Raw genomic sequence first — 114616 nt, 5'->3', positions numbered from 1 at the left:
GCTTTCACCAAGCGTGAATACGCGCTGATAGGCGCCGGTAGGATTCGCACTCGGAACGAATGGCACGTCAATCGGGAAGGGGAAGCCTTCGTCGGTGTATTGCAGTTTGCCGTGGCCTTCCAGCTGCCACATGGACGGCACGCTAATCTGGCCCCAGTCGCTCATCAGCTGGTGGGGAAACGCTTCGGGCACTTCAAGCGGATGGTCGAAATAGCGGAACGCCCATTGGCCGCTCAGCAGCAGAAAATGGCTGCTGGCTTCGCGGGCAAAGCGGCGGGCTTGATCGATATCGTGATAAGCAAAAAAGTACGCGCGCGGCGGCAGCCGGTTTTCGTGCGTTAACTGAACATTCTCCCAGCGGTTCATGTCATCTCCCTGTGGGTTAAAACATCATTGCTGAGGAGTTTAGTAAATATTTTACTAAATAAAATCAGTAAAAATGAAATGAGTTAAGTGGATCACGAAAATAGGGGGGAGAGGGAGATGAGGTCATTGCCCGGTGGCGCTTCGCTTACCGGGCCTACAAAACCTTCAACGACCTCGGGTTTTGTAGGCCGGGTAAGGCGTAGCCGCCACCCGGCAAGGGGTTTAACGCGTCGTGCCGCGCAGCTTCAACCGGCTGGGAACAAACACCTGCAGCGGCAGTGCACGGCCATCGCGTGCTTTTTCCAGCAGCAGGTTTACACCCTGGCTGCCCATCATCTCAGAATGGATGCGCACGGTGGTCAGCGGCGGGAAGGTAAAGCGGGCGGTGGGAATATCGTTGACGCTAATCAGGCTGATATCCTGCGGAATGGTCAGCCCCTTCTCGTGGATCGCCCGCAGCACGCCGATGGCGATGGAGTCGGAGGCGACAAACAGCGCTTCGGGGAAGTCTTCCTGCGCCAGCATCTTCGTCGCCAGCTCATAGCCCGACGAACTGGAGAAGCCGCCGCGCCAGATATCTTTCTCCGACACCACGCCTTTGAGCTGACCATATTCGACGAACGCTTTTTCGCGGATGTCCGCTTTGCCCGGCTCGTCCTCCCCGCCGATAAAGCCGATGCGCTGCACGCCCTGAGCGGCGAAAAAGTCGATCACCTCTTTGCTGATGCGCACAAGGTCGATATCCACCGAGTCAAAAGCGGAACCCGCCTCGTGAAAATCGATAAAGCAGATATTATCGCTCAGGGCTTCGGCCGCCAGGCGCATCTGCTCTGCCGGTTTGCCGACAATCAAGATCCCGCTGACTTTATTGATCTCCGGTAACCCCTGATTTTCATAGCAATTGGTCAGGCCAATATTCAGCTTTTCGCATTGGGTTTCAATGCCATGACGGATGGCGAGGTAGTAGGGGTCATTGATTTCCAGCTCCTGACGGTAGCTGTAAAGTGCCAGCACGTGATGGCAGGCGTCGTGCTGGATCAGGCTTTTACGCGCACTGCTGCCGCGATATTCCAGCTTTTCAGCAATTTCCAGGATCCGGTGACGCGTCTCTTCTTTGACGTTTAGCGTCCGGTCGTCGTTAAGAATGCGCGACACAGTGGCCTGCGACACGCCCGCTTCCTTTGCGATATCTTTCAGTGTTGCCATGTGGCCCCTCAGCGCGGGAGTTAAAATAGAGTCTGCCGCCATTGTAATGAATCCCGCGTATTTAGTAAAAATCCATTGATCGGCAACGCCGCTTATGCTGTGATAATTTTACTAAATATTTACTTGGGGTTATCATGGAAAAGGTTTCTTACGGGGATTTCGCCCGCCTGGAGATGCGCACCGGGAAAATTATCGACGTAAAACGTCACGGCAATGCCGATAAGCTGTACATCGTGCAGATTGATATTGGCGAGCGCCAGCTTCAGACCGTCACCAGCCTGGTGCCGTATTACACCGAACAGGAATTACTCGGTAAAGAGGTGGTGGTGCTGTGTAATCTGGAAAAAGCCAAAATGCGCGGGGAAGTGTCGGAATGTATGTTGTTGTGTGCCGAAACCGAGGACGGCAGTGAAAGCGTGCTGTTAACAGCGGAGCGCGCGATGCCAGTGGGCGTTCGTATCGTTTAAAAAAAGCCGGATGGCGCTGCGCTTATCCGGCCTACGAAACCACACTCACGTAGGCCGGATAAGTGCAGCGCCATCCGGCGAGATATCGGCACTTATGCCTCTTCCACACTCACCCTTATTGCCGCCAGCGCCTTACGGGCCGCTTTCAGCACTTGCTCGCACTGCTCAATCGTCAGCGTCAGCGGCGGTTCAATGCGGATGGTTTTCGAGTTGTTCAACGTCCCGGCCACTAACACCCGCTGGCGGAACATCTCGCTCGCGAATTTGTAGCCGGTCTCGTTATCGACAAACTCAATGGCCATCAGCATGCCTTTCCCGCGGGCGTCCTGCACCAGATCCGGATATTCACGGCCTAACTGGAGGAATCCATCCAACAGCATGTCGCCTTTCTGCTCGGCCTGAGCGGGCAGATTCTGTTCCAGCAGGACGTTGATGGTCGCCAGCGCCGCCGCACAGGAGAGCGGATTGCCGCCAAAAGTGGTGGTATGCAGGAATGGATTATCGAACAGCACCGAGAAGACCTCTTCAGTTGCCACCGTCGCACCAATCGGCATTACGCCGCCGCCCAGCGCTTTTGCCAGACAGAGGATATCCGGCTGCACGTTTTCGTGCTCGCAGGCGAACATTTTGCCGGTGCGGCCCATTCCGGTTTGCACTTCGTCCAGAATCAGCAGCGCGCCAAACTCATCGCACAGCTTGCGGACCGCTGGCAGATAACCCTGCGGTGGCAGGATCACGCCGCCTTCTCCCTGGATAGGCTCAAGGATCACCGCTGCAACGTCATCGCCGGTTTTACGACACTCGGTCAGCAGGGTGCGCATCGCGTTGATATCGCCAAACGGCACGTGGCGGAAGCCCGGCAGCAGCGGCATAAACGGTTTGCGGAAGGTCGATTTTGCGGTAGCCGATAAGGCCCCGAGCGACTTACCGTGAAACGCGCCGCTGGTGGCGACGAAGGTCAATTTTCCGCGCGGAGACTGGTACGCTTTGGCGAGTTTCAGCGCCGCTTCGACCGATTCCGTGCCGCTGTTACTGAAGAAGCTGTATTTCAGTTTTCCAGGCGTTAATGCCGCCAGCGTTTTGGCGAGCATGGCGCGAAGGGGGTCGAGCAGTTCCTGGCTGTGAAGGGGTTGTTTGGCGAGCTGATTCTGTACGGCGGAAACCACAGTTGGATTACGGTGCCCCACGTTGAAAATTCCAAAACCACCCAGGCAATCAATAAACTCCTGTCCCTGGGTGTCGACGAGCGTATTCAGACTTCCCGCTCGCCACTCTACGGCTCCGTAATCCCCGCCAGCGGTAACAGATTTTCGGTACTCTAAAAACCCCGGATTCACATGTTCTTTGAAGTAATCAATCACCTCTCGGTTAAGTTCTTTCATCTCCTCATGATCAAGCGTTCGCTTTTCAATGAGATTCAGTGCGTGCGCGGTACAGGCAAGAGCCGAGGCGCTGGAAGGTAACCTGTTCAAAATAAGCTCCGGGGGATCGCGTATCACATGATACTGAAATAAGTATTGCAGGGATTACGCCACTTCCAGCGACTTAACGAAAATCGGGATAAATGCCAGGGGAAAATAATGTTGCGCAAAATTTAATCGTGCCGGGTTGGGGGTTTCCCGCATTGCCGCTGGGTTTTTTGGCGACGCAGATGCCCTGATGTCCGTCAATTGCACCGTTGTGGTGCGAGGCGTGCTGCTTAAGGAGGCGTTAACAGATCATGCTTTGTGGGTAATTTCTCTGCGAAAGTATTTTAAATCAATCAATTAGAAATGCGTACAAAAAGTGCGGTTTAAGTGCAATTTGCGATCTCGATCGGATTTAACAACTAAAGATAAATTATTTACCGCCGAAAAAAGATTAACCCACAAAATTAACAATCAAATAACCTGCAAGGGATGCCCGCCATGTCCTCTCAAACGTATGTCACTCAGAATGAATATCCTCTGAACGACGATACCACCTTAATGTCTACCACCGATCTGCAAAGCTACATGACCCACACCAACGACACTTTCGTGAGGGTGAGCGGTTACCAACTGAATGAACTGCTGGGTCAACCCCACAATATGGTGCGCCATCCGGATATGCCAAAAGCGGCATTTGCCGATATGTGGTACACGTTGCAGCAGGGCGAGCCGTGGAGCGGGATCGTGAAAAACCGCCGTAAGAATGGCGATCACTATTGGGTGCGTGCTAACGCGGTGCCAATGGTGCGTGGTGGTGAGATGACGGGTTACATGTCGATTCGTACCCGGGCAACGGCGGAAGAAATTGCCGCGGTTCAGCCGCTGTACAAAGCGCTCAATGAGGGGCGCTGCAATAAGCGGATCCATAAAGGGCTGGTGGTGAGTAAAAGCTGGCTCGGTAAATTACCGTCGATGCCGCTGCGCTGGCGCGTGCGCAGCGTGATGGCGCTCCTGTTTATTGCTCTGGCCGCCACGCTTGTGGCCACGCAGGCGGGGATGGCGGCGCTGGGCGTCAGCGCACTGGTCATGCTGCTGGGGACGATACTGTTTGAACAGCAAATTGTGCGTCCGGTAGAGAACGTGGCGCGTCAGGCGTTGAAAGTGGCGACCGGTGAGCGCAACAGCGTGGATCATCTGAATCGCAGCGATGAGCTAGGGCTAACGTTGCGCGCGATAGGTCAGCTGGGTCTGATGTGCCGCTGGCTGATCAACGACGTCTCCAGTCAGGTGGTGAGCGTACGTGACGGTAGCGATAAGCTGGCGAAGGGCAATGAGGACCTGAACGATCGCACCCGTCAGACGGTGGCAAACGTGCAGCAGACGGTAACGACCATGAATCAGATGGCGGCGTCGGTGCAGAGCAACTCGGAAACCGCAGCCGCAGCCGATAAGCTTTCGATGGTGGCAAGCGGAGCCGCGGCCGAAGGCGGCCATGCGATGCAGACCGTGGTGAAAACCATGGATGACATCGCCGACAGTACGCAGCGCATTGGCTCCATCACTAAATTGATCAACGATATCGCCTTCCAGACCAACATTCTGGCGCTGAATGCGGCGGTTGAAGCGGCGCGGGCAGGTGAACAGGGCAAAGGTTTTGCCGTCGTGGCCGGTGAGGTTCGTCATCTGGCGAGCCGCAGCGCGAATGCCGCCAACGATATTCGCAAGCTGATCGATGCCAGCGCCAGCAAGGTGCAATCGGGCGCTGACCAGGTTCATGCGGCGGGACGTACAATGGATGACATCGTTGAGCAGGTGCAAAACGTGACGCGGCTGATTGCCCAGATTAGCCACTCCACGTCGGAGCAAGCGACCGGCCTTTCTGATTTGACCCGCGCAGTCGCGGAGCTGGATGGTATTACGCAGAAAAACGCCGATCTGGTTGAAGAGAGCGCCCGTATTTCGGCGATGGTGAAGCACCGGGCAGGGCGTCTGGAGGATGCGGTTACCGTTCTTCATTGATAGCGTGAAATTCCGCCACAGCCGTTTATTTCGTCAGAAATAGACGGCTTTTTTATTGCCGCTGAAAGTGATCTTATTCGTGGGAAGTTGTTAATTTAATATTAAATAACTAAAAAAAACAGCGCAATTATTTATCTGTTCTTAAGTGAGTTTCACCCGACGTTATTTTAAAAATAGCGAATGAGATGGCTATGTAACGATCGATGGGCATTAATTAATAGTCTGTACCTATTTATTGTGGTGGTTATGAAATAAAAAAACGATCAAAGTCATAAAGTTAGCGCCGAGGTTACCGATAACGCTGATCGTCTGAGAAATAATCACATCAATGGAGTATATATGTTCTTACATGACGTAAAGATCGGCACAAAATTATTTCTGGCCTTCGGATTTCTCATTGTATTGATGGTGGTGAGTGCCAGCCTGTCTCTGATGAGCCTGAATCGGGCAAATAGCGGGATGCAAAGTATCATTACTCAGGATTACCCGACGACGGTAAAAGCCAATCAGTTAATTGATAACTTCCAGGAATTTGTGAGTACGCAACAGCTGATGCTGCTGGACGATCAGGGCAAGTATGCTGAACAATCTCAGCAACGCCTGAAGGAGATCAGCGAACGCATCACCGTTATCCTCACTGACCTCAATAACACCCTACAGGATAAAAAATCGCAGCAGATCCTGACCGGGATTGGTGAAGTGCGTCAGCAGTATCTTGACTCCCGTTATCGTATTTTGCAGGCGGTGCAGAACCACGATCGCGAGGGCGCGATCCAGGAGATGATGACCCATACGGTGAACCTGCAGCAGGCTTACAAAGCCAAAGTGCAGGAGTTGATCGCCGTGCAAAACGGCGAAATGCAGGCCGCAGGTTTGCAGGTGGAGGGTGATTTCAAAACAAACCGTCTGTTGCTGGCGCTGCTGACGCTGATCAGCGCGATCATCGGCAGTACGATCGGCTGGTTTATTGTGCGCTCGATAACGCGCCCGCTCGGTGAGGCCGTTTCCTTTGCCGAAGCCATCGCACAGGGCGATTTGACTCGCAATATCGCCACGCGCGCCAAAGATGAAACGGGGCTGCTGCTCCATGCTTTGATGGAGATGAAAACCCGTCTGCTGGAAATTGTGCAGCAGGTGCAGTCCGGCTCGGAAAATATCTCCAGCGCGGCGGCGCAAATTGTGGCGGGTAATCAGGATCTGGCGGCGCGTACCGAAGAGCAGGCCAGCTCGGTTGAGCAGACGGCGGCCTCGATGGAACAGATCACCGCGACGGTGAAAAACACGGCCGCCCACACGGGTGAGGCGACGAACCTGTCCGCCGATGCGGCGAGCGTGGTGAAAAACAACGGTGAGATGATGAAGCAGGTGACGCAGAAAATGCGCCTGATTAATGAGACGTCTAATCGTATGTCCGACATCATCAACCTGATTGACTCGATTGCGTTCCAGACCAACATACTGGCGCTGAACGCGGCAGTCGAAGCCGCACGCGCCGGGGAACATGGCCGCGGGTTTGCGGTGGTGGCGGGAGAGGTGCGTCAACTGGCGCAGAAGAGTGCTTCGTCGGCCAGTGAAATCCGTCAGCTGATTGAAAGCTCGACCAGCCAGACACAGGACGGGATGAACCTGGTGGAAAAAGCCAGCGGGCTGATTAACGGCATGGTGGGGAACGTGGAAGAGATGGACGTTATCCTGCGCGAAATCCGCCAGGCGAGCCATGAGCAGACGGAAGGGATCTCGCAGATCAACAGCGCGATTGGGCTGATCGATTCCACCACCCAGCAAAACTCTGCCCTGGTGGAAGAATCCGTTGCGGCGGCGGCCTCGCTTAATGACCAGGCCATGCAGCTGAAAGAGCTGGTGAAAGTCTTCCGCGTGCGAGAGGACGCGCCGGTTTAATCGAGCTGGGAGATCTCCAGCGCCGCGCGGTCGATTACGCCGATAATCTGTTTAAGCTGCGCGTCGCTGATTTCTCCCTGATTGACTCTCAGGTCCAGCACCGCTTTGAAGTTATCCAGCGCCCGTTTCATTTGTGGATTTTTACGTAACTGGAAACCGACGCAGCGGGCTTTAATACGTGCCTGAATGTGCTCCAGATGTTCCTGATTCTCATCCAGCCAGTGCTGTCCGGCTACGGTAATGGCAATCTTTCTGCGCCCGCCTTCCTCTTCCGAAATGGTAATAAACCCCTGATCCTGCAGGAAATCGAGGGTCGGATAGATCACGCCCGGACTGGGGGTGTAATTCCCCTGAGTCATACTTTCGATCTCTTTAATCAGCTCATAACCGTGGCTGGCGTTGCGGGTCAAAATATCCAGCACCACGATTCTGAGTTCACCGTGACCAAAGAAGCGCTGACGGCGTCCGCCGCCGCCATGATGCTCGCCACCGCGACCATGATGGTGAGGGTGTCTGTCGAAATCGTCGTGTGGGTGTCTCATGATGTTATCCTCATAAACTGATATATCTAATTTATATCTAAATGACGAGTTTTAGCAAATAACTTTATTATTTTAATTATAACTTAATGAATTTCAATAATTTATTGTTTATTTAAGGTGCGTGACTCTCTCGCTTTTAACTATATCAAAAAAAGACTTGCAATTCTTGTTGTTAGCAATCATTATCATTTGAAATCAATTTAGATATATCGTAATCACTTCACGAAGGCAGATAAATGACATCAACCCGCTACCCACAACGTGTACGCAATGAACTGCGCTTTCGCGAGCTGACCGTGCTCCGCGTTGAGCGTGTCAGTGCGGGATTCCAGCGCATCGTCTTAGGCGGTGAGGCGCTCGAAGGCTTTTGTTCCAAAGGGTTTGACGACCATACCAAAGTGTTTTTCCCGGCTCCGGGAACGACGTTTGTTCCGCCGGTTGTCACCGACGAAGGTATTCACTGGGGCGACGGTGTGCGTCCGCAGGCGCGTGACTACACGCCGCTGTACGATGAGGAGAATCATGAACTGGTGCTCGATTTCTTCATTCACGAGGGTGGGATCGCTAGCCACTGGGCGGTGCAGGCGCAAGAAGGCGATAAACTGACGATCGGCGGCCCGCGCGGATCGCTGGTTGTGCCAGAAGATTACGCCTGGCAGCTGTACGTGTGCGATGAGTCCGGAATGCCAGCGCTGCGCCGCCGTCTGGAGTCTATCGCACAGCTGCCGGTTCGCCCGGAGATTCACGCGGTGGTGACCGTGGCCGATGAATCATACAAAAGCTATCTGGCGCATCTGAGTGATTTCAACATTACCTGGATTGTAGGGCACAGCGAGCAGGTCATCGCCGAGCGCCTGGCGGCATTAAGCGTGCCTGCCGAGGATTACTTTATCTGGCTGACCGGGGAAGGGAAGGTGGTAAAAAACCTGAGCCGCCAGTTTGAGACTGACGCGATTGACCCACAGCTTGTGCGTGCCAGCGCTTACTGGCACGCGAAGTAATTACGCGACCTCATCCAGCTGCGCTTCGTTCACCTGATGTTCAAGCGCGGCGCGAACCTCACGTAGCGCCTTCTCCTGCTGGGTAAAATAGGTTTCCATATTGCCCAGCGAGGAGACCAACAGCCAGGATTCCTCTTTTTCCAGCTCCGCCAGCTCGTTCACTAAAGTGTCGATTTGCTCGCGAACCTGCGCCATTTTTTTACGGATACGCTCCAGATCGTTCAGTCGATCGCTCGCCATCAGCGGTTCAAAGCCCTGTTGCAGTCTTGCGACCAGCGAACGAATGGCTTTGACGTCGCCGCGCTGTTTCGCCTGATTGAGCTGTACCATCATGGTGTTGGCTTCTTCTTTTAAATCGTCGGCCACCAGATCCGGATGGCAGAGCTTGCTGGCCTGACGCCAGAGCCGTTTCAGTTCGTTTTGATCTTCTTCAGACAGATCCTTGCCTTTACGCAGACGCACTTCGGCATCGTGATGCTGTTCGCGGTATTTCTCGTACTCTTCGTTGGCCTCATCCCGTGCCTGGCGCGCGGGCTCCTCTTCGCGCGTTAACCCCATCTCCAGCTCTTGCGCTTCTGCCAGCAAATTAGCGATGAGATTGCTTTGCTGCTGGAGATGCTTGCGCGCCTCAGCGGCCTGTACGGAATCGGCAGGAAGATCGCGCCAGCGCTGAGTGAGCGTGGCGAGCACTTCAACTGCCTGCGCCATATACTGTTGGCAGCGACGGTAATCCAGTTCGCGACGACGCGCCTCCGCCTGCTGACGGCGCAGATTCAGTTCCGCCAGTGTTTTACGCAACTGCAGAATTTGCGACATCAAGGGGCCAAGACGGGAGAAGTAGAGGTCGTTGAACTCGTCGAGTTGCTGAACGCGCGCGTTACGGCGGTCAATCAGATCACGCAGACGCTCTTCCAGCGCTTTCAGTTCCAGCTTACTGGCGGCGACCTGCGGATCGCGCCACTGCGTTATGGCACGCTGGCTCTGCAGCCAGGCCGTGATCGCCATCATTGCCGCGGTGTAGTTCTTATGCTCAAGCGCCGTGACGATCGCCAGCAGTTCATCGTCAAATGCTTCACTTTTCAGCCGTGCCAGTTGGCTGTGGATGATGTCATCATCTTCCAGCTCAATGGCATTTTTAATGATTTCTAGCCGTTTGATCGGTGTGCTCATGATGTCTTTCGCTTTAGCGCTTAAGTATTTGAGTTAAGGTTAGTTGTGGTAAGAGCTACAGGAAATAATACACACGGATGATGATCGGCGCGACGGGGGATTTCTTTAGTTTTTGTGGTTTGTGACGGTGAGTGATGAATGCGTAACGTTCATTCTGGAAGAGGTCTGGCAGCAGGGATACCGATTCTTCGACGGAGTGTTGTGCGACAGATGTGTCTGAGACGCCAGGATTGCAAAAAGCCCTCCCGTCATGAGTGAGTTGCGTCTGTTGTTTGTAGAAATGGTGTGCTGCGTTCCAGATTGGCTGTAAGCGAGTTTGAGGATGTTCTTTTTTTCTTAAAAATCCCGAGAAATCGTCAAATAACCATTGTGCCGGACCGAGCATTCATCATCGTTCACTAGTGCTGAGGTGATGAAAATATCCTTCTTTCCGTCGATGCTGGTGTACGTATAGCGCGCCGTCAGATTTAAAACATGACCATTATGATAAATACCGTAATAGTCGCTCTCTGATAATCCATTACCGACTGCACTGTCGGTCTTTGCTAGCTGCCGCGCAAAGACATCAGAAATGGGTGTGATGCTTAATACATCTACCGTGGTGTTTCCACGAGCGATGGCCGAGGATGAAATCATCAGATCCTTTGTGAAGGAAGAAAAAAGACTTTGCTCAATGTAACGTCCTGGTGCCGCACACTCACTAACGGGTACGGTCGCGTACACGAATACGGGCGTTAGCATTAAAGCCAAAAGACTCGCGCGAATCATCGTATGACCTCCGTTTTTGAGCTTATAATCTGCTCTATTTGTTATCTCGTTTCACTTCTTCCCAAATACCTTCCAGATTCCAGAGACATTTTGCGCCGTCCGAATCTCCAAGCAATGCTAATCGTGTCTCACTGTAATACGCTTCGGCTGCTTTTCCTGGATTCACAATTTTCCGCACACAGACTATATCTGTGCCCCTGATTTCGGGATATGAGCCAGCATCCAGCACACGTAAGATTGATAAAACACCTTTAGTGTTTATTGGCAGAGCTGTGGCGAGCGCATCCTCGAGTAGATCGGCTTGTTCACGATTGACCTTGGGCGCCAGAACCGGAACCGTATTAAGCCAGACCTGATCGCCCGACGTTACCTTCTGCGCTATGTACTGCCAGTCTGAGACTGTTAATTGACTTTTGCCGAGTGTATCTGGTGATGGCGCTGCAATCGCAACGATGGGCAGCCCAAGAACCGCCAGTACCCATTTCATCGGACAACTTCCAGATAGGAGCCATGGTCATTACTGACTAAAAGGCGCGTGGCTGGATGCATAATTATGCAACCTTCGGATGCAAATCCGAAGATCCCGTGCGCTTTTTCGCCATGCATTCGGAAGGTTTGCATATCACGGCCATAGACATTGCCGCTGATGTGTTTCAGTGCGATCGTCAGTGGGCCTTTACTGGTGCCTGTGCTGCCAATTTTCCAGGTTCCGCGAGGGATAGGGCCCATTCCGCGAACGTGTTCACGTTCAGGGTTATTTTTATTGGTTAGCGAACCGGAATAACCCGTTTCAATTAACTTGCCATCGCGATAAAGCTCACCAGTACTCTGCTTATATAACCATTTAGCCATTTTAAGTCACACCTGTTTGAGGGATTAAAGAAACGTTACAGCAATTGGGTTTTTAAAAATGTAATTTTTTATATCCTCATGGTTACCTATATTTGTCTGGTAAATTAATTAAACGGACGCATTCTTTTTTCTTATTGCTTTTAGTTGTATTAAGGATGCCGGACATAGAACGAATTAATATTTACTTTCATCCATTCTTAGGATGGCTGGTATTATTCTGTGCTGGAGTATGTGGAAGTACACGTTACACCATGATGTGAAAATTCCTGGATGGGATCTGCCGAAAACAAGGCATAAATATAAGTAAAATTTTAGTGGTGCAGCAGTCGAAAAAGAGACCGTGGCGGTGCGGAATGACGTTAGAACAGACGAGATTGTTTCGATATTCGGGAGTAACAGCTTAAGAGTCAATATAAGGCATCTTTTAACGTTGGTGAACTGACTGCTCTGAAAGAAAGTCTTAGCGATTTACATGTAAATCTGGTGAATGATGGTATTGCGCAAGAGGTTGTTTTTAATAGCACGGAGAACCAGTTAAATCTGATCTTTTCGCCGTCAAGTTTTGGGCAAGGAGTGCTATTAACTTTAACTCTTAGACCGGAAAATACAGCCGAAAGCGTCGTTGTTAGTGATAGTCTCGGGATTGATGAAAGCTATTTTCCAGCGATACTTTCTGGACTGGAAGAGATCATTCATTGGCCGCATTAATATTGGATGTGAGCCATGCCTGTACCTGGAGCATAATTTCTTTAAAAGATGGCTGTGTTCCTCTGATAGGGGCGCTGTACAGAACTACTGAGGCATCTCGCTCGATGAAGCGTTCAGATGTGGCGGGAAGCAATGTGCGCCAGCAAGTGCTGACAGCATTTAATTTTATGCATCAGCGGGTGTCCTGGGGTCGCTGTCGCTTATTCGATCCGTATTGCCGCTGTGGTGCTGGCGGTCAACAATAATGCTATGGCTTCAGCAACTGCAGCGGGGAGCTCTCCTGCCGCCGTGTGTTATTCAATTTCTCGGAAGTGGTGAGCGAGGACCGGCACGATCCCATGCTGGTGGAAAAAATCGAATCAGAGCTGCCTTTTAGATATTCATACTCTGCCAGAAAAAAAGCTTAAAGAATAAAGTGTTCACCTTGCGTATATTCTATGTTTTGTGGTGACTACTTTTAGGGGGGGGCGTTCGTCACCTAACCATATGAAAATAATGATTAAAATTGCAAAAGTGAACAGGGCGGACACTTTTTATATAAAGTAATTTTATGGTTTTTAGCGTGACTTGTGCAGGGGGCAAAGATGCAGATAATAAAAAACGCGCCAATAACTCCGGCGCGCTTGTGGTGTTTTCCGCTGTGCTGGCCTGTTAGGTGACTGCGATCGAATCATTAAGCAATGCGGTCGCAGAACCCGAATGCCTGGCCGCAAATCTATTCGTTTTCACCCTGTGATTTCTTCCACTTCCTTTGTCTGGCAGCTGCAGTTAACCAGATCAAAAGGCTAGTGATAGCGATAGCCAGAAAATACAGAGTCAATGAGAACCAGTCATCCCAGCGAGTTTCCTGTATGAACCCATAGTTTTCTTCAAACCATGCCAAAAACGCTTCATCAGGAATGAAGTAACACAGCAGGGTATAAACCACAGTTAGTGCGAACAGTTCAGTAAGCCATAAATAAACATGTGTGGCCGGTTTCATCAGTACACCTGTATTGTGCCGAACGCTTTTAATTGAGCTGTAACCATAACTGATGTCGGCTTAATAAAGCCTCAATTAAGATCGCGTAATCGGCATGGCTGGGTAGCGTGATGCAGCCATCACTAATGCCCGATTTACCTGCTGGGTGTAAACGAAAGTTACCCCGCTCAACACCGTCTATGAATGAGATATCATCAATTTGGCTATCCTGGCGATATAGCGCGAACCACAGATCGCGATCTGAGCCGCTCTCTAAGCCGTGTACCATATCCCGCCAGCGGGAGTGAAGCCCGCCTCTCTGGCGCGTCACGATGTAGTAAAGCCCGGGCGGCAATGGCCCTTTTTTTAGGTTCATCGCGGTTAAGCGTGAACCAATAGAAAACGGCGGTAAAAGTGGTTAGTTTTGTATTCGCCAAAACACTAACCAGCCACTCAACCGCCGTCTGCCATGAATGCTAATCTTTCTTCCCTCTTCTGGGAAGGTTTCACTGTTGATTCCTTCACTCATCCTGCACCGGATGCTCTGCTTATTACGCTCCGGCCTGACCCCGGTTTTGCGCCGTCCTGCCGTCGATGTGGCTGTAGAGACTGTGCTGTCCATGATGTCTCTGTGCGACGGGTTCGTGAGCGCGATTTACTTCACTGGCGCGTCACACTTCAGCTTCCCGTTCGCCGTCTGCGCTGTTCCCGCTGCGGGATTGTCACCGAGCGCATCTCATGGGTGCCTGAACGGCAACGTTACACGTCCTCGTTAGCGACCTGGGTGGAATCTCTTACCCGGTTATTGCCGGTTAAGCATGTGGCACAGTTGACCGGTCTGCACTGGCACACCATTAAAAATATCGACTGCCGACGCCTGCGGCGGGAACTCCGGGAGCCTGAACGGCACACGCTGCGCCGCCTGATAATGGATGAGTTCGCGCTGTTCAAAGGGCATCGCTATGCCACGGTTGTGGTGGATGCAGATACACAACGGGTGCTGTGGGTCGGTGAAGGGCGCAGCCGGGTAGCCTTCCGTCCGTTCTTCACCTGGCTGGGCCCGGAAGGATGTGCCGCCATCGAATCTGTCGCGATGGATATGAATACGGCGCTGGACCTGGAAGTGAGAGCGCAGTGCCCGCAGGCGGAAGTGGTGTATGACCTGTTCCATGTTGTGGCGAAGTTCGGCCGGGAAGTCATCGACAGAGTGAGGGTCGATCAGGCGAATCAGTTGCGTGACAACAGCAAGGCGCGGAAGGTTATCAAACGCAGCCGCTGGTTGCTGTTGCGTAATCCAGAGAACCTGCCGGCCGGGCATGAGGTGAAACTGGCAGAGTTGCTGGGGGCGAACCAGCCGTTAAATACGGTGTATGTGATGAAAACAGCCCTGAAAGAGCTGTGGTATGCCCCGGATAAAGACGTTGCGAAGCGTCGCTGGAATGAGTGGTACAGGCAGGCACAGGAAAGTGGCATCAGGGCGTTGCAGCAGTTCGCTGATAAGCTGAAGGGTTACGTGAGCGGCATAATCGCGAGTGCCACGCATCGTCTGAATACCAGCGTACTTGAGGGAATGAACAACAAGATCAAAGTGATAAAACGAATGGCATACGGATACCGGGATAACGACTACTTTTTTATGAAGATAAAAGCAGCGTTCCCCGGTAAGGCGCGATGAACCTTTTTTTACTACTGCAATCGAGGCCGGGTTATTTCTGTGTGGCCCTGCATTCCCTGAGTACGCCGAGAAAAAGCCCACACCAGGGCAACTTAACGTAGATAGCTGCCCGCCATTAAGATGGAAGGTGCACTGGATCATCTTTCATTCCACGCATCTGAAAATTGAATGTTGCCATCGCAGTATTTCCAGGTAATTCGTACATATCGCATAGCTACGTTTTCAAGATGATTATGTTTTTCGGTCGCTGGGTTTTTGATATCGAGCATATGCGGTGCGGAGCTGACTACCTTCACGTTCTCAAGTAACATGTTGAAGTATTCAACTTCCTGCCCGGCGTCGTTAATCCGATACCATTTAAATTCTGCGCTTTTAAGCGTCTGCCCGGTGGCGATAGCCTTGTAAAGATACGGGCTAGAAGAGTCGAACTCTTTTTGGAAATTAAGGGGGGCATGTTGCCTGGTGCCGGTGATCTTTCCGGTCGCACTGTCTGTCGGTATATGCAAACCATGACCGAACGACAAAATCTCTATACTTCCTTCCCTATCCTTTACGTCAACCGAACCTTTAATATCCGCGCCACCATCGTCTTTTAAAAATAAATATGCGGGAATAGCCATGACATAAACTCCTTTTTGTTAATGGTGTTTCTCAATCTTATAACTAATAAAGTTTATCCGCCTGTAAATAATGTTATGACAAGTTAACCAATAATGATGATGTGAATGTATTTATTGTTTATATGCATCAAATATATGGGATGAATAATATATTACAATTGGGCCGATCTGATTTCGAATTACTCCTTTTTACGCCTGAATAACCTAAGTTTTGGATCTACGAATTCGCCGTTTTGATGTATCGGAATACATCGGCATATTGGGCAAGTGTCGCAGAATAAAATTATCAGAAAAATAAAATATATCAATGAATTACAGTTTATTGAATTGCGCTTAATGACTCGGTAGGGAACCCACCGCGCTCTGCCGCGTCCTCTCCTTCTGACAGCAACCGCCACAGTCAAAATAGGTCGTACCCCTGGCGGGGCACTGAGAGCGTCACAGCATGGAAAATAAATCTTCCGCAGATCAAAATCGCATTACACCGCACCCGCCTGCGGTTTTTGGAGCGTAAAATTTTTTCAGTTTTATTTTTCTACAAACCAGACCGCCAGACCGCGCCAGCACTAGCGGCTTTGCGTTAAACCCAAACTGAAAAGATTGAAAAGAATTGCAGTGTTTTTCAGTTTCATGGGTCTGAGAAGGGTCGAGAAAAAACATAACTAACAGAATAATAAGGGAAAATTTATTTTATGTGAGTAGTGCGGATGGTATATGCTTCCTTGCTGCGTATATTCTGGCAAAGCAAAATCCAGTGCTGGTGCGGGCTCAGGAGTGCTTTCAAAAGTGAAGGCAAATGAAAAAAAAGCATTACTCAACACACGTTTACGTACTCAAGATCTAAATAAAATAACTACAAGTAATAATTCAATTCCAGATGCGGTTGAAAAATGTTTTTAATTTCTCATCAATTCCATAATTCGAAGCTATTATTCTTTTCTCCTTTGTTAGTTTGATGTTTTCATACTTGAAAATACAAAGCGAATTGTTGTAAAGAGATAAGGCAAATCCTTTGTCGGAAAGATTGCCAATGAATCTAAATGTTTCATTCTCATTGTTTTTATCACATAAATTTTTTGATTGTATAATGAATGTATTATTACCATTTAAGACTTCCTTAGCATCCAGGTTTCCTTTTTGCATGAAAATCAGAGGCATACCTAAAACAAAAGTAACTACAATACCTCTGGCACTATTGAGGTTGCTTAAAAATTTGGTTTTAAATAAAACCCAGAAATATGCAACTGTGCCCAATATAGCTCCTGCTACCAAATACTTTTCAACTCTAGTTCCAAAAATAAAGTTTTTGCCTAAGGTATATATCACGGACAAAGTGACAAAGAGTAAGAATGCATACTGTAAATATACTGCAAATCTGTAACTTCCTCCTTCTTTCCAAAGGTTTTTGGAAGCCTCAGATTGAGGGTTATTAATCATACTCGACACGCCATTTACAGCCATTAAGCATAAGGATGTAATCATTGGCAGGATTGTGGCCTTCACAATGTCTGCAATATCAACGAATTGAAGTATATTTAAATCAAAGTTTAACCAAAAACCCCATAGATAGAGGGTTCCACAGGCCAAAAGATACCCAGTGAAAACAGTGCTCGATAAGAAATTTACTTTCATATATAGCCCCGTCTGAAATGTGCATGCGACACTTATGCGACATATAGCGTGTATAAGTGAAAAAGCCACCTTTAGAAGGTGGCTTATCTATTTGATTTTAAAGCTAAAATTTGGTGGCCCCTGCTGGACTTGAACCAGCGACCAAGCGATTATGAGTCGCCTGCTCTAACCACTGAGCTAAGGGGCCGTGGCGGTGAATTATAAAGTAACTCATCGCCGCAATCCAGCCATTCCCACTTGCCTGCTGTTTTTATAAACAACGCATTATCAATCCTTTATACTTGGTATCTGATGCATTGATCGGAGAGTGGGATGATCAACGATATTTTAGTGCCAGGCCTGAGGGTAGTGTTTTGCGGTATTAATCCGGGTAAGTCGTCGGCACATACTGGGTTTCACTTTGCACATCCAGGAAATCGCTTCTGGAAGGTGATTCATCAGGCCGGGTTTACCGACAAATTACTCAAGCCAGAAGAGGAGCAACAGCTGCTGGATACGCGCTGCGGAATCACGATGCTGGTGGAGCGTCCGACGGTGCAGGCGAGTGAAGTTAATCTGCATGAGTTGCGGAGCGGTGGGCGGGAGCTGATTAAGAAGATTGAAGACTATCAGCCTTCAGCGCTGGCGATCCTGGGTAAGCAGGCGTACGAGCAGGCCTTTAGTCAACGTGGCGCGCAGTGGGGAAAACAGCGTATTACCATTGGTATGACCGAAGTCTGGGTATTGCCAAACCCGAGCGGGTTGAACAGGGCGACGCTGGACAAGCTGGTTGAAGCCTATCGTGAGCTTGACGAAGCGTTAGTGGTACGGGGGAGATGATCCCGACATGAGCTGTCGGGATCCGATGTGGCATTACAGAGGATCAACCTGAGCGATCATTGCCTGACCGAGCGTGCTCTCAATGCGATAGCACAACGTTTTCATCTTAGAAATGTAAGCATTGATCACCAGATCGTTCAGCTGTGGGTTCAGGTCATTCTTCACTGAGAGGAACAGGCTGTTTTTGCTGTTTAGCTCGTCCATCGCCACACTGTATTTATTCCAGCTTTTCGGGCTGTAAGTTTGAAGCGCGCGCAGGGACTTCACGCAGGTCTCGTTGGCTGTCAGTGCACCGCTCTTAATCGTGTTGTCATTTGTCACGACTTGAGCTTGCTGGGTAACCGGAGCTGGCGCCTGAGCAGGAGTGACCAGAGATTTAGGCGCACTTTGCGGTTTGTTGACACAACCTGCCAGTGCAATGCATACCATCAGTAGCCATGCTTTTTTCATTTTATAATCAATTCCCGCAGGGTAATGAATCATTGGGCATCCAGTAACCGCATATTCTCAGTAAAACGTTACAGAATATGACTTTAGTGGTAGATGCTGAGAAGACTATCTCATAAGCGTAAGAAAGATCTGAGGTCTTGATTATAATATGAAAGAAAACAATATCAACGGAGGTTTTTTCGCGAAGGGCTGATTTTCGCCTGGAGAAGTTTCATAAACGTAAAATTCATTTCAGGAAAGGCAGAAAGCAAAAAGGACCACAGCAAGCTGTGATCCTTTTTCAGAGACAACGACGGATTAATCGTCGAGGAAGCTACGCAGCACTTCAGAGCGGCTTGGGTGGCGCAGTTTGCGCAGTGCCTTCGCTTCGATCTGACGAATACGTTCGCGGGTAACATCAAACTGTTTACCCACTTCTTCCAGCGTATGGTCGGTGTTCATATCAATACCGAAACGCATACGCAGAACTTTTGCTTCACGGGCGGTAAGGCCCGCCAGAACGTCGTGGGTCGCAGCACGCAAACTCTCGGTAGTCGCAGAATCCAGCGGCAGCTCGAGGGTAGTATCCTCGATGAAATCACCCAGATGCGAATCTTCATCATCGCCGATCGGCGTTTCCATGGAGATAGGCTCTTTGGCGATTTTCAGCACCTTACGGATCTTATCTTCTGGCATCAGCATGCGCTCAGCCAGCTCTTCTGGCGTCGGCTCGCGGCCCATCTCTTGCAGCATCTGGCGGGAGATACGGTTGAGCTTGTTGATAGTCTCAATCATATGCACCGGAATACGAATGGTACGCGCCTGATCCGCGATAGAGCGGGTGATCGCCTGACGAATCCACCAGGTTGCATAGGTGGAGAACTTGTAACCACGACGATATTCAAACTTATCAACGGCTTTCATCAGACCGATGTTGCCTTCCTGAATCAGATCCAGGAACTGCAGACCACGGTTGGTGTATTTCTTGGCGATAGAAATAACCAGACGCAAGTTCGCTTCAACCATCTCTTTCTTCGCGCGACGGGCTTTCGCTTCGCCGATAGACATACGACGGTTGATGTCTTTGACCTGCTCAATGGTCAGGCCGGTCTCTTCTTCAATTTGGCGCAGTTTCTGCAGGCCGCGCTGAACGTCATCTGCCACATCGTGCAGTTTTTCAGACCATGGCTTATTCATCGCGACTGCAGCGTTGAACCAGGTTTCGCTGGTTTCGTTGCCGGTGAACAGGGTGATGAAGTTCTTCTTCGGCATTTTGCACTGTTCAACGCACAGCTTCATGATGATACGTTCTTGAGTACGAACGCGGTCCATCATGACGCGCATGCTGTTCACCAGGTAGTCGAACTGTTTTGGCACCAGGCGGAACTGTTTGAAGACTTCAGACAGTTTCTGGATCTCAGCCTGAGCGGCAGCATGGCTACGGCCTTTAGCTTTGATGGTGTCGCGAGCCAGTTCATACTGGGTGCGCAGCTCGCCAAATTTCTCGCGAGCCAGCTCAGGATCGATGCTGTTGTCATCGTCGCTGCTGTCGTCGTCGCCGTCTTCTTCCTCTTCGTCTTCGTCATCATCCATCTCTTCCTGAGACAGTTCAGAACCGACGTGGGTAGCCGTTGGCGCCAGATCTTCTTCAGCGTTCGGGTCAACAAAGCCGGTGATGAGGTCAGACAGACGCGCTTCTTCGGCTTCGACGCGATCGTACTGCTCAAGCAGATAGGTAATCGCTTCCGGGTATTCGGCAACAGAGCACTGAACCTGGTTGATCCCGTCTTCGATGCGTTTAGCGATGTCGATTTCGCCTTCGCGGGTCAACAGTTCAACGGTGCCCATTTCACGCATATACATGCGGACCGGGTCAGTGGTACGCCCGATTTCAGATTCAACGCTGGACAGCACCTGTGCGGCAGCTTCTTCCGCATCTTCATCGGTGTTGTTGGAGTTTTCAGCCAGCAACAGATCATCGGCATCCGGTGCTTCTTCCATCACCTGAATACCCATGTCATTGATCATTTGGATGATGTCTTCGATTTGATCTGAATCGACGATATCTTCCGGCAGATGGTCATTGACCTCGGCATAGGTCAGATAGCCTTGCTCCTTACCACGTTGGACAAGAAGTTTCAGCTGTGACTGCGGGTTTTGCTCCATAAGACGGTATCCACACTTATTTCGTTTGATTGGTGTCGGCGGTGCTGCTACCAACATTTAAAGCGAGGGCGTACTTATATTTTTGCCGCTGCCTCTCAGTGCGGCTGCCGGGGGCTTCCCGATCGATATTCGGCACTTAAGCCGTTGAATACTTTCTTCCTTCAAGTTGTCCCTGGGTTAGCTGCGTTCTCTTGCTGCCTTGATACAACTTGAAAGATGTTGTCTTTCCGTTTATTTCTTTGCCAGCTCCTGGTTTAACATCCAGAGTTCCCGGCGTTCTTCGCTGCTTAAACCATGTGTGCGCTCGCGAGCGATTAGCTCTTCCTGGCGCAGCTCAAGCATCGAATCAAACATATGGTTGAGAGAGTCGGTGAACGTTTTTTCTGCGATATCCTTATCTGCTATATCGTCCCACATCGACAGTTTTTCAAGGGTAGCGGCTTCTTTTGTACCGCGATAATGCTCTAACAGCTGCCCGGTGGTCAGTCCTGGCTGTGACAGACAAGTGTTGACCAGTTCAGAAAATAAGCCAAGTCCTGGCAGCTTTTCATGGTTCAACCCCGCCAGCGGCGGCACCTGCGGCGCCAGTTCCGGATTTTGGACCAGTAATCCTATCAGTATACGCATGGTTGTGCGTTTTAGCTGTGGAGCGGGGCGAACCGCGCCGTTTTCAGCCTGTTTTGGCATTAAACGTTCAAGCTGACTGTCATCGAGGATGCCCAGCTTGTTACCGAGTTCCTGTCGCAGATAAATGCGCAGCGTCTCGCCTGGGACCTGAGTAATGAGCGGCAGTGCCAGCGTACTCAACTGCGCACGACCATCCGGTGTACTCAAATCTACCTGCGGCATCAGGCTGTTAAACAAAAACGTGGAGAGCGGCTGTGCCTGCTCCATCCGCGCTTCAAATGCCGCTTTGCCCTCTTTACGCACCAGCGTATCCGGGTCTTCACCGTCGGGCAGGAACATAAAGCGCAACTGGCGCCCGTCGGTCATATAAGGGAGTGCTGTTTCCAGTGCTCGCCAGGCCGCATCGCGCCCGGCACGGTCTCCGTCGTAACAACAGATCACGTTATTCGTCGCCCGGAACAGCAGCTGAATATGATCGGCGGTAGTCGACGTTCCCAACGACGCAACCGCGTAGTTGATGTCGTACTGTGCCAGCGCCACCACGTCCATATAGCCTTCGACCACCAGTAAACGCCGGGGTTCAGCGTTATCCTGCTGGGCTTCATAAAGGCCATACAGCTGGCGACCTTTATGGAAAATATCGGTTTCCGGGGAGTTGAGGTACTTCGGCAGGGCATCGCCCAGCACGCGTCCACCAAAACCAATCACCCGGCCTCGCTTATCACGAATTGGGAACATCACCCGTTCGCGGAAGCGGTCGTAGCTTCGTCCCTGATCGTTGGTCACTAGCATGCCAGCATCGATCAGAGATTTACGATCTTCGCTATTGCCGCCAAAACGCTTTAACACGTTGTCCCAACCGGGTGGGGCGTAACCAATAGCGAAACGCGCAATAACATCGTCGCTCAAACCGCGTAGGGTCAAATACTGACGCGCGGGTTCAGCTGTAGATTGCTTAAGAGACTGTTGGTAAAACGAATTCAGGCCATCCATCAGCTGATAAAGCGTTTGCCGCTGGTGGCGTTCTATCTGGCTCGGGCCGCTGCCTGCTTCATAGGGCACTTCAAGATTGTGCATTGCCGCCAGTTCTTCGACGGTTTCAACGAACTCGAGTTTGTCGTAGTTCATCAAAAAGTCGACGGCGTTGCCGTGTGCGCCACAGCCAAAGCAGTGGTAAAACTGTTTTTCACCATTCACGGTGAAAGAGGGGGTTTTTTCGTTATGGAACGGACAGCACGCGTGGTAGTTCTTGCCCTGCTTTTTGAGCTTTACCCGCGCGTCGATAAGATCGACGATGTCGGTTCTGGCCAGCAGGTCATTGATAAATACACGTGGGATTCGTCCAGCCATATGCCCCGTAAATTATACACGTCATCCTTCAAACTGCTTCTGCGTTGGCTGCCTTCGTTCACCCTTGAGACTGACGTTTATCAGCTCCCGGGATTCACGCTGCTACGGCCTGGCTGCACCTTGAATGATTTTGTATATTTGCTAATGCATAAACGAAAATAAGCCGCGCATTCCTTCCGGAAGCACGGCCTTACGACTAAAACTCGGTCTGTCAATTGAGGACGGTTGCCCTCAACAGATTAGTACAGACGAGTACGGCGTGCGTTTTCGCGAGCCAGTTTCTTCGCGTGACGTTTCACAGCAGAAGCTTTAGCGCGCTTACGTTCGGTAGTCGGTTTTTCATAGAACTCACGACGACGAACTTCTGCCAGAACACCTGCTTTCTCGCATGAACGCTTGAAGCGACGCAGTGCTACGTCGAACGGCTCGTTTTCACGTACTTTAATTACCGGCATGTAACTCTCACCTTTGATAAATTCGGTTTGCCGCTGGCATCGGCGCCAGCTTATTTCAAAATGGTGCGGAATTTTACTGCAACTAGCGCTGCTTTGTAAAGCACCAATGCCGTTTTTGAACGGGACTTTTGTAAGGGGTGAGAGTATACACGAACTCACCCCTCAGGGTATACATCGACCCGCATTCGCCCTAAACTGCGCGGTATCGAAAAGAGGTAAAACAAGTCATGCGTGTACTGGGTATTGAAACATCCTGCGATGAAACCGGCATCGCCATTTACGACGACGAAAAAGGTCTGTTAGCCAACCAACTGTATAGTCAGGTGAAATTGCACGCTGATTACGGTGGAGTGGTGCCAGAACTGGCTTCACGCGACCATGTGCGTAAAACGGTTCCGCTGATCCAGGCGGCGCTGAAAGAGTCCGGTTTAACGGCGAAAGATATCGATGCGGTGGCGTATACCGCAGGTCCTGGTCTGGTCGGTGCGCTGCTGGTTGGTGCCACGGTGGGACGTTCGCTGGCGTTTGCGTGGGATGTTCCGGCAATCCCGGTTCACCATATGGAAGGACATCTGCTGGCCCCGATGCTGGAAGATAATCCGCCTGAGTTTCCGTTTGTCGCACTGCTGGTCTCTGGCGGCCATACCCAGCTGATTAGCGTGACGGGTATTGGCAAATACGAGCTGTTGGGTGAGTCCATCGACGATGCCGCAGGCGAGGCGTTTGATAAGACCGCCAAACTGCTTGGTCTTGATTATCCGGGTGGCCCGATGCTCTCGAAGCTGGCGTCGCAGGGCGTTGAAAAACGCTTTGTCTTCCCGCGTCCTATGACCGATCGTCCAGGGCTTGATTTCAGCTTCTCAGGCCTGAAAACTTTTGCGGCGAACACCATTCGCAACAATGAAAATGACGATCAGACCCGCGCCGATATCGCCCGAGCATTTGAAGATGCGGTGGTAGATACCTTAATGATTAAGTGCAAACGCGCGCTGGATCAGACGGGCTTTAAGCGCCTGGTGATGGCCGGTGGTGTGAGTGCTAACCGCACGCTTCGCGCGAAGCTGGCGGAAATGATGCAAAAACGTCGCGGTGAAGTGTTCTACGCTCGTCCGGAATTTTGTACTGATAACGGCGCGATGATTGCGTATGCAGGCATGGTGCGCATCAAAGCGGGTGCAACGGCGGATCTGAGCGTCTCCGTGCGTCCACGCTGGCCGCTGGCAGAATTACCGGCAGCCTAAAGCCGCATGCAGGCCCGGTAGCGCAACGCTTGCCGGGCCTGCTAATTCATCGGCCAGCTGAAATCCGCTACACTCTCAGCATTCCTTTTTCTTCCAAAAATTCAATAATCGTCGCCAGCCCGTCACCGGCCTTCAGATTGGTAAAGGTCCACGGACGTTCGCCGCGCATGCGGTTTGTGTCGCGCTCCATCACCTCCAGAGAGGCTCCGACATACGGCGCCAGATCGGTTTTGTTGATCACCAGAAAATCTGATTTGGTGATCCCCGGGCCGCCCTTGCGCGGGATCTTTTCGCCTTCGGCAACGTCAATCACGTAGATCGTCAAATCCGCCAGCTCCGGGCTAAAGGTCGCACTCAGGTTATCGCCGCCGCTCTCGACAAAAATCAGATCAAGATTGCCAAACTTTTCGCTTAAGGCCTCGACGGCAGCGAGATTCATGGAGGCGTCTTCACGGATAGCGGTATGTGGACAGCCGCCGGTTTCCACTCCCACAATGCGCTCCGGTTCCAGGGCGCCAGCTTCCGTCAGGATGCGCTGATCCTCTTTGGTGTAGATATCGTTAGTGACGACGGCCAGTTGATACCTGTCGCGCATCGCTTTACACAGCGCTTCGAGCAGGGCCGTTTTTCCCGACCCCACCGGGCCGCCCACGCCAACACGCAGGGGATGTTTATAATCAGACATAACAAATCCTCAGGATCGGAATAACCGTGAATATTGTGTTTCGTGGCGCGCAGAGGCAATGGCAGAGAGCGGGGTGGCTGCCCCCAGCTCATCGTCACCGCGAAGCCACGCCTGACCCAGCCTTTCGGCAAAATGGTCGCTTAATTCGATAATCAATTGCTGCGCGGCCTGCTGTCCGAACGGCACCAGCTTGACGCCCGCCATGACGGCGCTTTCAATCCAGCTATAGCCCAGACTTAGCGCCAGCGCGTGTGCGTCGATTTCCCAGCGCACGCCGAGCCATGCCATTCCACACAGTTGGCTCTGTGAAAAAAGCGGCCACCAGTCGTGGGGGCAATCCGGCTCCCAGCTTTTAATCAGACGGGTAAACGCGGCTCCACGATTACGCTCTTCTTCGCGCAGTTCGCGGGTTTCCCGACAGGCGAGCAGCCAGCCGGTCCAGCGTTTTGCGGCGGCGAGGTCGTTCAGCTCGCAGGCGCGATACAGACGGATAAACAGCGGCAAATCCACGCAGAAAAAACTCTGCTCCATCTGCTGGAGCTGCCAGCATTTAAATTCTGCTGCGGTGGTTATCCAGCCCGCCTCTACCGCCCATTCCAGCCCCTGCGACCAGGTGAAAGAACCTACCGGCAGACTACTGCTGGAAAGCTGCATCAGGCGTAACTGCTGGCGGTTATGTTCCATTTTTATCGCGCCTTTAGTGTGAATGCGCGTGCGAGTGGCCGTGTGCGTCGCTGGTGTAAGCCCCGGCTTCAGGTTCAAACGGCAGATGCGCAAACGTCACGTCAAGATCGAACTGGCGCAGCATGTCGTCGAGCACATGATCGTGGTGATAGCGCGCCTCACCGGGCATGATTTGCAGCGGAACATGGCGGTTGCCCAGGTGATAGCAGGCGCGGGCGAGCAGCCAGGGATCGGCACAGCGCACCACGGATACCCCCTCTGGCGCGGCGATAATCTCAATGACGTCGCTTCCGTCGTCGGTGGTGAGCAGATCGCCGCCTCTGAGCAACAATCCGCGCGGTAACATCAGCCCCGCATCGCGCCCGTCGTTCAGCTCGACTCTGGCGCGGCTTTTCACCCGGACATCAATCGGCAGCGTGACGCTGGCCGTAACGGGGTGCGGGTGATCAAGGCGTCGGGTTAAATAGATCATCATCTCTCCTCAAAACAGGAAATAGCGTTGTGCCATCGGCAGGATCTCTGCCGGTTCACTGGTGATCAGTTCACCGTCAACGCGCACCTCGTAGGTTTGCGAATCCACGGTGATATTCGGCTGCAGGCTGTTGTGGATCATGTCGGCCTTTTTCACCGTACGACAGCCCCTCACCACTGCGATGACGCTTTGCAGATTGAGCTGTTGTGGAATGTTTTGTACTTCCGCGGCCTGCGAAATAAAAGTCAGACGCGTGGCGTGACGGGCCGCACCGAGCGAGCCAAACATCGGGCGATAATGCACCGGCTGCGGCGTAGGGATCGACGCATTGATATCCCCCATCGGCGCACAGGCGATCATTCCGCCTTTCACTATCGTGGCGGGTTTCACGCCAAAGAACGCCGGCGACCAGACAACCAGATCCGCCAGTTTGCCCGCCTCAATGGAGCCGACTTCATGGGCGATACCGTGCGTCAGCGCCGGATTGATGGTGTATTTCGCGATATAACGTTTCACGCGGAAGTTGTCGTTGTCGCCGGACTCTTCCGCCAGCGGGCCGCGCTGCACTTTCATGCGATGCGCTACCTGCCAGGTGCGGATGATCACTTCGCCCACGCGGCCCATGGCCTGTGAGTCCGATGAGGTGAGCGAGAACGCGCCGATATCATGCAGAACATCTTCGGCGGCGATGGTTTCCCGGCGAATACGGGATTCGGCAAAGGCCACATCCTCGGCGATATCCGGATCGAGGTGATGGCAAACCATCAGCATATCGAGATGCTCGTCGATGGTGTTCACCGTATAGGGCAGCGTCGGGTTGGTTGAGGAGGGCAGAATATTGGGATGCGCGCAGGCGGTAATGATATCCGGTGCGTGACCGCCGCCAGCCCCTTCGGTATGGAAAGTGTGAATGGTTCGCCCGCCAATCGCCGCCAGCGTATCTTCGACAAAACCCGATTCGTTCAGCGTATCGCTATGCAGCGCGACCTGAATATCCATCTCGTCGGCGACTTCCAGCGAGCAGTTGATCGCCGCAGGCGTCGCGCCCCAGTCTTCGTGAATTTTGAGTCCAATCGCTCCGGCCGCGATTTGCTCGCGTAATGCTTCCGGATTTGAACCATTGCCTTTACCCAGCAGGCCAATATTCACCGGCAGCGTATCCGCAGCCTGTAACATCCGCGCGATATACCACGGTCCTGGCGTGCAGGTCGTTGCGTGCGTCCCGGCGGCCGGGCCCGTGCCTCCGCCAATCATCGTCGTCACCCCGGACACCAGCGCCTCCTCCGCCTGCTGCGGACAGATCCAGTGAATGTGAGTGTCGATCCCGCCCGCAGTAACGATCTTTCCTTCGGCGGCGATCACTTCGGTCGCCGCGCCGACCGGGATCGTTACATCGGGCTGGATATCCGGATTGCCGGCTTTGCCAACGGCGAAGATCCTGCCGTCTTTAACACCGATATCCGCTTTGACGATCCCCCAGTGATCGACGATCAGCGCGTTAGTTAACACCAGATCCACGCACGCCTGCGCGGTCATTTGCCCCTGGCCCATACCGTCGCGGATCACTTTCCCGCCGCCAAATTTAATCTCTTCACCGTAGACGGTGAGATCGTTTTCTACTTCGATCCACAGCTCCGTATCGGCCAGCCGGACTTTATCGCCCGTCGTCGGGCCGAACATATCGGCATACGCCTGACGCGAAATCTCAGCCATTTTTTATCTCCAGATCGCCCATAACGTCTCCGCGAAAACCGAAAATCCGCTGCGCACCGGCGATCAGCACCAGCGTCACTTCGCGCTTTTGCCCCGGCTCGAAACGTACCGCGGTGCCGGCCGGAATGTTCAGGCGGTAGCCTTTTGTCGCCTCGCGCTGAAATTTAAGAGCCGGATTCACTTCGTAAAAGTGGTAATGCGATCCCACCTGAATGGGTCTGTCGCCGTGGTTTTCGACGATCACGCGCTGCGTTTGGCGTCCGACATTGATCGCGATCTGCCCCGGTGTTATCTGATATTCGCCTGGGATCATCATCTCCCCCTTACACGATCGGATTGTGAACGGTGACGAGCTTGGAGCCGTCCGGGAAGGTGGCTTCGACCTGAATATCCGGGATCATCTCCGGCACACCTTCCATCACCTGTGCGCGGGTCAGCACATGGCGACCGGCTTCCATTAGCTCCGCCACCGTCTGCCCGTCGCGTGCGCCTTCCATAATAAAGGCGCTGATCAGCGCGACCGATTCCGGATAGTTGAGCTTCACGCCGCGCGCGAGACGGCGCTCCGCCACCAGTGCGGCGGTAAAGAGCAACAGCTTGTCTTTTTCTCTGGGGGTCAGTTCCATACGGGTCTCTCAGGTTTGCCAGATACGCGGAGCGTGCGGCGTTTTGGCGATAACGTGTGGGCGAAGGTAGTGCCAGATGTCACGCATCACCCGCTGGCAAATCAGGTTATCGCTCGCGAGAAAACGCACCGACAGCAGGCCATCGGTGAGGGTTGCCCCCGCGTAGTTTTCAAGCGGCGTTAACCGTTCGCGCACCCCTTCAAGCAGCGCATCGCTGGCGGGATAACACAGCAGCGTGCCGATCCACGGCTGATGTGCCACGGGCGTCAGGTTGCCATCCGTCAGATGCTGGCGCTCGATGAGCAGCGGTTGATCCTCAAGCCACACCTCAAGCCGACTCTCAAGCGTGCCGTGACTGAAGGTTTCATTGATCACCGGACGGCCCAGGCAGAACAATTCCCAGGCCAGCAGCGTGCCGGAAGGATGCAGATGAAAAACTGAGCGCAGCCGGGCATTCGCGCCGGGAAAGAAAATAGTGTCCTGCGGGAGCCACTCCAGCACGGCGTTTTCATTAATGAAAAAGTGCTGGTTAAGACGGGCAAGGGCGCCATTGCTGCGGTAAAACTTGCTGGCGCCGGGCATGGTGATCAGCGCATGGCTTTTCGCCTCCAGCCGAACCGAGATCTCAAGTTCGTCGCCCCCCACAATTCCGCCCGGCGGGTGCAGCAAATAAAGATGGCATGTCTCGTTCTCAGGATAAAACGGGCGCTGGACGGTGAGCGGGCCGACGTGGCGCGCCGAGTGCAAAACGGTTTTTTCAGGGGTGTGACAAAACTGCAAAGCAAGCGAAGCCTGCCAGCCTTTATACGCTTTATCAGTCACCTGGGTTGCTAACATGCTGCATCCATCTGCTCGCTATTTTCTGCTTCAGTATGCCCTGGCAGAAATGAACCCTGTCATATGAGTCGCTTATGGATAGATGAAAAAAACCGGCTCATTTCTGAGCCGGTTCTCTGGAATTCTCTGGATCCGAATTACTGCGGGTCTTTTTTCTTTCTCTTCAGCCGGGTCCAGATTTTGGTTTCCTGGCGACGCCACAAACGTTGAATGTTGTCGTGATGGCGCAGGAGAATCAGGCAGGAGAGCATGGAGACCGGAAAGGTGAACTGAGGTTTGAACCACCAGACGTAAAACGGTGCGATCAGCGCGCTGACAATCGCGCCCAGCGAAGAGTAGCCGCTCAACAGAACGCTCAAAAGCCAGGTTCCCGCCATCACGCCGGTTAAATCCCAGCCGATGGGGGCGATGGCACCAAACGCGGTCGCGACGCCTTTTCCACCTTTGAAGCCAAAGAATATCGGCCAGATATGGCCCAGACAGGCGGCGATGGCGATCAGCCCTAACCAGAAGGGAGTGACGCCCAACGCATAAGCGCCCCAGACGGGAAGCATTCCTTTCAGAACATCAAAAACCAAAACCGCTACGGCTGCTCCCTTGCCGCCAATTCGTAGTACATTGGTCGCCCCCGGATTCCCGGAACCACTTTCACGAGGATCGGGTAAACCGGCGATACGGCAGACCAGAATGGCGCTGGAGATTGAGCCGCAAAGGTAAGCGAGGAAGATCATTCCAGGCGCGATTGCACTCATAACGCTGTTCCGTTTTGAAAATGTATCTGTATTCTCTGCATCTGTGGATAATACGCATAATTCGCCGGAAGTGGTATCCGGTTTAGCCAAAAACCAGGCAGGTCGTGATGGATATTGTATTTATAGAGCAACTTTCGGTAATCACCACTATTGGTGTTTATGACTGGGAACAGACCATTGAGCAGAAGCTGGTGTTCGATATCGAAATGGGATGGGATAACCGCGCAGCGGCGAAAAGTGATGATGTGAATGACTGCCTGAGCTATGCGGATATCAGTGAAACGGTTGTGAAGCATGTCGAAGGACAGCGTTTCGCGCTGGTGGAACGCGTGGCGGAAGAAGTTGCTGAGCTGTTGTTAAGCCGTTTCAACTCGCCGTGGGTGCGCATCAAACTCAGTAAACCCGGGGCCGTGGCGCGGGCGACCAACGTCGGGGTGATTATTGAACGTGGCAATAATCTGAAAGGAAATATTTAACGTCATAATAGCTAAACCATTTCCGGATATACCGGTCATAAAGCTGTATCTTTCACGGTTGCCTTTCGGGTATACCGTTTTTTTTATCTTTTTAGGGGTTAATTAGATGAGCGATATGCACTCGCTGCTGGTGGCGGCAATACTGGGTGTGGTCGAAGGATTGACGGAGTTCCTGCCTGTTTCCAGTACCGGACACATGATTATTGTGGGTCATCTGCTGGGCTTTGAGGGCGATACTGCAAAGACGTTCGAAGTCGTGATTCAGCTGGGATCGATTCTGGCCGTCGTCGTCATGTTCTGGCGACGCCTGTTTGGGCTAATCGGGATCCACTTTGGCCGTGCGCCGCAGCGTGAAGGCGAAGGAAAAGGCCGTCTGACGTTGATCCATATTTTGCTGGGGATGGTCCCTGCGGTTGTTCTCGGACTGATTTTCCACGACACCATTAAATCGCTGTTTAACCCAATTAATGTGATGTATGCGCTGGTGGTGGGCGGTGTGCTGCTGATCGCCGCAGAGCTGTTGAAGCCAAAAGAGCCGCGCGCGCCGGGTCTGGACGATATGACTTATCGTCAGGCATTTATGATCGGCTGCTTCCAGTGTCTGGCGCTCTGGCCGGGTTTTTCCCGTTCAGGTGCGACTATTTCCGGCGGCATGCTGATGGGCGTAAGCCGTTATGCGGCGTCGGAGTTTTCGTTCCTGCTGGCGGTGCCAATGATGATGGGCGCGACCGCACTGGATCTGTATAAGAGCTACCACTTCCTGACGGCGGGGGATATTCCGATGTTTGCCGTGGGCTTTGTGACCGCATTCCTGGTGGCGCTGGTGGCGATTAAAACCTTCCTCCAGCTGATTAAACGAATCTCTTTCATTCCGTTTGCCATCTACCGCTTTATTGTCGCGGCTGCGGTTTACGTGGTCTTCTTCTAAGCCACTGCCCTCAGTCTTTTGGCTGAGGGCAACGCTGTTCTTTCCAGTCTGTCACGGCCTGAATCCGCCGTTTTGTTAACTCTTCCCGAATCTCTGGCCCTTTAAACCCAGCCTCTACCACCTCTTTTGTCGGCACAGCTTTGGCGATTTCCCACGCTTCACGCAGCAAACGCCCCTGCGGGTAGTCACAGGCTTCGAATCCGGTACGCCCGCGAACGTCCGCCTCACTGGTGAGGGCGATCTGTTCTACGCGCTGCGGCTTACGCCAGGCGTCGATATTATCGAAAAGCTTAACGATGGTAGCGGGTTTCAGAATCGGGAAGGTATGGATGAGATCGTGGAATTCAGCGACCAGTTTGGCCAGATCGCGAATGTCGTTCGGCACGCGCAGGCGCTGGCAAAGGCCTTCAACCAGTTTGACGCCCGCCGGGCCATGTCCGTGATGGCGTGGCCACAACGCTTTTGGCGTCAGCCCTTTACCGAGATCGTGGCACAGCGTGGCAAAGCGGACATCCACTTCCGGGCTGAGCATCGCGGCCATACTCAACGTCATCAGCGTGTGAATACCGGTATCAATTTCCGGATGCCACTTCGCCGGAGCCGGTACGCCAAACAGCACGTCAATCTCCGGGAACAGCACCTTCAGAGCGCCACAGTCGCGCAATACCTGGAAAAAGACCTGCGGATTGCGGGTGGTGAGGGCATTCTCGGTCTCTTTCCATACGCGTTCCGGCGTGAGATGTTCCAGCTCGCCAGCGTCTGTCATGGCCGTCATCAGCGCCTGGGTCTCATCGGCGATGCGAAAACCAAGATGTGCATAACGTGCAGCAAAGCGCGCCACGCGCAGCACGCGCAGCGGATCTTCGGAGAATGCAGGGGAGACGTGGCGTAAAATACGCTTTTGCAGATCGTTCTGGCCGCCAAACGCATCAATGATATGGCCGTTATCATCCTGCGCCAGGGCGTTGATCGTCAGATCGCGACGCAGCAGATCTTGCTCCAGCGTTACATCCGGTGCGGCATAGCAGGTGAAACCGGTATAGCCGAAACCTGCTTTGCGTTCGGTGCGCGCCAGAGCGTACTCTTCGCGGCTTTTAGGGTGAAGAAAAACAGGAAAATCGCGGCCTACCTGCTGGTAACCCGCGTTTAGCATCTCTTCGGGCGTGGCGCCCACCACGACCCAGTCTTTATCTTTGACCGGCAGACCTAACAACGCATCACGTACCGCACCACCGACCAGATAAATCTTCACGCCTTCAACTCCCCAATTCTCTTTTCACCCGATAATACGTAAGTATGGTGAATAAGACGAATTAGTTCATCCAGCGATCTTTACGCTTACGGCTTGGGATCAGATGTGGCAGAACCAGACCGAGCACCAGACCCACGCCCAGCACGCCGCCGCCATACATAAACCATTGCATGATGATGGTGCGCTGTTTGTCATCGAGCTGCAGATTCGCAGCATTCACTTTTTTCTGCGCCACGATCAGCTCGTTTTTGAGCTTCTGGTTCTCTTCTTTCAGACCGTTAATCACCCCGTCGCTCTGCGCCACTTTCTGCTGCATTTCGGCGGTGCGATGATTCCACGTGGTGTCGATATTGTTGAGCTTATCGGTCAGCGTTTTGACCTGGTTTTCCAGATCCGGCACGCGAGTGCGCAGGCTCGGCACGTTGCTCAGTTCTTTCAGGGGGATCCAGGAGGTACGGCCGGTGCTGTCGCGAACCTGACCATAGTTGCTGTCCTGATTTGTCTGTAACAGAACCACTTCCTCGCCGGCATTAACCGTGCCCACGAGGCGATAATTGTCTCCCGGGCCGCTGCGTACCCAGGTGTTGAGTTCGTCAGAAACGTAACGTTTCTCTTCAGCGTGGACCGCTGTCGCGGCGCTAAAAGCAAGTAAAGTCAGTCCAATCAGGCGTAATTTAAGCATCATCAGTCGTTATTTTCATAAAAAGTGGAACGATATTAGTGGCAACAGTGTCTCCACGCAAAGCATTCGTCAGCAATCGGAATCATCTGTGTCACGGCTTCAAACATTTACGCCCGTCAAATTGCTCATTGCGTGGCAATTTGGCGCAAAATACTATGTACTGACAAACAAATGGCGAGGAAGTTCGCCTTCATTGACGCGGCTGTGACGCAACCGAAAGTACAGGGCTATGGCACAAGAAATCGAATTAAAATTTATCGTCGAAAATGACAGCGTTGATGCGCTGCGAACCCATCTGAATCAGCTTTCTGACGAACATCATGAGCCGGTTCAACTGCTTAACATCTATTACGAAACGCCGGATAACTGGCTGCGTCGCCATGATATGGGGCTGCGCATCCGCGGCGCTGGCGGGCGTTACGAAATGACGATGAAAATCGCCGGGCGGGTGACTGGCGGTCTGCATCAGCGTCCGGAATACAATATCGACATCGAAAAACCAGAGCTTGAACTGACTCGTTTACCGGCAGAAGTGTGGCCGAATGGCGAGCTGCCAGAGACGCTGTCAGCGCAGGTCCAGCCGCTCTTTAGCACGGATTTCTGGCGTGAAAAGTGGCTGGTTAATGAAGGCAACAGTCGCATCGAAATGGCGCTCGATTTAGGCGACGTGAAGGCGGGCGATTTTCAGGAGCCGATTTGCGAACTGGAGCTTGAACTGCTGGAAGGAAATGCCGATGACGTGCTGAAGCTGGCGCGCAAGCTGGTGGGCCACTCCGGGCTGCGTCAGGGCAGTTTAAGCAAGGCCGCTCGCGGATATCATCTGGCGGCCGGAAATGCGCCACGGATGCTTAAATCCACGGCGATCCTGCGCGTTGCGCCAAAGGCCAGCATTGAGCAGGGGCTGGAAGCCTCTCTTGAGCTGGCGCTCAGCCAGTGGCAATACCACGAAGAGCTATGGGTGCGCGGCGTGAGCGCTGCGAAAGCCAACGTGCTGGACGCGATGGGGCTGGTACGCAGCACTCTGACGCTGTTTGGCGGCATCGTGCCGCGTAAAGCAAGTGCCCACTTACGTGATTTCCTGACCCAGACCGAAGCGCTGATGGCGACCGATGTCTCGGCACAAACGGCGGTTTACAGCCCGCAAACGGCAGCGGCAAAACTGGCGTTGACCGAATTTTTGGTGACCCGTGGCTGGCAGCGTTTCCTTGATGATAAGGCGCAGAAAAAAATCGCCGACTCGTTCAAGCGTTTCGCGGATACCCACATGTCCCGCAGCGCGGCTGAACTTAAAAGTATCTTTGGCCAGCCGCTTGGCGATCAGTACCGCGATCAGCTGATTCGTCTGACGCGTGATATCGACACTATTCTGCTGTTGGCAGGCGCTTATGAAGGGCCAAAAGCGCAGGCGTGGCTGGAAAACTGGCAGGGTCTTCGCCATGCCATTGAAACGCGCCAACGTATTGAAATTGAACATTTCCGCAATGAGGCTATTTCGCAGGAGCCGTTCTGGCTGCACAGCGGAAAACGTTAACTCAGGCAAGGAACCCATCATGCCGCTTTCTTCACAGCTACAGCAGCACTGGCAAACCGTTTGTACGCGTCTGCCGGAGTCATTACCCGCCGCCTCACTGAGTGAGCAGGCGCAGCAAGTGCTCACATTCAGTGATTTTGTGCAGGAGAGCCTCAGCGCAAATCCTGAATGGCTGACTGAACTTGAAGCCTCTCCGGTGCAGGCTGACGAGTGGCAGCACTACGGGCAATGGCTCAATGACGCCCTGGTCGATATCGCCGATGAACCCTCGCTGATGCGCGTGTTGCGCCAGTTCAGGCGTCGCGTGATGGTGCGTATCGCCTGGGCCCAGGCGCTGGCGTTAGTCAGTGAAGAAAGCACATTGCAGCAGTTGAGTTGTCTTGCGGAGACGATGATTGTGGCGGCGCGGGACTGGTTGTACGACGCCTGCTGCAAAGAGTGGGGAACGCCCTGTAGCGAAGAGGGCGTTGCGCAGCCGCTGATGATTTTAGGCATGGGCAAACTGGGCGGCGGGGAGCTGAATTTCTCGTCGGATATCGACCTGATCTTCTCCTGGCCGGAAAAGGGCGTCACTCGTGGCGGGCGTCGCGAACTGGATAATGCCCAGTTCTTTACCCGTCTCGGCCAGCGGTTAATCAAAGCGCTGGATCAGCCCACGCAGGATGGATTTGTCTATCGCGTGGATATGCGACTGCGTCCGTTCGGCGACAGCGGTCCGCTGGTGTTGAGCTTTGCGGCGCTGGAAGATTATTACCAGGAGCAGGGGCGCGACTGGGAGCGTTACGCAATGGTCAAAGCCCGGATCATGGGCGATAAAAACGACGTTTACGCCTGCGAATTGCGCGCGATGCTGCGTCCGTTTGTGTTCCGCCGCTACATTGATTTCAGCGTTATTCAGTCGCTGCGTAATATGAAAGGGATGATCGCCCGCGAGGTGCGCCGCCGTGGTCTGAAAGACAATATTAAGCTCGGCGCGGGCGGCATTCGTGAAATTGAATTTATCGTGCAGGTATTCCAGCTGATTCGCGGGGGGCGCGAGCCGTCACTGCAATCCCGCGCGCTGCTACCGACGTTAACGGCCATTGAACAGCTGCATCTGTTGCCGGACGGTGACGCGCAGACGCTGCATGATGCCTATCTTTTTCTGCGACGGCTGGAAAACCTGCTGCAGAGCATTAACGATGAACAGACCCAGACGCTGCCAGGCGACGAGCTGAATCGCGCGCGTCTGGCGTGGGGTATGCGCGTTGACGACTGGCAGGCATTGAGCGAAAAGTTAGATGCCCATATGGCGGGCGTCCGCCGTATTTTTAATGATTTGATTGGGGATGACGAAAGCGAATCGCCGGACGATACGCTGTCTGAACACTGGCGCGAACTGTGGCAGGATGCGCTGCAGGAAGATGACACCACGCCGGTGCTGGCGCACCTGAGTGATGATGATCGCCACCGCGTGGTGGCCCTGATTGCCGATTTCCGCATGGAAATGAACAAGCGCGCCATTGGTCCACGCGGGCGACAGGTGCTTGACCATCTGATGCCACATCTGTTGAGTGATGTCTGCTCGCGTGCCGATGCGCCGGTTCCGCTGTCGCGGTTGACGCCGCTGTTAACCGGCATTATTACGCGCACCACTTATCTTGAGTTGCTGAGTGAATTCCCCGGTGCGCTGAAGCATTTGATTTCGCTCTGCGCGGCTTCGCCGATGGTCGCCAGCAAGCTGGCGCGTTACCCGCTGCTGCTGGATGAACTGCTCGATCCAAATACCCTGTATCAGCCCACGGCGATGGATGCCTATCGTGACGAACTGCGTCAGTATCTGCTGCGGGTGCCGGAAGAGGATGAAGAGCAACAGCTTGAAGCGTTGCGCCAGTTTAAGCAGGCGCAAATGCTGCGCGTGGCGGCGGCCGATATCGCCGGAACGTTGCCAGTGATGAAGGTCAGCGATCATCTGACCTGGCTGGCGGAAGCGATTATCGACGCTGTGGTTCAGCAGGCGTGGGGGCAGATGGTGGCGCGATACGGCCAGCCAAAACATCTGGCGGATCGCGAAGGCCGGGGTTTTTCCGTGGTCGGCTATGGCAAGCTGGGCGGCTGGGAGCTGGGCTACAGTTCCGATCTGGATCTGATCTTCCTGCACGATTGCCCGGTGGATGTCATGACCGATGGCGAGCGCGAAATCGACGGTCGTCAGTTCTATCTGCGGCTGGCGCAGCGCATCATGCATCTGTTCAGCACCCGGACTTCGTCCGGTATTTTGTACGAAGTGGACGCACGTCTGCGCCCGTCTGGTGCTGCCGGAATGCTGGTGACGTCTACCGAAGCATTCGCGGAATATCAGCAAAACGAAGCCTGGACGTGGGAGCATCAGGCGCTGGTGCGTGCCCGCGTGGTGTACGGCGATCCGCAGCTGAAAACGCAGTTTGATGCGATCCGCCGTGATGTGCTCACCACCGCCCGCGATGGCGCAACCCTGCAGACCGAGGTGCGCGAAATGCGCGAGAAAATGCGCGCTCATCTGGGGAATAAGCATCGCGATCGCTTTGATATTAAAGCCGATGAAGGCGGGATTACGGATATTGAATTTATTACGCAGTATCTGGTGCTTCGCCACGCTCATGACAAACCAAAGCTAACGCGATGGTCTGATAATGTGCGCATTCTGGAATTACTGGCGCAAAACGACATCATGGATGAGCCGGAGGCGCAGGCCTTAACCCACGCCTACACCACACTGCGTGATGAACTGCATCATCTGGCATTACAGGAACAGCCGGGCCATGTGGCGTTGGAGTGCTTTACGGATAAACGTGCGCAGGTCTCTGCCAGCTGGCAGAAGTGGCTGGTGGACCGGGCGTAACCAATCCAGGTCATCCGGTAGCTCGAATAATTTAGGGGATAATTGTGATATTATCGCGCGCAAATTGTGAATCTTTCTGGAGTCAGGAATGAAAGTAACACTGCCAGAGTTTGAACGTGCTGGAGTTATGGTTGTCGGTGATGTGATGCTGGATCGCTACTGGTATGGGCCGACCAGCCGCATCTCCCCGGAAGCACCGGTCCCGGTCGTCAAGGTGGATACCATTGAGGAGCGTCCTGGCGGCGCAGCAAACGTGGCAATGAACATTGCTTCTCTCGGGGCGCATTCGCGTCTGGTGGGATTGACCGGCATCGACGATGCGGCGCGTGCGCTGAGCAAGTCGCTGGCCGATGTGAACGTGAAGTGCGACTTCGTTTCTGTTCCGACACACCCGACCATCACCAAACTGCGCGTGCTGTCCCGTAACCAGCAGCTCATCCGCCTCGACTTTGAAGAGGGTTTTGAAGGCGTTGATCCTGAGCCATTGCATGAGCGTATCGCGCAGGCGCTGGGCAATATCGGTGCGCTGGTGCTGTCTGACTACGCCAAAGGCGCGCTGGCCAGCGTACAGCAGATGATTCAGCTGGCGCGTAAAGCCAATGTACCGGTGCTGATTGACCCGAAAGGGACGGATTTTGAACGCTATCGCGGCGCGACGCTGTTGACGCCAAACTTGTCAGAGTTTGAAGCGGTCGCAGGCAAGTGCAAAAGCGAAGCGGAGATTGTTGAGCGCGGGATGAAAATCATCGCCGATTTCGACTTCTCTGCGCTGTTGGTGACGCGATCTGAGCAAGGCATGACGCTGTTGCAGCCAGGTAAAGCACCGCTGCATATGCCGACGCAGGCGCAGGAAGTGTATGACGTAACCGGTGCGGGCGATACGGTGATTGGCGTGCTGGCGGCAACGCTGGCGGCGGGCAATTCTCTGGAAGAGGCCTGTTACTTCGCCAATGCCGCGGCGGGCGTCGTGGTGGGCAAACTGGGGACATCTACCGTTTCGCCCATCGAGCTGGAAAATGCGGTACGCGGACGTGCGGATACCGGCTTTGGCGTGATGAGCGAAGATGAACTCAAAGTTGCCGTGGCCGCGGCACGCAAGCGCGGCGAGAAAGTGGTGATGACCAACGGCGTGTTTGATATTTTGCATGCGGGCCATGTCTCTTATCTGGCAAATGCGCGTAAGCTCGGCGATCGTCTGATTGTGGCGGTGAACAGCGACGCGTCAACTAAACGTCTGAAGGGCGAAACGCGTCCGGTGAATCCGCTTGAACAGCGCATGATCGTACTTGGCGCGCTGGAAGCCGTGGACTGGGTGGTCTCCTTTGAAGAAGATACGCCGCAGCGCCTGATTGCCGGTATTCTGCCGGATCTGCTGGTGAAAGGGGGCGACTATAAGCCGGAGCAGATTGCGGGGAGTGAAGAGGTGTGGGCCAACGGCGGCGAAGTGATGGTGCTTAATTTTGAGGACGGGTGCTCAACCACCAATATTATTAAGAAAATCCAGAAAGACAGTCAGTAACAATGGAGTGTGAGGGGCCTTATGCCCTCACCTCAACCCTCTCCCACGGGAGAGGGCGCAAACATGAAAAACGGCAACCGAAGTTGCCGTTTTTTTTTGCATCCGCTGTGTAGGACAGGTAAGGCGTCGCCGACACCCGGCTTTTTTACGCCTGATCGACTGGCGGGATCGCCGGAGCCGGTTTCACTTCAGCGGGCTGGTTACGATTTTCCAGCTCGGTCAGACGTTGCTCCAGCAGCGCCAGTTTTTCGCGGGTGCGCAGCAGCACCTGAGTTTGCACATCGAACTCTTCACGGCTCACCAGATCAAGACGCGTCAGTTGCGACTGCAATACCTGGCGGATTTTCTTTTCGACATCGTCACCAAACTCACGGATCCCTTTCGGCATGGATTCATGAACCTGACGGGCAATTTGTTCAATTTTCTTTGGATCAATCATTGTCGTTTCCCTTGATCAACAGGTGTTAGCGAACATTGTAGCGCGTTCCCCCTGATATTTTGCACAAATTCATTCGGGACGTATCAAGGCGGCAAGCCTGAAATCGCCAGGCGCCTGATGAACAAGGTGACCGGGGCTCGGGTATGCAGCCAACGCAGAGATAATTCGGATGATGACGTGCAAAACCAGAATTGTTTGATGCTTATGCATTGCCCGGCATAATCAATAGCGTTATAGTTATCTCGCTTATTCTCAGGGCGGGGCGAAATTCCCCACCGGCGGTAAATCAGCCTTGCGCTGAAAGCCCGCGAGCGCTTTGGGTGAAAACTCAAAGGTCAGCAGATCCGGTGTAATTCCGGGGCCGACGGTTAAAGTCCGGATGGGAGAGAGTAACGATCCAGCCGGGCAAGGCCCGCTCACGTTATTTTTTTGCCGCTTATACGGTGCTCCTAAGACTGCCCTGATTCTGGTAACCATAATGTTAATGAGGTTTTTTTACCATGAATCAGACGCTACTTTCCTCTTTTGGCTCCTCTACTGATCGTGTAGAACTTGCGCTTGCCGCACTCCGTGAAGGTCGCGGTGTGATGGTGCTTGATGATGAAGACCGTGAAAACGAAGGCGATATGATTTTCGCCGCAGAAACCATGACCGTTGAACAGATGGCGCTGACTATTCGCCACGGCAGCGGGATTGTTTGTCTTTGTCTTACTGACGATCGTCGTAAACAACTCGATTTGCCAATGATGGTGGAAAATAACACCAGTTCATTCGGGACGGGTTTTACCGTCACAATCGAAGCCGCTCATGGCGTGACAACCGGCGTTTCTGCTGCTGATCGTCTGACGACAGTCCGCGCCGCTATCGCTGATGATGCTAAGCCGTCCGATCTGAACCGTCCAGGCCACGTTTTCCCGCTGCGCGCGCAGCCTGGCGGCGTGTTAACTCGCGGTGGTCACACTGAAGCGACTATCGATCTGGTCACTCTCGCGGGCTTTAAATCTGCGGGCGTACTGTGTGAACTGACAAACGATGATGGCACTATGGCGCGCGCGCCGGAGTGCATTGAGTTTGCTCAGAATCACAATATGGCGGTGGTGACGATCGAAGATCTGGTGGAGTACCGCCAGGCCCACGAGCGTAAAGCCAGCTAAATAAAAAACGCCGGGTTATCCCGGCGTTTTGTTATCCAAATCCTGCCGTTTGCAACAGTACCAGACTCAATCCCATTACCGACATACCGCACAACACGCCATAGCTTGGATTGTTGTTGGGGTCGATCTCTTTTGCCAGCGGCATGAGTTCGTCAACCGACAATGCCACCATAATGCCCGCCACGGCCGCCATAATGGCAGCCATCACTACCGGGGAGATCATGCTGCCCAGAATCAGCCACGCCAGGACGCCGCCTAAGATCTCGGCCAGGCCGGAGATCCCGGCCCAAAATACCGCCGTGCGTTTTGAGCCGGTAGCAGCATAAACCGGACCTGCGACCGCAAGTCCTTCAGGAATATTGTGTAATGCGACGGCCAGCGCAATGCCAAAGCCCAGCTCCAGGTTATTACTGGCTGTCACGTAGGTGGCAACACCCTCCGGGAAGTTATGCAGGCTAATCCCCAGCGTAAGCAAAATGGCCGTTCGTTTGATGTTGCCGTGCGAAGGTTTGACGCTTTTTTGCATCAAATCCTGCGGATGGGCATGGGGCAACATCCGGTCCAGGGCGAAGTATCCCAACAGTCCGACGACGAACATGCCGTATCCGAGCACAGGCGACATGCCCTCTGTACCCAGCGCCGCGGGAAGCATCTCCATCAGGGAAATCAGCAGCATAATCCCGGCCGCAAAGCCAAGAGAAAACGCCAACACACGATTAGAGGGCTTCTGTCCGAGCACGCCGAGAATCGCACCAATAAAGGTCGCGGCACCTGCCAGTATGGTCAGAGTCAAGGGGACTGACATTCATCTCTCCTTATGATAATGATTCTCATTAATGCTAATAATTAATCTGCTGCAAAGCGAGAGGACTTTCGCGGCTTTACATATTTCTTACATTCAAATTTTCTGACGATCTTCATCACGCTTATCTGAGTTCATCTTCCGCCAATCGCGCGTAATGTAGTGCCATGAAATTGACACCCTATGTAAGGATATCACCATGACTTCTTCTCGTATGCCAGCACTGTTTTTGGGCCACGGTAGCCCGATGAATGTGCTGGAAGATAACGTCTATACGCGTACCTGGCGTCAGTTGGGTGAGACGTTGCCACGTCCGAAAGCGATTGTGGTGGTGTCTGCACACTGGTTTACCCGTGGTACAGGCGTCACCGCCATGGAAGCGCCAAAAACGATTCACGATTTTGGCGGTTTCCCGCAGGCGTTGTATGACACGCATTATCCCGCGCCCGGTTCCCCTGAGCTGGCACAGCGGCTGGTCGACTTACTGGCACCCGTACCAGTGACGCTGGACAAAGAGGCCTGGGGATTCGACCACGGCTCCTGGGGCGTGCTGATTAAGATGTACCCTGATGCCGATATTCCGATGGTGCAGCTGAGTATCGACAGTACTAAACCGGCCGCGTGGCACCTGGAGATGGGCCGTAAGCTGGCAACCCTGCGTGATGAAGGCATCATGCTGGTGGCCAGCGGTAATGTGGTGCATAACTTGCGCACGGCCCGCTGGCATGGCGAAAACACGCCGTATCCATGGGCAACGTCGTTTAATGATTTTGTGAAAGCCAGTCTCACCTGGCAGGGTCCAACGGAGCAACATCCGCTGGTCAACTATCTGGATCACGAAGGGGGATCTCTTTCTAATCCCACGCCGGAGCACTTTCTGCCTCTGCTGTACGTATTAGGGGCCTGGGATGGTCTCGAAGCGGTCACCGTTCCGGTGGACGGTATCGAGATGGGCAGCCTGAGCATGCTGTCGGTACAGGTAGGATAATAAAAGCAAAACGGCAACTTCAGGTTGCCGTTTTTAATGTTCGCACCCTCTCCCGGTGGGAGAGGGCATCAGGCCGTAACCTACTCCACGAATATATGCGGATAGAAACGAGACAGATCCTGGGTGATCAGCGCCCGATCTTCACGAATGCCAATCCCGGCGGGCTGATCGTTGATAAGCCAGCTGCCAATCAGGACATAGCTGTCGCCAAATTTGGGTAACGGGTAAAACTCCTGCACGATCATGCCTTCTTCGCCATACGGGCCTTCGGCCGCTTCCAGGGTTTTGCCATTTTCAATGATTGAAACGTTGGCCCCTTCGCGGGAGAAGATCGGCTTAATGACGTATTTTTCCATCGGCGGATAATCGTCTTCAGCAAAATAGGCCGGCAGTAAGTTCGGATGGTTCGGGAACATCTCCCAGAGCATCGGCAGCAGCGCTTTGTTAGAAATAATGCTCTTCCAGGCCGGTTCCAGCCAGCGCACGCCAGCATCTTCCAGCTTGGTGGAAAACATCTCGCGCAGCATGTATTCCCAGGGGTAGAGTTTAAACAGATTGCTGATCACCTGATCCTGCGTATCCGTAAACTGACCTTTCTCGCCTAAGCCGATATCTTCGATATACAGAAACTCGGTGGCAACTTCCGCTTCGGCGGCGCAATCCTGCAAGTATTGCACCGTACCGCGATCTTCAACCGTGTCACGACAGCAGGCGAGATGCAGCAGATTAAAGCCGTGCTGCTCACGCAGTTCAGCGAAACGCTCGATCAGTTTTTCCTGCAGACTATTGAACTGATCGCTGCCTTCCGGCAGGTTGCCCGCTGCCGCCTGATCTTCGAGCCAGATCCACTGGAAGAATGCTGCTTCGTACAGCGACGTTGGCGTATCGGCGTTGTTTTCCAGCAATTTAGGATCGCCCACGCCATCCCACGCCAGATCGAGGCGGGAATAGAGCGAAGGCTGATGAGTTTGCCAGGCGTGACGCACAAAACTCCAGGTGTGCTTTGGAATGCGGAATTTGGTCATCAGCTCATCGCTGGCGACCACTTTTTCCACCACCTTGAGGCACATCTGATGCAGTTCGGCGGTGACCTCTTCCAGTTTTTCAACCTGGGCGAGGGTGAGCTTGTAATAGGCATCCTCACACCAGTACGGCTCGCCGTACATGGTGTGGAAGTTAAAACCATATTCTGTGGCTTTTTCGCGCCAGTCCGGGCGCTCGACAATACTGACTCGTTCCATTATCAGCCGCCCATTGAGCGAGTAGTAGAACCTGTCGCGCTACGCTGCATGGTGGACTGCTTCGCGACCGATTCGCCAAACCCACCGCGAGTTACGGTGCTGGTGGTGGCGGGTTTTGGTGCCATTGCGGTTTTTGGAACCGTCATCGAACGGCCAGGCGTTGCTGCACCGTAGTTTTTGCCGCTGGCATCGGTGTATTTACCGTATGCCGGGCTGGACGGGTTTTTGGAGCTGAACAGTGGCTGCTGCTGGAAGCCCATGCCGCCGCCCATCATGCGTCCCATCATGTAACCTGCCATTAACGGCATCCAGAAACTGCCGCTGGACTGGGCCTGTGCCTGGTTTTCTGGCGCCATGCCTGCCTGAGCCGGTGCCTGCTGGCACTGGCCTTCACCGAATTCGGCGATACAGTCTTCGCGGGAAGCGTATTTCGGTGCGGTACGTTCTGCTTCTTTCAGCGCATTGTTATAGGCAGTGGTACATTCCGCGCTTTTACCGGTGGCTGACGAGCAGTCATCGGCATTCTGATACATAGATACTGTTTCATCGGATTGCTCACATCCCGCCAGCATAAATACAGCGGTAATCGCCAAAGCGACAGGAGTGAGGTGGCGTGCGTTCCAGTTTTTGCGGAACGAAGCGTGATTAATCGTTTTTGTCCGTTTCATTTTGTCTTCCAGGACCCAGTGGTAGAACGTAGTAAATAAGGCTCAGGATAGAGGATGAGTGGTCGAAAATGAAGCGCAGAGGGGGAATCAGAGGGATCTTTACGTTGGCTTACGTTCAAATGTGACCCTCTCCCTGAAGGGAGAGGGATCATTCAACAATTAGTTGCGGAACGGATTGTTTCCGGAACCATTTGTGGTGGTGGTGCGAGCCGCAGCCGGCTGTGCGGCAGGGGCAGTGCTGTTGGCGTTATAACCGTCAGCGCTGGCGTCCTGCTGCGGGTTTTCCGGTGCAACGTTTTCAGGCGTCGTGGAAACCGGTTTGCCCAGCGTGGCGTTCAGCATCTGCAGGTCTTGCTCGTTCAGCGTACCCAGAGCTGATTTAATATTCAGCTGGTTAATCAGGTAGTTGTAACGTGCGCTGGAGAGCTGCTGTTTCGCGTTGTACAAGGTGGTGGTGGCATCCAGCACGTCAACGATGGTACGCGTACCCACTGAGTAGCCCGCTTCCATCGCATCGAGAGAGCTCTGAGCAGAGACAACGGCCTGTTTGTAGGCGTTAATGCTGCTGATAGACGCATTCACGTTATTGAAGGATGAACGAACGGTCTGCACCACATTACGGTGCGCACTCTCGAGCTGCTCGCTGGCACCAACAAAGTTATATTGCGCTTGTTTGACCTGAGAGTTCACCATGCCGCCCTGATACAGAGGCATAGAGAAAGTCAGCCCAACTTTGTTCTGACCCATATTGCTGTCATCGTACTGGGCAGTATTGGTTTTTGAACCACTGTAGGTGGTATCAGAAACGCCGGTAGAAGCGGTCAGCCCCAGCGTTGGCAGATGGCCATCCTGCGCCTGGCGGATTTGCTCACGCGCCAGATCCTGGCTCAAACGCGCCTGCAGCAGTGCCAGGTTACGGTTTTCGGCTTCTTTCAGCAGCGCGTTCACCGCCTGCGGTTTGTCGGTTTTGAAGTTGTCGACATTCAAAGACGCCAGCTCAGGGTAGTAATTGCCGGTCACCTGACGCAGCGATTCGAGCGCGTTATCGAGATTGTTGCGGGCAGTCACTTCGTTCGCCAGTACGCTGTCGTACTGTGAACGGGCGTTCTGCACATCAGTGATCGCAACCAGACCCACGTTGAAACGCTGTGTGGTCTGATCTAACTGACGGTAAATGGCCTGTTTCTGCGCTTCAGTGTAGGAGAGCGAGTCAATCGCGCTCAACACGTTAAAATAGGCGGTAGCGGTGTTCAGGATCAGCGTTTGCTGATCGGTCTGATAAGTCACATCCTGGATGCCGGCGCTTTTTTCCTGCAGGCTCAGCGCACGCCATTTGGACATATCAAACAAGGTTTGCGTTAATTGGAGTGACGCGCTGGTAGCGTTGGAGTTCACGCCGTTTGCATCACGGTATCCATTGCTGTAGGTATAATCCGCACCTAAACCCAATTGCGGCAGCAGCGGGCTACGAGCTTCGTTAATCTTTTCGAACGCAGCATCACGGTCGGCAGCTGACTTACGCAGCTCAGGGTTACCCAGACGTGCTTGCTGATAAACCTGTAACAGGTTCTCTGCCTGGCTCATCGCGCTGAAGCCCGTCAGGCTCAGGCCGATAAGGATGGGGAGCAATTTCTTCATTTGCATTCCTTGTTGTGAAGCAGTATTAGCGCTGATCTAATTAAAAATAATTGCCGATTCTAACAGAATCATCCACACCAAAAGGTTGGCGTTACGTGCCATCTGGCGGTAATTTGCACCAATCTATCATATAGCCTTTGAAACGGCAGCCAAACAGCCTTGAAATTCATGATTTCAACACAATTGAGCCGAGGATACCGTTATGCCAAAAACAAATAACTCGCCAGTGACTTTCACGCAAAACGATGTAGAAATTATTGCACGGGAAACGCTTTATAGCGGTTTTTTTTCGCTGGAACTTTACCGTTTCAGGCATCGCTTGTTTAACGGCGAAATGAGCGGCGAAGTCCGACGTGAAATTTTTGAGCGCGGGCATGCGGCAGTCTTGCTACCCTTTGACCCAGTGCGTGACGAAGTGGTATTGATTGAACAGGTCCGAATTGCGGCGCTGGATACCAGCGAAACCCCGTGGCTGCTTGAGATGGTGGCGGGGATGATCGAAGCAGGCGAAACGCCGGAAGACGTCGCCCGTCGCGAGGCGCAAGAAGAAGCGGGGCTGATGGTTGGCAGGACCAAACCGGTGCTGAGCTACCTGGCAAGCCCGGGGGGAACGACCGAGCGCTCTTCGATTCTGGTGGGTGAAGTGGACGCCACGACCGCAAAAGGGATTCACGGTCTGGCTGATGAAAACGAAGATATTCGTGTTCATGTGGTGAGCCGGGAGCAGGCTTATCAGTGGGTAAATGAGGGGAAAATCGACAACGCGGCGTCTGTCATCGCTTTGCAATGGCTGCAGCTGCATTATCAAGACTTACGAAAAGAGTGGGCAAAATGAAGCGTTATACACCTGACTTCCCAGAAATGATGCGTCTGTGCGAAACGAATTTTGCACAATTACGCCGTCTGTTGCCGCGTAACGATGCGGCCGGCGAAACGGTGAGCTATCAGGTGAGCAACGCGCAATATCGGTTAACGATTGTTGAATCAACACGTTACACTACGCTGGTAGAAATTAAGCAGACGGCTCCAGCCGTGAGCTACTGGAGCCTGCCGTCAATGACGGTAAGACTTTATCATGACGCGATGGTGGCTGAAGTGTGTTCAAGCCAGCAGATCTATCGCTTCAAAGCGCGGTATGATTATCCTAATAAAAAGTTGCATCAACGCGACGAAAAGCATCAAATTAACCAGTTTTTAGCTGACTGGCTAAGATATTGTTTAGCACATGGAGCAATGGCGATTCCGGTTTGTTAGCGTCATAAACCTACCTAAGGACACCATTTGGAAAGCCTGTTGAACCTGACTGTTGCTGGTGGGGCGCCAGTCAGGATATTACAAATCACTGATACTCACCTGTTCGCCGAAAAGCATGAAACGCTGCTGGGGGTCAACACCTGGGAGAGTTATCAGGCTGTACTGGATGCCATTCGCACCGAAAATCGCGACTGCGATTTAATTGTGGCGACGGGCGATTTGGCTCAGGATCAAAGTGCCGCGGCCTATCAGCATTTTGCTACAGGGATCGCGATCTTTAGCGTGCCCTGCGTCTGGTTGCCTGGGAACCATGATTTCCAGCCAGCGATGTTCAGTGTGCTTCAGGATGCAGGCATTTCCCCTGCCAAGCGGGTATTCGTGGGTGAACACTGGCAAATTCTGCTGCTGGATACTCAGGTATTCGGCGTGCCGCACGGTGAGTTGAGCGATTTTCAACTGGAGTGGCTGGAGACCAAACTGGCCGATGCGCCAGAACGCCACACCCTGCTGTTGCTGCATCATCATCCGCTCCCTGCGGGATGTAGCTGGCTCGATCAACACAGTTTACGCAACTCGGCGGCGCTGGATCGCGTGCTGATGAAGTATCCGAATGTGAACAATCTTCTCTGCGGCCATATTCATCAGGAACAAGATCTTGAGTGGAACGGTCGCCGTTTACTGGCAACGCCATCCACCTGCGTACAGTTTAAACCGCACTGCGCTAACTTCACCCTGGATACGATTGCACCGGGATGGCGCTGGCTGGATCTTCATGCTGACGGCACGCTGACGACGGAAGTCTGTCGTCTGGAAGGGGCAGAGTTCCGGCCGGACACGGCCTCAGAAGGATACTGATGTCTACGCTCCTTTATCTGCACGGTTTCAATAGTTCCCCGCGTTCCGCTAAAGCCACGCAGTTTCGCCAGTGGCTGAGCGCGCATCATCCACATATTGAGATGATTGTTCCGCAATTGCCGCCGTATCCGGCCGATGCAGCAGAAATGCTGGAGTCTATCGTGATGGAGCATGGCGGAGAATCATTCGGCGTGGTTGGCTCGTCGCTGGGCGGGTATTACGCCACCTGGCTGTCGCAATGCTTTATGGTGCCGGCGGTAGTGGTCAACCCGGCGGTCCGTCCATTTGAGCTGCTGACGGAGTTTCTTGGGCAGAACGAGAACCCCTACACCGGACAGCAATATGTGCTAGAGTCACGCCATATTTACGACCTCAAAGTTATGCAGGTAGACCCGCTGGACGCGCCAGATCTCCTCTGGCTGTTGCAACAGACGGGTGATGAAGTACTGGATTACCGCCAGGCAGTGGCGTACTACGCTTCTTGCCGCCAGACTGTAGAAGAGGGCGGAAACCATGCTTTCACGGGCTTTGAGAATCATTTCACCCCGATTGTCGATTTTCTTGGACTGCACAGCCTCTGACAATCAATGCGAATTGCTAGCTAAATCATGACGCAAACCTATAACGCTGATGCCATTGAGGTACTCACCGGGCTTGAGCCGGTTCGCCGCCGCCCGGGGATGTATACCGATACGACACGCCCAAACCACCTGGGCCAGGAAGTAATAGATAACAGTGTGGACGAAGCGCTGGCAGGCCATGCCAAACGCGTTGATGTCATCCTGCACGCCGATCAGTCTTTGGAAGTCATCGACGACGGCCGCGGCATGCCTGTGGATATCCACCCGGAAGAGGGGGTTCCAGCCGTTGAGCTGATCCTCTGTCGTCTGCACGCGGGCGGTAAATTCTCCAACAAAAACTACCAGTTCTCCGGCGGCTTGCACGGCGTGGGGATTTCGGTGGTTAACGCCCTGTCTAAACGCGTGGAAGTGACCGTGCGTCGCGACGGCCAGATCTACAACATCGCGTTTGAAAATGGCGATAAAGTTCAGGATCTTAAAGTCATCGGTACTTGCGGTAAACGTAATACCGGGACCAGCGTCCACTTCTGGCCGGATGAAAGTTTCTTCGACAGCCCACGTTTTTCTGTTTCTCGCTTAACCCATATTCTCAAAGCCAAAGCGGTGCTGTGCCCTGGCGTTGAAATCACCTTTAAAGATGAAGTCAACAACAGCGAGCAGCGCTGGTGCTACCAGGATGGCCTCAACGACTATCTGGGTGAGGCGGTTAACGGCCTGCCAACCCTGCCGGAAAAACCCTTTATCGGCAATTTCTCCGGTGAGACAGAAGCGGTTGACTGGGCGCTGCTGTGGCTGCCAGAAGGCGGTGAGCTGCTGACAGAAAGCTACGTCAACCTGATCCCGACGATGCAGGGCGGTACGCACGTCAACGGCCTGCGTCAGGGGCTGTTAGATGCGATGCGCGAATTCTGCGAATACCGCAATATCCTGCCGCGCGGCGTGAAGCTGTCGGCGGAAGATATCTGGGATCGCTGCGCGTACGTGCTGTCTGTGAAAATGCAGGATCCACAGTTCGCCGGTCAGACCAAAGAACGTCTGTCATCGCGTCAGTGCGCGGCGTTTGTCTCCGGTGTGGTGAAAGATGCGTTCAGCCTGTGGCTCAACCAGAACATTCAGATTGCAGAAATGCTGGCTGAAATGGCCATCTCCAGCGCGCAGCGTCGTATGCGAGCGGCGAAAAAAGTGGTGCGTAAAAAGCTCACCAGCGGTCCGGCGCTGCCGGGCAAACTGGCCGACTGCACCGCGCAGGATCTGAATCGTACCGAACTGTTCCTGGTCGAAGGGGACTCGGCGGGCGGCTCTGCCAAGCAGGCGCGCGATCGTGAATTCCAGGCGATCATGCCGCTGAAAGGCAAGATCCTGAACACTTGGGAAGTGTCATCCGATGAGGTTCTGGCCTCTCAAGAGGTGCACGACATCTCTGTGGCGATCGGAATCGATCCAGACAGTGAAGACTTAAGCCAGCTGCGCTACGGCAAGATCTGCATTCTCGCGGATGCGGATTCCGATGGTCTGCACATCGCTACCCTGCTGTGCGCGCTGTTCGTGAAGCACTTCCGCGCGCTGGTGAAGAACGGTCACGTTCACGTTGCGCTGCCGCCGCTCTACCGTATCGATCTCGGCAAAGAGGTCTATTACGCGCTGACGGAAGAAGAGAAAGCCGGCGTACTGGAACAGCTCAAACGTAAGAAAGGTAAGCCGAACGTACAGCGCTTTAAAGGGCTGGGTGAGATGAACCCGATGCAGCTGCGCGAAACCACGCTGGATCCGAATACCCGCCGTCTGGTGCAGCTGATCATCAGCGACGAAGACGAGCAGCAAACCAACGCCATGATGGACATGCTGCTGGCCAAGAAGCGTTCTGAAGACCGACGTAACTGGTTGCAGGAAAAAGGCGATATGGCGGATATTGAAGCCTGATGTAAAAAGCCCGGCGATGCAGTAATACCGATCGGCTGAACGATCCGGCGGTAGGCAACAACAGCCTCATCAGTTCTCTGATGGGGCTTTTTTTAGGTTCATCGCGGTTAAGCGTGAACCAATAGAAAACGGCGGTAAAAGTGGTTAGTTTTGTATTCGCCAAAACACTAACCAGCCACTCAACCGCCGTCTGCCATGAATGCTAATCTTTCTTCCCTCTTCTGGGAAGGTTTCACTGTTGATTCCTTCACTCATCCTGCACCGGATGCTCTGCTTATTACGCTCCGGCCTGACCCCGGTTTTGCGCCGTCCTGCCGTCGATGTGGCTGTAGAGACTGTGCTGTCCATGATGTCTCTGTGCGACGGGTTCGTGAGCGCGATTTACTTCACTGGCGCGTCACACTTCAGCTTCCCGTTCGCCGTCTGCGCTGTTCCCGCTGCGGGATTGTCACCGAGCGCATCTCATGGGTGCCTGAACGGCAACGTTACACGTCCTCGTTAGCGACCTGGGTGGAATCTCTTACCCGGTTATTGCCGGTTAAGCATGTGGCACAGTTGACCGGTCTGCACTGGCACACCATTAAAAATATCGACTGCCGACGCCTGCGGCGGGAACTCCGGGAGCCTGAACGGCACACGCTGCGCCGCCTGATAATGGATGAGTTCGCGCTGTTCAAAGGGCATCGCTATGCCACGGTTGTGGTGGATGCAGATACACAACGGGTGCTGTGGGTCGGTGAAGGGCGCAGCCGGGTAGCCTTCCGTCCGTTCTTCACCTGGCTGGGCCCGGAAGGATGTGCCGCCATCGAATCTGTCGCGATGGATATGAATACGGCGCTGGACCTGGAAGTGAGAGCGCAGTGCCCGCAGGCGGAAGTGGTGTATGACCTGTTCCATGTTGTGGCGAAGTTCGGCCGGGAAGTCATCGACAGAGTGAGGGTCGATCAGGCGAATCAGTTGCGTGACAACAGCAAGGCGCGGAAGGTTATCAAACGCAGCCGCTGGTTGCTGTTGCGTAATCCAGAGAACCTGCCGGCCGGGCATGAGGTGAAACTGGCAGAGTTGCTGGGGGCGAACCAGCCGTTAAATACGGTGTATGTGATGAAAACAGCCCTGAAAGAGCTGTGGTATGCCCCGGATAAAGACGTTGCGAAGCGTCGCTGGAATGAGTGGTACAGGCAGGCACAGGAAAGTGGCATCAGGGCGTTGCAGCAGTTCGCTGATAAGCTGAAGGGTTACGTGAGCGGCATAATCGCGAGTGCCACGCATCGTCTGAATACCAGCGTACTTGAGGGAATGAACAACAAGATCAAAGTGATAAAACGAATGGCATACGGATACCGGGATAACGACTACTTTTTTATGAAGATAAAAGCAGCGTTCCCCGGTAAGGCGCGATGAACCTTTTTTTATGCTTGCGGCCTGGCCTGAAGCCCGGCAAAAAGAGCGTCTGATTACCGCGCCGTGTGGTTTTTACGATACTGCAACGGCGTCTCACCAATCCCTTTTTTAAAAGAGCTGATAAACCAGGTTACGTCAGAAAACCCCACTCGCGTTCCGATCTCACGCACGCTCTCGTCACTGTGTAACAGATATTCGCAGGCTTTTCGTAAACGCAATGTGTTCAGATAATCATGAATTTTCTCGCCCGTTTCTGCGTGGAATTTACGTGAAACGTAGCTGCGTGATTTTCCCAGCTCTGATGCCAGCGCGTCGAGGCTAAATTTGACCGCGTAGTTCTCATCCAGCCAGAACATGACCTGACTGGCGATGCCGTGGCTGCTGCCCGGCTGGCCATCATTGTCGTCCGGCAGCATGGCAAAGAGCGCAATCAACAGACTGGCGATGCTTTCGCTGTTCATGGGGGGCTGATAGCAGCTCAAAAGATGATTGATATGCGTATGGCAATGAGCGACGTCGGCGACCCACGCCTCGCCGCCGCGTCGGGAGAGTTTTTGTAAGCGCTGCTGAGTTTGCGGAAAATCACGCAACACTTTTATGACCGCGTGATGGTCGAGATGAATAATCGTACGGCGATAAATTGCCTCCGCCTGTTCATCCACCATAACTTTATGCAGCGTAAACGGCGGGAAGAAAAACAGCCGACCCGGGCGCATGGTGTAGTGACGATTATCGACAATCGCGACGCCAAATCCCTCTTCGACATACAGTATTTCCAGACATTGATGCCAGTGGTGATAGCGCACGGTATTGGCGAACAGCCGGCTGAACGACACCACGGTGTCATTTAAGGTGATGAGCTCCAGATGGTCCGATTTTGGTGTCTCGCGCATAGTGCAATAAAACTCAACTTTTACCCCTCTACCTGTATTTATAAACCACCTTTTTAAATTTTCTCAACTTCAGGTTTATTCATCTCTCGCCGCTGTGACACGGCTAACATTTCTGAGCCTGATGCATTCACTATGCTTGGCCGCAGATGATTACGAGGATGAATGTATGTTGGCGGCAAATAAAGAAACATCAAATCCGTTGTCTTCCCGTCAGGATGTGGTGGCGGAACTCTCTACGATGCTGGCCGCGCTGGATAAGCAGTTTCCAGCGGGCAGCTCGCGCTTTTCGCTGGGGGATACCTGCGCGCACTACACCACTGACATTGCCCGGATGGAGGGGTTATCGCGCGCGTTGTGGGGACTGTTTCCGCTGATGGCGTCCGGCGAGTCCACCCCCTTCAGCGATAAATACCTTGCCGCCATCAAACAGGGCACGGACCCGCAAAGTACAGGTTACTGGGGCGAAACCGCCCCTTACGATCAGCGGCTGGTCGAAATGGCGGCGTACGGCCTGGGCCTGGCGCTGCTACAGAACAGACTGACCGACCTGTTCAGTGAACGGGAAGTCAAGAATCTACACACCTGGCTGAACCAGATAACCGATGCGCAAATGCCGGACAGCAACTGGAACTATTTTGCCATCATGGTCCAGCTCGGTTTTAAACGTGCCGGATTACCGTTTGATCAACGGGCTATCGACCGCCGCTTTGCGATGATGGATGCGTACTATCTGGGCGACGGCTGGTATTCCGACGGCCCTAATCGTCCAAAAGACTATTACATCTCGATGGCGTTTCATTTCTACGGCCTGATCTACGCCACCCTGAGCGGCGATGAGGAGAGGGCGCAAGTGCTGCGCGAACGCTCCCGTCTGTTTGCCGACGATTTTATCTTTATGTCCGCTGCCGACGGGGCATCGGTTCCGTTTGGCCGTAGCCTGACCTATCGTTTTGCGATGGTCGCTTTCTGGAGCGCAGTGGCGTTTTCCGGGCTGGATGTTTTTACCCCGGGTATCGTGAAGGGCATTATTTTGCGTCATCTGCGCTGGTGGCAGCAGCAGCCGATTGCCGATCGCGACGGTATTCTGACGCTCGGTTTTGCTTATCCGAATCTGGCGATGTGCGAAGACTATAACTCGCCGGGATCGCCGTATTGGGCGCTGAAAACGTATCTGATTCTGGCGCTTCCTGAGGAACATCCGTTCTGGCAAGCGCAGGAGCAGCCGTTGCCAGCCCTCGCTGAACAGCGCGTCATTCCGCATGCACAACAGATCCTGATGCATGCCGACGATTCACAGCACGTCACGATGCTCACTGCCGGGCAGCTTGAACTCAATAATTACGTTAACACCGAGGCGAAATACACCAAATTTGCCTACTCCAGCCGCTTTGGCTTCACCATTGAGCGCGGGCGTTATGGCATCAAGCATGCTGCCTGCGATTCGATGCTGCTGCTATCCGACGGGGACAACTACTTCCGCGGCCGCCGGGCGTGTGAAGAGGTGCGTGTGGATGAGAACTTCATTTTCTCGCGCTGGTCGCCATGGCACGACGTGCAGATCGACTCCTGGCTGGTGCCGTTCGGCGAATGGCATCTTCGCCTGCACCGCGTTAACAGCGCACGGACCCTGCAAACGGTGGAGGGCGGATTTGCGGTCATGAAAACCGACCATCAGCTGCGGGAGAAAGGCTGCTATTTGCATGCCGATAACGGCAGCAGCGTGATTGTCGATCTGTCGCCAGATCTTTCCCGCCAGCCGGACAGCATCGTAACGCCGCCGAACAGCAGCGTGATGTTCGCAGAATGCGCCTCGATTCCGGTTCTGACGGCAGATCTTCCGCAGGGGGAAAGCTGGCTGTGCTGCGCTGTAACAGCCAGTGGGCAACAAAAAAAGTACGCGGCTATTCCGCAGCTGCAAATCAAAAATAACCAGGTCGTGATTCACGAACCGGGAAGCGAACGGCAGTTAGCGTTCTTTATATAAACACTCTGGACCCTACATGTTGGCGAGGATTCTATGAAAATCAGCTCAACGAATAAAACCGAATATTACAAAATCAGTACCTTTATTTTTCTCTACTTCTTTACCTGGTCTGCCAGTATTGGGCTGTTGGCCATCTGGCTCGGACAAAAAGCGAATCTGAGTGGCTCGGTAATCGGTACGGTATTTGCTGTTAACGGCGTATTTTCCGTTATTCTGAAACCGATTTATGGCTATATTCTCGATAAAATCGGGATGAGCAAATATCTGCTCTACTTTGTGGTGGCGATGTCCGCCCTGATGGCACCGTTCTTTATCTATGTGTATCAGCCGCTGTTAATTTCAAATACCTTGCTCGGCATTATTATTGGCGCGCTCTATTTGAGCTTTGCGTGGTATGCGGGCGTGGCGGCGTGTGAATCTTATTCCGATCGTTTTAGCCGTCTCAACGGGATGGAGTTTGGTCAGATTCGCATGTGGGGCTCGCTCGGCTGGGCGGTGGCCTCGTCCTTCTCCGGTTTGCTGTTTAACCTCTCTCCGGCGTACAACTTTATTATGGGCAGCGTGGCATCGGTGGTGATGCTGATTGTCCTGCTGAATCTGAAAGTGAACACTAACTCCGTACATGCGGGTGAGGTGCTGACCAAAGAGAAAATCGCGCCGTCGGACGTCTACGCGCTGCTGCGTAACCGCAAGTTCTGGGCATTCTGTCTCTATGTGGCCGGTGTGGCATGGATGATGTTTATCGCCGAACAGCAGTTCTCGCGCTATTTTGTGACCTTCTTCGACGATGTGCATCAGGGCAACGCGGTGTTCGGTTATCTGGGAACCGTACAGTCAGGCATGGAATTCCTGATGTACATGGTGATCCCACTGTTCGTCAATTTTATTGGTGCCAAGCGGGGATTATTAATCGTTGGTTTAATTGTCGGGGCGCGCCTGATTATCTCCGGCATCTGCGATTCGCATCTGTTAATTTCTGTTCTTAAGCCTTTATATGGTCTGGAAATCTGTCTGCTGCTGGTGTCGGTATTTAAATATATCGCCGAGCATTTTGATAAACGCGTTAACGCCACCATGTATTTATTAGGCTATCAGGCGATGCTGTATGTCGGCAACGTGGTGGTCTCTTCACCTGCCGGATATATGTATGACCGCATCGGCTTTGAACAAACCTATATCATCATGGGCGCAACGGCGCTGACCTTTACGCTTATTTCTGCTTTTACGCTATCCGCCTGTCAGAGCAAATGGCGCGGTGCGCAGGCAATGAATGTGGCAGAACACCATCCATCACGCTAATTTTTGCTGTCAAAGAAGGAACCGAAATATGTTAAATCGTATCGCAGAGGAACGCCTGTCCGATATTCCTGCACCCGTTGATGCGCGCGTGTTCAGCGATGAATTAAGCTCGGCGCGGGATCATGTCCTCGAACTGATTAGCCGTCATTTAACGGAGTTCGGTGAAAAATTCCCGGCAGAAACCTGCAAGGATGGGTACTACCCGCTGACAGAAAATGTGGAGTGGACCACCAGTTTCTGGACCGGGCAGCTGTGGCTGGCGTGGGAAATGAGCGGTGACGAGAAATTCCGCTCGCTGGCCGAGAAAAACGTCCGCTCGTTTGGCGTGCGCATCGCCGGGCGTAATGATACCAATACCCACGATTTAGGTTTTCTGTATACCCTGTCCTGCGTGGCGGCCTGGCGTTTGACCGGTAATCGTGAGGCGCGCGGTTTCTCGCTGCTGGCGGCCGAGGCACTGCTTGAGCGCTTCCATGAGAAGGCGAAAATCATCCAGGCGTGGGGCGATCTGTCCGACCCGGAACAGGCCGGACGCATGATTATCGACTGCAACATGAATCTGCCGTTGCTCTATTGGGCCACCGAGCAGACCGGCGATCCGCGCTTTGCTGAAGCCGCAAAAGCGCATGTGCAGCAGGCGGCAACTTATCTGATTCGCGAAGATTCCTCGACTTTCCATACCTATTATATGGATGTGAACACCGGCGCACCGCGTTACGGCAATACCCAGCAGGGCTATGCCGATGACTCCTGCTGGTCGCGCGGACAGGCGTGGGGTATTTATGGTTTCCTGCTGAGTTATATCTACACCGGCGACGAGACGATGATCGCCCTGTCAAAACGGCTGGCAAACTATTTCCTCAATCGTCTTCCACAAGATAACGTCTGTCACTGGGATCTGGCGCTGGTGGGCACGGATGCGCTGCGTGATTCGTCGTCGGCGGCGATTGCGGTGTGCGGCCTGCTGGAGCTGGTGAAACACCTGCCGGTGACCGATCCGGATCGCGAGCGCTATCTGGAGTGGGCGAAAGGCATTATGTCATCGCTGACAAAACATTATCTGATGGGGAAAGACGAGAAGGGCAACGGCTTACTGAAACACTCGGTCTATCATCTGGCGAGCAATAAAGGGGTGGATGAGTGCGCGAGCTGGGGGGATTACTTCTACGTTGAAGCGCTGGTGCGTTTCACCCAGAGCTGGAAGCTGTACTGGTAATAAAAAAGCCCGGTGGCGCAAAGCTTACCGGGCATATGGGGCAGGTTTTGAATGCCGGGCAAACGCAGTGTCGCACGGCAAAATGCAAAAACTTAAACCCCTTGCTCCAGAATGCGGATATGCGTTTCCAGAACATTGCCTTTTACTGCTTCGCTCCACGCTTTCATGTGCGCGGTTTGCAGATGGGCTTCCAGATGCGGCACGGTTTCCCACAGTTCAACCATGATGATTGAGTCTGGTGCGGTGGTCTGGAAGCTCACGCCTGCAGCGGTGTCTACCATCGGCGCGTAGCCATGGCAGCCCTCTTCTTTCAGGACGGTCGGGATAATTTTCGCAAACTCATCCAGTACCGCCTGGCGATGATGTTGGCCCGGACGAGTACGGATTTCAGCAATAACGGTAAGCATGGTTAACTCCTTCTATACCCTTCACACTCCGGGTTGCCGCCTTGCGGCAACGCGAAGTATTTCGGATCTACTTTTGAACGACCAGTTAACCAAAAATCTCGGCGAGATGCTTGCGATATTCTGCGATATAGCTCGGCACGTCCGGCATTTTAATCACGTCGTTGACGATAAAGGTCGGCAGCGGCTCCAGCGCAAGGAACTGGTTCGCTTTATGGAAGGGCAGATAAGCGCCGTCAACACCCACGCCATGGAAGAACTGATCTTGATCGGTGAAGGCATCCAGCGGCGCGTTCCACGTCAGAGAAAGCATGTATTTTTTGCCGTGCAGGAGGCCGCCAGAACCGTATTTTTTAGCGGCATCTGAACGGCTACGGCCATCGCTGGCGTACAGCGAACCGTGGCCTTCGGTGAAGACATCATCCATGTACTTTTTCACGGTCCACGGCGCGCCCATCCACCAGCCCGGCATCTGCCAGATAATCACGTCGGCCCACAGGAAGTTCTGCACTTCGGTTTTATTGTCGTAATCGCTGTCGGCGCGCACCACTTTAACATCATGCCCGGCGTCGCGCAGAAAACCGTCCGCGACCTCGGTCAGGGTGTCATTCAGTTGGCCGTTGGAGTGCGCAAATTTTTTTGCGCCGTTGATAATCAGGATGTTGCTCATTATTTGTCCTCAGACTGGCAAGTTTGGCAGTCATGTTACCCGTAATAACGGTGCGGAAAAATGAGCAAAATGTGCAAAGTCTTTTGCTGTATACGCAATAATTGGCTTACCAGTTTACTGTCACTTCAAACCCGCCTTCGCGCGCGTTGGCAAGCGTTAACCGCATGCCGTGCAGCGCGGCGATGCGTTTGACGATCGATAACCCCAGTCCGCTGCCGGTTTCATCCTGGCCCGGCGGGCGATAAAAACGCTCGCCGATGCGCGCCAGCGCCTCGGGTGAAACCCCCGGCCCGGTATCTCGCACGGTAAAACTCTGCGCATTCAGCGTGACATCTACCACGCTGCAACGCGGGCTGTAGCGCACCGCGTTATCGAGAAGATTGCGTATCAGCAGGCCCAACAGCAGGGGCTGACCAGAACGCGTAACATCAAGGGCGTTGATGTTCAGACGGATGTCTATCCCCGCCTGCTGCGCCGGATGGTAAGCATCCATCACGGCGGATTGCAGCAAATCGGCAAGCGGAATGGGCTCAATATCATCGAGATTTTCCAGCGAATCGAGCCGCGACAGCGTGAGGAGTTGCTCCACCAGCCGCGATGCCCGGTCGATTCCCGCATGCAACTGGCGGAGCGCTTTTTCCTGGGCTGCGCGATCGTCCAGCGATAACTGCGCCACTTCGGTCTGGACTTTCAGCGCCGTCAACGGACTGCGCAGCTCATGCGCGGCATCAGAGGTGAAGCGACGCTCACGCGTCATCATCTCCTGCGTGCGGGCAAAAAGATGATTGAGCGCGTCGAGCAACGGGCGGACTTCGGTTGGAACGCCGTCGGTGGCCAGCGTATCTGTGGCGTCCGGCGAACGGCGGCGTAATGCCTGCGCCAGCTTTTTGAGGGGCCGTAATTCGCGGGCGAGCAGGACGATGAGGAATACCAGCATCAGCGGCAGCGCCACCAGCCAGGGGGTCAGCTGCGAAGTAACAATATCCAGCGCCATCTCCTGGCGGTACTCCCACTCTTGCCCGACCACAACGCGGTATTTACCGTTTGGCGCACTCAGCCACAGGAAACGCCACGCATCGTTGTCATCTTTCAGCCGCCCGTCAGCGAAACCGTCCCGGCGATAGTGGTAGGGAATTTCCCGGCCGTTTTCGCCGTCGTGCAGGAGCATTTTTCCGTCTGTGGAGTAGATAGCGAAGGCCAGCGCGTCGTCATCCAGATGCCCGTGTTTGGCTTTTTTGGGCACGTCGCGCATCCGAACGGGAGCGTTCAGCTCGTCGAGATCCATTGTCAGCAGACGTTTGGCAAACAGCATTTGCTGCGTATCAAACAGCTTATCAAGCTTATGGGTCGTCTGCTGCCAGGCGACCACGCTTGCCGCCAGCCAGGCTGCCAGCGACAGCAGCAGAAAAAGTAAAGTCAGCCGCAGTTTCAGGCTCAGACGTTGCGTTAGTTTCATGCGTCACCCAGTGTGTAACCGATACCGTGGACGGTGCGGATAAATCCGCTGCCGAGTTTACGCCGCAGATGATGGACGTGAACTTCTACGGCATTGCTGGAGACGTCGTCGTCCCAGGTATAGAGTTTTTCTTCGATCAGTTTGCGCGGCAGGACGCGCCCGGCGTTACGCATCAGCAGTTCCAGCAGGGCAAACTCTTTTGGCTTGAGCACCAGCGTTTCGCCATCAAGCGTGGCGAGAAGGCGGGTGGGATCCAGGGTCACCTTACCGTGGCGCAATTCACTGCGTGCCTGACCATGGCTGCGACGTACCAGCGCTTCGAGCCGCGCCGCGACCTCAATCAGGGCAAAGGGTTTACACAGATAGTCGTCCGCGCCAAGACGTAAGCCCTCAACGCGCTGGTTAAGCGCGTCGCGTGCAGTGAGGATCAGCACCGGCTCGCTGTGGCTTTTTTCGCGCCACTCGCGCAGGATCGCCAGCCCGTCCATGCCCGGCAGCGTCAGATCCAACACCACGGCATCGTACGGAGCGCTATACAGCGCGGCTTTTCCGGTCGTGCCCTCTGTGAACCAGTCAACGCTAAAGCCCATTTTGCTCAGTCCGGCCTTGATACCGTCGCCGATCAGTTTGTCGTCTTCAATCAGTAAAATGCGCATTAGTCCTGTCCCTGATAGTGACCTTTTCAGAGCAGTAAACCCCTTGTCACCGTTCCCTGTACAGTAAAAATAAATAAATTTTCCCCTTAAGAAGTTGTTAAGGATTACCCTGTTTAATGGACCTCGAAACGACATTAAAGGGAGAGATAACGATGAAAAAATTTGCTGCTATTACCGCCATCATGATGATGACCACTGCCCCTGTTTTTGCGGCGCAAGGGGGATTCAACGGCCCAACGGCGACACAAACCCAAACGCAAACCCAGCAGGGTGGTTTTGTCGATAACGACGCTAACCTCACCACGGCGTTAAAAGTGAAAGATCAGAAGGACGACAGCTGGGTGAAGCTGCGCGGTAACATTACCGAGCGCCTGTCTGACGACCGTTACCTGTTCCGCGATACTACCGGCACAGTGAACGTGGAAATCGACCACAAACGCTGGAACGGTCAGACCATCACCCCCCAGGACAAGGTAGAGATTCAGGGTAAAGTTGATAAAGAGTGGAATGAGTTCGAAATCGACGTCAAACAAGTCATCAAGCTGGACAAATAATGTCAAAAAGGGCCGATTCTGCGGCCCTTTTTCTTTGTGACTCAACTCGTCAGATAGGGTAGTATCTGCGGCAATATTGCCTGAAACCCGCAGGTTTCTGAGTTGAGGAATGACATTTAATGAGCGATATGGCAGAGCGCCTCGCGCTACATGAATTCACTGAAAACGCCTATCTGAACTATTCCATGTACGTCATCATGGACAGGGCATTGCCGTTTATCGGCGATGGCCTGAAACCCGTTCAGCGTCGCATCGTTTACGCGATGTCTGAACTGGGCCTGAGCGCCAGCGCCAAATTCAAAAAATCCGCCCGTACCGTCGGCGATGTGTTGGGTAAATACCATCCGCATGGCGACAGCGCCTGCTATGAAGCCATGGTGCTGATGGCGCAGCCGTTCTCCTACCGTTATCCGCTGGTCGATGGCCAGGGAAACTGGGGGGCACCGGACGACCCGAAATCCTTCGCCGCGATGCGTTATACCGAATCCCGTCTGTCCAAATATGCCGAAGTGCTGCTCGGTGAGCTGGGCCAGGGGACGGTTGACTGGGTGCCGAACTTCGACGGCACGATGCAGGAGCCGAAAATGCTGCCTGCGCGTCTGCCGAACATCCTGCTGAACGGGACAACCGGTATCGCCGTTGGTATGGCGACCGACATTCCACCGCACAACCTGCGCGAAGTGGCCAAAGCCGCCATCACCCTGATTGAGCAGCCAAAAACGACGCTCGATGAAGTGCTGGATATCGTGCAGGGACCGGATTATCCGACCGAAGCGGAGATCATCACGTCGCGCGCCGAAATCCGCAAAATCTATCAGAATGGCCGTGGCTCCGTGCGTATGCGTGCGGTGTGGACCAAAGAAGACGGCGCGGTGGTGATCACTGCGCTGCCGCACCAGGTCTCAGGCGCAAAAGTGCTGGAGCAAATCGCCGCCCAGATGCGCAATAAAAAGCTGCCAATGGTGGACGATCTGCGTGATGAATCCGACCACGAAAACCCGACTCGTCTGGTGATTGTGCCGCGTTCCAACCGCGTGGATATGGAGCAGGTGATGAACCACCTGTTCGCGACCACCGATCTGGAAAAAAGCTATCGCATCAACCTGAACATGATTGGTCTGGATGGTCGCCCGTCGGTGAAAAACCTTCTGGAGATCCTCACCGAATGGCTGGCGTTCCGTCGCGATACCGTTCGCCGTCGCCTGAACTATCGTCTTGAGAAAGTGCTGAAACGCCTGCATATCCTTGAAGGCTTGCTGGTGGCGTTTCTCAATATCGACGAAGTGATCGAGATTATCCGTGCTGAGGATGAGCCGAAGCCCGCGCTGATGTCGCGTTTTGGTATCAGCGAAACGCAGGCGGAAGCGATCCTCGAATTAAAACTGCGCCATCTCGCCAAACTGGAAGAGATGAAGATCCGTGGTGAACAGAACGAGCTGGAAAAAGAGCGCGACCAACTGCAGGCGATTCTGGCGTCCGAACGCAAGATGAACACGCTGCTGAAGAAAGAGCTGCAGGCGGATTCTGATGCCTTTGGTGACGATCGTCGCTCCCCGCTGCACGAGCGTGAAGAAGCGAAGGCGATGAATGAGCACGATATGCTGCCCTCCGAGCCGGTCACGATTGTTCTCTCTCAAAGCGGTTGGGTACGCAGTGCCAAAGGTCACGATATTGACGCTCCAGGCCTGAGCTATAAAGCTGGCGACAGCTTCAAATCGGCGGTGAAAGGCAAGAGCAACCAGCCGGTGGTGTTTATCGACTCCACCGGGCGCAGTTACGCCATCGATCCGATCACGCTGCCATCGGCGCGCGGTCAGGGCGAGCCGATTACCGGCAAGCTGACTCTGCCGCCAGGCGCAAGCGTTGATCACATGCTGATGGAAAACGAAGAGCAAAAACTGCTGATGGCCTCTGACGCCGGATACGGTTTTATTTGCACCTTCAACGATCTGATTGCGCGCAACCGTGCCGGTAAGGCCATGATCAGCTTGCCGGAAAATGCCCATGTGATGCAGCCGCTGGTGATCGAGAACGAGAGCGATATGCTGCTGGCGATCACCACTGCCGGACGGATGCTGATGTTCCCGGTCAGCGACCTGCCGCAGCTGTCGAAAGGCAAAGGCAATAAGATCATCAACATTCCGTCAGCGGAAGCGGCAAAAGGCGAAGACGGGCTGGCGCATCTGTTCATTCTGCCGCCGCAGAGCACGCTGACGATCCACGTCGGCAAACGCAAAATTAAACTGCGTCCGGAAGAGTTGCAGAAAGTGGTCGGTGAACGCGGACGCCGTGGCTCGCTGATGCGTGGCCTGCAGCGGATTGATCGGGTGGAGATCGACTCTCCGCACCGCGCTACACCGGGCGACAGCGAAGAGTAATGTAGCCTCTCCCCCTCTTTTCAGGAGGGGGTTCTCGCTAAAAATTTTCCGTCTATACATTAAGTCCTTACCTGACTCGCGTTGAAGTATATAATTGTCAGCTGTTGGGGCTTCAGAGGTCGCTATGCTATTCATTGTTCGTGTTATTCTCACTGTTATCTACTGCATCCTGGTGTGCGTGTTTGGCTGTATTTACTGCCTGTTTAGCCCACGTAATCCAAAGCATGTTTCGACGTTTGGTCGCATGTTTGGTCGACTGGCGCCGCTGTACGGCCTGAAGGTCGAAACCCGCTTGCCAGAAGGGGCCGAAAACTTCGGCAACGCCATTTATATCGGTAATCATCAGAATAACTACGATATGGTCACCGCCGCGAACATCGTGCTGCCGCCGACGGTAACAGTGGGTAAAAAGAGTCTGCTGTGGGTGCCGTTCTTCGGTCTGCTTTACTGGCTTACCGGTAACTTGCTGATCGACCGTAATAACCGCGCAAAAGCGCACAGCACCATCGGTGAAGTGGTTAATCAGTTTAAGAAGCGCAAAATTTCCATCTGGATGTTCCCGGAAGGGACGCGCAGCCGTGGACGCGGTCTGCTGCCGTTTAAAACTGGCGCGTTTCACGCCGCAATTGCGGCAGGTGTACCGATTATTCCTGTGTGCGTTTCCAATACTTCTAATAAAATTAATCTTAACCGTCTGAAAAACGGACTGGTGATTGTGGAGATGCTGCCGCCGGTGGATACCAGTCAGTATGGTAAAGATCAGGTTCGTGAACTGGCTGCCCATTGCCGTGAGCTGATGGCTCGCCAAATCGAAATACTCGACAAAGAAGTCGCAGAGCGAGAAGCCTCCGGTAAGATTTAAGCCGGAGTTAAAGGGAAATGAATTCCCACGTCTTTAGTTGTTTCACATGGAGCACATATGTCACTCAGTCGGCGTCAGTTTATTCAGGCTTCGGGAATCGCCCTTTGTGCTGGCGCGGTTCCGCTGACAGCCAACGCCGCCGGGCAGCAGCAGCCGCTGCCCATACCGCCGTTACTGGAATCCCGCCGCGGGCAGCCGCTTTTCCTGACGATGCAGCGTTCCCACTGGTCCTTCACCCAGGGAACCCGGGCATCGGTCTGGGGCATTAACGGTCGCTATCTGGGGCCAACGATCCGCGTCTGGAGCGGTGACGACGTTAAGCTGATTTACAGCAACCGCCTGACAGAAAACGTCGCGATGACCATCAGCGGATTGCAGGTGCCAGGCCCGCTGATGGGCGGCGCGGCACGCATGATGTCACCGAACGCCGACTGGGCGCCGGTGCTGCCTGTTCGTCAGAGCGCCGCCACGCTGTGGTATCACGCCAATACGCCAAACCGCACCGCGCAGCAGGTCTATAACGGCCTGGCGGGAATGTGGCTGGTGGAAGATGACGTCAGTAAATCGCTGCCGATCCCGAACCATTACGGCGTGGATGATTTTCCGATCATAATCCAGGATAAACGGCTGGATAATTTTGGTACGCCTGAATACAGCGAGCCGGGGAGCGGAGGCTTTGTTGGCGATACGCTACTGGTTAACGGTGCGCAGAGTCCGTATGTCGAGGTGTCTCGCGGCTGGGTGCGTCTGCGCCTGCTGAATGCATCAAACTCACGACGTTATCAGCTGCAGATGAGCGATGGCCGCGCGCTGCATGTGATTTCCGGCGATCAGGGCTTTTTGCCTGCACCGGTCTCGGTCAAACAGCTGGCGCTGGCTCCGGGCGAGCGTCGCGAAATCCTTGTTGATATGACTAACGGGGATGAAGTGTCGATTACCTGCGGCGAGGCGGCGAGTATTGTTGACCGTATTCGCGGCTTCTTTGAACCCTCCAGTATTCTGGTGTCCACGCTGGTGTTAACCCTGCGACCAACGGGATTGCTGCCGCTGGTGACCGATAGCCTGCCGATGCGCCTGTTACCGCAGGAGATCATGAGCGGCACGCCGGTGCGCAGTCGCGATATCAGCCTGGGCGACGATCCGGGGATCAACGGTACCCTGTGGGACGTCAATCGCATTGATATTACCGCGCAGCAGGGGAGCTGGGAGCGCTGGACGGTTCGCGCAGAGATGCCGCAGTCGTTTCATATCGAAGGGGTGAGTTTCCTGATCCGCAACGTCAACGGCGCCATGCCGTTCCCGGAAGATCGTGGCTGGAAAGACACCGTCTGGGTTGACGGGCAGGTCGAACTGCTGGTCTATTACGGACAGCCTTCGTGGCCGCACTTCCCGTTCCTGTTCCACAGCCAGACGCTGGAAATGGCCGATCGTGGCTCGGTGGGGCAGTTGCTGGTGAACCCGGCGCCGTAAATTTATCCCCTCACCCCAGCCCTCTCCCCAGAGGGGAGAGGGAGAAAAACCGCACTGAACTGTCCCCTCACCCCAGCCCTTTCACCAGAGGGGAGAGGGAGAAAGACCGCACTGGACAGTCCCCTCACTCCGGCCCTCTCCCCAGAGGGGAGAGGGAGAAAGACCGCACTGGACAGTCTCCTCACCCCGGCGCTCTCACCAGAGGGGAGAGGGAGAAAGACCGCACTGGACAGTCTCCTCACCCCGGCCCTCTCCCCAGAGGGGAGAGGGAGAAAGACCGCACTGGACAGTCTCCTCACCCCAGCCCTCCCCAGAGGGGAGAGAGAGAAAAACCACACGAACAGTTCCTCTCCATACCGGTGCGAGACAGAAAGACCGCACCGGACATTCCCCTCTCCCCTCCGCGGAGAGGGTTAGGGTGAGGGGAAAAGCCCGCACAATACCCCTTCATTTCCCCTGAGAAAGCAGCGTATAATCCCCGCCCTTTGTTTATTTTTTCTTCGGAAGCATTATGAGCGCAATATCCCTGATCCAGCCGGATCGAGACCTCTTCTCCTGGCCCCAGTATTGGGCGGCCTGCTTTGGACCGGCGCCATTCCTGCCGATGTCCCGCGAAGAGATGGACCAACTGGGCTGGGACAGCTGCGACATTATTCTGGTGACGGGCGATGCGTACGTCGATCACCCGAGCTTCGGCATGGCGATCTGTGGTCGTATGCTGGAGGCGCAGGGCTTCCGCGTGGGGATTATTTCTCAGCCAGACTGGAACAGCAAAGAAGCGTTCATGAGCCTCGGCAAACCGAACCTGTTCTTCGGCGTCACCGCCGGCAATATGGACTCAATGATTAACCGCTACACTGCCGATCGCAAACTGCGTCACGACGATGCCTATACCGCCGATAACGTTGCGGGCAAGCGTCCGGACCGTGCGACGTTGGTCTACACCCAGCGTTGTAAAGAAGCCTGGAAAGATGTGCCGGTCATCCTGGGGGGCATCGAAGCCAGCCTGCGTCGTACCGCGCATTATGACTACTGGTCGGATACCGTGCGCCGTTCGGTGCTGGTGGATTCTAAAGCCGACATGTTGATCTTTGGTAACGGCGAGCGCCCGCTGGTGGAAGTGGCGCACCGTCTGGCGCAGGGTGAACCGGTCGGCAATATCCGCGACGTGCGTAACACGGCGATCATGGTGAAAGAAGCGCTGCCAGGCTGGAGCGGGGTGGATTCCCGTATCATCGACATGCCAGGCAAAATCGATCCGATCCCTCATCCGTACGGGGAAGATCTGCCGTGCGCCGACAACAAGCCGGTCGAATCGAAGAAAACCGAAGCCAAAGCCGTGATCGTCCAGCCACCGCGTCCAAAACCGTGGGAAAAAACCTACGTCCTGTTGCCGTCCTTCGAAAAAGTGAAAGGCGACAAAGTGCTGTACGCCCATGCGTCACGCATTCTGCACCATGAAACCAACCCTGGCTGCGCGCGCGCGTTGATGCAAAAGCACGGCGAGCGCTATATCTGGGTCAACCCGCCAGCGATTCCGCTCTCAACCGAAGAGATGGACAGCGTGTTCGCGCTGCCGTACAAACGCGTGCCGCATCCTTCCTATGGCAACAGCCGTATTCCGGCCTACGAGATGATCCGTTTCTCGATCAACATCATGCGCGGCTGTTTTGGCGGCTGTTCGTTCTGTTCGATCACCGAGCATGAAGGGCGCATTATTCAGAGCCGCTCCGAAGATTCGATTGTGAACGAGATCGAAGCGATTCGCGACTCGGTGCCGGGCTTTACCGGCGTGATCTCCGATCTGGGCGGCCCAACGGCAAACATGTATATGCTGCGCTGCAAGTCTCCGCGCGCGGAGCAAACCTGCCGTCGCCTGTCGTGCGTCTATCCTGACATCTGTCAGCACATGGATACCAACCACGAACCGACGATCAACCTCTACCGCCGCGCCCGCGATCTGAAAGGCATCAAGAAGATCCTGATCGCATCCGGTGTGCGTTATGACATCGCCGTAGAAGATCCGCGCTACATCAAAGAGCTGGCGACCCATCACGTCGGCGGATACCTGAAGATTGCTCCGGAACACACGGAAGAAGGCCCGCTGTCGAAGATGATGAAGCCGGGGATGGGTAGCTACGATCGTTTTAAAGAGCTGTTTGACACCTATTCAAAACAGGCGGGTAAAGAGCAGTATCTGATCCCGTATTTCATCTCCGCGCACCCGGGTACGCGCGACGAGGATATGGTGAATCTGGCGCTCTGGCTGAAGCAACGCCGTTTCCGTCTCGATCAGGTGCAGAACTTCTATCCGTCACCGCTCGCGAACTCAACGACTATGTATTACACCGGCAAGAATCCGCTGGGGAAAATTGGTTATAAGAGTGAGGACGTGGTTGTGCCGAAAGGGGATAAACAGCGTCGTCTGCACAAAGCGCTGCTGCGCTATCACGATCCGGCGAACTGGCCGCTGATTCGTCAGGCGCTGGAAGAGATGGGGAAAAAGCATCTGATCGGCTCGCGCCGCGACTGTCTGGTGCCAGCCCCGACGCTGGATGAAATGCGCGAAGCGCGTCGCCAGAACCGCCATACGCGTCCGGCGCTGACCAAACACACGCCGATTGTGCATCAGCGTTCGAATGGCGGTGCGGGTGCGAAAAAAGGTGTGAAAAGAAAGACGGGCTAAATGCGGCCTGATGCCTCTGACCCGACCCTCTCCCACCGGGAGAGGGGTAGGGCGAGGGGGCTTACCCCCCAAACTGATCCGGATCGGGGCCTAAACGTTTGCCCTGATCCAGTTTGGCTATCTCACTCAGTTCCTCTTTATCCAGGCGGAAATCCCAGACGTCGAAGTTCTCGGAAATTCGCGACGGAGTGACCGATTTCGGGATCACCACCAGACCGCTGTCCAGATGCCAGCGAATGACAATCTGCGCGGCCGTTTTGCCGTACTTCTCTGCCAGCTCACGAATGATTTTCTGATCGAAAACCCCTTCGCCGCCCTGGGCCAGCGGGCTCCAGGATTCGGTCTGAATTTTGTGCGTGGCATTCCAGGCGTGAAGCTGACGCTGCTGCATCAGCGGGTGTAACTCAATCTGGTTGATGACCGGTGCGACGCCAGTTTCATCAATCAGACGTTGCAGATGATGAATCTGGAAATTACAGACGCCGATACTCTTCACCAGCCCCTCTTTTTGCAGATCGATCAGACCCTCCCAGGCCTCAACGTAATGATCGATTGCCGGAACCGGCCAGTGCATCAGATAGAGATCGACAAAGTCGAGCTGGAGTTTTTCCAGGCTTTCCAGCAGGGCTTCCCGTGGGCGTTTCTGGTCGTCATTCCACAGTTTGGTGGTGATGAACAACTCATCACGCGGGATATTCGCGCTGGCCAGCGCGTTACCCACGCCGTCTTCATTTTTGTATGCGGCGGCGGTATCGATAGACCGATAGCCGACTTCCAGTGCTTTGTGAATGGCGGACACGACCTCGTCGTTACCGGCTTTCCATACGCCTAACCCCAACTGGGGCATCACGTTGCCGTCCTGAAGCTTGATTACGGTTTGGTTTGCCATTTTTCCTCCTCCATTTGCTCATTACCGAGGGGGACCCCCGGTAATGTGGTGTGCATTAAGTCTGGACGAAATGTCAAAAAACGAAAGGCGAGATAACAAAAACGCTTAGCGCGCTGCTTCGTAAATACGACGGCTGACGTCCAGGGTAATGTCTTTGTGTTCACCCAGTTGAGTCATTCCATGCTCTTCCAGCTTAGCCAGCAGGGCAGGAATAGAGCTGCCGTCGAGGCCGTAACCGGAGAGGCGAGTCGGGACACCCATCTGCTCAAAGAAGTGACGGGTGGCTTCGATAGCGGCATCAATACGCTCATCTTCAGAACCGGACGTGATGTTCCACACGCGCTCGGCATACTGCAGTAGTTTGGCGCGTTTGGTGTCGCGTTTTTCATTCCACAGCGCAGGCAGAACGACCGCCAGCGTCTGGGCATGATCCAGGCCGTGCATCGCGGTCAGCTCATGGCCCAGCATATGCGTCGCCCAGTCCTGCGGGATGCCCGCGCCAATCAGACCGTTCAGCGCCTGAGTGGCGGCCCACATCACATTGGCACGTACATCGTAGTTTTCTGGCTCTTTCAGCGCTTTCGGGCCATCTTCTACCAGCGTCAGCAGGATACCTTCTGCGAAACGATCCTGAATTTTACCGTTTACCGGATAAGTGACGTACTGCTCAACGGTGTGAACAAAGGCGTCAACAACGCCGTTCGCGACCTGACGTGGCGGCAGCGTGTAGGTGTAAACCGGATCCAGAACGGCGAAGACCGGTTGTACGTGTTCGTTCATAAAGGCCTGTTTGTCACCCGTGGTTTTACGGGAGATCACCGCGCCTTTGTTGGATTCTGAACCGGTCGCTGGCAGGGTCAGTACGGAACCCATCGGAATGGCGCTGGTGATTTTGCTGCCGCCGGTTTGCAGGATTTCCCACGGATCCACGCCGTCGGCGTAATGCGCCGCTGCGGCGATAAACTTGGTGCCATCCAGAACCGAACCGCCGCCGACCGCCAGCAGGAAGGTGATCTTCTCTTCACGGGCGATTTTGACCGCGTTCATCAGTGTTTCGTAAGACGGGTTTGGCTCGATGCCGCCGAACTCACGTACGTCTACGCCGTCCAGTGCGCTGTAAACCTGGTCCAGCACGCCGGTTTTTTTGACGCTGCCGCCGCCGTAAGTGATCAGTACGCGCGCCCCGGCTGGGATCTGGTCGCGCAGATCGGCGATGGCGTCTTTACCAAACAGAATGCGGGTTGGGGTATGCAGATTAAAGTTATTCATTGCTCGTTCCCTTTATGTGGGTGAAAAACGTGGCGGCGTCGATGGCTGCCTGATGGTGCCCATTGTGGCCATCGAGCGCACGTCTCTCAATGCACATTCCTGCCGTTGTCTTGCCCATTTCTACAGAGGGCTGGAGAAAATGCGAAAAGGTGCGCAAACTGGCAACAATGGAAACCGTATCGGGAGTAAACCTGAATGAACCGCGATGAGATTTGCCTGCAATTGACGGGGCAAATTAACAGACTGAAAGATAAAGAAAATAGCATCAGTGAATGGTTGCCAGACATTCGCCTGCTGTATGGTACTCAGCCCGGTACTCGTACACCGGTGATGTATCAACCCGGCATCGTATTTCTCTTTTCCGGCCATAAAATTGGTTATATCAATGAACGCGTGTTCCGCTACGACACCAACGAATATTTACTCCTCACAGTACCTTTACCCTTTGAATGTGAAACCTATGCGACTGAGGCCGTTCCGCTGGCAGGCATTCGCCTCAACGTGGATATTTTGCAGCTTCAGGAGTTGCTGATGGATATCGGCGAAGATGAGCTTTTCCGGCCCGCGATCGCGGCAAGCGGCATCAACTCCGCCACGCTTTCTGACGAGATCCTGTGCGCCATTGAACGTTTGCTGGACGTGATGGACAGGCCGCTCGACGCGCGTATCCTGGGTAAGCAGATTATCCGCGAAATTCTCTATCACGTGCTGCTGGGGCCGGGCGGCGGAGCGCTGCTGGCGCTGGTCAGTCGTCAGACTCATTTCAGCCTGATCAGCCGTGTATTAAAGCGTATTGAGAGCCAGTACACGGAAAACCTGAGCGTCGATGAACTGGCGTCTGAAGCGAATATGAGCGTGTCGGCGTTCCATCATAACTTTAAATCCGTCACCAGCACGTCGCCGCTGCAGTATCTCAAAAGCTATCGTCTGCATAAGGCGCGAATGCTGATGATTCACGACGGGATGAAAGCCAGCGCCGCGGCGATGCGCGTGGGCTACGAAAGCGCTTCGCAATTCAGTCGTGAGTTTAAACGCTATTTTGGCGTGACGCCGGGTGAAGATGCGGCGCGGATCCGTATGATGCAGGGGATTTGAGTCATCCTCTCCCGGTCGGGAGAGGAGAAAAAACATCAGGCGTTACAGTACTTTTTCTTGATCACCACAACCAGCGTGCCAACCAGACCCGCAACCAGCAGGAACATCGGCAGAATCATCAGGAATGTCATGACCTGATCTTCGTGGCGTTTCACAAAAGGAATCATGCTGATGGCGTAGCCCAGTGACGTCACCACGCCCACCCACAGCAGCGCGCTTAGCCAGTTAAAGAACTGGAAACGACGGTTAGACAGGCCCGAAATCCCTGCCATTGTCGGCAACAAGGTGCGAATAAAGGCCAGAAAACGCCCGGCCAGCAGCGCCAGCAGACCATGACGATCGAACATGCAGGTTGCCCTGTTGTGATACTTGGTGGGCAATTGTGCCAGCCAGCCTTTGACTACGCGCGTGTTGCCGAGCCAGCGCCCCTGCAAATAGCTTAGCCAACAGCCCAGGCTCGCAGCAGAGGTTAAGATCACAATCGTCAGGGCGAAGTCCATAACGCCTTTACCAATTAACGCACCCGCCAGAAGCAGCAGACTATCCCCCGGCAGAAACGAGGCGGGCAGCAGACCGTTTTCGAGAAATAATGTGGCGAACATGACGAAATAAACGACACCAACGACGTGTGGATCCATCAGCGCTGCAAAATCGTGTTGCCAGAGCGCAGCGATAATATCTTGAATGACAGCCATGGACTTTCCTGTGGAACAACTTATATGCGGCTATTGTACTCCTGATTTCGCCCGCGGGGGTTGATCGTGGACCCAACAAATGCAGACATTTGTACTGTAAGCGTCTACAAAACGGTCCAGGAGTACATTTCTGTTCGCACTCTACACGATACGTTCAAATCCTGCCGATAAATCCGCCATCAGATCGTCAACATTTTCTAAACCAATGTGAAGACGAATCAGCGTGCCGGTGAAATCCACTTCCCCGCCCGGGCGCAGGCTGGCGATCTGCTCCGGTTGATTAGGCAGAATCAGCGATTCGAAGCCGCCCCAGGAGTAAGCCATGCTGAAGAGTGAGAAGTTATCCAGGTAGCTCGCCAGTTCGTCATTGTTCAGCCTTTTTTTAAGCACAAATGAGAACAAACCGCAGCTGCCCGTAAAGTCACGTTTCCAGAACTCATGCCCTTTACTGCCCGGCAGCGCGGGATGATTGACACGAGCAACCTGGGGATGCTGCGCCAGCCACTCGGCGATTTGCAGGCTGCTTTCGTGATGTTGACGCAGACGCACGCCCAGCGTACGCAGCCCACGGCTGGTCATATACGCCGTATCGGCATCGACCATTTGTCCCATCAGATAGGCATTTTCGCGCAGTTGGTCCCAGCAGCGGGCATTGGAAACCGCCGTGCCAATCATCCCGTCGGAGTGACCAATAAGATATTTCGTTGCGGCCTGAATGGAGATATCAATATCGAAATCGAGCGCTTTAAACAGCACACCCGCAGCCCAGGTGTTATCGATCATAATGATGGCATCGGGGGCGGCGCGACGTACAGCACGCACAATCGCCGGAACGTCATGCACTTCCATGGTGATCGAACCCGGTGATTCCAGGAACACAATGCGCGTATTCGGCTGAATAAGTTCAGCGATGCCCTCGCCAATCAGCGGATCGAACCAGCCGGTGGTGACGCCAAGTTTAGTGAGGATTTTGGTACAGAAATCCTGGCTGGGTTCGTAGGCCGTATTGGTCATCAGGATATGATCGCCCTGTTCGACAAAGGCCAGAATGGTATTTGCCACCGCCGCTGCGCCGCACGGGAACAACGCGCAGCCCGCGCCGCCCTCCAGTTCGCACATGGCTTCCTGTAATGAAAAATGGGTCAGCGTGCCGCGGCGGCCATAAAACAGCTCGCCTTTTGCGCGGTTACGGGTGGCGTGTTTTTTGGCCTCGACCGTATCAAAAACCAGCGAAGAGGCGCGCTGGATAACGCTATTTACCGAACCCTGAGTGTACTTTTTACTGCGTCCGGCCTGGACAAGCGTGGTATCAAGATGCTTCTCTGTCATGTTCGCTAAACCTGTTTTATACGTCTGGACGTCCAGACTACCACGATTGCGGAAATCTGCATCCGGATGCTTAGCGAATAAGCAGAATATTTTCTGAAAAATAAGCATAAGAAATTTTTAATGCGTAAGCGCAAGGAAAATGAGCGTAAATTTCGGCACTATGTAAATACTAATGAGAACCACTATCAATTCGATGTGGTTTTGATATTATTATGCTCAGAATTTGTGATTTGCGTCCTGGAGATACAGAGTGGGTAATAATTTGATGCAGACGGATCTCTCCGTTTGGGGCATGTACCAACATGCTGACATCGTGGTTAAGATTGTGATGATCGGCCTGATTCTGGCGTCAGTGATCACCTGGGCTATTTTCTTCAGCAAGAGCGTTGAGCTGATTTCCCAAAAGCGCCGCCTCAAGCGCGAACAGCAGCAGCTGGCTGAAGCCCGCTCTCTGGATCAGGCTTCTGACATCACGTCCGCATTTCATGCCAAAAGCCTCACCACCCAATTAGTCAATGAAGCTCAGAACGAGCTGGAACTCTCCGCAGGCAGTGAAGATAACGAAGGTATTAAAGAGCGTACCGGCTTCCGCCTGGAACGTCGCGTTGCCGCTGTTGGCCGCCACATGGGCCGCGGAAATGGCTATCTGGCGACCATCGGTGCGATCTCTCCGTTTGTGGGTCTGTTTGGCACCGTTTGGGGCATCATGAACAGCTTCATTGGTATTGCCCAGACGCAAACCACTAACCTCGCTGTAGTGGCACCGGGTATCGCAGAAGCTCTGCTGGCAACGGCTATCGGCCTGGTTGCCGCGATTCCTGCGGTTGTTATCTATAACATCTTCGCCCGTATGATTGGCAGCTTCAAAGCCACGCTGGGTGATGTTGCCGCGCAGGTTCTGCTGCTGCAAAGCCGCGATCTCGACCTCAGCGCCAGCTCCGTTAAGCCGGTCCATTCTGCTTCGAAATTGCGTGTAGGTTGATAAGTTATGGCAATGCGTCTCAATGAAAATCTGGACGATAACGGCGAAATGCATGAAATCAACGTGACGCCGTTTATCGACGTCATGTTAGTTCTGCTGATTATCTTCATGGTTGCCGCGCCGCTGGCGACGGTTGACGTGAAGGTGAATCTGCCCGCGTCTTCCAGCCAGCCGCAGCCGCGACCGGAAAAACCGATCTATCTGTCTGTTAAAGCGGATAAATCAATGTTCCTGGGCAATGACCCGGTGACCGATGAGTCTGTGATTCCGGCACTGGAAGCGCTGACTCAGGGTAAGAAAGACACCACGGTGTTCTTCCGCGCGGATAAAACCGTCGATTACGAAACCATGATGAGAGTGATGGACACGCTGCATCAGGCGGGTTATCTCAAGATTGGTTTGGTCGGCGAAGAAAAAACCGCAGCCAAATAAACGTTAAACGGCAACGCAAGTTGCCGTTTTTGTTTTCGCCCTCTCACACGGGAGAGGGCAGGGTGAAGGCTTCAGCACACAGAGGCGTTTATCCCAGATGTTCCCCGCCGCAGACACCATGCACTTCTGCCGTCACATAACTCGACTCCTGGCTGGCCAGATAGACATATACCCCCGCCAGTTCTGCAGGCTGCCCCGCGCGTTTCATCGGCGTCTTCTGACCAAATTGCGGAATCTTATCCTGAGTCTGACCGCCTGAAATTTGCAGTGCCGTCCAGATCGGGCCAGGGGCAACTACGTTCACGCGGATACCTTTCTCGGCCACCTGTTTTGCCAGTCCGCGGCTGTAGTTCAGTATTGCCGCCTTGGTAGAGGCATAATCCAGCAGATGCGGGCTTGGCTGGTAAGCCTGAATTGAGGATGTGGTCACGATGCTGGAACCGGCCGGCAGGAGCGGGATTGCCTCCTGGGTTATCCAGAAAAGCGCCAGTACGTTCACCGCGTAAGTCTGTTTAAACTGCTCGGTGGTCAGATCGGCAATCTTCTCGACGGCGACCTGTTTCCCCGCGACCAGCGCCAGCGTATCTAATCCGCCCAGCGCTTTGTGTGCCGTATGCACCAGCGAGCGGGCAAACGCTTCATCGCTCAAATCACCCGGAATCAGCACCGCTTTGCGGCCCGCTTCTTCAATCAGCTGTTTGACCTGTAGGGCATCTTCCTCTTCTGCCGGCAGGTAGTTAATCGCCACGTCGGCGCCTTCACGAGCGTAGGCAATAGCGGCTGCGCGTCCGATACCGGAGTCCCCGCCCGTCACCAGCGCCTTACGATCCTGAAGCCTGCCACTGCCTTTATAGCTCTTCTCGCCGCAATCAGGCACTGGCGTCATCTTCGACTGCACGCCGGGTGCGGGCTGTTTTTGCTTCGGGTAGTCGCCGGTAAAGTACTGAGTGGTAGGGTCCTGGATTTTCGTCTGGTCATTTGACATAAGTCGTCTCCGTGCGTGTGATCCAAGTTGATAAGCATAGGATATTGCACAGCGTTGTCGGAACGATTCAGGGGAATCTGACGTGGCGTCCTGCCTGGGGTGCGCTTCAGGGCGGTCGAAAAGCTTTTGGCTGGCGGGTGTTGCGGCGGGTGTTCGGTGCGATCAGGGCTTGCTGGAGGAGGTATCTGTTTTTGCTGCGAGCGCATCTTCATCCAGGGCGACGCTGGTGACATTGGACGTGTGGTAGCCGCCATCAGCCAGTTTACGCGTCAGGCGTAATGTGGCAGTCTCCCGCGAAAGCAGGTGTTGATAATTGCTCTCCAGTCGCGCCATGATTTTATCTTTGAGCTCGGGTTTTAATTCCATCACGGCATTGATCATTGCGCCATAAATCTCTTCTTTAACCTGCAGAGAATATATTTCACGGCGGTTTTGCCATTTCAGGCGCACCAGCGCCGCTGGGATCGATACCATATCTTGCGCAATGCGCGTCATCTCGTCGTTCTTATGCTTAATCAGGGCGTCGAGATTTTGCTTTAAGATAAACTCATCACTTTTATGGTTGTCTAAAGTCAAATAAACGTTATTGTCTTCAACATCTTTTTTCACGTTAATCATCCTCTAGTTTATAAAAGATAGGGTTGTTTTTTTCACGCGTAATAAGATTAAGCCAAATTTCGTTGCCCGCTTCGTTTATTTCTTCGGTCTTTTCGGCCATTATTTGATTAAGGGTTTGGGCGTCTATTTCGCCTTCAGCCTGCAGGTCGTTAAGCAGGTGGGCAAAGGCTTCAATCTTTACCACGCGGTATAGCCGGTCTTTTATATGACGGTCGTGCTCTTCCAGCAGCATATTACGCGACTTACCGGTACGGGTAACACCAATTAATATGTCTGATTCGAAATCGGAAAGTTTTCTTTTTCCCTGAGTGAAATTAGCATTGTTTTCTGCTTCCGACGGTTTCGGGACCACAGATGTAATGTGGTACCTGACCGGGACAAGATTCTCGGGCAGCATTTTAATTTCCTTTAATTTCAACTCGGTAGGGTTAAACAAGGCGTGAGATTCGTTGACAATAACATGAGGCAAATTTAAAATCAAAAAAAATGGAGCAAACCCATGAACAGCGTTTTTTATTCTGTCATTACATTACTATTGCTGACCGCTGGTGTTCTTTTATTGATGCGAGAGCTCAATAAATCAAAAGACTTACAGCAAATTAGCGAGTCATCGCCACCGATTCTTATGACTAAAGAAGAGGGAGAGGATCATTTCTCGGTGCTCATGAATGCGATAACGCCGGTATGGTACTGGCGTGTCAATCATGAATATATCGATTTTCTTCATGCCACAATTAAGCGGATGAAGATGACAGAAATAAACGATACGCCGGGCCTTTTCGATGCCCAGCGTCGCTGTAGCGACCTGAATTCGGCCGTTTATAAATATTATGACAATATCAAAAAGCGCTGCCTGAACGGCGAAAAGGTGTCGCACTCGGATCTCGATGTGATGAACCTTCGCCAGTGTTTCCGGGAATTCAGCCTGGAAGCGTACCCGGATCTGGTGGTGCTGGTCTGGCCGGAGTACCAGCGTCCGGTAGTTAACCCCGCTGATGTGTAGGGGCTTTGTAGGTTAGTTGTTGCAAACAGTTAACCTCGTTGCGATATACTGCGATCTGGTTTCGTTTGCTGACAGGACTCTATGGAACGCTTTTTTGAAAACGCAATGTATGCCTCGCGCTGGTTGCTGGCACCCGTCTACTTTGGACTCTCTCTGGCGTTGATCGCGCTGACGATCAAGTTCTTCCAGGAGATCTTCCACGTTTTGCCCAATATTTTCTCGGTAGCGGAATCCGATCTGATTCTGGTGCTGCTGTCGCTGGTGGATATGACGCTGGTGGGTGGGTTATTGGTGATGGTGATGTTTTCGGGCTATGAGAACTTTGTGTCGCAGCTGGATATCGCCGAACACAAAGAGAAGCTGAGCTGGCTGGGCAAGATGGATGCCACGTCGCTGAAAAACAAAGTGGCGGCATCAATTGTTGCGATCTCCTCGATCCATTTACTGCGCGTATTCATGGACGCCAAAAATATCCCCGATAACAAGCTGATGTGGTATGTCATTATTCATCTGACCTTTGTGCTCTCGGCCTTTGTGATGGGATATCTGGATAAGATCAGTAAGAAGTAAGCTCCGGATTCGGCTTTCTCCCGCAGGGAGAGGGCTGGGGTGCGGGCATCGGCCCGCCCCCCTGAATCATTTATCCGACGACGCCTGCCACAGGTTCAACTCTCCATCCGCAACATATTGATCAATCCGTTGCAGTTCGTCATCGCTAAAGCGAAGATTGTTCAGCGCCTGTACATTCTCTTCGAGTTGCTCAGGGCGGCTGGCGCCAATCAGTACCGATGTCACGCGCTCATCTTTCAGCAGCCAGCTCAGGGCCATTTGCGCCATGGTCTGACCACGCTGCTGGGCCATGTCGTTGAGCAAATTCAGGCTTTTCAGGTTAGCCTCGGTCAACATCTTTTCCGTCAGTCCGCGCGCCTTTTTCCCTTCACGCTGCATCCGCGAACCTTCAGGAATACCGTTCAGATATTTTCCTGTCAGCAAGCCCTGCGCCAGCGGTGTAAAGGCGATACAGCCCGTGCCGTTAGCCTCCAGCGTGTCCAGCAGTCCACTCTTATCCACCCAGCGGTTCAACAGGTTATAAGATGGCTGATGAATAAGGAGTGGGATTTTCCATTCGCGCAGCAGTTCGGCCATCTTCTGCGTACGCTCCGCAGAGTAGGATGAAATCCCCACGTATAACGCTTTGCCGCTCTGTACGGCGTGAGCCAGCGCGGAAGCGGTCTCTTCCATCGGGGTATTTTCATCAACGCGGTGCGAATAGAAAATATCGACATACTCCACACCCATGCGCTTCAGGCTCTGATCGAGACTGGCGAGCAAATATTTACGTGAACCGCCCGAACCATAAGGGCCTGGCCACATGTCGTAACCGGCTTTGGTGGAGATGATCAGCTCATCACGATACGCCGAGAAATCTTCCCGCAGCAGACGGCCAAAGTTTTCTTCGGCGCTGCCGGCTGGTGGACCGTAATTATTGGCGAGATCGAAATGGGTGATTCCGCAATCAAAAGCTTTACGCAGCAGGGCTCGCTGGTTGTCCAGAGGCTGAACGTGGCCAAAGCTGTGCCACAGGCCAAGCGACAGCGCGGGCAGGCGAAGACCGCTTTTTCCACAGTAACGATACTGCATGTTTTCATAGCGGCTGGGGTAGGCGTTCCAGGACATGATGTCTCCTTTCTTATCGATGGATTTTCGAAACAGCGTTTTCATTCTATCCTTAAATACCCGTCATAATTCAAGTTACCGGTGCGAAGACGACATCAGTTCACCCTGTCGCGGGATTCACGCCCTGGCCGTCGTTCTGCAACGCGAATTATTGTGGGCATAAATCACAGTTAATGGAGACAAGCGATGACGCGCCTGACAGCCAAAGATTTTCCGCAAGAATTGCTCGATTATTATGACTATTACGCCCACGGCAAAATTAATAAACGTGAGTTTCTGAATCTGGCGGCCCGCTACGCCGTTGGCGGTGTTACGGCGCTGGCGTTATTCAATATGCTCAAACCGAATTATGCTCTGGCCGAACAGGTGAAATTCACCGATCCCGATATTCTGCCGGAATACATTCATTATCCTTCGCCAAACGGGCATGGCGAAGTCCGTGGCTATCTGGTCAAGCCCGCTAAAACCACGGGGAAAGTCCCGGCAGTGGTCGTGGTGCATGAGAATCGCGGGCTAAATCCCTATATTGAGGACGTCGCCCGGCGCGTAGCCAAAGCGGGGTACATTGCCCTGGCTCCTGACGGTTTAAGTTCCGTGGGCGGCTATCCCGGCAATGACGAAGAAGGGAAGGTGCTTCAGCAGAAGGTCGATCCCACGAAGCTGATGAACGATTTCTTTGCCGCCGTCGAGTTTATGAAAAAACATCCTGACGCCACCGGGAAAGTGGGGATCACCGGATTTTGCTACGGCGGAGGGATCTCCAATGCCGCAGCGGTCGCTTACCCGGAACTGGCGTGTGCGGTGCCGTTTTATGGGCGTCAGCCTGCTGCGGCCGATGTCCCGCGGATCAACGCGCCTTTACTGTTGCATTATGCGGAGCTGGATAAGAACATCAACGAAGGCTGGCCGGCCTATGAAGCGGCTTTGAAATCGAATAACAAGGTTTATGAGGCGTACATTTACCCCGGTGTGAATCACGGATTCCATAATGATTCGACGCCGCGCTACGACGAGCCAGCGGCAGAGCTGGCGTGGAAAAGAACGTTGGGCTGGTTTGAGAAGTATTTACGCTGATATACCGATCATTGACTGACAGATTTTATATTCTCAGGGCCGGATAATACCGGCCTTTTATATTTGCGCGCTAATTATCTGGGTATTGATGTCGTAGCGAAAAGTGCTGTTATATATCCCCTGGCGATTTTGTGGTCTATTGATTGTTAAACAGATTTAAAATTTTCCAGCTAACTGAATTGTGACAGAAAAATATTCAGATGAGTCTTTTTATCATTGCGTAATCTTTTTTTAGATAAAAGTAAGGGTATAAGGTTTTTTAGTAAAATAGCTGCAAAAGAGTATAACTTCGCCATTTTCTGCCGATAACGAGGGTAAGACTCATCCTCTGGATGAGTTCTCACTAACGGCAAGGATAACTCTTATGCATATGCTTCGTAATTTTACTATCCGGTTCGTGATGCTCACGATTCTGGGTATTTTTTGTTTGATGTGGGCAGGGGTTGGGCTTTACAGCACCTGGTCACTTTCCAGGGTATCTGATGGCAATGAAATCGATCGCCAGATCGTAAAACAAATGACGTTATTAGGGCAGGGCAACGATCAATACTTCCGCTTTGTCACCCGTCTCAGCCGCGCGATGGAGGCAAAAGCCGCGGACGGAAATCCGGACTTAGCGCCCGCGCAACAGGCGCTGGATAATATGGGCAAGAAGCTCGAGGAGATGAAAGCGATCTCTCCTGGCCCGATGGATGAGAAAACGTCCGCCGAGGTGATCAGCAGCTGGCAGGCGTTGCTCGATCAGGGGATTAAACCGCAAATGCAGCAGGCGCAGCAGGGAACTATCGACGGCTATCGTCAGCAGGCCAATAACGTCACTCCGGCACTCAGCCGCGCTTTTGGCGCTGCAGCGGATAAGTTCAACACGGCGGCGGGTAACACCCTCGACAGCACCCGTGTGGTGGTGGACAGCCTGACCAGTACGACCCGCACGGTCATTATCTGCGCGACGATTATTGGCTTACTGATCCTGCTGTTCACCGATCGCTATCTGGTCGCGATGCTGGTTAAGCCGCTGGATCGCATTCGTGAGCATTTCCGTCAGATTGCACAGGGCGATCTCAGCCAGCCGATTGCCTCGTTTGGGCGTAACTGTGTGGGTCAGCTGGTGCCGTTGCTCAGCGCGATGCAGGATAGCCTGCGCGAGGCGGTCAGCTCGATCCGTTCCGGCAGTGAAAATATCTGGCGCGGTGCGACCGAAATCTCCAGCGGCAATAACGATCTCTCTTCGCGTACCGAAGAGCAGGCCGCTGCGCTGGAGGAGACGGCCGCGAGCATGGAACAGCTCACCGCCACCGTGAAGCTGAATGCTGAGAATGCGCGTCAGGCCAGCCAGCTGGCGGATGTGGCTTCGACCACCGCGGGGCGGGGTGGCTCGCTGGTCGAGGACGTTGTCGCCACAATGACCGGTATTTCCGACAGTTCGAAGAAAATTGCCGAGATCACTACGGTGATCAACAGTATCGCTTTCCAGACCAATATTCTGGCCCTGAACGCGGCGGTAGAAGCCGCCCGCGCCGGGGAACAGGGGCGTGGATTTGCGGTGGTGGCGGGTGAGGTGCGCAATCTGGCGAGCCGGAGCGCTAACGCGGCGAAGGAGATCGAAGGGCTGATCGCCGACTCCGTTTCACGCGTGGAACAGGGCGCGCAGCTGGTCAACGATACGGGCAACACCATGGAAGCTATCCTGCGCGACGTGACCGAAGTGACGACTATCATGAAGCAAATCGCGTCGGCATCGGAAGAGCAGAGTAAAGGCATCTCTCAGGTGGGCGTGGCGATTACCCAGATGGACGGTGTGACTCAGCAGAACGCCTCGCTGGTGGAACAAGTTTCAGCTGCGGCCTCTGCGCTGGAGCGTCAAACCGAGGAACTGCAGCGATCGGTGCAGAAATTCCGCCTCTCCGCCTGACCTTCCTTTTCATAAGGCCGCCTCGTGCGGCCTAAATAGCACTAGCCATCGTTTAAAATTTCGCTATATAATTTTATATATAGCGAATGAGGGCATAACGATGGAAAACCATTTTGGCAAAGGGCTGATGGCGGGAATGCGCGCGGCGCAGGCTGATAGCGCCAAAAACGTCGCGCACTTCTGTACCGACTATAAACGTGGATTTGTGCTGGGGTTCTCGCACCGAATGTTTGAAAAAACCGGCGATCGCCAGCTTAGTGCGTGGGAGGCCGGTATTTTGACGCGCCGCTACGGTTTAGATCGCGACATGGTGATGGATTTTTTTAAAGAGAATCAGTCCAGCACCATACTGCGCTACTTTCTCGCGGGCTATCGCCTGGAGGGGTGAGCATCCGTGATAATCTGCGTGACCTGAGAAAGTGAGCCGATTTTGACTTCGCTGGAACGCTGGAATTTACTCTTGTCGATCAACAGCAAAGACTGGATGGCGCGCTTTAACAATTGCGCTTTAAAGGTGGCGCTCTGTTCGGCGGGGTCCCACATTGCGCCGTTTTCGTCCACACCCTCGCAGGAAAAAATAAACAGGTCGATCTCCACGTCTTTCAGTAACGCCCCCAGTGACGGATTAACATAACAGCGGTACTTACGATCGAGCGTTCCTCCCGCGCAGATCAACGTGATGCGCTCGCGCTTTGCCATTTCATGGCAGACCGGCAGGCTGTTGGTGAAGACCGTCAGGTTGATATCGGGGAGCTGACGCGCCAGCTGAAAGCAGGTGGAACTGGCATCCAGCGCGATCGTCATGCCTTCAGTCAGATAGTCCAGCGCGTGTCGCGCGATATCCACTTTATCGGCGTAATGACTTTTCAGCCGCGCGCCAAACGGCTCGCCGCCATCGCGGTTGTCGGGATGAATCATGCGCGCACGGCCATGATGGCGGACAATTTTGCCCTGCTGCTGAAGGCCTTTCAGGTCGCGGCGGATCGTCTCTTTGCTCACGTCGAGCTGTTCTGCCAGCGTGTCGGTCGTTAACCATTCGCGGTCGCTGAGCATCTGGATAATGCGCTGCTGTCGGCTGGTTTTCACGCGTCCGTTCCGGTTCGGGAAAGCGATAATAACGTCGAACCAATCGCCACGCCGTTCTTTCCGGTGTGCTTGATCTGATACATGGACTGGTCGGCGCGGCGTAGCGCGTTGACGAAATCATCCTGCGGCTGCACCTCATCAATACCAATCGACGCGCCCACCTGCGCCTGACCGTTATCCAGTTCAAACGGCGTCAGCGCTGCGCGCAGGCAGCTATGAGCGGTACTGTGAACCAACAAGCTGGTGAGCGGAAAAGGCAGCAACAGCACAAACTCATCCCCTCCCAGACGGCCAACAATTGAGCCCGGCGGGCACGTTTCACCCAGCCGTTTGCTCAGCTGGATCAGCAGTTCATCGCCGCTGCGATGGCCAAAGGTATCGTTGACCGTTTTGAAATCATCAAGGTCGATAAACGCCACGCACAGCGGCCCTTGTCCTTTCAACGCGTTATAGTGTTTGATTAACGCATGGCGATTGGCGAGTCCGGTCAGCGGGTCGTGGTTTGCCAGCAGCGCGAGTTGTTCTTCGTACTGCTTCTCTTTGGTCATATCAATGTGAGTTCCGGTGACCTTCAGCGGATGACCGTGTGCATCCCATTCGCTGACGCGCCCACGATCCAGCACCCAACTGATGGTGCCGTTTTTATGCTGCATCCGATGCAGAGCTTCATAGAACGGTGTTTTACCGTGCAGATGATCGTAAAAGGCATCCAGCACCATCTGTTTATCATTTGGATGAAGATGCTCGCGCCAGACGTCAAACTGCGCATTCAGCTCTTTCGGCTGATAGCCCAGCATCGACCCCCAACGGCGGTTATAGATAATCAGTTTCCCACTGGGCACGTCCAGCTGCCAAAGACACAGGCCCGTGCCATCCAGCGCCGCGCTGAGTTTACTGCGGGCGTCACGCGCCAGCCTGGCGAGCCGGGCGTTATGCTTTTTCAGATTTTGAATCTGCTGTCTCAGCGCCTGTTCTGACATGGGATATTTCGCAGGAAAATAAGAATGATTCTTGCCATTTTCCCCCCTGCTTGTAAATACGCCGTTGAAAAAAGAGCGTGATTTGCGCTAAGTCATTTTCTTTTCATTGAAATGACAGCGATTGTGGCGTGGCGATCAACGTTAAACCCTGATGATTTTTTTTAAAAGTCCACTTTTGGAATGTGTTTACGTTGAATAAATAAGCCTGAGAATTATCTTGTACAAGATTTTCTATTTAATGCGAAGCAATGGATGCTATGAATTCTCGACCTCTCGTTATTCTTTATGAACCGCGTGTATTGCTCCGCAATGGCCTCTGCGCACAGCTTCAGGAACAGGGACAGCACGTTATATCTTGTCGCGCTTTTGAGCAGATAACGGAAGAGATTTGTATCCAGACAAATTCGCCAAAAGTTTTAGTGGTCGGGGCCGGGGGGTTAGGTGACTCAGTCAGCAAAATGCTGCGGATCTTCCATTATACCAAAGCCATGGCGCTGAAAACGCTGGTCTATCTGCCCTATCAGGATGAACTGCTGACCCGATTATTTATGGCATCGGGGGCGAGCGGTTGTCTGGCAGAGGATGAACTGGAGGAGAAACTGCTGCCCGCTATTAATGATTCAAGGATTAAACGTCATCGCGGACAACATTTCTCATTCTCCGAGATGAATGTGCTGCTTGATTATGCATCCGGGATGCAAACGCAGGAGATCGCTGTCCGGCGTAATTGCAGCTACAAAACGGTCTTTACGTTTAAACGTAACGCCAGAATGCGTCTGGATATTGAGACAAAAGCAGGCTGGATGGATTTGCTCACAGCGATTAACCAACTCTCTTCCTGCAATAAATAAGGATATTTATGTTTATTTTCCAAATTCAAAATCACATCAGCAATAACATTTATCTTGCTGGTATTCGCTGTAGTCTGGATAAACTTGCCAGCCACAATCCACACTGGCGTTATCAGATGGCCTCTGCGCAAGTCTGCCCGGAAAGTGAAGTGCATCTGATGACTTTTGATGTCACGCACTGTAATACGACAGAAGAATTCCTTTCATGCGATGTACCGAATACTCCACATGCACTGGTTCTGATTAAAGCGGCACAAAAAGAACTGCTTTCCAGCCTGGTCACGCACTTTAACTGTTCTATCCTGTGTGTCGATGAAGTTAATTTTCAGATGCGCGAACTGATTGAAACTGTCGTAAAAAATAATCGTTATCTCAGCGCGATAGCCACTCGACATAAAACAATTGTTTTCCCGGTTGAGCAGGCGATGTTAACCCGCACGGAATGTACCATTCTGGGTTATCTCGGGCAGGGGCGCTCAGGTGTCGACATTTCGAAGGCGTTATTCCGTAGTGAAAAAACTATCAGCACACATAAACGAAGCATCATGAGAAAGCTGAAGGTGACGAACGATCTGGAGCTGAGAAAATACATTCAGGGATACGAAAGTAAGAGAGGGTTGTATAACTAAAAGCCGGCTTTTATGGGAAGTGATGAGCACGCACTTGTTAAAGCCGGGCCAACAGGATGTTGCCCGGCACTGCTGACGACGGATTAATGCGTGGCTTCGCCGACCATACCGCCCGCACCGGCACCCACCGCTGCGCCTTTCAGCACACTTTTGCCTGTCATAGCCGCGGCACCCGCTCCTACGACCGCTCCCACAGCACCGCCTTTACGGGCGGCTTTCCCTGTATCGCCACTTTTGAACATCGCCCCGGTACCCGCGCCCACCACGGCCCCTCCTACGGTGGATTTAACACTTTTACCTGCGGCTGCGCCCACAGCGGCGCCTACCAGCGCGCCGGTCCCCGTTTTATCAATAGCAAAGCCTGAAGCAGAGAAGATCAGCGCGCCGATGATGAGGGTTGTTTTCATTAATTTCATTACAGCTCCTTTGTAGCAGACACCGGTTGATAATTGGCTTCACTTACCCAGGCAGACAGTAACGTCCAGGATACTGCCAGTAAGACCGGACCAATCATGAGGCCGATCATCCCCCAGGTCAGCATTCCGCCGATAACGCCAGTCATGATCAGCAGCAGCGAAGTATCCGCGCCGCGTTTAATCAGAATCGGTTTCAGGATGTTGTCCAGCGAGCCAGCCACTACCGTCCAGATGAGTAACAGAACTCCGTTCCAGTGTTCACCCTGATAAAACAGCCAGATAAGCGCCGGCAGCATGATAATCACCGGGCCGAGCTGCATCAGGCAGAGGACAAAGATAATCCCGGTCAGCAGGCCGCTTGACGGTATCTGGCAGATTGCCATTCCCAGACCGGCAAAAGCGGACTGAATCACGGCAGTAAGGACGACTCCCATTGCCACGGCCTGAACCGTTTTTCCGGCCAGTAGTACCGCATAGTCGCCACGCTCGCCTGCAATGCGAAACGCAAACTGACGCAGACCGCGCGCGATGGTCAGCCCATAGAGATAAAACACCAGGCAGGCGAGCAGCATCATCAGTCCGTTGGCAACCAGTGCCCCAAACTGACTCAGCCCCTGCGCCAGCATCATCACCAGTTTGGTGATCCACGGTTTCAGCGTGGCAAAAAACGTCGCCGCGTTTTCATGCAGCAGCGCCAGCCACTTACTGTGTAAGTGCTCACCGACCACCGGAATACGGGCCAGAAAATCGAGTGTCGGCAGATGGGATTTATCCACGTGCATCAGCCACTGCAGGAGGCGGCCTAGCAGCGTCGACAACGTTCCGGCACTGTAAACAATGGGAACAAGAAAGGTGGCAGAGAGAAACAGCATCATCAGCGCGATAGGCAGTTTCGTGCCACCGCCCAGTTTGCGCTTCACGCTGGTATAGAGCGGCCACGTTGCGATCACGATCAGCCCTGCCCACACGACGCTCAGCAGGAAAGGGTGCAGGATCCAGATGGCGCAACAGAGTAGCGTCACGATAATAATGATACTGAAAAGCGTTTGCGGCAGATCGCGCGGATGTTTGATGGTGTCCATTAATTCACCAGCTCCTGCGAAAGGAGGGCCTGACGTTGATCGTTCAAATGCACGTCCATTTGCGGGTAGGGCATTTGGATCTGATTGGCATCCAGCGCATTTTTGATGTTTTCCATCAGATCGTAATACACATCCCAGTAGTGCTTGTTATCCGTCCACACCCGCACCACAAAATTCAGCGATGAAGGGGCAAATTCGCTAAGACGAATGGTGTGGCCTGCATCGTGTTTGATACGCGGATCGAGCACGATGACGGCTTTAACGACATTTTTAAGATGTTCGATAGAGGTGTTATAGGAAACCCCAAGCGTAATATCGACCCGACGTTCTTTCTGACGAGAGAAGTTGGTGATCTCACTGGCAATGATTTTACCGTTCGGCACCACGACCATTTTGTTGTCAGAAGTCCGCAGCGTAGTGGAGAAAATATGCACCTCTTCAATGGTCCCGGCCACAGCGCCCACGCTGGCGTACTCGCCCGCGCGAATCGGGCGTAAGGTCACCAGCAAGACACCCGCCGCAAAGTTAGCGAGAGAGCCTTGCAAGGCCAGGCCAATCGCCAAACCTGCCGCACCGATCACCGCAATAATAGAAGAGGTTTCAACGCCCACGCGTCCAAGCGCGGCAATGGCGGCAAAAGCGACCATCGCATAGCGCAGCAGCGCGCTACAAAACTGGGTAATAGTGGTGTCAACGTTGCGGCTTAAAAGTAACTTTTTAAACCCGCTGCTGGTAATACGGGCGATAAATATCCCAACGAATAAAAGAAAAATTGCGCCACACAGGTTAGCGATCCCTTGCAGAATAACGGACTCATTGTTAACGACCCAGTGGATCAACTGTTTGATCCCTGGAAAAGCTTCAAACTTCATGTCGGTGTTCCCTGTCATAAAACCCCCATTTTAGTAAGGGCCAGGCCGCATACCGCCGAATTTTTTGTCTAATAGTGGAGCAAAAAATACTACCCCTTCAGGAGATCACGACGTTTGTGCTCAATCGGTATGTAATTAATTGTATAACGAAGGGCGAGGGCAATATGAAACGGTGATTTTGGCGGGTAGTGGCGTTAAGTTTAACCCCCGTGCGGAATATGCTTGTGCGCTTCTGACGCCCCGGGCGCAGGCGCTGAGCGAGTATTTACACACCAGGGAAGCCAGCACGATTCTGCTGAAGCGGGGTTTGGCTGTTAACCGGGCGGCGAACCGCCCGGGAGTCAGTTAGGCCTGACGTTTGTCTTCGGTGTGAGTGTCGAAGTCGCTCGCCGCATGGCGTTCATGGAGCTGTTCAGCGGGCTCGCCAAACGTCCGGTTAACGATGCGTCCACGTTTAACGGCAGGGCGTTCGGCCACTTCTTTGGCCCAGCGCTGAACGTTTTTGTAACTTTCAGCATCGAGGAATTCGGCGGCGTTATACACGTTCCCGAGCACCACATTGCCGAACCAAGGCCAAATCGCCATATCGGCGATGGTGTACTCCTCGCCCGCGACGTAACGGCCCCGCGCCAGCTGTTTATCCAGTACGTCGAGCAGGCGTTTTGACTCCATGGCGAAGCGGTCGATCGCATACTCAATCTTGACGGGCGCATAGTTGTAAAAATGGCCGAAACCGCCGCCGAGGAACGGGGCCGAGCCCTGCAGCCAGAACAGCCAGTTCAGGGTTTCGGTGCGTCCAGCCGGATCTTTTGGCAGGAAGTGACCAAATTTCTCTGCCAGATAGAGCAGAATATTGCCGGATTCAAATACGCGCAGGGGCGGATTCACAGAGTGGTCACGCAGTGCCGGAATTTTTGAGTTCGGGTTGACGTCCACAAATCCGCTGGAGAACTGGTCACCCTCGCCGATGCGGATCAACCACGCGTCATACTCCGCGCCAGTCACACCTTGCGCCAGAAGTTCTTCCAGCATGATTGTCACTTTCTGGCCGTTTGGCGTACCCAGCGAATAGAGCTGGAGCGGATGCGTGCCCACCGGCAGCGCTTTTTCATGCGTCGCGCCAGAAACCGGACGGTTGATGTTGGCGAACGCCCCGCCACTGTTCTGTTTCCATTCCCACACTTTAGGTGGCTGGTAAGTGTTGTCGGACATGTTGATCTGCCTTTTGAGTGATGTGTTGAGGCAGTGTAGCAGGAGATTCATGAACGGTTTAACGAACTGAGCGCATAAGGTTATGCGCGATTTGTATCTGCACTTACATATATCAAATTCGTTATAAGCTTAGCCGAAAATCGCATTTTCATTATTAATGCGCATTATCCCAAAGCTGAATATGATGCTCACACATAAAGAGAAATCATTGTATTAAACACTTTTAAGGCAAGGAGTTAGTGAGATATGCGTAAGCTACTGTTATCTGCTGTCCTGGTTTCTGTGGCGTTGGCCGCAGCGGGTTGTGACGATGCGAAAAAGAATGAAACCGCGAACGCACCTGCCGCCAAAAGCGACGCGCCAAAAGACGGTGGCTCGCTGATTATCGGTATCACCTCCGGCGATCCGCTGGCCGTTAACCCCCTGTATGCCAGCGACCGTACCACCCTGACCATTATGCAGGCGCTTTACGCTCCGCTTTACAGCTTCAACGACGGAAAAATCGAATGGGGTCTGGCAGAGAGCCTGACGCCTTCCGCCGATAATCTCAGCTACACCCTCACCTTAAAACCGAATCTGAAATGGCAGGATGGCCAGCCGCTGACCGCCTCCGACGTGGTCTTCACCTTTAATAAACTGCTGGATGCTAAACAGCACAGTTTCTTTCGCAGCATGTTCACCTATGGCGGTAAGCCGGTGGAAGTGAGCAAGGTGGACGAACGCACCGTTAAATTCACCTTACCGCAGGTGAGCGCCGCCTTTACCGGAACGCTGGTGCAGATCTACCCGATTCCAGAACACGTGTTCGCAAAAGAAGCGGATCTGGAAAAGAGCACCAAAAACGATGCGCCGGTTGGCTCCGGTCCGTTCAAATTCAAAGAGTACCGTGCGGGGCAGTATTACGCGCTGACGCGTTTTGATGATTACTGGAACGGCAAAGCGAAACTCGATTCGGTGACCTATCGTTTTGCCAAAGACAGCAACTCGGCGAATCTTGCGCTGCAAAACGGTGAAATCAACCTGAAGATGGTGGATCCGCAGGACGTGAGTCGCCTGAAAAATACCGGTAAATTTGATTTTGTCGTCTATCCGGAAGGGCGTCTGGCGTACATGACGTTCAACCAAAATGTGCCGGTCATGAAGAGCAAAGCCCTGCGTCAGGCGATTGCCTACGCCATTAATAAAGATGAGCTGACGCAAACCGCGTTTACCTCGCTGGATTACGCCAAACCGGCCACCTCGTTCCTGACACCGGACACGCTCTACCAGACGGACGACGTTGAGCAGTACAAATACGACGCGCAAAAAGCCAAAGCGCTGCTGCAATCCTCCGGCGCGCCCGCGAACCTTAAGCTGCGTCTGGCCTATGTGAACACCAACAAAACCCAGGAGAGCATGGCGCTCTACATTCAGCAGCAGCTGAAAGGCATTGGCGTGAATGTGGAGCTGATGCCGCTGGATTCCAACGCCATGTCGCAGCGCAGCCTGGATATGAACAACACCGCATGGGAGCTGAACCTGGGCGGTTACATCATGGGCGCCGAGCCGGACGGCTACAAATCGCTGTTCATGAGTAACGAAGCCTACAACTACGCCCACTACAAAAATCCGCAATTTGATGCCCTGTGGGATAAAGGCGCAATCGAAACCGACAGCGGCAAACGGGCGGCAATCTACAAACAGATCCAGCAGACGGTGGCGAACGAGATGACCTACTACCCGATCGCCTACACGAATGCGACCGTTGCCGTGGATAAGCGTTTCGGTGGTACTCAGGAAGCACAGCCGAAGCCAGTGTATATGTTCCAGGATCTCTCCAGAATCTATCAAAAATAAGCAGTTGCCCCGGTCGCCTGGCTGGGGCTTTTTTTATGGGTAAGTCGTGTAAGGGTAAGTTGTGAACACATTACTGACGCGTCGGTTGCTGCAACTGCTGCCGATGCTTTTCTTTATTTCGCTGGTTGCGTTTCTGCTGGTTAAACTCGCGCCAGGCGATCCGGTCGCCGCGTATATCACCCCGCGGATGGCCCCGGAAGATATCGAGCGCATTCGTCAGAGCCTGGGGCTGGATAAGCCGCTGGTGACGCAATACTTCCTGTGGTTAAAGAACGTGTTGCAGGGCGATCTGGGCTACTCGCTGATTTACCACCGTCCGGTGCTGGAGATGATCGGTGAACGCATTCCGGCCACGCTTGGGCTGATGGGCGCGTCGCTGGTGATGGCGATTGTCCTCGCCATTCCGCTGGGGCTGCTGGCGGGCGCGTTCAAACACCGCTGGCTGGATCACATCCTGAATTTATTCGCCTATATCGGGATCTCTGTACCGATTTTCTGGTTTGGTATTTTGCTGATCACCGTCTTTGCGGTGCAGCTGAACTGGTTTCCCAGCATGGGAATGCGCACCATCGGCATGGAGGACAACTGGCTGGACGTGGTCCGTCACGGCGTGCTGCCCTGTATCGCGCTGACCTTTTATAACCTCTCCAGCTACGTGCGCTATATCCGCTCGAACACCATTTCGCAGCTCTCCGCCGACTATGTGCAAACCCAGCTGGCGTATGGCGCAACCCGCACCAGCATCCTGTTCCGCCATGTGCTGAAAAACGTGCTGCTGCCGGTGATCACTCTGTTTGGTTTGTCGTTTGGCGAGCTGGTGGTGGGCGCGTATGTGACGGAAAGCGTCTTTTCGTGGCCGGGGATGGGATTGCTGGGGATCCAGTCGATCACCTCGCTCGACTACCCGCTGATTATGGCAATCATCATGCTGTCGTCGCTGATGCTGATCGTCGGCAATCTGATCGCCGACTTACTCTATCGTTTCGCCGATCCCCGTATTCGTACACTGAGGTAACCCCGGATGAGCAGACGCTGGCAACAAGTACGCCACCAACTGCGCCGTAATCGTCCGGCGCAGTTTTCTTTATTTGTCCTGTTTATTTTTATTGCTGCTGCGCTTTGCGCGGGGCTGAGTCCGTACGATCCCGACCAGATGTCGCTGGGGGCGCGCACATTACCCCCGCATGCAGCGCACTGGTTTGGCACCGATGAATACGGGCGGGATTACTTCACCCGCGCGCTGTACGGCGGGCAAATCTCGCTGATGGTCGGCTTTCTGGCGATGATCTTCTCCACCCTGATTGGCACCGTTGTGGGAACGGTAAGCGGTTATTTTGGCGGCTGGCTGGATAACCTGATGATGCGCGTCGTCGATATTCTGATGGCCATTCCGGCGTTTTTCCTGCTGCTGGTGGTAAACGCCTATCTGAAACCGGGCGTGGATAACATCATTCTGATTATCAGCCTGCTGACGTGGATGAGCATGTCGCGACTGGTGCGTGCTGAAACGCTATCGGTAAAAGAGCGCGAATATGTTCTGTACGCCCGCGCGTCGGGCGAACACCCGCTGCGGATTATTTTGCGCCACATTATTCCGGGCGTCCTGCCGACGATTATCGTGGCTGGCACGCTGAACATTGCTTCTGCGATTCTGATGGAATCGACCCTCAGCTTTCTCGGACTGGGGGTGCAAGCGCCTGCGGCGTCGTGGGGGAGTATGCTCAACAACGCACAGTCGTACATTGGCGAAGCCTCGTGGCTGGCGATGTTCCCCGGCATTTTGATTTTGCTGACGGTGTTTAGTTTTAACGTGCTGGGCGACGTATTCCGCACCGCCTTTGAGCCGGGAGCGAACCGCGATGAATAACTTATTAGAACTCGATAATCTGAAAACGTCGTTCCGTACGCGTGACGGCGAAGTCCAGGCCGTGCGCGGCGTGAGCTTTCATGTGCAGCCCGGTGAACTGGTCGGCATCGTCGGGGAATCCGGGTGCGGGAAAAGCGTTACCTGCAAATCGATCATCCAGCTTCTGGGCAGCAACGGGCGGATTTCGGGCGGCAGTATTCGCTTTCAGAATGACGATCTGGCCCGCAAGACGCCTGAGCAAATGCGTAAGATCCGCGGCAACGACATTGCGATGATTTTTCAGGATCCCATGACCGCGCTGAATCCGGTTCTGACCATCGGCAAACAGATGGCGGAAATCCTGGTGCGCAATAAAGGACTCCCTAAAAAAGCAGCAAAAGCGGCGGCTATCGCCATGCTGGAACAGGTGGGTATCGCTGAAGCTGAACGGCGTTACGATCAGTATCCGCATGAGTTTAGCGGCGGTATGCGCCAGCGGGTGATGATTGCTATCGCGCTCTCCTGCAACCCGAAACTGCTGATTGCCGATGAGCCGACGACCGCGCTGGATGTGACCATTCAGGCACAAATTTTACGTTTGCTGAAGAGTCTGCAGCAACAAACTGAAACGGCGATTCTGCTGATTACCCACGATCTCGGCGTCGTGGCCCAGGTGTGCAGCCGCGTGGTGGTGATGTATGGCGGGCTGGTCATGGAGGAGGGCCGCGTTGAGGATATTTTTTACCGTCCGGCGCATCCGTATACGCAAGGTCTGCTGGCCTCGTTGCCCCGACCGGACGACGCGGACCACCGGTTGTCCCCCATTGAGGGCACGCCGCCGGGCTTACTTAATCCACCGCCGGGTTGTCCCTTCGCCGGGCGCTGCCCGCGGCGGCTGCCGCAGTGCGAACGGCAGCCAGCGTTTTATTCTGTGGGCGAGGGGCATCGTGCAGCCTGTTGGCTCTGGGCTGATAAGGAGGTTCAGGCATGAGCGAGCAAAATTCTTCGTTAGTGAGCGTACGTGAACTGCATAAACACTATCCTCTTAGCGGCGGGCTGTTACGCAAAGGGGCGGTCGTAAAGGCGCTGGATGGCGTGAGTTTTGATATTCAGCGCGGTGAAACGTTTGGCCTGGTGGGGGAGTCCGGCTGCGGGAAATCGACGCTGGGACGGGCAATGCTGCGTCTGTTTGATATCACCTCGGGTGAAATTCATTTTGCCGGACACGAAATTGCGCAGGCCAGCGAAAAACAGCTTAAGCCGCTGCGCAAGCGAATGCAGGCTATTTTCCAGGATCCTTACTCGTCGCTAAATCCAGGGATGACGGTGCAGCAGCTGGTGGCCGAACCGATGCAAATTCACGGTTACAGCCGTGATGAGCAACGTGAACGTACTGAAACGTTGCTCTACAAAGTGGGGCTTAAGCAGGAACATTTGCAGCGTTTTCCGCATGAGTTCAGCGGCGGACAGCGTCAGCGTATCAGCATTGCGCGCGCGCTGTCGGTACGGCCTGAGTTCGTGCTGTGCGACGAGCCGCTCTCGGCGCTGGATGTCTCGGTGCAGGCGCAGGTGGTCAATATTTTGCAGGATCTGCAGCAAGAGCTGGGGCTTACCTATCTGTTTATCGCTCACGATCTGTCGATGGTACGCCATATCTCCAGCCGCATTGGGGTGATGTATCTTGGCAAGCTGGTGGAAGTGGCACCGGCGGGCGAGCTGTACCAGCATCCGGCGCATCCCTATACGCGCGCGCTACTGGCCGCCGTTCCACGGCCCGATCCGCGCATTCGTCATCTGGAGCAGGCCACCCTGCGCGGGGAGATCCCAGGCCCGACGTCGACGCTGCCTGGCTGTAAGTTTTGCAGCCGCTGTCCCCATGCGATGCCGGTGTGTCAGGCGCAAGAGTCGGTCATGCAGGAAATTTCGCCAGGTCATTTTGCAGCGTGTTGGCTGTTTAAGATGTGAGGGCGCGCGATTGATTCATTCTCAGGCCGGGTAAGGCAAAGCGTCACCCGGCCTGAGGGCAAGGGCAGTATTACGCGCCTGAACGCTCAACCCATTTGCTCACCTCATCGCCACTTCCCAGATCCGCCTGCACCAGGCCGTTGACCATAAACGTCGGGGAGACGTGGATACCGTTCTGCCGGGCATATTTGCAGTGCCATTTGATCTCCGTTTGCAGCTCCGGGCGGGCGAATGCTTCAGCGAGAGAGACGCCGCTGTAACGCTCGATGCGGGCAACGATCTGTTCAGGTGTCGCCTGCATGTTCGGTCCGCTACAGTGATCGGTAAATTCAAACTCTTCGCGATGGTCGGCCACTGCCTGCATCACTTTATGCGCGGCATTTTTGCCATCGGGCAGCGTGGAGGCCGCCAGAATACAGCGGACGATTATCCCGGAAAAAAGATGCCACGGCTGCGACTGTAAACGAATTTTGACCGTTATCTTATCTTCGCCAGCCTGTTCCAGCAGGGCGGGTATCTTGTTAAATGCCTTCACCGAGAAAGGGCAGGTAGGTTCCAGAAACATTTCAAAGATGCGTGGACCGTTTCCCCATTCCAGCGGTTGTGCCTGTAAGTTCATATTGACTCCTGATGTTGTGCTTTATGATTTTTCATCATTGTGACGACGAATAATGTGCCATCCAGGTGTATCATAATTCCACCTCTGTCTGGTTAATTACAACGTGCAGACGACGACAACCCTCATAACATTGCCGCCTGCCTGTTTTAGGTTGGATACATGCGTAATAAAGGAAAGTTAAGCAGTGACGCTCCGTTTGGGACGTTATTAGGATATGCGCCGGGTGGCGTGGCAATTTACTCTTCAAATTACAGCAGTCTGGATCCGCGGCATTACCCGGGGGATGCAGACTTCCGCAGCTATATCGGCAATGAATATATGGGGCATAAATGGCAGTGCGTTGAGTTCGCCCGCCGTTTCCTGTTCCTTAACTACGGTTTTGTCTTTACCGACGTGGGGATGGCGTGGGAGATTTTCTCGCTGCGTTTTCTGCGTGAGGTCGTTAACGATAATATTTTACCGCTTCAGGCATTTGCTAACGGTTCCCGCCGCGCGCCCGAAGCCGGCTCGCTGCTCATCTGGCAAAAGGGCGGTGAGTTTAATGAGACCGGTCACGTTGCGGTCATCACGCAACGGCTGGGCGATAAAGTGCGCGTTGCGGAACAGAACGTGCTGTACTCGCCGCTTCCTGCCGGGCAGCAGTGGACGCGTGAACTGCGCTTATCGGTTGAAAATGGCTGCTACACGCTTCACGACACGTTCACCGATACCACCATTCTCGGCTGGATGATTCAGACCAGTGAGACGGAACACAGCCTGCCGCAGCCAGAAATCGACGGTGAGCTGCTCAAAATTCGCGGCGCGCGACTGCAAAACAGACGTCAGTATGACGGCAAATGGCTCAACGAAGAGGACGCGCTGCAGAAGGCTTACGTCCGGGCGAACGGCCATGTCATCAATAACGATCCCTGCCAGTATTTCACCATCAGCGAAAGCGCCGAGCAGGAGCTGATCAAAGCCACCAACGAACTGCATCTGATGTATCTCCATGCAACGGATAAAGTGTTGAAGGACGACAATTTACTCGCGCTTTTCGACATTCCGAAAATACTCTGGCCGCGTTTGCGCCTCTCCTGGCAATGGCGTCGTCACCATATGATTACCGGTCGTATGGATTTCTGTATGGATGAGCGCGGGCTGAAGGTCTACGAATACAACGCGGACTCTGCCTCTTGCCACACCGAAGGGGGGCTGATCCTTGAAGAGTGGGTGAAAAACGGCTACCGCGGTACGGGGCATAACCCGGCAGAAGGGTTGCTTGAGGAGCTGACCGGGGCATGGAAACACAGCCATGCGCGGCCGTTTGTGCACATCATGCAGGATGATGATATCGAAGAGGATTATCACGCGCTCTTTATTCAGCGCTCGCTGATGCAGGCCGGTTTTGAAACCAAAATCCTGCATGGCCTGAAGGCGTTAAGCTGGGATAGCGCGGGACAGCTGGTGGATGATGAAGGCCGCCATGTTAACTGCGTGTGGAAAACCTGGGCGTGGGAAACCGCGATAGAACAGGTTCGCGAACTGAGCGAAACGGAGTACGCGGCGGTTCCGATCCGTACCGGTCATCCGCAGAATGACGTGCGGCTGATTGACGTGTTGCTGCGCCCTGAAGTGTTGGTGTTTGAACCGCTCTGGACGGTCATCCCAGGCAACAAAGCCATTCTTCCGGTGCTCTGGCAGCTGTTCCCGAACCACCACTATCTGCTGGATACCGATTTTGAAGTCAACGAGCGGTTAAGCCAAACAGGGTATGCGGTGAAACCTATCGCGGGTCGCTGCGGGAGTAATATCGACCTCATCAGCGCGCAGGAGGAGTTGCTGGATAAATCCAGCGGTAAGTTTGTGGATCGCAAAAACATCTACCAGCAGCTGTGGTGTCTGCCAAAAGTCGAGAATAAGTACATTCAGGTCTGTACGTTTACCGTCGGCGGAAACTACGGCGGAACCTGCCTGCGTGGCGATGATTCGCTGGTCATTAAAAAAGAGAGCGATATTGAGCCGCTGATGGTCGAGAAAGATCGCTAGCCTCCCGGCTCGTTAATATAAAAAAGCTCCGGCGAGCAAAGCCGGAGCAAATGAATCAAATCAAAATAACACTACTCGTTAAAGCAATTTCCATTGCGCCCATTCACCCGTGAACTGCGGGTCACCAGGTTCGTTGTTTTGCGTCCAGTAGTTAGCGGTGTAGTTTTTACCTTTCCAGGACACTTTATCGCCAGTATTGTAAATCTTGCTGGATTCCCACTGAGCGTAATCACCGGATGGCGTTGGATCTGGAGTCGGTTCCGGCGTTGGCTCTGGGGTCGGTTCCGGGGTCGGTTCCGGCGTCGGTTCTGGAGTTGGAGTTGGTTCGACCGCATCTTCACCGAAGACGCTCAGGGTAAACTGTTTGTTTGCCGATACGGCACCATGAGCATCGGTTACCAGCAGAGCAAACTGGAAATCCGCTTTGCTGACAACAACCGGGGCGGTGAAACTGATGGTCGAAGAGGTCGTGTTGCTGACAGAAATCCCGTTCGGCACGGTCCATTTATAGGTCAGTGCATCATGGTCGGCATCGCTGGAACCCGCCCCGCTTAAACGTACGCGTGAGCCACCGATGACCTGCAGTTGAATATCGGCCACTGGCGCGGTATTCGTCTCTGGATTGCTGTCAGGCAAATCGTCTTCAGGTACTTCACCCGCCACGTTAACCCCATCAAAGTAGAACGGTTTCATGTCGATAACCTGTTCAACAATCGGGCAACCTAACCCTTCGCGCGCCGCATTGACCAGCACGCCGTTGTCCTGGTCGATAGTCCAGGTAAACAGAGCGCCCAGACCTTTTTCAGCCACATAACGGCCCTTCGCCCGGACGCTGCGTGGCGTATCGATCGACATGAAAAGTTTGGTATCTTTGTTATACAGATAGTCGGCATCGGCAACCTGGTCGGTGTAGACGCTAAAGCCATTGCGTCCTTTTTGATTCTCCAGATCCAGATAATTGTTAATCAGATCGTACCATTCGGTACTGCCGCTCTCGAAAGTCCCGGTCGTGGTGGCGTTACTGTCTGGCTGATACGTCCCGCGCAGAGGGGAGAAGCTTTCCAGTTTCGCATTTTGCGCATTTCGGGAATAGGCCGCATAGCCCACGTTGATACGGTCTTTTGGGAAGCCTTTCGCAATCAGATAGTCAACGATAGTATCCACGCCCCAACCGCCTTCAACCAGCGCGTGCAGATTGGTGTGATGGTCCAGTTTAGCAGCCCACGGCGTACCGAAGAAGTCATAGGTCATGACGTTGATGCTGTAAAGATCATGACTAAGCAACGTTTTAACATCTGATTTTTCCAGAATGGCGACCACCGCCGAGCTGGCAATACTGATTTTGACATCGCTGCGGTTGATGGCTTTCAGCTGCTTACTCAGTTCAGCCAGCAACAGCGCGTAGTTGGGGCCGTCTGAATCGTCGTATGGGTTATTGTTGCCCGCATTGCCCGGATATTCCCAGTCAATATCGACTTCAGAAAACATCGGGAAACGGGTAAACAAGTTAGCGACGCTTTTCGCAAAAGTCGTGCGGCTGGCGGCTGTTTTCGACATGTTGTGGAAACCATTACTCATGGTCCAGCCACCGATACTCATCGAAAGCGTTAAGGTATGACCCACTGCTTTGGCTTTTGCCTGCAGATCGCGCAGACCGCCCACGATCCCTTTTACCGTTGCCTGCGTGGCAGTGTTCGGATCCATCTCCACCCAACCGGTATCTTTCAATCCCACATTGCGGCTGGTCTGGAAATCGCCCCACAGATCGAGGAAGGTCACCTGATCTTTTGATTTGCCCAGCGTTGTGGCGGCGCGGTTAATAGTGTCAGCTTTTTCACCCTGATCGCCCACAATACCGAGGAAACCCAGAATGATTTTGTCGTATGCCGTTGGGCTGACATTGGCCAGGTCATAACCGCGACCACGGTTGGCAGGGGTGTCATCACCATCACTCTGACGGCTGTCGTACTGGGACCAGTCGGTATAATAGCCAAACACCTTAGGTTTATTCGCCGTGTTGTACTTGTTATATACCGGTTTAGCGACTCGCGCTGAGGTATAGCTATATTTAGAGGTCTCTTTGGAGGCATCAAATCCATCCGCTTTATAAGAAGCTTCAGTCAGTGTATCGGTCTTAATGAGTTTGCTCGTGGCCATGTTGATTTCCTGTATATGTTTTCGAAAATGACGTTTCGTCGTATTACCGCTGTAATATTCAGAGCAGCCAACAAAATCCGCAAATCATTCCGCATCAAGAAGAACCATTGCTAAAAATTATTCCCTATTAGTTGAATTTGCTCTGTAAAATCCCGTTGCTATAATTTTTGATGATGGGGTGCGTGGGTTATCATAAAAACCATTCCGGTCATGAGATATATAATGTATCAGCATTGAGTTTAATGACTATTCTTTGCAGTATAAAAAAGACACAATAATCAGCAGAGTGACAGGCCAATCACGGAGTATTTTCGTTTTGCTCAACAGGTATTTGATGAATACTCGAATTGCATCTCATATTCTGCGAAAGATCGCATTACTTATTTAATGCCATAGAATGCATGGTGAAATAAACAAATTCATATACGCTTATTCCAGTTGGCGGAATCAGTCATGCCATACCGTGCAATCAATCGAAACGGAGAGTATTAAATGATGGGCGCTTATCTTATCGCTGGACATTATGTTTTTAATGAGGATACAAAGGAGCTAAAAGATTTAAATTCTGATGTTGTCATAAAAATGACATCAATGAAGGCACGCTGCCTGAGTTATATTGTTCAGCATGCTAATGATGAAGTGATTGAAAAGTCCGCACTCTCTGACGCTCTGTGGGGAGCAAGAAGTAAGTTCAGCAGTGAAGCCAGCCTGACTCAAGTTTTATATCTTATCCGGCGAGACTTTAAATCTTTGGGGGTGAATGATTTCTTTGTCACTATTCCAAAGGCAGGCATAAAAGTTAACGCCATGGTAAAAATTGAACCGATTCAACCCAAAAATAGGCGATCTCAACTCTCCTGGTCGCCCATTATGATTAGCATTTCACTTTCACTGATTTTTATCGTTACTGCTTTGTTCTTCTGGTTAACAAAATAAATCATTGAGGAATCTGTTATGTCGAAAAACCCTGTCATTGAAGAAATTCTGAAAAATGAGGGTGGATATGTCAATCATCCTGATGACGTCGGTGGGCCAACGCACTGGGGAATAACTGAAAAAACGGCAAGAAGTTATGGATACACCGGTGATATGAAAGATTTTACCCGGGAAAACGCCTACACAATACTGGAAAAAAACTATTGGTATCAGCCAGGATTTGACAAAGTGAATCAGCTGTCTCCGGATTTGGCGATGGAGCTTTGTGATACCGGAACGAATATGGGACCGTCGGTTGGCATTAAATGGCTGCAGCGTTGGTTAAATGCTTATAACCGAAAGGGCGCAGATTATAGCGATATTGATATTGACGGGAAAATCGGTCCTGCGACGCTTAACACGTTGGCCACCTTCCTGAAGATTCGCGGTAAAGAAGGCGAGGCCGTGATGTTGACCTCATTAAACTGTAGTCAGGGGCAACGCTATCTTGAACTGGCCGAAGGTAAGCAAGGGAACGAGTCTTTCATCTATGGTTGGATGCGTGCAAGAGTTCATATCGATTAATAAAATTTTAATAACAATCCGTTAATGTTTCTTTTGTAAAAGTTGAGTTTTTTTTACTTTATTTACCGGGGAAATTATGACACAAGAGACAGATCATTTTTTTATATGGAGCAAACGGATGAATTTCAGTAAACATAATGATTTTGACTACAATTTGATTAAGGTGATGAACGAAGTGATCACCTCGGGCAATCTGTCGCGCGCGGCTCTCAATCTTAATCTCTCTATATCAGCGGTGAGTCTTTCGATCAGTAAGTTACAGCGACAGTTGGGGACCGAATTATTTGTCCGCACGTCGCAGGGCTTAAAGCCTACCGATGATGCATTGCAGATTAATCAGGTTTTTTTACATGCGCTGGATCTTATTAATGATGGCTTGTTGACATTAAATGATAACGTGAGAGGTCAGTCGTCTCTCAATGTGACCTGCCCGGATTTATTTGAGCACTATTATTTACAAAATCTGTATCAACAGGCGAATTTCAGCGACACAGAGTTTAAATTTAATCATCATATCAAATGCAGTCATGACGAATATGTTGACTGTTTACTGCAATCATTCAGCGATCTCATTATCAGTGATTTTCCCCTGCGAAATGAAAAAGTGACATCAACGCTCATTGACTCTCTTGATGACTTCGTTGTTGTCGTGAGCCAGTCCAGCCTGCTGGCTAATCAGAAGAAAGTTACGCTAGCCCATTATCATATGATTCATCACGCGGTGTATACTTATAACGCGGAGTCGCTGGTCAATTATTCCTGTAAAGATAACTGCTCTTTTGGCGGTCGAAATACAGCGATGGTTAAAGTGGGTTACCATTCATCATCGATCAATGGCGTCATTTCTGCCGTTGAACACAGAGGTATGCTGGCCATCCTACCGCGCAAGATTGTCGGAAATTATATTAATCATCATCACAGCAATATTGTGATGATGGAGTTACCGGATGAGGTCTGTTGTAAAAAAATCTGCATTTATGCAAATTATAAAAAGAAAAAAGATAAAGTTCGTGGAATGGAAAGTATCGTCTCCTCGATATGTAAATCTAAATGCGAAGAAGTCTGTTGTCATTACTGATTGAGCAATGGAAAAGAACTGATATTGCTCAAAGATATCATCTCAATAGCTATTAAATATAAATAAACCAGGTCAGATGATTTTATCTTATTTTAAATAATGATGTTTTTATTTTATACGTTTATCAAACTGACTCCTGCTAATCTGTGGATTCAGGAGTTATTCCTGTGAATGTCATGCAGAGCCTATTAACTGTTCTGCTGGTAAGTTATATTAAAAATTAAGGTGCCTACTATGAGTCGAATTCACTCGCGGCTAAAACGTTATTCTGTCGCTCTCCCCTGTTTATTAGCCATCCCGGCTATGACTTATGCAGAGGAAACGCCCACCACTTCTGAACCCTACGTAATTAAACAAAGTGATATTAAGAAAAAAGAAGACTCGTTAACGCAAAACCCTTTGATGCAGGAAGTCAAAGCCTCGATCCGCACGCTGGACAATGATTCGGTAGAAAAAATTGCCCCCGGGCGCGCTGCAAACCCGGATAACGTGAAACGTGTCGAAAAACTTCTGAGCCGCGAACAGTGGGATTATATTTTCCCGCTGCGCGCCCCGGAATACAGCTATGAAAATTACCTCAAGGCTATCGGTAAGTTCCCGGCCGTTTGCGGCACTTATACCGACGGACGTGATTCCGATGCGATCTGTCGCAAAGGGCTGGCAACGATGTTTGCCCACTTTGCTCAGGAAACGGGCGCACACGAAAGCTGGCGTCCTGAAGCCGAGTGGCGGCAGGGGCTGAAATGGTTACGCGAAATGGGCTGGGAAGAGGGGCAAAAAGGCGGCTATAACGGCGAATGTAATCCTGATGTGTGGCAGGGGCAAACCTGGCCGTGCGGTAAGGATAAAGACGGTGATTTTGTCAGCTATTTTGGTCGCGGGGCGAAACAACTCTCCTACAACTATAACTATGGGCCTTTCTCCGATGCCATGTTTGGCACGGTAAGAACGTTGCTCGACAAGCCTGAACTGGTGGCAGACACCTGGCTGAACCTCGCCAGCGCCGTGTTCTTCTACGTCACGCCTCAGGCACCTAAGCCAAGCATGTTGCACGTCATTGACGGCACCTGGAAGCCGAACGCGCACGATAAAGAAAACGGTCTGGTTCCGGGGTTCGGCGTCACCATTCAGATTATTAACGGCGGCGTGGAGTGCGGCGGTCCAACGGAAATTGCCCAGGGCGAAAACCGCATCTCCTACTACAGAAGCGAAGCTGAATATCTGAAAGTGCCGATTGCGGCAGACGAAGTGCTGGGCTGCAAAAATATGAAGCAGTTTGACGAAGGAGGCTCTGGTGCGTTGCCGCAATACTGGGAGCAGGACTGGGGCTGGGATCCTAGCACACCAACCGGGCAGACTTATTCCTGCCAGCTGGTGGGCTACCAGACACCATTCTCCGCTTTCAAAGAGGGTGACTATCAGCGCTGCGTACAGCACTTCTTTAACGTGAAAATTGTCGATGAGTCAGGTAAAGAAGAGCCGGTAACGCCAACACCGACCCCAGCACCAACACCGGAGCCAACGCCGACACCTGCACCGGGTGACACCAACGTTGCCCCCGTTGCGGTACTGACCGGTCCGGTGGGTGAGGTTGAAGGCCAGGCGAACGTGACACTGAATGCGGCAAGCTCCAGCGATGCCAATGGTGACAAGCTCTCCTATACCTGGTTGCTGCCGAATGGCTCCACTCTTGAGGGCAACGATCGTGACAGCATCTCGTTTGTCGCACCGGTGGTTACCGCCAAAAAACAGTACACCTTTAGCCTGACCGTTTCTGATGGTAAGAAAAGCGATGTTGCGACGTATACCTTAACGGTAATTCCTCAGGTTCAGCCATTGCCAAAACCGGACACCGGTAAAACCTGTGCTGACAGCTGGGAATCCGCCAAAATTTATAACGGCGGTGAGAACGTGAACTGGAAAGGTAAACAATATCTGGCTAACTACTGGACCCAAAACAATGAACCGGGCAATCCGGAATTCACGGGCGAATGGTCACAGTGGAAAGAGATCAAAACCTGTAAATAAGCGGCTGTGAAAAACATCATCAGCAGTCTCATCGCGGCGGGGAGGGGATAAACCTCCCCGCTGTTTTTAAGTCAAATCAGGCCGGTAGATCTCATCGCATAAAATGGGAAAATGTGATTTTTCCCGCCAACCGCGCCGCAGTAATCTTTCCCCGTTCACTTTATTTCTTTTCGTCTGAGGAACCTTTTATGGTTAGCGTAGTAACAACAACTTTCAGAGATATTATTAATGTCGATCACTCGGTGGTGGTATCCATTTTCGCGATGGCCGCGTGGGGAGGGGTAGTTCGATATATTATGACAAAGCATGGTCATATTACGTTGAGCGATATGCCCGATATTATTTGCCAGGTCATTATGTCCTGCTTCAGCGGGTTTATATTAAGCGTTGTGGCGCTGGCCCATAACGGACAGAACGACAAAGTTCTGATGTTAGCCGGGTTGGGGGGCGTGTTTTCCGGGCCAATTATTACCTTATTAGGTAAGAAAATTAATGAGTTTACGGAAAAAGCCACCGGTTCGAGCCTGCCTGACATGAAGATTAAGGGCAATAAGTAACGGTAAGCCTCTTTTCGCTTTCCGCTACAGGGATTGCGGGCTGATTCATCACAGGTCATAAAACCAGGGAGTAGCAAAATGAAAAGCGCGCAAACAGTGTCAAATCCTGTTCCCCTCGAAGCAAGATCTCGCCTGACAGACGGCGTCTTGCGAGGGGAACGGGGCGTGACGATGAACTATTTCTGTACTGAACGATCAAACGCTGGCACAGCGAGCGGGAAGTAGCGTTCAAGCTGACGCTGATGATAGCGTCCAAGGATTAACACGGTGGTCAGCGAGCCGAGCAGGGCGCAGAACATATCCGATTGGGTATCCCACTGATCCCCCTGGGTGCCGAGAAAATCATCCGCACCTTGTCCCATCGCCAGAGCCGCCCACCATTCAATCAGCTCGTAAGTGGCACTGATCGCCAGGGCGATACAGCACACCACAAAGCCTGTCATTTTCCGGCCATTCACATACCCGCCGCGCAGCAAAATTTCGCGGGCGGCCAGCGCGGGCACCAGCCCCTGGAAAAAGTGGCCCAGCTTGTCATACGGGTTGCGGCTAAGACTGAACATCTCCTGAACATCAAAGCCGATCGGGACTTTGGCGTAGGTGTACATTCCGCCCACCATCAAAATGATGGCATGAAAGAAAATCAATAGGTAAAGCAAAGGCGTCAGCGGATAGCGCTGTTGGGTCGCCAGAAGCAGCGGCACGATGATGACAACCGGCGTCACCTCCATGAGCCAGGTGATGCGGTCAGCGGTAAAAATACCGGTGTAAATCAGGATCAGCAGCAGAAGCAGCGCGCCGCCTTTGAGTGCTTGAGAGTGCATACGTACCCATGTCATTTAGCGATCGGGAAATGACAACTATCGACGCATAAAGCGGAAAATTCAATGTGTTGCGCCGTTACAAAAAACGGGGCCGTATTTGGCCCCGTTGTTTAGCAGTACTGAACAATCATCAGAACATTTTACGTAAACGCAGGCTGAAGGTATGCGCCTGATAGCGTTCGCCCGCCTGCAGGTCATAACGGGCGTCGAGGCTCAGCTCATCCGCGTCGTACAGCGTGCTGCCGATGGCGACGCCAGCCATGTCTTCTACCGGTGACGCCCCTTTGGTGATAAAGCTGGTTTCACCAATCGTATCAGCGGCATAGGAGGCGCGGCTGCTGACCTGACGGTTATCGTACTGATGCAGCCAGGAAAGCTGGGCGAACGGTGTCAGGTTGCCAAGGCCCGTCGCGAAGGTTTTCTCAACGCGTAGACCGATATCACTGACGACCGACTGCGAGTGTGTGCTACCCACATCCAGCGCCATGCCATTGCCGCCCGTCTCTTTATAGCCATCAACGTGCTGATACCCGTAAGTCAGGCTGGCCAGCGGCGTCAGAACCACGTCGGCAGGCAGCGTGAAGGGATAGCCCACTTCGGTTTGCAGGGTGACCGACTGACCGTTAAATTTGCCCTGGGCTGCGCCGGAGAAGCCGGTGAAGTCAGCGCGGCGAACGGAGCTGTAGTTCTGACGGTTAACGCCAGCAGAGAGATTCAGATACCACGGATCGCCCGTGTAACCCGCATAGCCAATGATGCCGTAGTTATCGGCGGTAGAGGTGTTTCCGCTCAGGTTGCCTTTGCCGTGGACCGACGTGTTGCTGTAGTTCAGCGCCGCACCCAGACGCCAGTCGTCGCCCAGCGCGCGGTCGGCACCCAGAATCAGGCCACCAAATTTGGCGGTGTAACCGCTGATTTCTGCGGTGCTGTCCTGACGAGCGTAACCCCCAAACGGTTGGCCCCACATGATCCAGTTGCTGCTGTAATCATCGCCGGTCGCCACACCGCTGGTACCGGAGGCTTGCGGATTGCGCACGGCGTCAATGTGCGCACCGACCACGGCCTGGGCGGTGGAGGTGGCGACATTCGCCGCTGAACTGGTGTTGATGTTCTGGCCCGGAGAGAGACGCTCGCCGACGCGGTTTGCTTCACCTTTACTGTCAATAGCCAGCGAGGCGTTATACAGATCCAGCAGCTGTGGCGAGGAGATGCCTGAATAACTCGCCAGACCGCCCAGCGCAGCCGTTGCGCTCGGGAGAGTCGCCAGTACCGGTTTGGTTGGAGTTGGCGGAGCGATCACCGGTGGCGTCACGACCGGCGGGGTCACTACCGGTGGCGTCACAACAGGCGGAGTGACAACGGGTGGTGTAACAACCGGCGGCGTCACCACTGGCGGTGTGATCTTTTCGGGTCCAACGGTGAGCACCAGCGCTTTGTTCGCGCCATCCTCATACACGGAGCCATTCACCGCACCGCGATAGCCGAGGGCGGTGTACTTCAGTTTGTCGGCGTTGTAATCGGTGTCTGAGCCCGTTGCATTGATCACCACATAACGCTGACCTTCAGCAAATTTGTAGGTGTTGCCTGTGCGCGCCAGGCTAACGCTGGACCCCTCATCGATCGTCGCATTACCGATGACGTTCAGTCGGCCATAGCCGGTATCGGCGATCAGATCCCCGCGGGTTATTGCCAGATCCGAAACCCCGGAGATCAGCGTCGCAGCCGCTTTCTGGTGGTAATCGCCGTTCAGCGTGATGTTATTATTCACCTGCAACAACGCGGCATCGTTCAGGATGGTTGGCGCTGACACATTGTCGTTCAGCAGCAGCGAACCGGTACCGAAGATCACGCCAGAGCGGTTACTGGTGATGGTGCCAATGCTGTCGCTATTCAGCCCCGTCAGCGTGCCCATGGTGTTGCTTCCGCCGTTAAGCGTTAAAGGCGCCGCGCTTGAGGAAAAAATATCGCCCATGACTTTGCCGCTGTTGGTCAGCGTCACTTCAGTGCTGGCGTTGGTATCGCCGTAAACATACAGGGCATAGCTCCCGCCCACCAGTGTACCGGTGTTAATGATTTGGGTCGCCGAATTCAGCGTACTGTAGTTTGAAATATAAATGCCGGCGTAACTGCCATTAATTTCGCCGTGGTTTGTGATTTTGCCGATGCCGTTATCGGACGAGCTGTTGGAGAAAATACCGTAGCTGTTGGCAGAAATAACACCATTGTTCTCAATCGTGCCGATATCACCGTGGTTAGTAATACCGAAGGCGCTGCCTTTAATGATATTTTCATTAATCAGGGTGTTAATCGTGCCCCAGTTAAAAATACCCGCACTATCATAAAAGTGGAGATCGCCGCTTTTAATGGTTCCCGTATTCAGCAGGGTATCAATTGTGCCGCGGTTGAAAATAGCGCCGTTCTGGCCGGGAAACATAGCAGAATTACCGGTGCTTGAGGCGATAATGCCCGCATTCGTTAATTTATCAATCGTTCCCATATTGGTAATACCACGATAGCCGGATATAACGCCGTCTGCGGTATTGACCAGGTTTCGGATATGACCGTCATTATCCAGCGCGCCGGTATCTTCAATGCCGAAATTATAATTATCTTCGGCATTTTTAATTGTGCCGCTATTGATGAAATTATCCACCACGCCCGACGAGCCTAACGCCACGATGCTGCCATAATGGTAGCGGTTACCGCTGGTTATTGTTCCGTTATTCGTTAAAGTACCGACGGATCCGTCAATCTGAACGATATTGCTATGCTGATTAACAGGTTCATCAAGATCGTCATTAATAGCGCCATCGTTGGTAAACTGTGTTACCGATGCGCCCTGGTTAATGATTAATGCCGTTGTTGGAGAACCGGTAATAGAGCCGGTTTGGGTGACATGAAGGGAATCTGTCGCGCCAATAACCTGTATATTTATCGCTGAATCGTCAATGATAACGTCTGTTGCTGCTAAGGCGTGAGTGCTCAGCAGCCCCTGCGCTGCCGTTGAAGCCACCAGCAATGAAATTAGCTGGCTAAGGTATTTTTTTCTCATGGTGGGCCGTCACAAAGTTGCGGTTGTTATAAAAGTGCAGATATCTATTCTTCGGATTAATCCGATATCATTCCGGCGAGAATATACAGTTTGTTGCAAAAAACAATAAGATTTGCTTAATTATTTCTTGCTGAAATAATTCCACATTTTTTATGGTGTTTTTAATTTTACTTAAGGCGAATCGAGGTATGTCGGGAAGGAAGAATATATTCTTTGCAGTCTTATTGATTAATTTATCTTTTTTATTCGCAGGCTGTGTTTCTGACGATTCGCACCGCGATGCGAATGAAATCGCCCAACGTGCAGGTCTTACCAGAGAAATTATCCCCACAACGCCTTTCCCGATCGTCACATGGAGCCGAACTGAGCCGCCGGTTAATGCGTTGCGGGTCTACATCGAAGGCGATGGCTTTGCCTGGAAAAGCCGGACGCGACCCTCTGATAATCCGACGCCACGCGATCCGCTTGGCCTGGCGCTGGCAGGGGCAGATCCCAGTGCAAACGTGCTCTATCTCGCCCGCCCGTGCCAGTTTATTGGGCCGCCTTTACCGACGGGGTGTAGCGTGAACCTGTGGACTGACGACCGCTTTTCACCTGCTGTCATTGATGCCATGAACAGGGCGCTCAGTCAGTTTGTGCAGCGCTACCCGGGGGTGAAAATCGAGCTGGTGGGCTATTCCGGCGGCGGCAATATTGCCGCGCTGCTGGCCGAACGGCGCACGGATGTGCGCACTTTGCGCACCGTGGCGGGGAATCTTGACGTCGGGTACGTGAATGCGTGGCATCACGTGAGTGCCATGCCTGCCGCAATGAGCGCTATTGATCATGCGCAGACGCTGAAAACGCTGCCACAAATTCATTTCAGCGGCGATGTCGATAAAACCGTTCCCCCTGATGTCGCGAGGCGTTTTCAGCAGCGCGTCGGCGGAAGCTGTACGCGGGTTGAATCGGTTCGCGGCATGGCGCATGGCTCTGACTGGGCGGCCATCTGGCCACAATTACTGGCGATAGCAATGCCCGCGTGTTGACCGCTGTTGTACCCACAGGGAGAGCTTCATCTCCCTGTGAATGTTATTGCCCCGTACCGGGCACGCAATATCAGCGATCGTCTTCATCCTGCATAATGGCGCTGCGCCCGCCGTCCATGACGATAGTGGTCCCGGCAATAAAGCCCGCCTTGTCGCCCGATAAAAACAGGCATAATTCGCCCACTTCATCTGGTCGGCCAATTCGCCCCACGGGGTGTTTTTTAATGGTTCTTTCACGGGCGAGCAGCGCGTCAGGATGGGCATCGAACCAGGCCTGATTACCGAGCGTATCAATAAAGCCGGGAGCAATCCCCACGGTACGAATTTCAGGTCCCCATTCGATGGTCAGGCTTTGAACGAGGGAAAGCAACGCGCGTTTACTGATATTGTAAGGCGCGCAGCCGGGCATGGTTGAAAAAGCATGGTTCGAGGTAATGATAATAATGGTCCCTCGCGTTTTTTGTAATGCCGGACGCGCACATTTCGCCAGATACCAGTGCGAGCGCAAATTAAGATTGAAGTTATGCTCCCAGTCATTTTCTTCACAGTCGATGCCTTTAAAGATATTTTTTCCGGCATTAGAAATCACGATATCTATTCTGCCGAAACGTTTTTCTGCGCCGTCAATAAACTGTTTAATTTCCTCCGTGCGGGTCACATCAACAGAGTCATAAAAATAACGATCCGGATAATCGGCCAACATTTGCCGGACAGCAGGGGTTTTTTCGGCAGCAGGAAATGCGCAGCCAATGACAATATCGCCGTTCGCTAAAAAAGTATGGGCAATAGCCTGACCGATACCCTGACTGCTGCCCGTAATAATGACAATACGTTGCGTTGTTTTAAGCGTCATAGTGAAAACCTCAGAGCAGGCCGCGCGCGGGACGCGGCCTTGCGATCATAGCTGGAACTGGCTCATGAACGAGTGAATAAGGCGATCGTCTTCCGGCGTCAGTAACCAGCCGGGGCGGCGACAATAATCGGTGGCGATAATGCCTCTGCGCATCAGCAGGGTCTTTTCGACCTGAATAATGTATTCGCAGTGGCTCATCCAGCGCTGAATAAACGGCAGCAGAGACTGATGCAGCGCTTCGGCCTGCTGATGTTCGCCGTTCTGCCAGTGGCGATAAATGCGCACATAGATTTCCGTGAAAGAACAGCCCGGCATCACGCCTTTCCCGCCAGCGTTCAGCATTTGCAGCATATACAGTCCGGCATACCCGTTAAGGACGCTGGCCTCGGGGGCCAGCGCCAGAAACTCGCGGGTATAATCGACCGGCGGATGACACTCGATTTTGAATACCGCGTGCGGGTAGCGCTTCGCCACCAGGGCGAGCTGTTGAGGTGTGATAGACAGGCCGGTTTCCCCCGGCGCGTATTGCACCATCACCGGGATATCGACCGCTTCCAGCACGGCAAAAATGTGCTCCTGAATCGCCTGCGGGTTAGGCTGAAGAAAGAACGGCGGCAGCAGCATCAGGGCATCCGCCCCGAGACTGGCATAATATCGGGCGCGCTTCACCGCCAGCTCTGTGCTGTGGTCGGTGACCGACATCGCGCCCCATATCGGGCCGCCCGCCAGTGTGGACACAAACAGCTGCGCCAGACGGTTACGCTCGTCATCGCTTAATTTCGGAAATTCGCTGGCGATCCCGAACAGCGTCGTTCCCTGCGCGCCGCTGTTGGCAAGATGCTCCAGCAGCCGCACCATGCTTTTTTCATCCACCTCACCTTGTGCGGTAAAGGGCATCGCGGTAATCGGGTTAACCCCGATAATCTCCCGGGCGGTGTAGCGTTGAGCCATTAGTCGTCCTCCCGGTCTGCCAGCACCGCGCCTTGTGCGGCGGGTAATGCCCAGCGACGATAAAGACGCAGGAAGCCGCGTGGCACCTCTTTATTGACCGCTTTCCAGTTTTCACGGCGTGTCGCCAGGATCGCTTCATTGACATGTAACGTCAGCAAACGGGCTGGAATATCAATGGAGATTTCGTCGCCATCTTCCACCAGACCCAGCTCACCGCCCTCGACCGCTTCCGGTGAAATATGGCCGACGAACAGACCGCGGTTAGAGCCGGAGAAACGCCCGTCGGTAATCAGCGCGCAGGTATCAGACAGTCCCATTCCTTCGAGGGATTTCATCGGTTTATACATCTCCGGCATCCCCGGCCCGCCTTTTGGCCCCTCGTAGCGTAGCACCAGCACGCTGCCCGGTTTTATCTGGCCGGACATAATGGCCTCAACGGATTCCTGCTCGCTGTTAAACACCACCGCCGGACCGCGAAACACCATCAGGTTTTCCGGCACTGCAGCCGGTTTCACCACGCAGCCGAGCGGCGACAGATTACCGTGCAGTACGGCCACGCCCGCTTCGTTACGCACCGGAATCGCCAGCGTGTGAATCACTTCCGGGCGGCAGCTTGATGGGGTGACGGCCAGCAGTTCAGCTTTGGTTTTTCCGGTGACGGTCAGCGCATCAAGATTCATCAGTTGGCTGATTTCAACCTCGACGGCCTGCACGCCGCCCGCTTCCCAGAAGTCGATCATATCGTGCTCAGACGCCGGATAGAGCGAGGCAACCAGCGGAACGTGGTGGCTCAGTTTGTCGAACGCGGAGAGCGGCAAATGGCCGAGCTCGGCTTCGTAATGAATCGCCTGTAAATGAAGGATCGCATTGGTGGAACCGCCGGTTGCCAGCAGGTACACCATCGCGTTATGGATCGATTCTTGGGTAATAATCTGACGGGCGTTAACCCCGTCCTGCACCAGTTTCACCGCCTGACGACCGGTTTCCAGCGCGCATTCCCGACGCTCTTTAGAGACGGCAGGCAGCGTGCTGCTACCCGGCAGGCTCATGCCCAGCACTTCACCGATGCAGCACATGGTGTTGGCCGTGCCGTACATGGTGCAGGAGCCCGGTCCTGGTTCGGCGATATTTTCGATATGCGCGAACTCTTCTTCGCTGATTTCACCGCGTTTCTTCCAGCCGATGGCTTCGGTAACGATATTACCGTCCCAGTGTTTGCCTTTGTATTCAGCCGGATACATCGGGCCGCCGTTGACCATAATCGCCGGGATATCCAGGCGCGCAGCGGCCATTAACATCGCCGGAACGATTTTATCGCACGAGCCGAGCAGCACCATGCCGTCAAAGCGGTGGGCGCGCATCATCACTTCGATAGACGCAGCAATCACTTCGCGGGCGGCGAGAATATAGCGCATGCCCAGATGGCCTTCGGCGATCCCATCGCACGGGGCGATCGTGCCGAACACCATGCCGACGCCGCCGGCCTCTTCAATGCCTTCCAGCACTTTTGCCGTCAGTTCATTCAGATTGGCGTGACCGGCCGTGGCATTGGTATAGCTGTTCACCACTGCAATTACCGGGCGACGCAATTGCTCGTCGGTATGGCCCATTGATTTGTACAACGCACGTTTCAGCGCGCCGTCATCACCTTCAAGGATCGGGTTGAAATGCGTGCCACAGCTGGCACATCCTCCACATCCACTCATATTCGTTATCTCTTTATTACGTTAGCGACGGGTAGCCGCGTTGACAGGATGGGCAGCGCCAGGCCGCTCATCGTGGTGTTCAGGTTCAGGCGCAAACGTCTTTGGGTTTGCCAGACGCGCGGGCAGGGCGAGGATCAGCGGAGCACAAAGCAGCAGAAAGCCCGCCAGAATGTACAACCCGAGGTCGGTGCGACCGGTGGTGTCTTTCAGCCAGCCCAGCACCGTCGGGCCAAAGAAGCCGGCAAGATTGCCCACCGAGTTCACCAGCGCAATCCCCGCAGCGGCGGCGGTGCCGGAGAGCATCGCGCCTGGCAGGCTAATGTAGGTGGGGATCAGCGCCAGGGTCCCGGACATGGCAAGGCAGATCCACGCCATCATCCAGAAGGTGGAACCGCTGCACCAGGCGCTGAGAGTCAGACCCACGCAGCCGATCAGGGCCGGAATGGCGATATGCCAGCGGCGTTCCTGTTTCAGATCGGAGTGACGGCTGTTCCACACCATAAATGCCGCGCCAAAAACATACGGCAGCGCAGCCAGCAACCCGATATGAAAATCATCGCTCACGCCGGAGCTTTTTATGATCGACGGCAGCCAGAAGTTGATGCCGTAATAGCCGATGTTGAAGCTGAAAAAGACCA

General features: G+C 53.5%; 109 protein-coding genes, 1 tRNA gene, 1 pseudogene and 1 riboswitch (2 of these 112 running past the window's edge). Of the genes and pseudogenes, 51 read left to right on the top strand and 60 right to left on the bottom strand.

Translation table 11 applies throughout. The annotated features are described in order from the left end of the window. Together ebgA and ebgR are read right to left on the bottom strand one after the other, a co-directional pair. Positions 1–366 carry the start of a beta-galactosidase subunit alpha gene (ebgA, locus tag SOM82_RS17755; protein WP_320460865.1) on the bottom strand. 2697 nt of this gene lie to the left of the window's left edge, so 366 of the gene's 3063 nt are visible here — the first part of the coding sequence; the start codon lies at positions 364–366; its stop codon lies beyond the left edge, outside the window. Positions 367–588: 222 nt separating this feature from the next. Continuing rightward, the gene (ebgR, locus tag SOM82_RS17750) at positions 589–1572 is read right to left on the bottom strand and encodes a transcriptional regulator EbgR (RefSeq protein WP_320460864.1); all 984 of its coding nucleotides are present in this window, start codon (positions 1570–1572) and stop codon (positions 589–591) included. A 134-nt stretch (positions 1573–1706) separates the two neighbouring features. On the opposite strand from ebgR, the gene SOM82_RS17745 reads away from it, so the two are divergent. Continuing rightward, positions 1707–2039: a tRNA-binding protein gene (locus SOM82_RS17745; RefSeq protein WP_103947006.1), complete on the top strand. Its 333-nt coding sequence runs from the start codon at positions 1707–1709 to the stop codon at positions 2037–2039. Between the two features lie 92 nt (positions 2040–2131). Here the strand turns inward: SOM82_RS17745 and ygjG are convergent, their stop codons facing one another. Continuing rightward, complete coding sequence (gene ygjG, locus SOM82_RS17740) at positions 2132–3511, bottom strand: putrescine aminotransferase (protein WP_320460863.1); 1380 nt, start codon at positions 3509–3511, stop codon at positions 2132–2134. A gap of 435 nt (positions 3512–3946) precedes the next feature. Here ygjG and SOM82_RS17735 point away from each other — a divergent pair, with 435 nt between their 5' ends. Further along, positions 3947–5467 carry a methyl-accepting chemotaxis protein gene (locus SOM82_RS17735; protein WP_320460862.1) on the top strand — a complete coding sequence of 507 codons (1521 nt, stop codon included), beginning with the start codon at positions 3947–3949 and terminating at the stop codon, positions 5465–5467. A 339-nt stretch (positions 5468–5806) separates the two neighbouring features. After that, positions 5807–7366 carry a methyl-accepting chemotaxis protein gene (locus SOM82_RS17730; RefSeq protein ID WP_320460861.1) on the top strand — a complete coding sequence of 520 codons (1560 nt, stop codon included), beginning with the start codon at positions 5807–5809 and terminating at the stop codon, positions 7364–7366. Here the strand turns inward: SOM82_RS17730 and SOM82_RS17725 are convergent. After that, on the bottom strand, positions 7363–7908 hold the full coding sequence (locus SOM82_RS17725; RefSeq protein WP_320460860.1) for a PadR family transcriptional regulator: 546 nt from the start codon (positions 7906–7908) through the stop codon (positions 7363–7365). The two genes, SOM82_RS17730 and SOM82_RS17725, sit on opposite strands and share 4 nt — an antisense overlap. 236 nt (positions 7909–8144) lie before the next feature. On the opposite strand from SOM82_RS17725, the gene SOM82_RS17720 reads away from it, so the two are divergent. Then, on the top strand, positions 8145–8909 hold the full coding sequence (locus SOM82_RS17720; RefSeq protein ID WP_320460859.1) for a siderophore-interacting protein: 765 nt from the start codon (positions 8145–8147) through the stop codon (positions 8907–8909). Here SOM82_RS17720 and SOM82_RS17715 read toward each other — a convergent pair whose 3' ends face one another. The 4 genes from SOM82_RS17715 to SOM82_RS17700 all read right to left on the bottom strand — a co-directional run bounded on the left by SOM82_RS17715 (position 8910) and on the right by SOM82_RS17700 (position 11699). Beyond that, positions 8910–10079 (bottom strand): coiled-coil domain-containing protein, encoded by a 1170-nt coding sequence (locus SOM82_RS17715; protein WP_320460858.1) that lies wholly within the window; start codon positions 10077–10079, stop codon positions 8910–8912. A gap of 336 nt (positions 10080–10415) precedes the next feature. Further along, positions 10416–10847, bottom strand: coding sequence for a Shiga toxin A subunit (locus SOM82_RS17710; protein ID WP_320460857.1), 432 nt, complete (start codon positions 10845–10847; stop codon positions 10416–10418). Between the two features lie 34 nt (positions 10848–10881). Next, entirely contained in the window at positions 10882–11334 is a 453-nt protein-coding gene (locus SOM82_RS17705; protein ID WP_320460856.1) for a hypothetical protein, read from the bottom strand. Continuing rightward, a complete protein-coding gene (locus SOM82_RS17700; RefSeq protein ID WP_320460855.1) occupies positions 11331–11699 on the bottom strand; it encodes a tlde1 domain-containing protein in 369 nt (122 codons plus the stop codon). Before SOM82_RS17700 ends, SOM82_RS17705 begins: the two co-directional genes overlap by 4 nt. Positions 11700–12137: 438 nt before the next feature. On the opposite strand from SOM82_RS17700, the gene SOM82_RS17695 reads away from it, so the two are divergent. Beyond that, on the top strand, positions 12138–12407 hold the full coding sequence (locus SOM82_RS17695; RefSeq protein WP_501083568.1) for a WapI family immunity protein: 270 nt from the start codon (positions 12138–12140) through the stop codon (positions 12405–12407). A gap of 715 nt (positions 12408–13122) precedes the next feature. On the opposite strand, the gene SOM82_RS17690 is transcribed toward SOM82_RS17695, so the two are convergent. Next, complete coding sequence (locus SOM82_RS17690; RefSeq protein ID WP_320460853.1) at positions 13123–13389, bottom strand: hypothetical protein; 267 nt, start codon at positions 13387–13389, stop codon at positions 13123–13125. A 28-nt stretch (positions 13390–13417) separates the two neighbouring features. Further along, positions 13418–13744: a DUF2778 domain-containing protein gene (locus tag SOM82_RS17685; RefSeq protein WP_320460852.1), complete on the bottom strand. Its 327-nt coding sequence runs from the start codon at positions 13742–13744 to the stop codon at positions 13418–13420. A gap of 93 nt (positions 13745–13837) precedes the next feature. Here SOM82_RS17685 and SOM82_RS17680 point away from each other — a divergent pair, with 93 nt between their 5' ends. Then, positions 13838–15043 (top strand): ISL3 family transposase, encoded by a 1206-nt coding sequence (locus SOM82_RS17680; RefSeq protein WP_501083522.1) that lies wholly within the window; start codon positions 13838–13840, stop codon positions 15041–15043. Here SOM82_RS17680 and SOM82_RS17675 read toward each other — a convergent pair. The 4 genes and pseudogenes from SOM82_RS17675 to SOM82_RS17660 form a co-directional block, all read right to left on the bottom strand. Continuing rightward, positions 15044–15184 (bottom strand): annotated as a pseudogene (locus tag SOM82_RS17675) (DUF2778 domain-containing protein); the annotation flags it as partial. Further along, complete coding sequence (locus tag SOM82_RS17670; protein WP_320461658.1) at positions 15181–15663, bottom strand: Hcp family type VI secretion system effector; 483 nt, start codon at positions 15661–15663, stop codon at positions 15181–15183. The pseudogene SOM82_RS17675 and the gene SOM82_RS17670, both read right to left, overlap by 4 nt. 867 nt (positions 15664–16530) lie before the next feature. Beyond that, positions 16531–17295, bottom strand: a complete 765-nt coding sequence (locus SOM82_RS17665) for a hypothetical protein (protein ID WP_320461659.1) — start codon at positions 17293–17295, stop codon at positions 16531–16533. 111 nt (positions 17296–17406) lie between these two features. After that, positions 17407–17482, bottom strand: a tRNA-Ile gene (locus SOM82_RS17660). Between the two features lie 125 nt (positions 17483–17607). Here SOM82_RS17660 and mug point away from each other — a divergent pair. Then, on the top strand, positions 17608–18114 hold the full coding sequence (gene mug, locus SOM82_RS17655; protein WP_154126328.1) for a G/U mismatch-specific DNA glycosylase: 507 nt from the start codon (positions 17608–17610) through the stop codon (positions 18112–18114). Positions 18115–18147: 33 nt separating this feature from the next. On the opposite strand, the gene SOM82_RS17650 is transcribed toward mug, so the two are convergent. From SOM82_RS17650 to rpsU, 4 genes are all read right to left on the bottom strand, one after another. Next, positions 18148–18597, bottom strand: a complete 450-nt coding sequence (locus SOM82_RS17650; protein ID WP_501083535.1) for a YuaE family lipoprotein — start codon at positions 18595–18597, stop codon at positions 18148–18150. A 264-nt stretch (positions 18598–18861) separates the two neighbouring features. Further along, entirely contained in the window at positions 18862–20709 is a 1848-nt protein-coding gene (gene rpoD / locus SOM82_RS17645) for an RNA polymerase sigma factor RpoD (RefSeq protein WP_154126326.1), read from the bottom strand. A 231-nt stretch (positions 20710–20940) separates the two neighbouring features. Next, positions 20941–22686 carry a DNA primase gene (gene dnaG, locus SOM82_RS17640; RefSeq protein WP_320461662.1) on the bottom strand — a complete coding sequence of 582 codons (1746 nt, stop codon included), beginning with the start codon at positions 22684–22686 and terminating at the stop codon, positions 20941–20943. Positions 22687–22925: 239 nt separating this feature from the next. After that, entirely contained in the window at positions 22926–23141 is a 216-nt protein-coding gene (gene rpsU, locus SOM82_RS17635; RefSeq protein ID WP_001144069.1) for a 30S ribosomal protein S21, read from the bottom strand. 227 nt (positions 23142–23368) lie between these two features. Between rpsU and tsaD the strand changes: the two genes are divergently transcribed. After that, the gene (tsaD, locus tag SOM82_RS17630; RefSeq protein ID WP_154126324.1) at positions 23369–24382 is read left to right on the top strand and encodes a tRNA (adenosine(37)-N6)-threonylcarbamoyltransferase complex transferase subunit TsaD; all 1014 of its coding nucleotides are present in this window, start codon (positions 23369–23371) and stop codon (positions 24380–24382) included. Between the two features lie 67 nt (positions 24383–24449). Here the strand turns inward: tsaD and ureG are convergent, their stop codons facing one another. The 8 genes from ureG to plsY form a co-directional block, all read right to left on the bottom strand. Beyond that, positions 24450–25067 carry an urease accessory protein UreG gene (gene ureG / locus SOM82_RS17625; protein ID WP_320461663.1) on the bottom strand — a complete coding sequence of 206 codons (618 nt, stop codon included), beginning with the start codon at positions 25065–25067 and terminating at the stop codon, positions 24450–24452. A gap of 9 nt (positions 25068–25076) precedes the next feature. After that, complete coding sequence (locus SOM82_RS17620) at positions 25077–25751, bottom strand: urease accessory protein UreF (RefSeq protein ID WP_320461664.1); 675 nt, start codon at positions 25749–25751, stop codon at positions 25077–25079. A 13-nt stretch (positions 25752–25764) separates the two neighbouring features. Further along, on the bottom strand, positions 25765–26223 hold the full coding sequence (gene ureE / locus SOM82_RS17615) for an urease accessory protein UreE (RefSeq protein WP_320461676.1): 459 nt from the start codon (positions 26221–26223) through the stop codon (positions 25765–25767). A gap of 9 nt (positions 26224–26232) precedes the next feature. Then, a complete protein-coding gene (gene ureC / locus SOM82_RS17610; protein WP_320461665.1) occupies positions 26233–27936 on the bottom strand; it encodes an urease subunit alpha in 1704 nt (567 codons plus the stop codon). After that, positions 27929–28249, bottom strand: coding sequence for an urease subunit beta (locus tag SOM82_RS17605; protein WP_154126520.1), 321 nt, complete (start codon positions 28247–28249; stop codon positions 27929–27931). Before SOM82_RS17605 ends, ureC begins: the two co-directional genes overlap by 8 nt. Before the next feature lie 10 nt (positions 28250–28259). Next, positions 28260–28562 carry an urease subunit gamma gene (locus tag SOM82_RS17600; RefSeq protein WP_154126319.1) on the bottom strand — a complete coding sequence of 101 codons (303 nt, stop codon included), beginning with the start codon at positions 28560–28562 and terminating at the stop codon, positions 28260–28262. A gap of 9 nt (positions 28563–28571) precedes the next feature. Continuing rightward, positions 28572–29399 (bottom strand): urease accessory protein UreD, encoded by an 828-nt coding sequence (locus tag SOM82_RS17595; protein WP_320461666.1) that lies wholly within the window; start codon positions 29397–29399, stop codon positions 28572–28574. Between the two features lie 137 nt (positions 29400–29536). Next, positions 29537–30151, bottom strand: coding sequence for a glycerol-3-phosphate 1-O-acyltransferase PlsY (gene plsY, locus SOM82_RS17590; RefSeq protein WP_154126317.1), 615 nt, complete (start codon positions 30149–30151; stop codon positions 29537–29539). Positions 30152–30258: 107 nt separating this feature from the next. On the opposite strand from plsY, the gene folB reads away from it, so the two are divergent. Together folB and bacA are read left to right on the top strand one after the other, a co-directional pair. After that, entirely contained in the window at positions 30259–30627 is a 369-nt protein-coding gene (folB, locus tag SOM82_RS17585) for a bifunctional dihydroneopterin aldolase/7,8-dihydroneopterin epimerase (RefSeq protein ID WP_320461667.1), read from the top strand. A gap of 106 nt (positions 30628–30733) precedes the next feature. Continuing rightward, the gene (gene bacA, locus SOM82_RS17580) at positions 30734–31555 is read left to right on the top strand and encodes an undecaprenyl-diphosphate phosphatase (RefSeq protein WP_154126315.1); all 822 of its coding nucleotides are present in this window, start codon (positions 30734–30736) and stop codon (positions 31553–31555) included. Between the two features lie 10 nt (positions 31556–31565). Here bacA and SOM82_RS17575 read toward each other — a convergent pair whose 3' ends face one another. Continuing rightward, on the bottom strand, positions 31566–32807 hold the full coding sequence (locus tag SOM82_RS17575; protein ID WP_320461668.1) for a multifunctional CCA addition/repair protein: 1242 nt from the start codon (positions 32805–32807) through the stop codon (positions 31566–31568). Between the two features lie 61 nt (positions 32808–32868). Beyond that, positions 32869–33489: a TIGR04211 family SH3 domain-containing protein gene (locus SOM82_RS17570; RefSeq protein WP_154126518.1), complete on the bottom strand. Its 621-nt coding sequence runs from the start codon at positions 33487–33489 to the stop codon at positions 32869–32871. A 229-nt stretch (positions 33490–33718) separates the two neighbouring features. On the opposite strand from SOM82_RS17570, the gene SOM82_RS17565 reads away from it, so the two are divergent. From SOM82_RS17565 to hldE, 3 genes are all read left to right on the top strand, one after another. Continuing rightward, entirely contained in the window at positions 33719–35020 is a 1302-nt protein-coding gene (locus tag SOM82_RS17565; RefSeq protein WP_320461669.1) for a CYTH domain-containing protein, read from the top strand. A 19-nt stretch (positions 35021–35039) separates the two neighbouring features. Then, positions 35040–37880, top strand: a complete 2841-nt coding sequence (gene glnE / locus SOM82_RS17560; protein ID WP_320461670.1) for a bifunctional [glutamate--ammonia ligase]-adenylyl-L-tyrosine phosphorylase/[glutamate--ammonia-ligase] adenylyltransferase — start codon at positions 35040–35042, stop codon at positions 37878–37880. An 88-nt stretch (positions 37881–37968) separates the two neighbouring features. Further along, positions 37969–39399: a bifunctional D-glycero-beta-D-manno-heptose-7-phosphate kinase/D-glycero-beta-D-manno-heptose 1-phosphate adenylyltransferase HldE gene (gene hldE, locus SOM82_RS17555; RefSeq protein WP_154126312.1), complete on the top strand. Its 1431-nt coding sequence runs from the start codon at positions 37969–37971 to the stop codon at positions 39397–39399. Between the two features lie 145 nt (positions 39400–39544). Here the strand turns inward: hldE and ubiK are convergent, their stop codons facing one another. Then, positions 39545–39838, bottom strand: a complete 294-nt coding sequence (gene ubiK, locus SOM82_RS17550; protein WP_154126311.1) for a ubiquinone biosynthesis accessory factor UbiK — start codon at positions 39836–39838, stop codon at positions 39545–39547. Positions 39839–40082: 244 nt separating this feature from the next. Beyond that, positions 40083–40233: riboswitch (FMN riboswitch) on the top strand. Between the two features lie 105 nt (positions 40234–40338). Here ubiK and ribB point away from each other — a divergent pair. Further along, on the top strand, positions 40339–40992 hold the full coding sequence (ribB, locus tag SOM82_RS17545) for a 3,4-dihydroxy-2-butanone-4-phosphate synthase (protein WP_320461671.1): 654 nt from the start codon (positions 40339–40341) through the stop codon (positions 40990–40992). Between the two features lie 31 nt (positions 40993–41023). On the opposite strand, the gene zupT is transcribed toward ribB, so the two are convergent. Then, the gene (gene zupT / locus SOM82_RS17540) at positions 41024–41797 is read right to left on the bottom strand and encodes a zinc transporter ZupT (protein WP_154126309.1); all 774 of its coding nucleotides are present in this window, start codon (positions 41795–41797) and stop codon (positions 41024–41026) included. 196 nt (positions 41798–41993) lie between these two features. Here zupT and ygiD point away from each other — a divergent pair, with 196 nt between their 5' ends. Continuing rightward, entirely contained in the window at positions 41994–42782 is a 789-nt protein-coding gene (gene ygiD, locus SOM82_RS17535; protein WP_154126308.1) for a 4,5-DOPA-extradiol-dioxygenase, read from the top strand. Between the two features lie 80 nt (positions 42783–42862). Here the strand turns inward: ygiD and SOM82_RS17530 are convergent, their stop codons facing one another. The 3 genes from SOM82_RS17530 to tolC all read right to left on the bottom strand — a co-directional run bounded on the left by SOM82_RS17530 (position 42863) and on the right by tolC (position 46329). Beyond that, positions 42863–44023, bottom strand: coding sequence for a glutathionylspermidine synthase family protein (locus SOM82_RS17530; protein ID WP_154126307.1), 1161 nt, complete (start codon positions 44021–44023; stop codon positions 42863–42865). 2 nt (positions 44024–44025) lie between these two features. After that, positions 44026–44691 (bottom strand): DUF1190 family protein, encoded by a 666-nt coding sequence (locus tag SOM82_RS17525; protein ID WP_154126306.1) that lies wholly within the window; start codon positions 44689–44691, stop codon positions 44026–44028. 159 nt (positions 44692–44850) lie between these two features. Then, positions 44851–46329, bottom strand: coding sequence for an outer membrane channel protein TolC (gene tolC / locus SOM82_RS17520; RefSeq protein WP_154126305.1), 1479 nt, complete (start codon positions 46327–46329; stop codon positions 44851–44853). A gap of 202 nt (positions 46330–46531) precedes the next feature. Here tolC and nudF point away from each other — a divergent pair, with 202 nt between their 5' ends. From nudF to SOM82_RS17490, 6 genes are all read left to right on the top strand, one after another. Then, the gene (nudF, locus tag SOM82_RS17515; RefSeq protein WP_320461672.1) at positions 46532–47164 is read left to right on the top strand and encodes an ADP-ribose diphosphatase; all 633 of its coding nucleotides are present in this window, start codon (positions 46532–46534) and stop codon (positions 47162–47164) included. Next, the gene (locus SOM82_RS17510) at positions 47161–47583 is read left to right on the top strand and encodes a DUF1249 family protein (protein ID WP_154126303.1); all 423 of its coding nucleotides are present in this window, start codon (positions 47161–47163) and stop codon (positions 47581–47583) included. Before nudF ends, SOM82_RS17510 begins: the two co-directional genes overlap by 4 nt. A gap of 27 nt (positions 47584–47610) precedes the next feature. Continuing rightward, positions 47611–48438 (top strand): 3',5'-cyclic-AMP phosphodiesterase, encoded by an 828-nt coding sequence (gene cpdA / locus SOM82_RS17505; protein ID WP_320461673.1) that lies wholly within the window; start codon positions 47611–47613, stop codon positions 48436–48438. Next, entirely contained in the window at positions 48438–49019 is a 582-nt protein-coding gene (yqiA, locus tag SOM82_RS17500) for an esterase YqiA (protein WP_320461674.1), read from the top strand. Before cpdA ends, yqiA begins: the two co-directional genes overlap by 1 nt. A 27-nt stretch (positions 49020–49046) precedes the next feature. Continuing rightward, a complete protein-coding gene (parE, locus tag SOM82_RS17495) occupies positions 49047–50939 on the top strand; it encodes a DNA topoisomerase IV subunit B (protein ID WP_320461675.1) in 1893 nt (630 codons plus the stop codon). Between the two features lie 195 nt (positions 50940–51134). Beyond that, entirely contained in the window at positions 51135–52340 is a 1206-nt protein-coding gene (locus SOM82_RS17490) for an ISL3 family transposase (RefSeq protein ID WP_501083522.1), read from the top strand. Between the two features lie 53 nt (positions 52341–52393). Here the strand turns inward: SOM82_RS17490 and SOM82_RS17485 are convergent, their stop codons facing one another. Beyond that, entirely contained in the window at positions 52394–53233 is an 840-nt protein-coding gene (locus tag SOM82_RS17485) for a helix-turn-helix transcriptional regulator (RefSeq protein WP_320461414.1), read from the bottom strand. Positions 53234–53399: 166 nt separating this feature from the next. Between SOM82_RS17485 and SOM82_RS17480 the strand changes: the two genes are divergently transcribed. Genes SOM82_RS17480 through SOM82_RS17470 form a run of 3 tightly spaced genes read left to right on the top strand, consistent with a single transcriptional unit; the run spans position 53400 to position 57732 of the window. After that, positions 53400–55217, top strand: a complete 1818-nt coding sequence (locus SOM82_RS17480; RefSeq protein ID WP_320461413.1) for a DUF2264 domain-containing protein — start codon at positions 53400–53402, stop codon at positions 55215–55217. Positions 55218–55250: 33 nt separating this feature from the next. After that, on the top strand, positions 55251–56516 hold the full coding sequence (locus SOM82_RS17475; RefSeq protein ID WP_154126297.1) for an oligosaccharide MFS transporter: 1266 nt from the start codon (positions 55251–55253) through the stop codon (positions 56514–56516). 28 nt (positions 56517–56544) lie between these two features. Continuing rightward, entirely contained in the window at positions 56545–57732 is a 1188-nt protein-coding gene (locus SOM82_RS17470; protein ID WP_320461412.1) for a glycoside hydrolase family 88 protein, read from the top strand. 92 nt (positions 57733–57824) lie between these two features. On the opposite strand, the gene SOM82_RS17465 is transcribed toward SOM82_RS17470, so the two are convergent. From SOM82_RS17465 to qseB, 4 genes are all read right to left on the bottom strand, one after another. Continuing rightward, positions 57825–58139, bottom strand: a complete 315-nt coding sequence (locus SOM82_RS17465) for a putative quinol monooxygenase (RefSeq protein WP_154126295.1) — start codon at positions 58137–58139, stop codon at positions 57825–57827. 85 nt (positions 58140–58224) lie between these two features. After that, positions 58225–58806, bottom strand: coding sequence for an NAD(P)H-dependent oxidoreductase (locus SOM82_RS17460; protein WP_154126294.1), 582 nt, complete (start codon positions 58804–58806; stop codon positions 58225–58227). A 106-nt stretch (positions 58807–58912) separates the two neighbouring features. Continuing rightward, on the bottom strand, positions 58913–60262 hold the full coding sequence (qseC, locus tag SOM82_RS17455) for a quorum sensing histidine kinase QseC (protein WP_320461411.1): 1350 nt from the start codon (positions 60260–60262) through the stop codon (positions 58913–58915). Then, a complete protein-coding gene (gene qseB, locus SOM82_RS17450) occupies positions 60259–60918 on the bottom strand; it encodes a quorum sensing response regulator transcription factor QseB (RefSeq protein ID WP_320461410.1) in 660 nt (219 codons plus the stop codon). Before qseB ends, qseC begins: the two co-directional genes overlap by 4 nt. A gap of 152 nt (positions 60919–61070) precedes the next feature. On the opposite strand from qseB, the gene SOM82_RS17445 reads away from it, so the two are divergent. From SOM82_RS17445 to SOM82_RS17425, 5 genes are all read left to right on the top strand, one after another. Next, positions 61071–61472, top strand: coding sequence for a YgiW/YdeI family stress tolerance OB fold protein (locus SOM82_RS17445; protein ID WP_154126291.1), 402 nt, complete (start codon positions 61071–61073; stop codon positions 61470–61472). A gap of 119 nt (positions 61473–61591) precedes the next feature. Then, a complete protein-coding gene (parC, locus tag SOM82_RS17440) occupies positions 61592–63850 on the top strand; it encodes a DNA topoisomerase IV subunit A (RefSeq protein ID WP_154126290.1) in 2259 nt (752 codons plus the stop codon). Positions 63851–63974: 124 nt separating this feature from the next. Beyond that, entirely contained in the window at positions 63975–64712 is a 738-nt protein-coding gene (gene plsC, locus SOM82_RS17435; protein ID WP_154126289.1) for a 1-acylglycerol-3-phosphate O-acyltransferase, read from the top strand. A gap of 57 nt (positions 64713–64769) precedes the next feature. Further along, on the top strand, positions 64770–66182 hold the full coding sequence (ftsP, locus tag SOM82_RS17430) for a cell division protein FtsP (protein ID WP_320461409.1): 1413 nt from the start codon (positions 64770–64772) through the stop codon (positions 66180–66182). Positions 66183–66693: 511 nt separating this feature from the next. Further along, positions 66694–68868, top strand: a complete 2175-nt coding sequence (locus SOM82_RS17425) for a YgiQ family radical SAM protein (RefSeq protein WP_320461408.1) — start codon at positions 66694–66696, stop codon at positions 68866–68868. Between the two features lie 61 nt (positions 68869–68929). Here the strand turns inward: SOM82_RS17425 and dkgA are convergent, their stop codons facing one another. Together dkgA and yqhD are read right to left on the bottom strand one after the other, a co-directional pair. Next, positions 68930–69757 (bottom strand): 2,5-didehydrogluconate reductase DkgA, encoded by an 828-nt coding sequence (gene dkgA / locus SOM82_RS17420; RefSeq protein WP_154126286.1) that lies wholly within the window; start codon positions 69755–69757, stop codon positions 68930–68932. A gap of 105 nt (positions 69758–69862) precedes the next feature. Then, positions 69863–71026, bottom strand: a complete 1164-nt coding sequence (gene yqhD / locus SOM82_RS17415) for an alcohol dehydrogenase (protein WP_320461407.1) — start codon at positions 71024–71026, stop codon at positions 69863–69865. A gap of 195 nt (positions 71027–71221) precedes the next feature. Here yqhD and SOM82_RS17410 point away from each other — a divergent pair, with 195 nt between their 5' ends. After that, on the top strand, positions 71222–72121 hold the full coding sequence (locus SOM82_RS17410; protein WP_320461406.1) for an AraC family transcriptional regulator: 900 nt from the start codon (positions 71222–71224) through the stop codon (positions 72119–72121). 35 nt (positions 72122–72156) lie between these two features. Here SOM82_RS17410 and yghB read toward each other — a convergent pair whose 3' ends face one another. Continuing rightward, positions 72157–72816: a DedA family general envelope maintenance protein YghB gene (gene yghB / locus SOM82_RS17405; RefSeq protein WP_154126283.1), complete on the bottom strand. Its 660-nt coding sequence runs from the start codon at positions 72814–72816 to the stop codon at positions 72157–72159. A gap of 141 nt (positions 72817–72957) precedes the next feature. Next, positions 72958–74145, bottom strand: coding sequence for a cystathionine beta-lyase (gene metC / locus SOM82_RS17400; RefSeq protein ID WP_320461405.1), 1188 nt, complete (start codon positions 74143–74145; stop codon positions 72958–72960). 250 nt (positions 74146–74395) lie between these two features. Between metC and exbB the strand changes: the two genes are divergently transcribed. Both exbB and exbD read left to right on the top strand, forming a co-directional pair. Continuing rightward, positions 74396–75127, top strand: a complete 732-nt coding sequence (exbB, locus tag SOM82_RS17395; RefSeq protein ID WP_320461404.1) for a tol-pal system-associated acyl-CoA thioesterase — start codon at positions 74396–74398, stop codon at positions 75125–75127. 6 nt (positions 75128–75133) lie between these two features. Beyond that, a complete protein-coding gene (gene exbD / locus SOM82_RS17390; RefSeq protein ID WP_320461403.1) occupies positions 75134–75559 on the top strand; it encodes a TonB system transport protein ExbD in 426 nt (141 codons plus the stop codon). A gap of 88 nt (positions 75560–75647) precedes the next feature. Here the strand turns inward: exbD and SOM82_RS17385 are convergent, their stop codons facing one another. The 3 genes from SOM82_RS17385 to SOM82_RS17375 all read right to left on the bottom strand — a co-directional run bounded on the left by SOM82_RS17385 (position 75648) and on the right by SOM82_RS17375 (position 77559). Further along, on the bottom strand, positions 75648–76544 hold the full coding sequence (locus tag SOM82_RS17385) for an SDR family oxidoreductase (RefSeq protein ID WP_154126280.1): 897 nt from the start codon (positions 76542–76544) through the stop codon (positions 75648–75650). Between the two features lie 162 nt (positions 76545–76706). Then, positions 76707–77162, bottom strand: coding sequence for a cytoplasmic protein (locus SOM82_RS17380; protein WP_154126279.1), 456 nt, complete (start codon positions 77160–77162; stop codon positions 76707–76709). Beyond that, positions 77155–77559 carry a hypothetical protein gene (locus tag SOM82_RS17375; protein WP_320461402.1) on the bottom strand — a complete coding sequence of 135 codons (405 nt, stop codon included), beginning with the start codon at positions 77557–77559 and terminating at the stop codon, positions 77155–77157. The genes SOM82_RS17380 and SOM82_RS17375 overlap by 8 nt, the downstream gene beginning before the upstream one ends. A gap of 102 nt (positions 77560–77661) precedes the next feature. Here SOM82_RS17375 and SOM82_RS17370 point away from each other — a divergent pair, with 102 nt between their 5' ends. Both SOM82_RS17370 and SOM82_RS17365 read left to right on the top strand, forming a co-directional pair. Beyond that, positions 77662–78165: an ESA_00282 family adhesion-associated protein gene (locus tag SOM82_RS17370; RefSeq protein WP_320461401.1), complete on the top strand. Its 504-nt coding sequence runs from the start codon at positions 77662–77664 to the stop codon at positions 78163–78165. An 81-nt stretch (positions 78166–78246) separates the two neighbouring features. After that, the gene (locus tag SOM82_RS17365) at positions 78247–78735 is read left to right on the top strand and encodes a TIGR00645 family protein (RefSeq protein WP_154126276.1); all 489 of its coding nucleotides are present in this window, start codon (positions 78247–78249) and stop codon (positions 78733–78735) included. 66 nt (positions 78736–78801) lie between these two features. Here the strand turns inward: SOM82_RS17365 and SOM82_RS17360 are convergent, their stop codons facing one another. Continuing rightward, positions 78802–79842: an aldo/keto reductase gene (locus SOM82_RS17360; RefSeq protein ID WP_320461400.1), complete on the bottom strand. Its 1041-nt coding sequence runs from the start codon at positions 79840–79842 to the stop codon at positions 78802–78804. 186 nt (positions 79843–80028) lie between these two features. On the opposite strand from SOM82_RS17360, the gene yghX reads away from it, so the two are divergent. The 3 genes from yghX (at position 80029) to SOM82_RS17345 (ending at position 83216) form a co-directional block, all read left to right on the top strand. After that, a complete protein-coding gene (gene yghX / locus SOM82_RS17355; RefSeq protein WP_320461399.1) occupies positions 80029–80916 on the top strand; it encodes a YghX family hydrolase in 888 nt (295 codons plus the stop codon). A gap of 364 nt (positions 80917–81280) precedes the next feature. Further along, the gene (locus SOM82_RS17350) at positions 81281–82828 is read left to right on the top strand and encodes a methyl-accepting chemotaxis protein (protein WP_320461398.1); all 1548 of its coding nucleotides are present in this window, start codon (positions 81281–81283) and stop codon (positions 82826–82828) included. A gap of 100 nt (positions 82829–82928) precedes the next feature. Further along, positions 82929–83216 (top strand): DUF2623 family protein, encoded by a 288-nt coding sequence (locus SOM82_RS17345; RefSeq protein ID WP_154126272.1) that lies wholly within the window; start codon positions 82929–82931, stop codon positions 83214–83216. On the opposite strand, the gene fucR is transcribed toward SOM82_RS17345, so the two are convergent. Next, positions 83198–83914 carry an L-fucose operon activator gene (fucR, locus tag SOM82_RS17340; RefSeq protein WP_320461397.1) on the bottom strand — a complete coding sequence of 239 codons (717 nt, stop codon included), beginning with the start codon at positions 83912–83914 and terminating at the stop codon, positions 83198–83200. The two genes, SOM82_RS17345 and fucR, sit on opposite strands and share 19 nt — an antisense overlap. Next, positions 83911–84894 (bottom strand): diguanylate cyclase domain-containing protein, encoded by a 984-nt coding sequence (locus SOM82_RS17335; RefSeq protein WP_320461396.1) that lies wholly within the window; start codon positions 84892–84894, stop codon positions 83911–83913. Before SOM82_RS17335 ends, fucR begins: the two co-directional genes overlap by 4 nt. A gap of 257 nt (positions 84895–85151) precedes the next feature. On the opposite strand from SOM82_RS17335, the gene SOM82_RS17330 reads away from it, so the two are divergent. After that, the gene (locus SOM82_RS17330; protein ID WP_320461395.1) at positions 85152–85745 is read left to right on the top strand and encodes a LuxR C-terminal-related transcriptional regulator; all 594 of its coding nucleotides are present in this window, start codon (positions 85152–85154) and stop codon (positions 85743–85745) included. 8 nt (positions 85746–85753) lie between these two features. After that, the gene (locus SOM82_RS17325; protein WP_154126269.1) at positions 85754–86374 is read left to right on the top strand and encodes a helix-turn-helix transcriptional regulator; all 621 of its coding nucleotides are present in this window, start codon (positions 85754–85756) and stop codon (positions 86372–86374) included. An 83-nt stretch (positions 86375–86457) separates the two neighbouring features. Here SOM82_RS17325 and SOM82_RS17320 read toward each other — a convergent pair whose 3' ends face one another. The 4 genes from SOM82_RS17320 to yghU all read right to left on the bottom strand — a co-directional run bounded on the left by SOM82_RS17320 (position 86458) and on the right by yghU (position 89956). Beyond that, entirely contained in the window at positions 86458–86790 is a 333-nt protein-coding gene (locus tag SOM82_RS17320; protein WP_154126268.1) for a glycine zipper family protein, read from the bottom strand. Further along, entirely contained in the window at positions 86790–87872 is a 1083-nt protein-coding gene (ydiK, locus tag SOM82_RS17315) for an AI-2E family transporter YdiK (protein ID WP_320461394.1), read from the bottom strand. The genes SOM82_RS17320 and ydiK overlap by 1 nt, the downstream gene beginning before the upstream one ends. Beyond that, the gene (gene mscS / locus SOM82_RS17310) at positions 87872–88744 is read right to left on the bottom strand and encodes a small-conductance mechanosensitive channel MscS (protein ID WP_154126266.1); all 873 of its coding nucleotides are present in this window, start codon (positions 88742–88744) and stop codon (positions 87872–87874) included. The genes ydiK and mscS overlap by 1 nt, the downstream gene beginning before the upstream one ends. A 345-nt stretch (positions 88745–89089) precedes the next feature. Next, positions 89090–89956: a glutathione-dependent disulfide-bond oxidoreductase gene (gene yghU, locus SOM82_RS17305; protein WP_320461393.1), complete on the bottom strand. Its 867-nt coding sequence runs from the start codon at positions 89954–89956 to the stop codon at positions 89090–89092. Between the two features lie 246 nt (positions 89957–90202). Here yghU and SOM82_RS17300 point away from each other — a divergent pair, with 246 nt between their 5' ends. The 5 genes from SOM82_RS17300 to SOM82_RS17280 all read left to right on the top strand — a co-directional run bounded on the left by SOM82_RS17300 (position 90203) and on the right by SOM82_RS17280 (position 95603). Beyond that, on the top strand, positions 90203–91792 hold the full coding sequence (locus tag SOM82_RS17300; protein ID WP_320461392.1) for an ABC transporter substrate-binding protein: 1590 nt from the start codon (positions 90203–90205) through the stop codon (positions 91790–91792). A 61-nt stretch (positions 91793–91853) separates the two neighbouring features. Next, positions 91854–92807 (top strand): ABC transporter permease, encoded by a 954-nt coding sequence (locus tag SOM82_RS17295; RefSeq protein WP_320461391.1) that lies wholly within the window; start codon positions 91854–91856, stop codon positions 92805–92807. Positions 92808–92813: 6 nt separating this feature from the next. Then, entirely contained in the window at positions 92814–93659 is an 846-nt protein-coding gene (locus SOM82_RS17290) for an ABC transporter permease (RefSeq protein ID WP_320461390.1), read from the top strand. After that, a complete protein-coding gene (locus SOM82_RS17285; RefSeq protein ID WP_320461389.1) occupies positions 93652–94629 on the top strand; it encodes an ABC transporter ATP-binding protein in 978 nt (325 codons plus the stop codon). The genes SOM82_RS17290 and SOM82_RS17285 overlap by 8 nt, the downstream gene beginning before the upstream one ends. Beyond that, on the top strand, positions 94626–95603 hold the full coding sequence (locus SOM82_RS17280) for an ABC transporter ATP-binding protein (RefSeq protein WP_320461388.1): 978 nt from the start codon (positions 94626–94628) through the stop codon (positions 95601–95603). The genes SOM82_RS17285 and SOM82_RS17280 overlap by 4 nt, the downstream gene beginning before the upstream one ends. Before the next feature lie 70 nt (positions 95604–95673). Here SOM82_RS17280 and SOM82_RS17275 read toward each other — a convergent pair whose 3' ends face one another. After that, the gene (locus tag SOM82_RS17275) at positions 95674–96222 is read right to left on the bottom strand and encodes a DsbA family protein (RefSeq protein ID WP_320461387.1); all 549 of its coding nucleotides are present in this window, start codon (positions 96220–96222) and stop codon (positions 95674–95676) included. 159 nt (positions 96223–96381) lie between these two features. On the opposite strand from SOM82_RS17275, the gene gss reads away from it, so the two are divergent. After that, on the top strand, positions 96382–98247 hold the full coding sequence (gene gss, locus SOM82_RS17270) for a bifunctional glutathionylspermidine amidase/synthase (RefSeq protein WP_320461386.1): 1866 nt from the start codon (positions 96382–96384) through the stop codon (positions 98245–98247). A 78-nt stretch (positions 98248–98325) separates the two neighbouring features. On the opposite strand, the gene SOM82_RS17265 is transcribed toward gss, so the two are convergent. Further along, a complete protein-coding gene (locus tag SOM82_RS17265; RefSeq protein WP_320461385.1) occupies positions 98326–100404 on the bottom strand; it encodes a glycosyl hydrolase family 18 protein in 2079 nt (692 codons plus the stop codon). A 492-nt stretch (positions 100405–100896) separates the two neighbouring features. Between SOM82_RS17265 and SOM82_RS17260 the strand changes: the two genes are divergently transcribed. The 5 genes from SOM82_RS17260 (at position 100897) to SOM82_RS17240 (ending at position 105567) form a co-directional block, all read left to right on the top strand. Beyond that, positions 100897–101340, top strand: a complete 444-nt coding sequence (locus tag SOM82_RS17260; protein WP_320461384.1) for a winged helix-turn-helix domain-containing protein — start codon at positions 100897–100899, stop codon at positions 101338–101340. A gap of 18 nt (positions 101341–101358) precedes the next feature. Then, positions 101359–101904 carry a glycoside hydrolase family 108 protein gene (locus SOM82_RS17255; RefSeq protein ID WP_320461383.1) on the top strand — a complete coding sequence of 182 codons (546 nt, stop codon included), beginning with the start codon at positions 101359–101361 and terminating at the stop codon, positions 101902–101904. A 118-nt stretch (positions 101905–102022) separates the two neighbouring features. Beyond that, positions 102023–102982: a LysR family transcriptional regulator gene (locus SOM82_RS17250; RefSeq protein WP_320461382.1), complete on the top strand. Its 960-nt coding sequence runs from the start codon at positions 102023–102025 to the stop codon at positions 102980–102982. Between the two features lie 234 nt (positions 102983–103216). Further along, a complete protein-coding gene (locus SOM82_RS17245) occupies positions 103217–105010 on the top strand; it encodes a glycoside hydrolase family 19 protein (RefSeq protein WP_414672130.1) in 1794 nt (597 codons plus the stop codon). A gap of 188 nt (positions 105011–105198) precedes the next feature. Next, entirely contained in the window at positions 105199–105567 is a 369-nt protein-coding gene (locus SOM82_RS17240) for a phage holin family protein (RefSeq protein ID WP_320461381.1), read from the top strand. Positions 105568–105743: 176 nt separating this feature from the next. Here SOM82_RS17240 and SOM82_RS17235 read toward each other — a convergent pair whose 3' ends face one another. Together SOM82_RS17235 and SOM82_RS17230 are read right to left on the bottom strand one after the other, a co-directional pair. Beyond that, complete coding sequence (locus SOM82_RS17235; RefSeq protein ID WP_320461380.1) at positions 105744–106388, bottom strand: DUF2238 domain-containing protein; 645 nt, start codon at positions 106386–106388, stop codon at positions 105744–105746. A 130-nt stretch (positions 106389–106518) separates the two neighbouring features. Further along, positions 106519–109440 carry an autotransporter family protein gene (locus SOM82_RS17230; RefSeq protein WP_320461379.1) on the bottom strand — a complete coding sequence of 974 codons (2922 nt, stop codon included), beginning with the start codon at positions 109438–109440 and terminating at the stop codon, positions 106519–106521. Positions 109441–109628: 188 nt separating this feature from the next. On the opposite strand from SOM82_RS17230, the gene SOM82_RS17225 reads away from it, so the two are divergent. Further along, on the top strand, positions 109629–110468 hold the full coding sequence (locus tag SOM82_RS17225) for an alpha/beta fold hydrolase (RefSeq protein WP_320461378.1): 840 nt from the start codon (positions 109629–109631) through the stop codon (positions 110466–110468). A gap of 70 nt (positions 110469–110538) precedes the next feature. Here SOM82_RS17225 and SOM82_RS17220 read toward each other — a convergent pair whose 3' ends face one another. The 4 genes in view from SOM82_RS17220 to SOM82_RS17205 are tightly spaced (at most 45 nt apart) and all read right to left on the bottom strand, a layout consistent with a single transcriptional unit that may run on beyond the window. Beyond that, positions 110539–111321, bottom strand: a complete 783-nt coding sequence (locus SOM82_RS17220; protein WP_320461377.1) for an SDR family NAD(P)-dependent oxidoreductase — start codon at positions 111319–111321, stop codon at positions 110539–110541. A 45-nt stretch (positions 111322–111366) separates the two neighbouring features. Continuing rightward, positions 111367–112272, bottom strand: a complete 906-nt coding sequence (locus SOM82_RS17215; protein ID WP_320461376.1) for a dihydrodipicolinate synthase family protein — start codon at positions 112270–112272, stop codon at positions 111367–111369. Continuing rightward, positions 112272–113978 (bottom strand): dihydroxy-acid dehydratase, encoded by a 1707-nt coding sequence (gene ilvD, locus SOM82_RS17210; protein WP_320461375.1) that lies wholly within the window; start codon positions 113976–113978, stop codon positions 112272–112274. The genes SOM82_RS17215 and ilvD overlap by 1 nt, the downstream gene beginning before the upstream one ends. A 21-nt stretch (positions 113979–113999) precedes the next feature. Beyond that, on the bottom strand, positions 114000–114616 hold the 3' end of the coding sequence (locus SOM82_RS17205; RefSeq protein ID WP_320461374.1) for an MFS transporter. 784 nt of this gene lie beyond the right edge of the window; 617 of the gene's 1401 nt are visible here — the last part of the coding sequence; its start codon lies beyond the right edge, outside the window; the stop codon is at positions 114000–114002.

The sequence above is a fragment of the Lelliottia sp. CFBP8978 genome, from assembly GCF_034046055.2.
Lineage (GTDB): Bacteria > Pseudomonadota > Gammaproteobacteria > Enterobacterales > Enterobacteriaceae > Enterobacter.
This window is presented reverse-complemented; position numbering and strand designations above follow the sequence as displayed.

Excerpts from the sequence above, each read along its gene's own strand:
- SOM82_RS17230 (WP_320461379.1), bottom strand. The coding sequence starts at position 109,440 with ATGAGAAAAAAATACCTTAGCCAGCTAATTTCATTGCTGGTGGCTTCA.
- SOM82_RS17425 (WP_320461408.1), top strand. The coding sequence starts at position 66,694 with ATGAGCGCAATATCCCTGATCCAGCCGGATCGAGACCTCTTCTCCTGG.
- SOM82_RS17525 (WP_154126306.1), bottom strand. The coding sequence starts at position 44,691 with ATGAAACGGACAAAAACGATTAATCACGCTTCGTTCCGCAAAAACTGG.
- SOM82_RS17320 (WP_154126268.1), bottom strand. The coding sequence starts at position 86,790 with ATGAAATTAATGAAAACAACCCTCATCATCGGCGCGCTGATCTTCTCT.
- SOM82_RS17235 (WP_320461380.1), bottom strand. The coding sequence starts at position 106,388 with ATGCACTCTCAAGCACTCAAAGGCGGCGCGCTGCTTCTGCTGCTGATC.
- parC (WP_154126290.1), top strand. The coding sequence starts at position 61,592 with ATGAGCGATATGGCAGAGCGCCTCGCGCTACATGAATTCACTGAAAAC.
- SOM82_RS17745 (WP_103947006.1), top strand. The coding sequence starts at position 1,707 with ATGGAAAAGGTTTCTTACGGGGATTTCGCCCGCCTGGAGATGCGCACC.
- SOM82_RS17485 (WP_320461414.1), bottom strand. The coding sequence starts at position 53,233 with ATGCGCGAGACACCAAAATCGGACCATCTGGAGCTCATCACCTTAAAT.
- rpoD (WP_154126326.1), bottom strand. The coding sequence starts at position 20,709 with ATGGAGCAAAACCCGCAGTCACAGCTGAAACTTCTTGTCCAACGTGGT.
- SOM82_RS17345 (WP_154126272.1), top strand. The coding sequence starts at position 82,929 with ATGGAAAACCATTTTGGCAAAGGGCTGATGGCGGGAATGCGCGCGGCG.
- gss (WP_320461386.1), top strand. The coding sequence starts at position 96,382 with ATGCGTAATAAAGGAAAGTTAAGCAGTGACGCTCCGTTTGGGACGTTA.
- zupT (WP_154126309.1), bottom strand. The coding sequence starts at position 41,797 with ATGTCAGTCCCCTTGACTCTGACCATACTGGCAGGTGCCGCGACCTTT.
- SOM82_RS17260 (WP_320461384.1), top strand. The coding sequence starts at position 100,897 with ATGATGGGCGCTTATCTTATCGCTGGACATTATGTTTTTAATGAGGAT.
- ftsP (WP_320461409.1), top strand. The coding sequence starts at position 64,770 with ATGTCACTCAGTCGGCGTCAGTTTATTCAGGCTTCGGGAATCGCCCTT.
- tsaD (WP_154126324.1), top strand. The coding sequence starts at position 23,369 with ATGCGTGTACTGGGTATTGAAACATCCTGCGATGAAACCGGCATCGCC.
- SOM82_RS17475 (WP_154126297.1), top strand. The coding sequence starts at position 55,251 with ATGAAAATCAGCTCAACGAATAAAACCGAATATTACAAAATCAGTACC.
- dnaG (WP_320461662.1), bottom strand. The coding sequence starts at position 22,686 with ATGGCTGGACGAATCCCACGTGTATTTATCAATGACCTGCTGGCCAGA.
- SOM82_RS17530 (WP_154126307.1), bottom strand. The coding sequence starts at position 44,023 with ATGGAACGAGTCAGTATTGTCGAGCGCCCGGACTGGCGCGAAAAAGCC.
- SOM82_RS17335 (WP_320461396.1), bottom strand. The coding sequence starts at position 84,894 with ATGTCAGAACAGGCGCTGAGACAGCAGATTCAAAATCTGAAAAAGCAT.
- SOM82_RS17285 (WP_320461389.1), top strand. The coding sequence starts at position 93,652 with ATGAATAACTTATTAGAACTCGATAATCTGAAAACGTCGTTCCGTACG.
- ebgR (WP_320460864.1), bottom strand. The coding sequence starts at position 1,572 with ATGGCAACACTGAAAGATATCGCAAAGGAAGCGGGCGTGTCGCAGGCC.
- SOM82_RS17705 (WP_320460856.1), bottom strand. The coding sequence starts at position 11,334 with ATGAAATGGGTACTGGCGGTTCTTGGGCTGCCCATCGTTGCGATTGCA.
- SOM82_RS17410 (WP_320461406.1), top strand. The coding sequence starts at position 71,222 with ATGAACCGCGATGAGATTTGCCTGCAATTGACGGGGCAAATTAACAGA.
- ureG (WP_320461663.1), bottom strand. The coding sequence starts at position 25,067 with ATGTCTGATTATAAACATCCCCTGCGTGTTGGCGTGGGCGGCCCGGTG.
- ilvD (WP_320461375.1), bottom strand. The coding sequence starts at position 113,978 with ATGAGTGGATGTGGAGGATGTGCCAGCTGTGGCACGCATTTCAACCCG.
- folB (WP_320461667.1), top strand. The coding sequence starts at position 30,259 with ATGGATATTGTATTTATAGAGCAACTTTCGGTAATCACCACTATTGGT.
- ygiD (WP_154126308.1), top strand. The coding sequence starts at position 41,994 with ATGACTTCTTCTCGTATGCCAGCACTGTTTTTGGGCCACGGTAGCCCG.
- mug (WP_154126328.1), top strand. The coding sequence starts at position 17,608 with ATGATCAACGATATTTTAGTGCCAGGCCTGAGGGTAGTGTTTTGCGGT.
- dkgA (WP_154126286.1), bottom strand. The coding sequence starts at position 69,757 with ATGGCAAACCAAACCGTAATCAAGCTTCAGGACGGCAACGTGATGCCC.
- SOM82_RS17725 (WP_320460860.1), bottom strand. The coding sequence starts at position 7,908 with ATGAGACACCCACACGACGATTTCGACAGACACCCTCACCATCATGGT.
- SOM82_RS17665 (WP_320461659.1), bottom strand. The coding sequence starts at position 17,295 with ATGAAAGTAAATTTCTTATCGAGCACTGTTTTCACTGGGTATCTTTTG.
- nudF (WP_320461672.1), top strand. The coding sequence starts at position 46,532 with ATGCCAAAAACAAATAACTCGCCAGTGACTTTCACGCAAAACGATGTA.
- SOM82_RS17290 (WP_320461390.1), top strand. The coding sequence starts at position 92,814 with ATGAGCAGACGCTGGCAACAAGTACGCCACCAACTGCGCCGTAATCGT.
- SOM82_RS17385 (WP_154126280.1), bottom strand. The coding sequence starts at position 76,544 with ATGTCAAATGACCAGACGAAAATCCAGGACCCTACCACTCAGTACTTT.
- SOM82_RS17605 (WP_154126520.1), bottom strand. The coding sequence starts at position 28,249 with ATGATCCCAGGCGAATATCAGATAACACCGGGGCAGATCGCGATCAAT.
- SOM82_RS17690 (WP_320460853.1), bottom strand. The coding sequence starts at position 13,389 with ATGAAACCGGCCACACATGTTTATTTATGGCTTACTGAACTGTTCGCA.
- qseB (WP_320461410.1), bottom strand. The coding sequence starts at position 60,918 with ATGCGCATTTTACTGATTGAAGACGACAAACTGATCGGCGACGGTATC.
- qseC (WP_320461411.1), bottom strand. The coding sequence starts at position 60,262 with ATGAAACTAACGCAACGTCTGAGCCTGAAACTGCGGCTGACTTTACTT.
- SOM82_RS17215 (WP_320461376.1), bottom strand. The coding sequence starts at position 112,272 with ATGGCTCAACGCTACACCGCCCGGGAGATTATCGGGGTTAACCCGATT.
- SOM82_RS17720 (WP_320460859.1), top strand. The coding sequence starts at position 8,145 with ATGACATCAACCCGCTACCCACAACGTGTACGCAATGAACTGCGCTTT.
- SOM82_RS17325 (WP_154126269.1), top strand. The coding sequence starts at position 85,754 with ATGTTTATTTTCCAAATTCAAAATCACATCAGCAATAACATTTATCTT.
- yghX (WP_320461399.1), top strand. The coding sequence starts at position 80,029 with ATGACGCGCCTGACAGCCAAAGATTTTCCGCAAGAATTGCTCGATTAT.
- hldE (WP_154126312.1), top strand. The coding sequence starts at position 37,969 with ATGAAAGTAACACTGCCAGAGTTTGAACGTGCTGGAGTTATGGTTGTC.
- mscS (WP_154126266.1), bottom strand. The coding sequence starts at position 88,744 with ATGAAGTTTGAAGCTTTTCCAGGGATCAAACAGTTGATCCACTGGGTC.
- tolC (WP_154126305.1), bottom strand. The coding sequence starts at position 46,329 with ATGAAGAAATTGCTCCCCATCCTTATCGGCCTGAGCCTGACGGGCTTC.
- SOM82_RS17240 (WP_320461381.1), top strand. The coding sequence starts at position 105,199 with ATGGTTAGCGTAGTAACAACAACTTTCAGAGATATTATTAATGTCGAT.
- ribB (WP_320461671.1), top strand. The coding sequence starts at position 40,339 with ATGAATCAGACGCTACTTTCCTCTTTTGGCTCCTCTACTGATCGTGTA.
- SOM82_RS17700 (WP_320460855.1), bottom strand. The coding sequence starts at position 11,699 with ATGGCTAAATGGTTATATAAGCAGAGTACTGGTGAGCTTTATCGCGAT.
- SOM82_RS17670 (WP_320461658.1), bottom strand. The coding sequence starts at position 15,663 with ATGGCTATTCCCGCATATTTATTTTTAAAAGACGATGGTGGCGCGGAT.
- SOM82_RS17245 (WP_414672130.1), top strand. The coding sequence starts at position 103,217 with ATGAGTCGAATTCACTCGCGGCTAAAACGTTATTCTGTCGCTCTCCCC.
- SOM82_RS17650 (WP_501083535.1), bottom strand. The coding sequence starts at position 18,597 with ATGATTCATTACCCTGCGGGAATTGATTATAAAATGAAAAAAGCATGG.
- SOM82_RS17380 (WP_154126279.1), bottom strand. The coding sequence starts at position 77,162 with ATGATTAACGTGAAAAAAGATGTTGAAGACAATAACGTTTATTTGACT.
- SOM82_RS17255 (WP_320461383.1), top strand. The coding sequence starts at position 101,359 with ATGTCGAAAAACCCTGTCATTGAAGAAATTCTGAAAAATGAGGGTGGA.
- yghB (WP_154126283.1), bottom strand. The coding sequence starts at position 72,816 with ATGGCTGTCATTCAAGATATTATCGCTGCGCTCTGGCAACACGATTTT.
- SOM82_RS17460 (WP_154126294.1), bottom strand. The coding sequence starts at position 58,806 with ATGAGCAACATCCTGATTATCAACGGCGCAAAAAAATTTGCGCACTCC.
- SOM82_RS17350 (WP_320461398.1), top strand. The coding sequence starts at position 81,281 with ATGCATATGCTTCGTAATTTTACTATCCGGTTCGTGATGCTCACGATT.
- SOM82_RS17365 (WP_154126276.1), top strand. The coding sequence starts at position 78,247 with ATGGAACGCTTTTTTGAAAACGCAATGTATGCCTCGCGCTGGTTGCTG.
- SOM82_RS17680 (WP_501083522.1), top strand. The coding sequence starts at position 13,838 with ATGAATGCTAATCTTTCTTCCCTCTTCTGGGAAGGTTTCACTGTTGAT.
- SOM82_RS17490 (WP_501083522.1), top strand. The coding sequence starts at position 51,135 with ATGAATGCTAATCTTTCTTCCCTCTTCTGGGAAGGTTTCACTGTTGAT.
- SOM82_RS17465 (WP_154126295.1), bottom strand. The coding sequence starts at position 58,139 with ATGCTTACCGTTATTGCTGAAATCCGTACTCGTCCGGGCCAACATCAT.
- metC (WP_320461405.1), bottom strand. The coding sequence starts at position 74,145 with ATGACAGAGAAGCATCTTGATACCACGCTTGTCCAGGCCGGACGCAGT.
- SOM82_RS17715 (WP_320460858.1), bottom strand. The coding sequence starts at position 10,079 with ATGAGCACACCGATCAAACGGCTAGAAATCATTAAAAATGCCATTGAG.
- SOM82_RS17735 (WP_320460862.1), top strand. The coding sequence starts at position 3,947 with ATGTCCTCTCAAACGTATGTCACTCAGAATGAATATCCTCTGAACGAC.
- exbD (WP_320461403.1), top strand. The coding sequence starts at position 75,134 with ATGGCAATGCGTCTCAATGAAAATCTGGACGATAACGGCGAAATGCAT.
- SOM82_RS17375 (WP_320461402.1), bottom strand. The coding sequence starts at position 77,559 with ATGCTGCCCGAGAATCTTGTCCCGGTCAGGTACCACATTACATCTGTG.
- ureC (WP_320461665.1), bottom strand. The coding sequence starts at position 27,936 with ATGGCTGAGATTTCGCGTCAGGCGTATGCCGATATGTTCGGCCCGACG.
- SOM82_RS17360 (WP_320461400.1), bottom strand. The coding sequence starts at position 79,842 with ATGTCCTGGAACGCCTACCCCAGCCGCTATGAAAACATGCAGTATCGT.
- SOM82_RS17565 (WP_320461669.1), top strand. The coding sequence starts at position 33,719 with ATGGCACAAGAAATCGAATTAAAATTTATCGTCGAAAATGACAGCGTT.
- SOM82_RS17685 (WP_320460852.1), bottom strand. The coding sequence starts at position 13,744 with ATGAACCTAAAAAAAGGGCCATTGCCGCCCGGGCTTTACTACATCGTG.
- SOM82_RS17445 (WP_154126291.1), top strand. The coding sequence starts at position 61,071 with ATGAAAAAATTTGCTGCTATTACCGCCATCATGATGATGACCACTGCC.
- SOM82_RS17250 (WP_320461382.1), top strand. The coding sequence starts at position 102,023 with ATGAATTTCAGTAAACATAATGATTTTGACTACAATTTGATTAAGGTG.
- SOM82_RS17300 (WP_320461392.1), top strand. The coding sequence starts at position 90,203 with ATGCGTAAGCTACTGTTATCTGCTGTCCTGGTTTCTGTGGCGTTGGCC.
- ubiK (WP_154126311.1), bottom strand. The coding sequence starts at position 39,838 with ATGATTGATCCAAAGAAAATTGAACAAATTGCCCGTCAGGTTCATGAA.
- SOM82_RS17730 (WP_320460861.1), top strand. The coding sequence starts at position 5,807 with ATGTTCTTACATGACGTAAAGATCGGCACAAAATTATTTCTGGCCTTC.
- SOM82_RS17595 (WP_320461666.1), bottom strand. The coding sequence starts at position 29,399 with ATGTTAGCAACCCAGGTGACTGATAAAGCGTATAAAGGCTGGCAGGCT.
- yghU (WP_320461393.1), bottom strand. The coding sequence starts at position 89,956 with ATGTCCGACAACACTTACCAGCCACCTAAAGTGTGGGAATGGAAACAG.
- plsY (WP_154126317.1), bottom strand. The coding sequence starts at position 30,151 with ATGAGTGCAATCGCGCCTGGAATGATCTTCCTCGCTTACCTTTGCGGC.
- SOM82_RS17470 (WP_320461412.1), top strand. The coding sequence starts at position 56,545 with ATGTTAAATCGTATCGCAGAGGAACGCCTGTCCGATATTCCTGCACCC.
- SOM82_RS17370 (WP_320461401.1), top strand. The coding sequence starts at position 77,662 with ATGAACAGCGTTTTTTATTCTGTCATTACATTACTATTGCTGACCGCT.
- yqiA (WP_320461674.1), top strand. The coding sequence starts at position 48,438 with ATGTCTACGCTCCTTTATCTGCACGGTTTCAATAGTTCCCCGCGTTCC.
- SOM82_RS17570 (WP_154126518.1), bottom strand. The coding sequence starts at position 33,489 with ATGCTTAAATTACGCCTGATTGGACTGACTTTACTTGCTTTTAGCGCC.
- SOM82_RS17225 (WP_320461378.1), top strand. The coding sequence starts at position 109,629 with ATGTCGGGAAGGAAGAATATATTCTTTGCAGTCTTATTGATTAATTTA.
- yqhD (WP_320461407.1), bottom strand. The coding sequence starts at position 71,026 with ATGAATAACTTTAATCTGCATACCCCAACCCGCATTCTGTTTGGTAAA.
- SOM82_RS17265 (WP_320461385.1), bottom strand. The coding sequence starts at position 100,404 with ATGGCCACGAGCAAACTCATTAAGACCGATACACTGACTGAAGCTTCT.
- bacA (WP_154126315.1), top strand. The coding sequence starts at position 30,734 with ATGAGCGATATGCACTCGCTGCTGGTGGCGGCAATACTGGGTGTGGTC.
- glnE (WP_320461670.1), top strand. The coding sequence starts at position 35,040 with ATGCCGCTTTCTTCACAGCTACAGCAGCACTGGCAAACCGTTTGTACG.
- SOM82_RS17275 (WP_320461387.1), bottom strand. The coding sequence starts at position 96,222 with ATGAACTTACAGGCACAACCGCTGGAATGGGGAAACGGTCCACGCATC.
- SOM82_RS17710 (WP_320460857.1), bottom strand. The coding sequence starts at position 10,847 with ATGATTCGCGCGAGTCTTTTGGCTTTAATGCTAACGCCCGTATTCGTG.
- rpsU (WP_001144069.1), bottom strand. The coding sequence starts at position 23,141 with ATGCCGGTAATTAAAGTACGTGAAAACGAGCCGTTCGACGTAGCACTG.
- SOM82_RS17280 (WP_320461388.1), top strand. The coding sequence starts at position 94,626 with ATGAGCGAGCAAAATTCTTCGTTAGTGAGCGTACGTGAACTGCATAAA.
- ydiK (WP_320461394.1), bottom strand. The coding sequence starts at position 87,872 with ATGGACACCATCAAACATCCGCGCGATCTGCCGCAAACGCTTTTCAGT.
- ureE (WP_320461676.1), bottom strand. The coding sequence starts at position 26,223 with ATGATCTATTTAACCCGACGCCTTGATCACCCGCACCCCGTTACGGCC.
- SOM82_RS17480 (WP_320461413.1), top strand. The coding sequence starts at position 53,400 with ATGTTGGCGGCAAATAAAGAAACATCAAATCCGTTGTCTTCCCGTCAG.
- SOM82_RS17510 (WP_154126303.1), top strand. The coding sequence starts at position 47,161 with ATGAAGCGTTATACACCTGACTTCCCAGAAATGATGCGTCTGTGCGAA.
- SOM82_RS17600 (WP_154126319.1), bottom strand. The coding sequence starts at position 28,562 with ATGGAACTGACCCCCAGAGAAAAAGACAAGCTGTTGCTCTTTACCGCC.
- parE (WP_320461675.1), top strand. The coding sequence starts at position 49,047 with ATGACGCAAACCTATAACGCTGATGCCATTGAGGTACTCACCGGGCTT.
- plsC (WP_154126289.1), top strand. The coding sequence starts at position 63,975 with ATGCTATTCATTGTTCGTGTTATTCTCACTGTTATCTACTGCATCCTG.
- SOM82_RS17620 (WP_320461664.1), bottom strand. The coding sequence starts at position 25,751 with ATGGAACATAACCGCCAGCAGTTACGCCTGATGCAGCTTTCCAGCAGT.
- SOM82_RS17220 (WP_320461377.1), bottom strand. The coding sequence starts at position 111,321 with ATGACGCTTAAAACAACGCAACGTATTGTCATTATTACGGGCAGCAGT.
- SOM82_RS17330 (WP_320461395.1), top strand. The coding sequence starts at position 85,152 with ATGAATTCTCGACCTCTCGTTATTCTTTATGAACCGCGTGTATTGCTC.